Origin of the sequence: Serratia marcescens, from assembly GCF_001902635.1 — a bacterium.
Classification (GTDB): Bacteria; Pseudomonadota; Gammaproteobacteria; order Enterobacterales; family Enterobacteriaceae; genus Serratia; species Serratia marcescens_F.
Window position 1 is genome coordinate 1 of sequence record NZ_MJAO01000003.1, and the last position, 109,487, is coordinate 109,487.

Below are 109,487 nucleotides of genomic sequence, written 5' to 3' on the forward strand. Positions count from 1 at the left end.
TTGATAAGCCCTGAGTCTCTGACTCAGGGCTTTTTCATATGCAAAATTTACAAAATCTCATCGCTTTCACCGCCGATCCTGTTGTTTTCTTCGCAATATTGTTGCCGCTTGATCAATAGTCTTATGCCGAACTGGGCGTTTTTGCTCAATAAAAAAATTGCCATACTCTCCCGCACCGCTACTTATCCACTAACGAGAGAGAAAATATTGTGAGTATTCCTGCATTGGGTTTAGGCACTTTTCGCCTTCAGGATCAGGTCGTTATCGACTCTGTAAGCACGGCGCTGGAACTGGGCTATCGGGCTATCGATACCGCACAGATCTATGAAAACGAAGCGGCCGTTGGCCAGGCGATCACCGCCAGCGGTGTGCCGCGTGACGAGCTGTTCATCACTACCAAAATCTGGATCGCGAATCTGGCTAAGGGGGCATTAATCCCCAGCCTGCAAGGCAGCTTGGCCAAGCTGCAGACCTCGTATGTCGATCTGACGTTGATTCACTGGCCATCGCCAAATGATGAAGTGCCTGTCGCCGAGTTTATGGCTGAATTGCTGGAAGCCAAGCGACTGGGGCTGACCCGTCAGATTGGGGTATCCAATTTCACGGTCGATCTGATGCAGCAGGCGATTGATGCGGTGGGCGCCGATCAGATTGCGACCAACCAGATCGAACTGTCGCCGTTCTTGCAGAACGAGAAAGTGGTGGCGTTCGCACGGCAGCATGACATTGCCATCACCTCTTATATGACGCTGGCGTATGGCAAAGCGTTGCAGGATGAGACGATCAAGCGTATCGCGGCACGACACAATGCGACGCCAGCACAGGTGGTTTTAGCCTGGGCGTTGCAGTTGGGCTACGCGGTGATCCCTTCCTCGACCAAGCGTGAAAACCTAGAGAGCAACCTGCTGGCACCACGACTGGTGCTGACTGAGGGAGATATGGCGCAGATTGCCACGCTGGAAAGCAACGGCCGATTGGTCAGCCCGGAAGGTCTGGCACCCAACTGGGATTAATCTTCGGATATTACGACGTCAGGCGCCCGAGAGGGCGCCATTTTTATCGTTTTAACCGTTCGCTGATAAAATCGATAAAGCTGCGCAGGCGATTGCTGACGGCGCTGTCGCTGTAGTAAACCGCGTTAATCGGCACTTCGAGCGGCAACGTCTCTTCTTGCAGAATTGGCACCAGATCCCCGCGCCTGACGTCTTCATCACTCATAAAGTCCGACAGACAGGCGATGCCGTTACCGTGCAGGCACAGATGACGTTGGGTTTCACCGCTGTTGGTGGTTAACCCCGGCGTGATTTCCAGCTGGCGACCATCGGCACAGGCTAACGGCCAGCGGTTCAGGCTGGGCAAATCGTTAAAACCGATACAGCAATGGTGTTCCAGGTCCGCCACCGTGTTGGGCGCGCCATACTGCGCCAGGTAGGTGGGGGAGGCCAATATGCGCCGATAGCTGGCCATTAGCTTGCGCGCTTTCAGCGTAGAGTCCGTCAGCTCGCCGACACGGATTGCGATATCCACTTTCCGTTCGATCAAATTGATGAAGTTTTCCGAAGAGACCAGCGATAGCGACATTTCCGGATAGCGTTCACGAAACTCGGCGACCAGCGGCGTCAACAGATGCAGTACTACCGGCGTAGCGGCATCGACGCGCAATAGCCCCTGCGGGCGCTGGCGGCTTTCCATCAAGGTGTTTTCCGCCGCGGCCATATCGTTCAAGACCTTTTGCACCTGTCGGAAATAGTTTTCGCCTTCCTGAGTTAGACTGATTTGGCGCGTGGTGCGGTTGAGCAGAGTGACGCCCAGTTTGCTCTCCAGCTTTTTTACTGTCCGGCTGACGACGGAGTTGGCTTGATGCAGGCGCTCTGCCGCTCGGCTGAAACTGCCGCTCTCCACCACGGTGACGAAGGTGATGAGCTCGTCAGAATTCGCTTTCATTTTTGCTCCACGGACAATCTCTATTTGAAATTTTGAACTATTTTGTCATTTAACCACGGCGGCTCGTAGCCGTCACTCACTTGAGCGCGATAGCGCGTAGCCAGCAGTATCGCTTCTCTTTTTCCTGTTCGCATTTTGTCGGCCTTTTCGCATTTTTCATCACCAGTGCATCACCTTTACACAGCTATACCATCAGAAGATTGAAATCGCCGCAGGCGGCCCCTATAACTGAAAAGGTTATGCCTGTAAAAGCCATGCCCTCGGTGTGGGGCAGGCGTATAATCAATTCACCGTTGGCGAAGTCTTCATCGCCAGTTTCATGCTAATGGGTAATAGGCGAATAGCGTGCCGAAACGAACTTATGCAATGAGGTATGTTGCAGGTCAGCCAGTTGAACGAATCTTTCCTGGCGCCGTTAACCAGGACTTGCCAGCAGGGGCGGCACTGCCGACGACCGGTGCACTGCGCGTCATGGTGTGGAACATCTTCAAACAGCAGCGAGCCGACTGGCTTTCAGTACTGAAAAACCATGGCAAAGATGCACAGCTGGTATTGTTGCAAGAGGCGCAAACCACGCCGGAGTTGGTGAGCTACGCTACCGCCAACTATTTGGCGGCCGATCAGGTGCCGGCTTTTGTGCTGCCGCAACATCCTTCCGGTGTGATGACGCTGGCGGCCGCACATCCGGTTTACTGCTGCCCGCTGCGTGAGCGAGAACCGCTGCTGAGGCTGTCCAAGTCGGCGTTGATCACCGTTTATCCACTGTACAACGGGCAACTGTTGATGGTGGTGAACATCCATGCGGTGAACTTCAGCCTAGGGGTAGACGTCTACAGCAAGCAACTGGGGCCGATCGGCGAGCAGATCGCCAGCCACCAGGGGCCGGTAATCATGGCGGGGGATTTCAATGCCTGGAGCCGTAAGCGCATTAATGCGTTGTATGACTTTGCCGGCGAGATGGCGTTGCGTGAGGTCAGTTTTACCGACGATCACCGCCGCAAGGCCTTTGGTCGCCCGCTGGACTTCGTGTTTTACCGTAATCTGGGAGTCGTAGAGGCGTCGGTGCTGGTGACCAGCGCGTCGGATCACAATCCGTTATTGGTGGAGTTTCACCCGGAAAAAGACTCCCCCGTCTGGTGAATCGCAGGTAATAAAAAAGCACCCCGAGGGGTGCTTTTTTTGTGCCGGAAACTTAGGTATCCGGCGTTAGCTTGTTGCCGACAAACAGGGTCAACTTGAGACCGGGTTGCAGGCTGTTGCCTTTACCGAGCGTTGAATTCCAACGCATCACGTCGTTAATATCGACGCCGTGACGACGTGCGATACTGGCGAGCGAATCACCTTTACGAACCTGATAGGTGATACTGCTGTTACTGCCAGTATTGCTGGCCACTTGCAGGGTTTGCCCAACTTTTAGGGCGCTCTTGGCGCGTAAGTTGTTCCAACTCTGCAAATCGCTGGTCTTAACGTTCAGCCGCTTGGCAATGCCCGATAGGGTGTCGCCGGAGCGCACTTTATACGAACTGCCACCGGACAAACCGCTGTTCTTCGCCAACTGCGCCGTTGGCTGAGTCACTGCGATCTGGCCATCGGCCAGCGAGTCTTTCAGCTGATCGGCGTGTCCTTTGGGAACCATAATGTAATGGGGCCCGTTGGGTGCCGTAACGCCTTTCTTGTAGCCTGGGTTATAAGCTTTCATCTTGCTGATTGAAAGCCCCGCCATCTCAGCCGCCTGAGTTAGCTGGATCTGCTGTCCGACATCAATGCGAGCCAGCGCACGGGTTTCATCCGTTTTCGGAAGCTTGACGCCGTACTGCTTGCTGTTCTTGATGATCTCGCTCAGCGCCAGCATTTTCGGGACGTAGATTGACGTTTCACGCGGAAGCGACAATGCCCAGAAATTGGTTGGCTTACCCTGGCGTTTGTTTGCCTTCACCGCTTGCATCACGCGGCCTTCACCACTGTTATAGGCGGCTACGGTCAGTAACCAATCGCCGTCAAACATGCGGTTCAAGCGCTGCATCATGTTAAGCGCAGCGGTTGTCGAGGCGACGACATCGCGTCGACCGTCATACCACTGATTGTTTTTCAAACCATAATTGCGACCCGTTTGCGGCACGATTTGCCATAGCCCTGCGGCGTTGGCACTTGACGTGGCGTGTGGGTCAAAAGCGCTCTCCACTATGGGTAGCAGTACCAGTTCCATCGGCATATTACGTTTCTTAATCTGCCCGACTATCCAGTACATGTACGGCTCTGCCCGTAATGTTACATCGTGGAGATAGCTCTTACTTTTTAAGTACTTTCTTTTCTGATCACGGATCCGGGAATTTTCCGGAACCTCCATCTTCAGCTCGTCGCTAATGAAGTTCCACAGGTCCTGTTGCGCGGCGGGACTATTGTTATCTAGCCACCGCGCCGAGCTCGCTCGGCCATTTGCTGTGTACTCTCCTGCTTCACCATCTTGACCAGCCGAAGACAAACTCTGTGCATGCTGTTCTGGCGCCGGTGCGTCCTGCCTGGACGACTGGCAACCCACTAGCAAGACCGAGGCGAGAAATATCGCTTTAGCCTTCATGTGTGTGTCAATGTAGTTGCTTAAAAGACGAGCAATAATACTTTGCTTCGCCAAATAACACAACTAAAAGCTTAGAAGTTATCTTTCCGCAGGCGTAATTCGGAAAAAACTGAATGAAGGCTTTCCGGTGGTGAGTTAAAGCCTAATTCTTTTTGTAAATCAGTGTCATGGCAACGTAAGAACAGGTTAATTTTGCGCTCTAATTGCAATGTGGACGGCACGCTGGCTTGGCCTTTTGCCCTTAACGCTTCAACATGTTGTTGATATGTTTCAATCTCTCGATCTTCCGGCAAAATGGCCCGCGCAAACTTAAGATTTGAAAGAGTATATTCATGCGCGCAACAAATTAAGGTGTTATCGGGAAGTTGCGCGAGTTGTTGAAATGAGTCGTACATTTGTTTGGCGGTGCCTTCAAACAGCCTGCCGCAGCCGGCGGAGAAAATTGTGTCGCCGCAGAACAGATAAGGGGCACTATAGAATGCTACATGGCCCAACGTATGGCCGGGAACGGCGATAGTGGCGTACTGGCGGCCATCGATTTCAAAGGTGTCGCCATCGCGGACGAGGTAATTGGCACCCTTATCCGCGGTTTCCTGCGGCCCATAGACCGTAAGGCCTGGGTACTGCGCCACGATCTGCGCCACACCGCCGACGTGGTCGTGATGGTGGTGGGTCAACAGAATCGCCGCCGGCGTCAGCTGCAGGCGCTGCAGCGCTTCGAGCACCGGCAGCGCCTCACCCGGATCGACGATGATGCAGCGCCCCTGCCGGTTATCCAATAACCAAATGTAATTGTCCTGGAAGGCGGGAATGCTGATAAGATTCATGGTGTACCTCTCGTTGGCAACGGCTTGAAAGAAGATAATAAATCATGAAACCAGCCCATACTCTACAAAAGCTTACCGGCCCGCAGTCCTGGGCCGAGCTGCCGTGGGGGGAATATTATCGTGAAGCGCTAGAGCAGCAGTTGCAACCCTGGTGGCCGAAGCTGTTCGGCTTCCATCTGCTGAAGATGGGCATGCTCAGCACCGAACTGGCCACGGACAAATGCGCGATTTCTCATCAGGTCAATGTAGGGCTGGAGGGCGAGGGGCTGCAGGTGATCGCCGATGCTTATCAACTGCCGTTTGCCGCCAAATCGGTGGACGCCTGCCTGTTGGCGCATACGCTGTCCTATGCGGACGATCCGCACCGCATGCTGCGTGAGGTGGATAGGGTGTTGATCGACGACGGCTGGCTGGTGATCAGCAGTTTCAACCCGTTCAGCCTGCTGGGATTGGGCAAGTTGGTACCCGGATTGCGCCGCCGCCCGCCCTATGCCAGCCGTATGTTTACCCAGATGCGATTGCTGGACTGGCTCAGCCTGTTGAATTATGAGGTGCTGCATCAGGCGCGTTTTCACGTGCTGCCGTGGCACCGCAAGGGCGGCAAGTTTCTCTGCACCCATCTGCCGGCGCTGGGCTGCATGAGCGTGATTGTAGCGCGCAAACGCACCTTGCCGCTGACGCCCACGCCGATGAAACTGGGGGCGAGAAAACCGTCTCTCAGCCGCGCGGTGGGCGCGACCAAGAGCTATCGCAAGCTGCCTTAGGCTTCCGGTTGGTAGCCAACGTCTTCCTGCGTCGGTTTACCGGCCGCTTCGCGCGCCAGCACGTCACAACGTTCGTTCTCCGGGTGGCCGGCGTGGCCCTTGACCCATTCCCATTTTACGGTGTGGCGCTGAATGGCCAGGTCCAAGCGCTGCCATAAATCGACATTTTTGACCGGCTTTTTGTCGGCGGTTTTCCAGCCGCGCTTCTTCCAGTTATGGATCCAGCTGGTGATGCCCTGGCGCACATACTGGCTGTCGGTGCTGAGCGTCACGGCGCAAGGCACGGTCAGCGCTTCCAGCGCCACGATTGCCGCCATCATTTCCATGCGGTTATTGGTGGTCAGACGAAAACCTTCGCTGAAGGTTTTTTCAGTCTGCTTATAACGTAATATCGCGCCGTAGCCACCGGGGCCGGGGTTGCCAAGGCAGGAGCCGTCGGTGAAAATTTCTACCTGTTTGAGCATCTCTGGTAGACTCTTCCTATCAGTTTTATAAAAACCAAGTCTGACATAAACGAGCGCTGTGAGCACTGCAATATGATCTCTACAACCACCAGACAGATTGTCCTCGATACCGAAACCACCGGTATGAACAAGCTTGGGGTGCACTACGAAGGGCACCGCATCATCGAAATCGGTGCGGTGGAAGTGATTAACCGTCGCCTGACCGGGCGCAATTTCCACGTTTACATCAAGCCGGATCGGCTGGTGGATCCTGAAGCGTACGGCGTACACGGCATCAGCGACGATTTCCTGGCCGACAAGCCGACCTTCGATCAGGTTGCCGACGAATTCCTCGACTTTATCCGCGGCGGCGAACTGGTGATCCATAACGCGGCGTTCGATATCGGCTTTATGGATCACGAATTCCGCATGCTGCAGCAGGGCATCCCGAAGACCGAGACCTTCTGCACCATCACCGACAGCCTGCTGATGGCGCGCCGCCTGTTCCCGGGCAAGCGCAACAACCTCGATGCCTTGTGCAGCCGTTATGAGATAGATAACAGCAAGCGTACGCTGCACGGCGCATTGCTCGATGCCGAGATCCTGGCGGAAGTCTATCTGGCGATGACCGGCGGTCAGACCTCGATAGCGTTCCAGATGGAAGGCGATACCCAGCAAAACGACTCTGCACAAGAAATTCAACGCATCGTCCGCCCGGCGACGGCGATGAAGGTGGTCTACGCCAGCGACGAAGAAGTGAAGGCGCACGAGGCGCGCCTGGATCTGGTGGCGAAGAAGGGCGGCAGCTGCCTGTGGCGCGGGGCGCCGGCCGAATAACGGCGTTTTTGCACGAAAAAACCTCACCGGATGAAGCTTCGTTGAAAAACTGTGCAAACGGTTCATTTGGTGAGAAAAAGGCGTTGACGGAACCGAGGGGCGACCGTAATATGCGCCTCGTTCCCCCGTAAGAGGGAATGGCGCGGAGCGGTAGTTCAGTTGGTTAGAATACCTGCCTGTCACGCAGGGGGTCGCGGGTTCGAGCCCCGTCCGTTCCGCCACTATTCAGAAGCCCTGAGTTAGCAATAACTCAGGGCTTCGTCGTTTCTGCTCTTCATTACCTACCTTCCCGTTTGTGTCGCCGATCGTGCTACGTGGGCAACGCTTCTAACTTCGCGTATCGCATCGTGTTATTCCTTGAAAATCCCGCTAATCGATAATTCTTCTTATTCTCAATAATGGCGTGGTATGATTTTGCTGCGCAACTCTCAATTAACCCTATATTTTTTCTGGGATTTTATTTTTAGCTCGTGCTATCAAGATGATAGCCATCAGTCATGCACACAAACGACAGCCGTTGCCGGAGAATCGAGAATATGTCCGCCAGCTACAGAATTTTTGATATCACCCTGAAAAGCAAAACGCTGATTTCACCTTCGCTGCTGCGCTGCGTGTTTGAAGGCGCGGATATCCATCGGATGAAGCTGGAAGCGCCGGATCAGCGCATCAAACTGTTGTTCCCGGCGGCGGACGGTAATATCCCGCAGTTGGTCAACAGCCCGGACTGGTACGGCGACTATATGGCGCTCCCCAAAGAACAACGTCCGGTGATGCGCACCTATACGCTGCGTGCACTGCGCCGCGAGCAGAATCAGATGGACGTCGAATTCGTGCTGCATGGCGTGAACGGCCCGGCTTCCGCCTGGGCCACCCACGCCGAGCCGGGCGACGCTATTCAGGCGGTCGCGCCCAACGGTGACTTCGACGCTGACAGCGGCGGCTACGAATGGGCGCCGCCGGCGCAGTTGCAGCAGGCGCTGTTGATCGCCGATGAAACGGCAGTGCCGGCGGCGATGGGGATTCTGGAACAGCTGGCGCAGCAGGCCAATCCACCTCGGGTGCAGGCGTTCTTCGAGGTACCGGTGGCGGGAGACTGTCTGGATTTGGCCCGCTTCCCGTTCGCCGAGGTTTACTGGCTGCCGCGCGACGTGGGCAGCCAGCTGGCGCATGGCACGCTGCTGGTGGAAGCGGTACGGCAGCGGGTGGATATCCCCGCTTCGGCGTGCGCGCAGGCACAGTCCTTGGTGGAAAGCAGCCTGAGCGACGAAGTACTGTGGGAGCGGGCGGCCGGCGGAAATGCTTTTTACGCCTGGGTGGCGGCCGAGTCATCCGCGGTGAAAACGCTGCGGCGTTATCTGATCGGCGAACGCGATCTGGATCGCGCTACCGTCAACTTTATGGCCTATTGGTGCTGAACGCGCTGTCCTTTTCCGGCATCTACGCTGGATAAGGGCATGCCGCTACCATGAGCCTGGTGAGCCTGCTCAGCAATGCGCCGCTGCATGAGAGGCTGGCGCAGGGACGGCAGCGCACTCATCACGTCGCTGAACTGTTCCAGGAACTGGACGCGCTGGAACTGCATTGAACACCGCAGGTCATTTCCCTTCTTTAACCGTCCGCCATTAAGGCGGATCGGTCATCTCATTCTGTTGCCTTGGTTTCATTTTCATACCATAAGAATCTTTTGTTTCAAGTAAATCCCTATCGGGATTAGGCTGTTGGGCAGCAAATAAACGTCATGTCGACGCTGAAGGCATCACGCAATAACTTACTAAGTTGACAGGGAATGAAGATGTTGGACATCTCGCAATTCGATCAGATTAACCCGCCGACGCGGCTGCTGATGGGGCCGGGGCCGATCAACGCCGATCCGCGCGTGCTGCGCGCCATGTCGAGCCAACTGATCGGCCAGTACGATCCGGCGATGACCGGCTACATGAATCAGGTCATGGCGCTGTATCGCGCGCTGTTCCGCACCGAGAACCGCTGGACGATGCTGGTGGACGGCACGTCGCGCGCCGGCATCGAGGCGTTGCTGGTTTCTGCCATTCGCCCGGGCGATAAGGTGCTGGTGCCGGTATTCGGCCGCTTCGGGCATTTGCTGTGCGAGATCGCCCGCCGTTGCCGCGCCGAGGTGCACACGATAGAGGTGCCGTGGGGTGAGGTGTTCAGCGCCGATCGTATCGAAGACGCGATTAAGCGGGTGCGCCCGCGCCTGCTGCTGACGGTGCAGGGCGACACCTCAACCACCATGCTGCAGCCGCTGCATGAGCTGGGCGATATCTGCCGCCGTCACGGCGTGCTGTTCTACACCGATGCGACCGCTTCCTTCGGCGGCAATCCGTTGGAGACCGATGCCTGGGGGCTGGATGCGGTCTCCGCCGGGCTGCAGAAGTGCCTGGGCGGTCCCTCCGGCAGTTCGCCGATCACCCTCAGCCCGCAGTTTGAAGAGATCGTGCGCCGCCGCCAATGCGTGGAGCAGGGGATCCGCACCGCCGAGCACGCCGACGGCGAGGATGAGATGATCTATTCCAACTATTTCGATATCGGCATGATCATGGATTACTGGGGGCCGGAACGCCTAAATCACCACACCGAAGCCACCAGCATGCTGTTCGCGGCGCGAGAATGTGCGCGGGTGATCCTCGACGAAGGGCTGGATCACGCCATCGCCCGCCACCGGCTGCACGGCGCGGCGATGCTGGCGGGTATCCGGGGCATGGGGCTGGCGGTGTTCGGCGATCTCGATCATCGCATGAATAACGTGCTCGGCGTGGTGATCCCGCCGCAGGTGCACGGCGAACAGGTGCGGCAGATGATGCTGAACGACTTCGCCATCGAAATTGGCACCTCGTTCGGCCCGCTGCAGGGCAAGATCTGGCGTATCGGCACCATGGGTTACAACGCGCGTAAAGATTGCGTGTTGCAAACCCTGGCGGCGTTGGAAGCGGTGCTGAACCGTCTCGGGTTTGCCAGCAAGCAGGGCGACGCGTTGCAGGCCGCCTGGAACGTTTACGATGCAGGGCAGCATGGATGACGGCGCAGGAGGCGCTATTGACGTCGCGCTGGCGATCCAGGCCTATTGCCTGATGATCGCCAGCTGGGAGAGGGGGGAGTCAGTCTAAACGCAGAAAGCTGTCGGCGTCGCGCCAGGCCGGGAAGGCGCTGCGGTAGCTCTGCAGGGTTTCCAGCGACAGCTCGGCGTCCAGCCGCGTGGCCGCACCGGGCTCCGCATCCGCCAGGATCTCGCCCTGCGGGCTGATGATCAGGCTGTCTCCGCTGTAGTTAAGGCCGTTGGGATCTTCGCCCACCCGGTTGCAGCCCGCCACATACACCTGATTTTCAATCGCCCGCGCCGCCAGCAGCGTTTGCCAATGGCTGCTGCGCGGCGCCGGCCAGTTGGCGACGTACAGCGCCAGGTCGTAATCCTGCTGGTAGCGCGCCCAGACCGGGAAACGCAGGTCGTAGCAGATCTGCGGCAGGATGCGCCAGCCGCGCCACTCGAAGATTTCGCGCCGGTTGCCGGCTTGGTAGTGCAGGTGTTCGCCGGCCATGCGGAACAGGTGGCGTTTGTCATAGGCGTGGACTTGGCCGCCCGGCTCCACCAACAGGAAGCGGTTGACCGCGCCTTCGGCGGTTTTCAGCGCCACGCTGCCGCCGATTAGCGCGTGGCTTTTCTCCGCCCAACCCTGCAACCAGTCGATCACCTGCTGCTCGGGCAGGGCGCTCTCGCCGGCATCCATGGCGAAACCGGTGGTGAACATCTCCGGCAACACGATGAGATCTCGGCCGGCGATCGGCGCCAGCAACGCATCGAAAGCCGCCAGATTGGCGGGGCCGTCGCGCCAGACCAGGGGTTGCTGCAATAGGGTAATTTTTAAAGTCGACATAACCGCTCCGCAGCCGCATCCAGCGTGGCATCCTGTTTAGCGAAGCACAGCCGGATCAATTTATGGGGGAAAGGATCGGCACAGAAGACCGACAGCGGAATGGCCGCCACGCCCACGTGCTCGGTTAACCAATGGCAAAACGCGACATCGTCCAGGTCGGAGATGGCGCTGTAGTCCGCCAGCAAGAAGTATGTACCTGCGCAGGGTAAAATTTCCAGTCGGCTGCTCGCCAACGCCTGCACAAAACGGTCGCGTTTGGCGCGATAGAACGCCGGCAGCTGTCGCCAGTGCTCCGGCTCGGCGCGCAGGCTATCCGCCAGCGCCAACTGGGCCGGGGTGTTGACCGAAAAGGTCAGGTACTGATGCACCTTGCGCACCTCGGCGCTCAGCGCCGCAGGGGCCACGCAGTAACCCACTTTCCAGCCGGTCATGTGGAAGGTTTTGCCGAAAGAGGACACGGCGATCGCGCGTTGGCGCAGCTGCGGGTGGGCCAGCACGCTGGCGTGCCCGCCTTTGGCGAAGCAGATGTGTTCGTAAACTTCATCGCTGAGCACGTAGATCTCGCGTTCGGCGATAGCGTGCCACAGCTGCTGCATGTCTTCCGCCTGCCAGGCGGTGGCGGACGGGTTGTGCGGGGTGTTGACAATCACCAGGCGGGTGCGCGGCGACAACGCGGCGGCGAACTGCCGCCAATCCACGGCAAACGCGGGCGGCTGCAGGGCGATGCGTTTGAGTATGCCACCGGCCAGCGTGACCGCCGGCGCATAGCTGTCGTAGCTGGGATCGAAACAGACCACCTCATCACCGGGGCGCACCAGCGCGCTGATGGCGGCGAACAGCGCTTCGGTGGCGCCGGCGGTGACGGTCACTTCGGCGGTGGCGTCCGGTTGCCAGCCATACAGCTCGGCGGTTTTGTCGGCGATGGCTTCGCGCAGCGGCGCCACGCCGGTCATCGGCGCATACTGGTTGGCGCCCTGGGCCACGTGCCAGGCCAGACGTTCTTTCAGGTAGTCCGGGCCATCGAAATCGGGGAAGCCCTGCGACAGGTTGATCGCCTGGTGCTGCTGCGCCAGTGCGCTCATCTGGGTAAAGATGGTGGTGCCCAAGGCGGGCAGTTTGCTTTCGGGAATCAATGCGGAAGTGCTCATAGCAGGTGAATACTCCAGGCGCTTATATTGCCGTCAATATAACACGATGCTAGTATTTGGCAATCAAGACGCTTAGATGGCTAAATGCGAAAGGTGCTTAGCCCGCCACGCGGCAGGCTAAGCCTCATCTGCCGGCCGCCTTACCGAACGGGAAATGATAATAATGACGGAGAATCCGCAACTTACCGCCTTGCTGGCGGCCTGCCACTGGATTGGCGACAAAGGCTGGTGCCCGGCGACCGGTGGCAACATGTCGCTGCGCTTGGACGAACGTCAGTGCCTGGTCACCGAGTCCGGTAAAGACAAGGGCAGCCTGAGCGCCGCCGATTTTCTGCTGGTGGATATCGCCGACAATCATGTGCCGAGTGGCCGCACGCCGTCGGCGGAGACCGGGTTGCACACGCTGATCTACCGCCTGTATCCACGCATCGGTGCGGTACTGCATACCCATTCCGTCAACGCTACCGTATTGTCGCGGGTGGAACGCGGCGATGCACTGGTGCTGCAGGGGTACGAAATGCAGAAGTCGTTGGCCGGTCAGCGCAGCCACCTGGACAGCGTGGCGATCCCCATTTTCGACAACGATCAGGACATTCCCCGGCTGGCGGCGCGCGTGGCGGCCTATGCCGAGGCCACGCCGCTGCAATACGGCTTTCTGGTGCGCGGCCACGGCCTGTATTGCTGGGGGAGCCAGGTGGCGGAAGCCCGCCGCCATCTCGAAGGGCTGGAATTCCTGTTCCAGTGTGAACTGCAACGCCGCTTACTGGAGGCGAAATGATCCGCGCTATCGTGACCGATATTGAAGGCACCACCAGCGATATTCGCTTTGTGCATCAGGTGCTGTTCCCCTACGCCCGCGAACGGCTGGCGGATTTTGTACGGCGCCATGCCGCCGAAGACGAAGTCGCCGCACCGCTGGCGGCGCTGCGCGCTGAAATTGGCCAGCCACAGGCGGATCTCGACACGCTGATTGCTGCGTTGTACCGCTTTATGGATGAAGACCGTAAATCCACCGCGCTCAAGGCGCTGCAGGGCATCATCTGGCGCAGCGGTTACCGCGAAGGTGATTTCCGCGGGCATCTGTATCCGGAGGTCGCTGGTCAGCTGGCGGCTTGGCAACGGCAGGGGGTGAAGCTCTACGTCTACTCCTCCGGCTCGGTGGAGGCGCAGAAGCTGCTGTTTGGCCACAGTGACGCGGGCGATCTGCAGCCGCTGTTCAGCGGCTATTTCGATACGCACGTTGGCGCCAAGCGTGAAACCGCGTCGTACCGCAACATCGCGCAGGCTATCGGCATCGCGCCCGACGAACTGCTGTTTTTGTCCGATATCCACCAGGAGCTGGATGCGGCACAGGCCGCCGGCTGGCATACCTGTCAGCTGATCCGCGACGAGGCGGATGCGCAGAGCAGGCATCCGCAGGTTAACCGTTTTGATCACATCAATTTAGGGGAGTTCGTCTCATGAGTGGATTGACCATTTTCAGCGATACAGCGCCGCAGCAGCCGCTGTGGCAGAGCCGTGATGCGCAGGCGATCCAGCGGCAGTTGGCGCAGATCGGCGTGCGCTTTGAGCGCTGGCAGGCGGATCGTGAGCTGGGCGACAACCCGCAGCCGGAGGCGGTGATCGCCGCCTACCAGCATGAGATCGACCGGCTGGTGGCGGAAAAGGGTTACCAGAGCTGGGACGTGATCAGCATGCGGCCGGACCACGAACAGCGCCAGGTACTGCGTGAAAAATTCCTGTCCGAGCATACGCACGGCGAAGATGAAGTGCGCTTTTTTGTCGAAGGCGCAGGGCTGTTTTGCCTGCATCTGGACGGCAAGATCTTCCAGATCCTGTGCGAAAAGAACGATCTGATCTCGGTGCCGGCCAACACCCGGCACTGGTTCGATATGGGATCGGCACCGAACTTTACCGCGATCCGGGTGTTCGACAACCCGGAAGGCTGGGTGGCGCATTTCACCGGCGACAAGATCGCCGATGCTTATCCGCGTCTGGACTGAGCGCCGATGGGCGGACGTTAACCCAATGCCCGCCGGAAAATCCCCGCTTCAACCTGCCGCGGCGTAATCACGCCGCTGTCGAACACCCACCCACTGATGAGTTTTGCCGGCGTGACGTCGAACGCCGGATTGTAGACCGGCGCATCGGTCGGCGCCCACTGGCAGGCACCGAAGCTGCCTGAAACGCCGGTGACTTCGGTCGCCGCGCGCTGCTCGATCGGAATGGCGGCGCCGTCCGGGCAGTGCGGATCGTGGGTGGTGTGCGGTGCGGCCACGTAGAACGGGATACCGTGATAGTGTGCCAGCACTGCCAGGCTGTAGGTGCCGATTTTATTGGCGACGTCGCCGTTGGCGGCGATGCGATCCGCGCCGACCCATACCGCATCGACCTGGCCCTGCGCCATCAGACTGGCGGCCATCGAATCGCAGATCAGGCGATAGGGAATGCCCAGCTCGCCCAGTTCCCAGGCGGTCAGGCGGCCGCCCTGCAGCAGCGGCCGGGTTTCATCGACCCACACCTGTTGCACCTTGCCCTGCCGGTGGGCGCGCAGCAGCACGCCGAGTGCGGTGCCGATGCCGGCGGTGGCCAACCCGCCGGTATTGCAGTGGGTCAGCAGGCGGCTGCCGGGTTTGACCCACTCCGCACCGTGATCGGCGATGCGATCGCACAGCCGGCGATCTTCTTCCACCAACCGCAGCGCTTCGTTCACCATCGCCGGCACCCAGTTCGGCTCTGCCAGCGCCTGCTTCATGCGATCCAGATTATTCATCAGGTTGACCGCCGTCGGGCGGGCGGCGCGCAGCGTGTGCAGCGCCTGTTCCAGCTCGGCGCGCGGCAGGCCGCGTTCCGCCAACAGCGCCAGCAGCAGGCTGGCGGACAGTCCGATCAGCGGCGCGCCGCGCACCCGCAGGCTGTGAATGTGTCCGACCAATTCCTCCACGTTGTCGCAGGCGCGCCACCGCTTTTCCTGCGGCAGGGCTTGCTGATCGAGGATCCAAAGGCGATTGTCCTGCAGGGTCAAACTGGTGGTGTTAAGCGCTTGCATCGGCGGTTAATTCCTTGTTGCGTGGTTATTGCATCTGAAACGCTATTCTGCCAACATGACTTCCGGATGTATAGACGTCCAAATGCTTTTACGTCTAAATAAACAAAATCGCTGGGGTCAGTGAGAGAGAACAGAGGGGTTGGGGAATGTCGCTTTATCGTACGTTTACGGCTGCCGACGCCGTTGAATACGCCCGCCAATACGGTCAGGTGGCCGAACCGCAGGCGCTGGTCAGCGCCGACGAGATCGGTGACGGCAACCTGAACCTGGTGTTCAAGATCCGCGATCGCGAAGGCGTGAGCCGGGTGATCGTCAAACAGGCGCTGCCTTACGTGCGTTGCGTGGGCGAATCCTGGCCGTTGACGCTGGATCGAGCGCGCATCGAAGCGGAAACGCTGCTGGTCCACGGCGGCTTCTGCCCGCGGCATACGGTAAAAGTCTTGCATCACGATCCCGAATTGGCGGTGATGGTGCAGGAAGATCTCTCCGATCATCGCATCTGGCGCAGTGAGCTGGTGCAGGGCAACTATCACCCGCTGGCGGCCGGGCAGCTGGCGGAATACCTGGCGCAGACGTTGTTTCACACCTCTGATTTCTATCAGCCCGCGCAGCAGAAGAAGGCGGAAGTCAGCCGTTTCACCAACCCCGAGCTGTGCCAGATCACCGAAGATCTGTTCTTTACCGATCCTTATATCGATCATGAGCGCAATCGGTTCGAGGCGGCGCTGTTGTCGCAGGTGCAGGCGCTGCGTGAGGATACGCCGCTGAAGCGGGCCGTCGCCGGCCTGAAACATCGCTTTCTCAGCAAGGCGGAGGCGCTGCTGCACGGGGATATTCACAGCGGTTCGATCTTCGTGGCGGAAGGGCGGTTGAAAGCGATCGACGCAGAATTCGGTTTCTACGGCCCGATCGGGTTCGATATCGGCACCGCATTGGGCAACCTGCTGCTCAACTATTGTGGCCTGCCGGGGCTGTTCGGGCCGCGCGACGCCGCCGCCGGGCGCGAGCAGCGGCTGCAGGATGTGCGCGAGCTGTGGCTGATCTTTGCCGATCGCTTCCTGGCGCTGTGCCATCAGCAGAGCCGCGATGCGGCGCTGGCGACGCCGGGTTACGCCGAGCAGTTCCTGCAACAGGTCTGGACCGACGCGGTCGGGTACTGCGGCACTGAACTGATTCGGCGCACCATCGGCCTGGCGCACGTCGCCGATCTGGACAGCATCGCCGACGCCGATATGCGCCTCGACTGTCAGCGTCATGCTTTGGGATTGGGGCGCACGCTGATCGTCAACGCGCCGTACATTGAGCATATCGATGCGCTGCTGGCGCGCATTCGTCAGCAAGGCTGAAGATCTCGGTAATGAGGTAAACCCGGCTGCGGCCGGTTTTTTTATTTTTAAGAACTTATTGGCATCAGCAATAGAATCGATAAATTTTTTTTAACTAAAAATGTATTTTTGCATGCGTCTCATTTGTAAATTTAATTATATTTCCTGACCGTTGGTTACATGTCTTTAATCTTGGTGATGCAACGCCGGTAACGTTTATTTATCTGGGTTTCATTGAGCTGGTGAAAATAAAACAGGGTGGTTTGTGCTTTTTTTGATCGTTTTATTGTGGAAACAGAAAGAGAAAAAAAGAAATTTTATCGATAAAAACTATCATATCACCGTTACTTTTTTATGGCGTGGGATAACTCATGCTCTAACGTGAATAAAGTTGTGGGTTGAACATCTCAATATTACCTCCTAGATTGTTCGAGGGTCAGATAAACGCAAATAAATAACGCAAGGTTATTAACTATTAATCACCTTTGGCCTCGTTTTGTCTGATTATTCCTATCGAGATCGGAGTGCCCCATGCAATTAACGCCAAGAGAAATTGAAAAGTTGATGGTCTATACCCTGGCCGACGTCGCATTAAAGCGAAAGGCCAGAGGGATAAAGCTGAATTATCCCGAAGCGGTGGCGATTATTACCACCGCAGCGCTGGAAGGCGCCCGCGAGGGAAAAACGCTGGAAGAAGTCATGAACGACACGCGGCAGGTATTGAGCCGTGATGACGTAATGGACGGCGTGGCGGACCTGATCCCGCATGTGCAGGTCGAGGCGATATTCAGCGACGGCAGCCGCCTGGTGACGGTGCACGATCCGATTCAGTAAGTGCGGTTTGCGTTCCTGATTGCCACGGATAAACCTTATCAGCACAGGTATTTCGATGAAAAAACATGACCTAGAAAAGCACGTGCCGCCTGGCGGCTATATCCTGTCCGAAAGCCCCATTACCTTCAATGAAGATCGCGAAAGCCTTATTTTAACGGTGCGTAACACCGGCGACAGGCCTATTCAGGTCGGTTCGCATTTTCATTTCTTTGAAGCCAACAAAGCGTTGCAATTCGATCGCGCCGCCGCCTTTGGTAAGCGCTTGAATATCACCGCCACGACGGCGATCCGTTTTGAACCCGGTGATGAGATTGAGGTGGCGCTTATTGCCATCGGCGGCAAACAAACGGTTTATGGTTTTAATAATCTGGTGGACGGTTGGGCGGGCGACAGCCCGGTAGCGGCCGGTGAAAGAGTAAAGAAAACGATAGATGTAAAGCGAGCTATTGAGCTGGGCTATAAAAATCTCGATCAGGCGCCGCCGAAAACCAGCGAGGAATAACGTATGCCAACCCTCTCCAGGCAAGAATATGCCGGGCTGTTCGGCCCAACCACCGGCGATAAAATTCGTTTGGGCGATACGCAACTGTTTATTGAAATAGAGAAAGACCTGCGCGGCTACGGCGAGGAATCGGTCTACGGCGGCGGCAAGTCGCTGCGAGACGGCATGGGCGCCGACAACCGATTAACCAGCGATAACGTGCTGGATCTGGTGATTACCAACGTGACGATTTTGGACGCCCGGCAAGGGGTGATCAAGGCGGACGTCGGCATCAAAAACGGCCTGATCGCCGGCATCGGCAAAAGCGGCAACCCGGCGATGATGAACGGCGTCACGCCCGGTATGGTGGTGGGTGTCAGCACCGACGCCATCTCGGGTGAGCACCTGATCCTGACCGCCGCCGGCATCGATACGCATATTCACTTCATTTCGCCGCAGCAGGCGGCGCATGCGCTCTCCAACGGTGTGACGACGTTCTTCGGCGGCGGCGTCGGGCCGACCGACGGCTCCAACGGCACCACCGTGACCGCCGGGCCCTGGCATATCCACCGCATGCTGCGCGCCTTCGAGAATATGCCGGTCAACGTGGGGATGCTCGGCAAGGGGCACGCTTCGCACGCCGCGCCGCTGGTCGAACAGATTGCCGCCGGCGTGGCCGGGCTGAAAGTGCATGAGGACTGGGGTGCCACCAACTCCGCGCTGCGTCACGCGCTGCGGGTGGCCGACGACATGGATATTCAGGTGGCGGTGCACACCGACAGCCTGAACGAAGGCGGTTACGTCGAGGACACCATCGACGCCTTTGAAGGGCGCACCATCCACACCTTCCACACCGAAGGCGCAGGTGGTGGGCACTCGCCGGATATCATCAAAGTTGCCGCGCAGATGAACGTGTTGCCCAGCTCCACCAACCCCACGCTGCCGTTCGGCATCAACAGCCAGGCCGAATTGTTCGACATGATCATGGTGTGCCACAACCTCAATCCCAATGTGCCGGCCGACGTGGCGTTCTCCGAAAGCCGGGTGCGGCCGGAAACCATCGCGGCGGAAAACGTGCTGCACGACATGGGCGTGTTGTCGATGTTTTCCAGCGATTCCCAGGCGATGGGGCGGGTCGGCGAAAACTGGCTGCGGGTGATGCAGACGGCGCACGCGATGAAAGTCGCGCGCGGCAAGCTGCCGGAAGACGCCGCGGAGCACGACAACTTCCGCGTGTTGCGCTACGTGGCGAAGATCACCATCAATCCGGCGATTGCGCAGGGCATCAGCCACGTGCTGGGTTCGGTCGAGGTCGGCAAGATGGCCGATCTGGTGCTGTGGGAGCCGCGCTTCTTCGGCGCCAAGCCGAAGCTGGTGATCAAGGGCGGGATGATCAACTGGGCGGTGATGGGCGATCCCAACGCGTCGTTGCCGACGCCGCAGCCCACGTTCTACCGCCCGATGTTCGGTGCCATGGGCAAATCGCTGCAGGAAACCTGCGTTACCTTCGTCTCCGGCGCCGCGTTGCACGACGGCATCAAAGAGAAACTGGGGCTGGAGCGGCAGGTGATGGCGGTGCATAACTGCCGGGCGATCTCCAAGCAGGACATGGTGCGCAATGCGGAAACGCCGAACATCGAGGTGGATCCCGAAACCTTCGCGGTCAAGGTCAACGGCGAACACGCCACGGTGAAGCCCATCTCCACCGCCGTGCTTAATCAACGCTATTTCTTCAGCTAGGAACCGCCGCTCATGATCGTGATTGAAAAGATACTCGGCAATATCAAACGGGATGCCGACTGGCGCGAACGCTTGCAACACGCCTCGCTGGACGTGCTGGCGCTTTCGCAGTGGGAGGCGCAGAAAAGCCGCTGCCGCAAGACCACTCGCGATGGCCAGGATCTCGGCATTTCACTCGATCGTCATCAGGTGCTGGCCGACGGCGACGTGCTGCTCTGGGACGAAGCGAACCGCAGCGCGGTGGTGGTGCAGATGAACCTGCGCGACGTGATGGTGATCCACTTGCAGTCGCTGCTGGCGACCGATATGGCGACGGTGCTGAAGACCGCGTTCGAACTGGGGCATGCGCTGGGCAATCAGCACTGGAAATCGGTGATCAAAGGCGATCGCATCTTTATTCCGCTGACGGTGGCGACCAAGGTGATGGATTCGGTGATGAAAACCCACGGTTTCCACGCGCTGCCTTATTCGTTCGTGAAGGGCGAAAGCATTTTGCCGCATTTGACCCAGCCTGAAGCGCGCCTGCTGTTCGGCGGCGCGGAGGATTCCGCCACCCATGTGCATGTCGACAGCCCATTCCTCGGCCAGCATGTGATCAAACTGAAATGAACGCCGTTAAGTTGATTCGTATCCTGCAATTTGCCGACTCGGTGCTGCCGGTGGGGGCGTTCGCTTTTTCCAACGGCGTCGAGTCGGCGATCCAGGCCGGCATCGTGCGCGATGCCGACACGCTGCAATCGTTCACCCGCACCGCCTTGCAGCAGGCGGCGGGCGGCGACGGCCGGGCGGTGGCGGCGGCCTGCCGGGCGCTGCAGGCCGGCGATCGCGAGGCGGCTATCGGGCACGACTGGGCGCTGTTCAACCGTAAGCTGAACGAGGAGGGCCGCAATATGGTGGTGCGGATGGGAAAAAAGCTGGCGGAAATGGCGGCGGCCATCTGCGATGAACCCCAGGTGGTCTGGTGGCTTGAGCAGATCAAAACCGGCCGCGTCGCCGGTACCTATCCGGTGACGCAAGCGGTGGTGATGACGGCGCTGGGCGCCGGCCCGCGCGAGGTGGCGGTGATGCACCAGTACGGCGTGGCGATGACCATTCTCAGCGCCGCCATGCGCCTGATGCGCATCACCCATATCGACACCCAACGCATCCTGTTTCAACTCAACCGGGACATTGACGTTTTCTGTGACGAAGCCGAACGCGGCGGCGTTGAACAAATGGCCTCTTACGTGCCGGTGACCGATGTCCTGGCCGCACTGCACGTCGGCGCATTTACCCGACTGTTCAGCAACTGATAATAAGGAACGATCAGAGTGAAAAAAATTACCCGCATCGGTATCGGCGGCCCGGTAGGCTCGGGCAAGACCGCGATCATTGAAGTCATCACGCCGCGCTTGATTGAGCGGGGCATCAGCCCGTTGATCATTACCAACGACATCGTCACCACCGAAGACGCCAAACAGGTCAAGCGCACGCTCAAGGGGATCCTGGACGAGGAGAAAATTCTGGGCGTGGAAACCGGCGCCTGCCCGCATACCGCCGTGCGCGAGGATCCGAGCATGAACATCGCGGCGGTAGAGGAGATGGAGGCCCGCTTCCCGGAGAGCGACGTGGTGATGATCGAGAGCGGCGGCGATAACCTGACGCTGACCTTCAGCCCCGCGCTGGCGGACTTTTATATCTATGTCATCGACGTCGCCGAAGGGGAAAAGATCCCACGCAAAAACGGCCCTGGCCTGGTGCAGGCCGACATCCTGGTGATCAACAAAATCGATCTGGCCCCCTATGTCGGTGCCAGCCTGGCGGTGATGGAACACGATACCCGCGTGGTGCGCGGCGAGCGGCCTTATATTCTCACCAACTGCAAAACCGGCGAAGGCATCGACGAGCTGGTGGACATGATCATGCGCGATTTCCTGTTCACCCATGTGCCCTCGGCGGCGGTATGACGGCGGTTAGCGAAGCCGCGAGGCGCGTCGCGCAGCTTGGCGCCGATGCGCCGGAGTTGGCCGATTATCAGGATGAGCCGCCGCAAATGGCCAGCGGTGGCGTCGGCAAAACCGGCTATCTGCGGCTGGGGTTTGCGTTGAGTGGGCATCGCAGCGTGCTGCGGCAGATGGAGCGGCGGGTGCCGTTTCTGGTGCAACGGGCGCTGTATTGGGACGAGGCGCTGCCGCAGATGCCGTGCGTGTTCGTCATCTCCACCTCGGGGTGCATCTTGCAGGGCGATCGCCTGACGCTCGAGGTGCAGGTTGCCCCGCAGGCCTGCGGGCATGTCACCACCCAATCGGCGACCAAGATCCACGCCATGGAAAATAACTACGCGGCGCAGATGCAGACGCTGACGCTCGAAGAGGGCAGCTATCTGGAGATGATGCCCGATCCGGTGATCCCCCACTGCGGTTCGCGTTTCATTACCGATACCCGTATTACGCTGCACCCGACGGCGACGCTGCTCTACGGCGAGATCCTGATGTCGGGGCGCAAGCATCATCAGGCGGATCGCGGCTTCAGATTCGACGTGTACTCCTCGCGCATCAGCGCCTGCCGCCCGGAGGGCAAGACGCTGTTTGTCGAACGCTATGTGCTGGAACCGCATAAACACCCGCTGAACGGGATTGGCGTGATGGGGCCGTTCGACGTGTTTGGCAATGTGATCCTGCTGACGCCGCCCGAGCACCATCAGCGGATCCTCGATCGCATCGCGCCTCATTATGACGAGGGTGAGGGGATCGCCAGCGGCGTTAGCCGGTTGCCCAATGAGTGCGGGCTGATCTTTAAGGCATTGGGCAAAGAGGCGCGCCAGGTGAAGGCGGCCATCCGTGTTTTCTGGCGCGTTGCCCGGGAAGAGATCCTGGGCGTGACGCTGCCCGAGCCCTTTATCTGGCGCTAATCTGCAGCGGGAAGCGGTCATGACGACAAAGTGGAGTTGGGCGGGGTTATGCGCCCACAGCCGGATAGCGGCGGCGACGGATGCGGTGCTGCGCGGCTGTTCGCAGGTGATGTTTCAAAATAATCCGTTGACCGGATTACTGTTCTTTATCGCCATTTTCGTGGGCGCCTATGAGGAAGGGTTGCCGCAGGTGGCCTTCGGCTGTCTGCTGGGTACTGCGGTGGCGACGCTGAGCGCGGCGTGGCTGGTGGACGATCGCACGGCGTTGCGCTCTGGCCTGTATGGCTACAACGGCTGCCTGGTCGGTGCCGCGCTGCCGACCTTTTTGCTGCCCTCGGCCTGGCTGTGGATCGGCGTGATGTTCAGCAGCACGATCTCGGTGATCGTCACCGTCGGCCTCAATCGGCTGTTGCGCACCTGGAAGATCGCGGCGCTGACGGCGCCTTTCGTGCTGACCACCTGGACGGTGCTGTTGGCCAGCTACCCGTTCAGCCATCTGCGGCATGTACGCTTGCCGGCGGCGGCTATCCCGGCCGACGGCGCCATCTTCAATGCGCATCCCGGCGTAGCGGAGATGCTGAGCGGCACGTTGCACGGTGTCTCCCAGGTCTTTTTGTGCAGCAGCGTGAGCGGTGGCGTACTGCTGTTGCTCGGGCTGGCGGTTTCGTCGCCGCGTGCGATGCTGCTGGGTTTTTTCGGCGCGTTGCTGGCGGTGGCCACATCGCTGGCGATCGGCGCCGATCCGCAGGCGGTCTTCGCCGGGCTGTATGCGTTCAGCGCGGTGCTGACGGCGGTGGCGCTGGGCTCTGTCTTCAACCCACCCGGCCGACGGGTGTTGATCTATACGCTGCTCGGCGTGATTTTCACGGTGCTGGTGCAGGGGGCTTTCAATACCCTGTTGGCCCCGCTGGGCATGCCGTCGCTGACCATGCCGTTCGTGATCGCGTCCTGGTTGTTTTTAAGCGCCAATCCGGCGGTGATCGCGGCACGGCGCTAATCCATTGATTTGAACATAACGATAAAACAGGAGTGTGGGTATGGCGGTAATTTCCGAAGGATTGCACGGTACGGCCCGGCGACGGGCGGTATCCCTGCTGCTGGGGTTGGTGGCGATCAACGTCATCGTCTGGCTGCTGGCGTTGGTGGTGTTCAAAGACAATGCCGCGCTGATGGGCACCGCCTTATTGGCCTACAGTTTTGGCCTGCGCCATGCGGTGGATGCTGACCATATCGCCGCGATCGACAACGTGACCCGCAAGCTGATGCAGCAGGGCAAAACGCCGGTGGCGGTCGGCACCTTCTTCTCGCTCGGCCACTCGACCATCGTGGTGCTGGCCTCGGCGGCCATTGCCGCGACGGCGATGATGTTCAGCCGTCAGATGGACTGGTTTCATGAAACCGGCGGCCTGATCGGCACGTTGGTGTCTTCGTTGTTTTTGCTCACGGTGGCCTTTATCAATTTGCTGGTGCTGATCTCCGTGTGGCGCGCGTTCCGGCAGGTGAAGGCGGGCGAGTTGCCTGCGCACCAATCGCTTGATCTGCTGATGAGCGGCGGCGGTGTGCTGGCGCGCTGTTTCCGCCCGCTGTTCAGGCTGGTGAACCAGAGCTGGCACATGTACCTGGTGGGTTTCTTGTTCGGCCTGGGCTTCGACACTGCCACCGAAGTCGGGCTGCTGGGGATTTCGGCCGCCGGCGCCGGCCATGGCATGAATTTGTGGAGCATCATGCTGTTCCCGGCGCTGTTCGCCGCCGGGATGGCGCTGATCGACTCCATCGACAACTTCGTGATGATTGGCGCTTACGGTTGGGCGTTCTCCAAACCGATCCGCAAACTGTACTACAACATGACCATTACGGCGGCGTCGGTGATCATCGCAGTGTTTATCGGCGGCATCGAAGCGCTCGGGCTTATCGCCGACAAGCTGGCGCTGTCCGGCCCGCTGTGGGACGCCGTCGTGCGGCTCAACGATCATCTGGGGGAGATGGGCTATTGGGTGATCGCCGTGTTCATCTTCTGCTGGCTGGTGTCGGTGGTGAATTACCGCCTGCGCGGCTACGACAAACTGACGGTCAGCGGTTGAAAAGACGGGGGCTCGTGGATCCTGCCTGACACCATCGGCCAACGGGCGGGGCGAACCCCGCCGTTGCGCCAACCTGCGGCGTGGTGCGCAGTTCATGATGCAAGAAAAGAAAAAGGGGCGATGATGATCGCCCCTTGGATGTGTGAAGTTGGAACTAGCGTTAAGCCGCTTCGGTCTGCTGTTGGCGCTTAGACTGCGCCGCCGGCTTTTCCGGCTTGGCGGCCGCCAGCGCATCCGGCGCAAAGTCGTCCACGTTGATGGAACGCAGGCGGCTCTCTTCGGCTTTCACCAGGATCTTCGCCTCGTCGGCGCTGATCTTGCCTTCTTCCAGCGCGCGCTCCGCCAAACGATCCAGACGGGTGAACGGCAGATTTTTGCCGACTGCCTTGCACAGACGTTCGTGAATCGGCTCGGCGGCCATCACGTCGGCCAGCGCCGCTTCCAGCAGGCCGATTGGGTTATGCTCGCTCGGCGTCAGGTACTGACCGCGTCCCAGACGGCTGCGGGTTGCGGAAGGCACTTGCAGGATCTTGGCCAACTGATGATCCAGACGATCGGACGGTGCGGTATGCACGCGGCCGAACGGGAAGACCACGAAGCGCATCGCACCGGCGATAAAGCGGTTCGGGAAGTTGCGCAGCAGGTCATCCAGCGCCTGTTCGGCTTTATGCAGGCTGTCTTGCACGCCCCAATGCACCAGCGGCAGATCTTCTTTCTGACGGCCTTCGTCATCAAAGCGTTTCAGCACGGCGGAAGCCAAATACATCTGGCTGAGGATGTCCCCCAGGCGAGCGGAGATGCGCTCGCGGCGCTTCAGGCTGCCGCCCAGCACGCCCATGGAAACGTCCGACAGCAACGCCAGGTTGGCGCTCAGGCGGTTCAACTGCTGATAGTAGCGACGGGTCGCGTCCTTGGTCGGCGTGGCACTGGTGCGGCCATTGGTCAGGCCCAGCCAGAAGCTGCGCACCTTGTTGCTGCCGACGTGGCCCAAGTGGCCGAACAGTGATTTATCGAAGGCGTTCAGATCGTTGCTCTGCGCCGCCGCCATTTCATCCAGTACATACGGATGGCAGCGGATCGCGCCCTGACCGAAGATCATCATGGTGCGGGTCAGGATGTTCGCGCCTTCCACCGTGATGGCGATCGGTGCGCCCTGATAGGCGCGAGCCAGGAAGTTGGATTCGCCCAACATGATGCCTTTACCGCCGGCGATGTCCATGGCGTCAACGATTGACTGCTGGCCGCGGTGCGTACAGTGGTATTTGACGATGGCCGACAGCACGGCCGGTTTCTCGCCCTGCACCAGCGCATAGGTGATCAGCGAAGCGGCGGCGTCCATCACATAGGTGTTGCCGGCGATGCGCGCCAACGGCTCTTCGATCCCTTCCATCTTGCCGATGGAGATCTTGAACTGACGGCGAATGTGCGCGTAGGCACCGGTCGCCAGGGCGATGGATTTCAGGCTGCCGGTAGAGTTGGACGGCAGGGTGATGCCGCGACCGACCGACAGACATTCAACCAGCATACGCCAGCCTTGACCTGCCATTTTCGGGCCGCCGATGATGTAATCGATCGGCACGAACACGTCGGTGCCACGGGTCGGGCCGTTCTGGAACGGCACGTTCAGCGGGAAGTGGCGGTTGCCGATTTCCACGCCTGGCGTGCTGGTCGGGATCAGCGCACAGGTGATGCCCGGGGATTCGTTGTCACTCAGCAGGCGGTTCGGGTCATGCAGTTTGAACGCCAGGCCCAGTACGGTGGCGACCGGCGCCAGCGTGATGTAGCGCTTGTTCCAGGTCAGGCGCATACCCAGTACCTGTTTGCCTTGCCATTCGCCCATGCACACGGTGCCGACGTCCGGAATGGCACCGGCATCGGAACCCGCTTCCGGGCTGGTCAGGGCAAAGCAAGGGATCTCATCGCCGCGCGCCAGGCCCGGCAGATAGTGGTTTTTCTGCTCTTCGGTACCGTAGTGCTGCAGCAATTCACCTGGGCCGAGGGAGTTCGGTACGCCGACGGTGATCGCCAGGATGCCGGAAACGCCGGCCAGTTTTTGCAACACCATCGCCTGAGCGTAAGGGGAGAATTCCAGACCGCCGTACTCTTTCTTGATGATCATCGCGAAGAAGCGGTGTTCTTTCAGGTAAGCCCAGAGTTCAGGCGGCAGATCGGCCAGTTCGTGGGTGATCTGGAAGTCGTTGGCCATGCGGCAAGCTTCTTCCACCGGGCCGTCGATAAACGCCTGCTCTTCTTCCGTCAGGCGCGGTTTCTGATAGCTGTGCAGTTTGTTCCAGTCCGGCGCCCCGCGGAACAGATCGCCTTCCCACCAGGTGGTGCCGGCGTCGATCGCTTCTTTCTCGGTGGTGGACATCGGCGGCATTACCTTGCGGAAGGCACGCAGCGCCGGTGCGGAGAGCAGGGAACGACGCAAAGAGGAAAGGTTCAGCGGCAGCAGCACGATCGCCAGCGGCAGCAACAGCCAGAAGCTCCACAGGCCGATAGCGCCCATAGCGGCGGTGTACGCCACCAGGATCAGGCTGCTGAGGGTAAGGTTCACTCGGTGGTAGAACACCACGCCGAGGAGAGCCAGTAAAACGACAATACTAAGAACCATCATAAGAAGCTCCGAAGTAGTAAGAGGTCTGACCTGTTGTGTGTATGTAATAGGTTTTAGTACAAGGCCGAATTTTTATCAATGCGTTTACAGTTTAATTACAACTCAGGTCACAAACTGACAGCACCAATCATCAAAAACCTTATCGCCTCCTGAACTGCGGCGCTGTTTGGCTGAGAATGCTTCTCGCTGTTTCCGCGATCCGGTACACTGCGGAGCGGAAGATTTGACGATAACAAGAGGTTCCTCATGTACCACGACCTTATTCGCAGTGAACTGAACGAAGCGGCTGATACCCTGGCGAAATTTATCAATGACGACGCCAACATCGACGCCATCCAACGCGCGGCGGTGCTGTTGGCGGATTCCTTCAAAGCCGGCGGTAAAGTGATTTCCTGCGGCAACGGCGGTTCCCATTGTGACGCGATGCATTTCGCCGAAGAGCTGACCGGGCGCTACCGTGAAAACCGCCCGGGCTACCCGGCGATTGCCATCTCGGACGTTAGCCACCTGTCCTGCGTCAGCAACGACTTCGGCTACGAGTATGTGTTCTCCCGCTATGTGGAGGCGGTGGGCCGCGAAGGCGACGTGCTGCTGGGCATTTCCACCTCAGGCAACTCCGGCAACATCATCAAGGCCATCGACGCAGCGCGCGCCAAGGGGATGAAAGTGATCACCCTGACCGGCAAGGACGGCGGCAAGATGGCGGGTTCCGCCGATGTGGAAATTCGCGTGCCGCACTTCGGCTACGCCGATCGCATTCAGGAAATTCACATCAAAGCGATCCACATCTTGATTCAGCTGATCGAAAAAGAGATGGTTAAGGCTTGATAGCCTTCGGGGGGCTGCGGCTCCCCATGAATGAGACTGCGGGCGCTGCATGCCGCGCCCGCATAGAACGTGTCAGTGTGGTTAAGGAGTGCTGGCGATGTGTGAACTGCTCGGGATGAGCGCAAACGTACCGACCGATATCTGCTTCAGCTTTACCGGCCTGGTACAGCGCGGCGGCCGCACCGGGCCGCATAAGGATGGCTGGGGCATTACCTTTTATGAGGGGAACGGCTGCCGCACATTCAAGGATCCGCAGCCGAGCTTCAACTCGCCGATCGCCCGTTTGGTGCAGGACTACCCGATCAAGTCCTGCGCGGTGGTGTCCCATATTCGCCAGGCCAACCGCGGCGAAGTGGCGCTGGAAAACACCCACCCGTTCACCCGCGAACTGTGGGGCCGCAACTGGACCTACGCGCACAACGGCCAGTTGAAAGGCTACCGCCAGCTGGATACCGGCACGTTCCGCCCGGTCGGCCAGACCGACAGCGAATACGCGTTCTGCTGGCTGCTGCATCAGCTGGCGCTGAAATACCCGCGCACCCCGAGCCAATGGCCGGCGGTATTCCGCTATATCGGCCTGTTGGCGAGCCAGCTGCGCAAGAAAGGGGTATTCAACATGCTGTTGTCGGACGGGCGCTTCGTGATGGCGTATTGTTCCACCAACCTGTACTGGATCACGCGCCGCGCGCCTTTCGGCAAGGCGACGCTGCTCGATCAGGACGTAGAAATCGATTTTCAGCAGCAGACCACACCGAACGATGTGGTCACGGTGATTGCCACCCAACCGCTGACCGCCAACGAAACCTGGCACAAGATTGAGCCAGGCGAGTTCGCGTTATTTCACTTCGGTGAGCGGCTTGTTCTGAGCGAAGGGGTTGGTGTTGGGCGTCGGGCTGGCTGACGCGTACTGCGTCATCTGGCCGCTGCTCATCAACGGTTGACCCAGCACATACTGGCCGTTGTCCACGGTCATCATCGGCGGCTGGTGGTTCTTCGCGAAGTAATCATAGCCCGGCTTCAGCTGGCGCCAAAAGGCGATATAGCTGGATGACGCATGGCGCTTGAGGTTCTGCTCGGTCATGCGGAATGGGTAGATGCTGATGTCGACGCGGCCCTGGCCATAGGCGAAGGCGGCTTCGACGTAGCGATAGATCTCATCCATATAGGTATTGGTCATCGCGTAACAGCCAATCGATTTACATTCGCCGTGGATCATCAGATAAGCGCCGGAATAGCCCTGCGACTTATCGTAATCATTAGGGAAACCGATATTAATCGCCCGATAATACTTGCTGTCGGGTTTCAGATGACGCGCGTCAACGCTATAAAAGCCTTCCGGACTTTTAAAGTCGCCTTCACGGCGTTTAGGGCCCAGCCCGCCAGAGAAATTACAGATCGGGAACGTGTTGACCAGGCGGAATTCATTGCCCATTTTGGCATACAATTCCAGTTTGCGTTCCTCTTTGAAGATCTGAATATAGACCGGTGAACCGACTAATTGCTGTTTAACTACCGGTGCTTCGGGTACCTGCTCGCTGGCGCTGCAGGCCGTGATCATCGGCATAGAAACAAGCATCGCAAACAACAGCGCGATTTTGCTCATTAATTATTCCTGCTTATATTTATCTGCCGGCGCAATGAACCTGGCCAGCATGCCACTGATTATTGTTTTACTGCGTAAAAACACCGCCAGATTACCAGCGCGTTTATTTTTAGCAATACGTGATATGTATAAAAAAAAGACAAAGCTCGATAAAAGTGAAATGACCGGCAGATTTTAACGATAAGTAGTGAAAAACAGGCGAAATTTAATTGCGTTTGCTTGACCCAAGTCACTACGGAACGCAGAACAATGTTGCGAACAATGTTAATATTCCCCCTTCAATTTAACGCGCTGTGGCGATTGAAGCGGCGGGAGTTATGGCATATAACCCGGCCGTTTTGATGGTTATTTGGCTACAGGCTGTTAACACATTGACTGCCGCGCAAACAACGGAAAGGGGAGGGATCAAGGGAATGCGCGTTACCCCATTTTTTCACTGCGAGAAAGCTCATGTTGGGCGTGCCGCCCTGCGCACTGTCCGGCAATCCTGGCATCGTCAGCACCCGCCTCTGGGGCCGGTCAGACGTGTAAACCAAACAACATCGTATAAATCCTATGATTAAAATCAGAAAAGGGTTAGATCTGCCGATAGCCGGAGCTCCGGTTCAGGCGATCCAAGACGGCCCGAACATTCAGCATGTCGCCCTGCTTGGGGCAGAGTATGTCGGAATGCGCCCCTCCATGTTGGTGCAGGAAGGCGATACCGTTAAGAAAGGCCAGGCGTTGTTCGAAGATAAGAAAAACCCCGGGGTTTTCTTCACGGCTCCCGCCAGCGGCCGCATCGCCGCGATTAACCGTGGCGAGCGGCGCGTGTTGCAATCGGTGGTGATTGCGCTGGAAAACGGCGGTGACGATCAGCTCGAGTTCGCGCACTATCCGCTGGGTGAGTTGGCCCAGCTGCCGCGCGAGCAGGTCGAGAGCGAACTGATCGCCAGCGGCCTGTGGACCGCGCTGCGCACTCGTCCGTTCAGCAAAACGCCGAGTCCCGGCAGCGAACCGCGCGCCATTTTCGTCACCGCCATGGACACCCAGCCGTTGGCCGCCGATCCGCAGGTGATCATCGCCGAACAGCAGGCGGCGTTTAACGCCGGGCTGGCGGTGCTGGCGCGGTTGACGGCGGGCAAGGTGCACGTGTGCCACGCCGCCGGCGCCTCGTTCGGTCAGCAGGCGGGCCCGCAGGTCACCTACAATGAATTCGCCGGGCCGCACCCTGCCGGGTTGGTCGGCACTCACATTCACTTCCTTGAACCGGTCAGCCTGAAGAAAACCGTTTGGCACATCGGCTATCAGGATGTGATCGCCATCGGCACGCTGTTCACCACCGGTAAGCTCGATACCCGGCGGGTCGTGGCGCTGGCCGGGCCGCAGGTGGCGCAGCCGGCGTTGCTGCGCACCCGCCTGGGGGCCAGCCTCGATGAGTTGACCGCCGGCCGCCTGAAAGACGGCGAGAACCGGGTGATCTCCGGTTCGGTGCTGAACGGCATGCACGCCGCCGGGCCGAATGCCTGGCTCGGCCGCTTCCATTCGCAGGTGTCGGTGCTGGAAGAAGGGCGCGACAAAGAGCTGTTCGGTTGGATCGTGCCTTCGCCGAACAAGTTCTCCATTACCCGCACCACGCTGGGCCATTTCCTGAAGAACAAACTGTTCGCCTTCTCGACCACCACCCACGGCGGCGAGCGCGCCATGGTGCCGATCGGCAACTACGAGCGGGTGATGCCGCTGGACATTTTGCCGACTCTGCTGCTGCGCGATTTGCTGGCGGGTGACAGCGACAGCGCGCAGGCGCTGGGCTGCCTGGAGCTGGACGAGGAAGATCTGGCGCTGTGCACCTTCGTTTGCCCCGGCAAGTATGAGTACGCGCCGGTGCTGCGCGAGGTGCTGACCAAGATTGAGCAGGAAGGATAACCGATGGGCCTGAAGAATTTTTTTGAGAAGATAGAGCATCACTTCACGCCGGGCGGAAAACTGGAAAAGTGGTATCCGCTGTATGAAGCGACCACCACGGTGTTTTATACCCCCGGCACGGTGACGCGCGGCGCTTCGCATGTGCGCGACGCCATCGATCTGAAACGCATGATGATCCTGGTGTGGCTGGCGGTGTTCCCGGCGATGTTCTGGGGCATGTACAACGTCGGCCAGCAGGCGATCCCGGCGCTGCACCATCTGTACAGCGGCGATGAGCTGCAGCAGGTGTTGGCGGGCGACTGGCATTATCGCCTGGCGCAGTGGCTCGGCGCCTCTCTGGCGGCCGACGCAGGTTGGGTCAGCAAGATGGTGCTGGGCGCCTGTTACTTCCTGCCGATCTATGCCGTGGTGTTTGTCGTCGGCGGTTTCTGGGAAGTGCTGTTCGCCATTATCCGCAAGCATGAGGTCAACGAAGGCTTCTTCGTCACCTCTATCCTGTTTGCGCTGATCGTGCCGCCGACCCTGCCGCTGTGGCAGGCCGCGCTGGGCATCACCTTCGGCGTGGTGGTGGCCAAAGAGATCTTCGGCGGCACCGGGCGCAACTTCCTCAACCCGGCGTTGGCCGGCCGCGCCTTCTTGTTCTTCGCCTATCCGGCGCAGATCTCCGGCGATCTGGTGTGGACCTCCGCGGACGGTTTCTCCGGCGCGACACCGCTGGCGCAGTGGAGCGCAGGCGGGGCGCACAGTCTGAGCAACGTGGCCACCGGCCAGTCCATCAGTTGGATGGACGCCTTCCTCGGCAACATTCCTGGCTCCGTCGGTGAAGTGTCCACGCTGATGATCCTGATCGGCGGGGCGATTATCCTGTTCGGCCGCGTGGCCTCCTGGCGCATCGTCGCCGGCGTGATGCTCGGTATGGTGGCTTCCGCCCTGCTGTTCAACACCATCGGCTCCGAGACCAACCCGATGTTCGCCATGCCGTGGTACTGGCATCTGGTGCTGGGCGGTTTCGCCTTCGGCATGATCTTTATGGCGACCGACCCGGTTTCCGCCTCCTTCACCAACAAGGGGAAATGGTGGTACGGCATTCTGATCGGCGTGATGTGCGTGCTGATCCGGGTGGTCAACCCGGCCTATCCGGAAGGCATGATGCTGGCGATCCTGTTCGCCAACCTGTTCGCACCGCTGTTCGATTACCTGGTGGTGCAGGCCAACATCAAGCGGAGAAAAGCCCGTGGCGAATGAAGCGAAAAACGACGGCATCGGTAAAACGCTGCTGGTAGTGCTGCTGCTGTGTCTGGTGTGTTCAGTGGTGGTGGCGGGTTCCGCCGTCGGCCTGAAGTCCAAACAGCAGGAACAAAAGCTGCTCGATAAGCAGCGCAATATTCTCGACGTCGCCGGCCTGTTGCAGCCGAAAATGGAGAGCGAGCAGGTCAAGAGCCTGTACAGCGAACGCATCGAACCGCGCCTGGTGGATCTGAACAGCGGTGAGTTTGTCGCTGGCAAGGCGGCGGCCTTCGATCTGGGCGCCGCACTGCGCGACGACGCCAGGAGCGCGGCGTTGGCGGCGGGCGACGATCCGGCCGGCATCAAGCGCCGCAGCAACCAGGCGGAAATCTACCTGGTGCGCGATGAAAGCGGCCAGGTGAACAAGATTGTGCTGCCGGTATACGGCACCGGCCTGTGGTCGATGATGTACGCCTTCGTGGCGCTGGATAACGACGGCAACACGGTCAAGGGCATCACTTACTACGACCAGGGGGAAACCCCGGGGCTGGGCGGTGAGGTCGAGAACCCGGCCTGGCGCCAGCAGTGGGTCGGCAAACAGCTGTTCGACGACAACGGCCAGCCGGCGATCCGCGTGGTGAAAGGCGGCGCGCGTCAGGGGGATGTGCACGGGGTGGACGGCCTGTCCGGTGCCACGCTGACCTCCAACGGCGTGCAGCATACGTTTGATTTCTGGTTGGGCGAGCACGGCTTCGGCCCGTTCCTGAAAAAAGTTCGTGAAGGAGCGCTGAAAAATGGCTGATTCCAAAGAGATAAAGCGGGTCCTGCTGGGGCCGCTGTTCGACAATAACCCGATCGCCCTGCAGGTGCTGGGCGTCTGTTCGGCGCTGGCGGTGACCACCAAGCTGGAGACGGCGGTGGTGATGACCATTGCGGTGACGCTGGTCACGGCATTCTCCAGCTTCTTCATCTCGCTGATCCGTCACCATATTCCCAACAGCGTGCGCATCATCGTGCAGATGGCGATCATCGCCTCGCTGGTGATCGTGGTCGATCAGCTGTTGCGCGCCTATGCGTTCGAGATCTCCAAGCAGCTGTCGGTGTTCGTCGGCCTGATCATCACTAACTGTATCGTGATGGGGCGCGCCGAGGCCTACGCCATGAAGTCGCCGCCGATCGAGAGCTTTATGGACGGCATCGGCAACGGGCTGGGCTACGGGGTGATCCTGGTGCTGGTCGGTTTCCTGCGCGAGCTGATTGGCTCCGGCAAGCTGTTTGGCGTTCCGGTGCTGGAAACGGTGCAGAACGGCGGCTGGTATCAGCCGAACGGCCTGTTCCTGCTAGCGCCGAGCGCGTTCTTCATCATCGGCCTGCTGATCTGGGTGCTGCGCACCCTGAAGCCGGCGCAGATCGAAAAGGAGTAAAGGCCGATGGAACACTATATCAGCCTGTTTGTGCGCGCGGTGTTCGTCGAGAACATGGCGCTGGCGTTCTTCCTCGGGATGTGTACCTTCCTGGCGGTGTCGAAGAAGGTCTCGACCGCCTTTGGCCTGGGCATCGCGGTCACCATTGTGCTCGGCATTTCGGTGCCGGTGAACAACCTGGTCTACAACCTGATTCTACGCGACGGCGCGCTGGTGGAAGGCGTCGATCTGAGTTTCCTCAACTTCATCACCTTCATTGGCGTGATCGCGGCGCTGGTGCAGATCTTGGAGATGATCCTCGATCGCTTCTTCCCGTCGCTGTATAACGCGCTCGGCATCTTCCTGCCGCTCATCACCGTGAACTGCGCCATCTTCGGCGGCGTGTCCTTCATGGTGCAGCGCGACTACAACTTCGCCGAATCGGTGGTGTACGGCATCGGCTCCGGCACCGGCTGGATGCTGGCGATCGTCGCCATGGCGGGGATCCGCGAAAAACTCAAGTATGCCAACGTGCCGGCGGGACTGCGCGGCCTGGGCATTACCTTTATCACCACCGGACTGATGGCGCTGGGCTTCATGTCCTTCTCCGGTGTTCAGTTGTAAAGGCGGGAAGAATTTATGGAAATTATTTTAGGCGTAGCAATGTTCACCGCCATCGTGATGGTGCTGGTGTTGCTGATCCTGTTCGCCAAATCGAAGCTGGTGAATACCGGCGACATCGCGGTGGAGATCAACGGCGATCTGGATAAGAGCTTCCAGGCGCCGGCGGGCGACAAGCTGCTTAACGTGCTCTCCAGCCAGGGCATCTTCGTCTCCTCGGCCTGCGGCGGCGGCGGTTCCTGCGGCCAGTGCCGGGTGGTGATCAAAGAGGGCGGCGGCGATATCCTGCCGACCGAGCTCTCGCACATCAACAAGCGCGAAGCGAAAGAGGGTTGCCGCCTGGCGTGCCAGGTGAACGTGAAGCAGAACCTGAAGATCGAGCTGCCGGAAGAGATCTTCGGCGTGAAGAAATGGGAGTGCGAGGTTATCTCCAACGATAACAAAGCCACCTTTATCAAAGAGCTGAAGTTGAAGATCCCCGATGGCGAAGACGTGCCGTTCCGCGCGGGCGGCTTCATCCAGATCGAAGCGCCGGCGCACGACATCGGCTACGCCGACTTCGACGTGCCGCAGGAGTATCGCGGCGACTGGGACAAGTTCAACCTGTTCCGCTACCGTTCGACGGTGAACGACACCACGGTGCGTGCCTACTCGATGGCCAACTACCCGGAAGAGAAGGGCATCATCATGCTCAACGTGCGTATCGCCACGCCGCCGCCGAACAATCCGGACGTGCCGCCGGGCATTATGTCTTCCTATATCTGGTCGCTGAAGGCGGGTGACAAGGTGACCATCTCCGGGCCGTTCGGCGAGTTCTTTGCCAAGGAGACCGACGCCGAAATGATCTTTATCGGCGGCGGCGCGGGCATGGCGCCGATGCGTTCGCACATCTTCGATCAGCTCAAGCGCCTGAACGCGAAGCGCAAGATCACCTTCTGGTACGGCGCGCGTTCGCTGCGCGAGATGTTCTATGAAGACGATTTCAACCAGCTGCAGGCGGAGAACGACAACTTCACCTGGCACGTGGCGCTGTCGGATCCGCAGCCGGAAGATAACTGGACCGGCTACACCGGCTTTATCCATAATGTTCTGCTGGAGAACTACCTGAAGAACCACCCGGCGCCGGAGGACTGCGAGTTTTACATGTGTGGGCCGCCGATGATGAACGCCGCGGTGATCAAGATGCTGAAAGATCTGGGCGTCGAAGACGAAAACATTATGCTGGATGACTTTGGTGGCTAAATGCGCGCATTGGCGATGAAGAACTGGCTGACGGGCGTGGCGCTGAGCGCCACCCTGCTGCTGACCGGCTGCGGGCCGGAACAGGTGGATCTGATGGGTAAAACCATGGGCACCTCGTATTCGATCCGTTACGTGACCGGCGACGATACGCCGTCGGCGCGCGAGATGCAGGCGGAGATCGACAAACGGCTGGAACAGGTGAACGACCAAATGTCCACCTACCGGCCGGATTCCGAGCTGAGCCGCTTCAACGCCAGCCGCGACATTGACCGGCCGTTCCCGGTTTCGCCGGCCACTGCCGAAGTGGTGCGCGAAGCGCTGCGCATCAACCGCGTCACCGACGGCGCGCTGGACGTGACCGTCGGGCCGCTGGTCAACCTGTGGGGCTTCGGCCCGGAAGGGCGGCCGGATAAAGTACCGAGCGAAGCGGAGCTGGCGCACCGCCGCGCCTGGATCGGTGCCGATAAACTGGCGGTGCAGGGCAGCGCACTGGTGAAAAGCATCCCCGAGCTGTATGTCGACCTGTCGTCGATCGCCAAAGGATACGGCGTGGACGTGGTGGCGGAGTATTTGCAATCGCAACACGTGCAAAACTACATGGTGGATATCGGCGGTGAAGTCCGCACCCGCGGGCGCAACGGCGAACAAAAGCCGTGGCGCATCGCCATCGAGCGCCCGACCGCCGGCGCGCAGCAGCAGGCGCAGTTGGTGATCCAGCCGGGGGAGATGTCGATCGCCACCTCGGGTGACTATCGCAACTACTTCGAGCAGGACGGGGTGCGCTATTCGCACACCATCGATCCGGTCACCGGCCGGCCGATCCATCATCGGCTGGTGTCGATCACCGTGCTGAGCCCGACCTGTATGACCGCCGACGGCTTGTCCACCGGTCTGAACGTGATGGGGCCGGAACGCGGTATGGCGCTGGCCAACCTGCTGGGTATCCCGGTGTTCATGATCGTCAAAACCGCCGACGGGTTTGAGGAGCGCTATTCGGACGCGTTCAAGCCCTATCTGAAAAAGAGTTCGTGAGGTTGTTATGCTGACGGTATTCGCCGCCACCTTCGTGTTGTTCCTGCTGATCGTCGGCGGGATGTCGCTGGGTTACGTGTTCAAACGCAAAAGCCTGCAGGGCAGCTGCGGCGGCATCACTGCGCTGGGCATGGAGAAAGTCTGCGACTGCCCTGAACCCTGCGACGCGCGCAAAAAGCGCGAAGCCAAAGCGGCGCAGCGGCGCGAGCAGTTGGAAAAGCACCGCATTCTGTAGCTATAGCGAAAACCCGGCCTTGGCCGGGTTTTTTATTTCGCCTTGCGGAAGTTTTGCGCGTCGGCCGGGGAGTTGACCATCACGCCGTCGGCACCCAGCGCCAGCGCCTGCTGATACTCCTGCGGCGTGTTGACGCCGAACAGGATGATGTGCGCCGGGCCCTGCGAGCGGAAACAGTCCATCGACTCTTTATCCCAGGTCAGAAATGCCTTCGAACGCCCTTCGCCGAGGGTATATTTCTCCACCACTTCCACCTCGCGCTTCAGCTCTAGCCCGTACCAGCGTGGCTGCCGGTTATCCGGTTTGACGTCGCACTGGTGCGCCATGGTGACGTTGGCCAGCAGCGTGCGGGTCTCGTCGCGGCTTTCAAAGCGCGGGATGGCCGGCGGCAGCGCCTGCAGGTATTTGGCGTCGGTGGAGTAGACGCGGGTGCGGTTCAGGCTGTCGGTACTTTGCAACGTCGCCAGCAGCGCCTGGCCGAACTGCGCCGGATCGGCATCCGGGGATTTGATGTCCAGATAGAAGGTGACGTGCGGAAACGCTTTAAGCACGTCGTCCAGCCGCGGAATGCCGATGCCCTGGCCGCGGAACGGGTGTGCGTCGCCCTTGGCGAACGCCCAGCCGGCGTCGGTCTCGGCCAGTTGTGCGGCGGTATACGCAGAGACCGGGCCCTGCCGGTCGGTCAGCGCCTTCAGATCCGAAGGGCGATACAGCACGATAACGCCGTCTTTGGATTCCTGCAGGGTGATCCAGATGGCGTCGGCGCCGTTTTTCAGCGCGGTTTCGATGGCGATGCGGGTGTTTTCCGGCGCATCGGCAGTGCCGCCGCGGTGGGCGACGATCGCCGGCGCATGACCGGCGGCGGCGCTGGCCGCCAACGCGCTCAGTGACAGCGCGGAGGCCAGCAGCCAATGAGAAAATCTGATCATATAGGGTACCTTGTCGTTATCGTTATGGTGAGCCGCACGGATGGCGGAAATCATACTATTGAAAAATTAAGCTTTTTTAACAACGCGGAAATATCTGACGGAAACGGCGCTTTCATCGAGCCCTGCGGCCTTGAGCTTTCGGTATCTGACTGTATACTTATACAGTGTTACTGGAGGGTGCGATGCGTAAAATCATTCATGTCGATATGGACTGCTTCTTCGCGGCGGTGGAAATGCGCGACGATCCCAGCCTGCGCGATATCCCGCTGGCGATTGGCGGCAGCGCCGATCGGCGCGGGGTGATCAGCACCGCCAACTACCCGGCGCGGCGCTACGGCGTGCACAGCGCCATGTCCACGGCGATGGCGCTCAAGCTGTGCCCGCATCTCACCCTGTTGCCGGGGCGCATGGCGGCCTACAAAGAGGCCTCGCTGCATATCCGTGAAATCTTCGCCCGCTATACCCCGCTGATTGAGCCGTTATCGCTCGATGAAGCCTATCTCGACGTGACCGACAGCCTGCAATGCAACGGCTCGGCGACGCTGATCGCCCAGGAGATACGCCAGGCGATCGCTGACGAACTGAACCTCACCGCGTCGGCTGGCGTCGCGCCGATCAAGTTTCTCGCCAAAATCGCTTCCGAAATGAACAAGCCGAACGGGCAATACGTGATCACGCCGGCGCAGGTGCCGGCGTTTTTGCAACAGCTGCCGCTCAGTAAGATCCCCGGTGTCGGCAAGGTAACCGCCAAACGGCTGGAGGAGGTGGGGCTCATCACCTGCGCCGACGTGCAGCAATACGATCTGGCGCAGCTGCTTAAGCGCTTCGGCAAGTTCGGCCGGGTGCTGTGGGAGCGGTGCCAGGGCATCGATACGCGTGAAATCTCGGCGGAGCGGCTGCGTAAATCGGTCGGTGTGGAGCGCACGCTGGCGGAAGACATTCATGACTGGGAAGATTGCGAAACGCTGATTATCGACAAACTCTATCCCGAGCTGGAGATGCGGCTACGCAAGGTGAAACCGGATCTGCACATCGCCCGGCAGGGCGTGAAGCTGAAGTTTCAGGATTTTCAGCAAACCACCCAGGAGCACGTGTTCCCGGTGCTGAACCGGCAGGATTTGCTGGAGGTGGCGCGGCAGGCGTGGCGCGAGCGGCGCGAAGGGCGCGGCGTGCGGCTGGTGGGGCTGCACGTGACGCTGCTCGATCCGCAGCTGGAGCGGCAGCTGGCGCTGCCTTGGGAATAAAAAAGCCGGCGGTCGCCGGCTTTTTGCGTTAAGCGCGCAGCTTACGCGCGCTCAGGGATTGCTTTCAGCAGCGAGGTCAGCAGCTTCCAGTACAGACCGACGCTTTCGATATGCACCTGCTCATCCGGCGAGTGCGGGCCGGTGATGGTTGGCCCGATTGACACCATGTCCATGTTTGGATACGGCTTTTTGAACAGGCCGCATTCCAGACCGGCGTGGATCACCATGATGTTTGGCGTCTTGTCGAACAGGTCCTGATACAGCTCGCGCACCAGGTGCATCACCGGCGAGTCGGCGTCCGGCTGCCAGCCCGGGTAGCCGCCCTTCGGCGCCACCTTGGCGCCGGCCAGCTGGCCCAGCGCGGTCAGCATCTCGACCACGTAGTCTTTGCCGCTGTCGATCAGGGAGCGGATCAGGCAGATGATCTCCGCTTCGTTTTCGCTGGTGGTGACCACGCCGACGTTCAGCGAGGTTTCCACCACGCCTTTCACCGCGTCGCTCATGCGGATCACGCCATTCGGCGTGCTGTTCAGCAGCGCCAGGAAACGCTGCTGGCTGTCGGCGCTCAGCGCCTGCGAAGCGCTGGTGGTTGGCTCCAGCAGCACGGTGATGTTCTTCTCTTTGGCGGAGAGTTCGTTCTGCAGCACGGCCAGGAATTCCTGGCTCAGCGCTTTCAGCGCGTCGGCTTTGTCCGCCGGCACCGCGACCACCGCGGAGGCTTCACGCGGGATGGCGTTGCGCAGGGTGCCGCCGTTCAGATCCAACACGCGCAGGTTCAGCGCCGCCGCATGGGCGAACAGGAAGCGCGCCAGCAGTTTGTTGGCGTTGCCCAGACCGACGTGGATCTCGGCGCCGGAGTGGCCGCCTTTCAGGCCCTTGAGGGTCAGTTTCAGGGTTTGGTAACCGGCCGGCACCGCTTCGCGCTGCAGCGGCAGGGTGGTGATAAAGTCGATACCGCCGGCGCAACCCATGTAGATTTCGCCTTCCTCTTCGGAATCGGTATTGATCAGGATGTCCGCCTGCAGCCAGTTTGGCTGCAGCCCGAAGGCACCGTCCATGCCGGCCTCTTCGGTCATGGTCAGCAGCACTTCCAGCGGGCCGTGCTCAACGCTGTCGTCGGCCAGCACCGCCAGGGCGGAGGCCATGCCGATGCCGTTGTCGGCGCCCAGCGTGGTGCCGCGCGCTTTCACCCACTCGCCGGCGATATAAGGCTGGATCGGATCCTTGGCGAAGTCGTGCACGGTGTCGTTATTCTTTTGCGGCACCATGTCCAGGTGCGCCTGCAGCGCGACCGGCTTGCGGTTTTCCATGCCTTTGGTGGCCGGTTTGCGCAGCAGGATATTGCCGACCTGATCGCGCTCGGCGTGCAGGTTCTTCTCTTTGGCCCAGGTGAGGATGTGCTGCGCCAGCGCTTCTTCATGATAAGAAGGGTGCGGGATAGAACAGATCTTGGCGAAAATATCCCACAGCGGCTGTGGCGAAAGCTGAGACAATTCAGACACTATAAGTCTCCTGTGACGGCAGGCTCCGACAGGACGGGCGTGCCGCGCGGTTAAGGTGAGTGGGCATCTGTGCGTCGTGCACGATCCCCAGAGAATATCACTTTATTTCCGGCGGTGCGCGCCCCGTATTGTGCGGTTTAAGCGCTTGATCACACGGCTTCGCTGCGGGAACGTTCGTTTTTTCAGCATCAATCACCGTCGCACCCCTCGACGGAAATCGCGAGGTTTTCCTCGGTACATCTGGAATTCAACGCGGCCAGTCTCTATAATCTCGCGCAACCTTTTTTCCCCTGAACTATAAAGTAAGCCGCTTCACCGCCGGCTGGGACACGATTCTATGAGCGAAAAATACGTTGTTACCTGGGATATGCTGCAAATGCACGCACGCAAGCTGGCGCACCGCCTGCTGCCTGCCGACAAATGGACGGGCATCATTGCCGTAAGCCGCGGCGGTCTGGTGCCGGCGGCCCTGCTGGCGCGCGAACTGGGCATCCGCCACGTGGACACCGTCTGCATTTCCAGCTACGACCATGACAACCAGCGCGAAATGAAAGTGCTCAAGCGCGCCGAAGGCGACGGTGAAGGCTTCATCGTGGTGGACGATCTGGTGGATACCGGCGGCACCGCGAAGGCGATCCGCGATATGTACCCGAAAGCGCATTTCGTCACCATCTTCGCCAAGCCGGCGGGCCGCCCGCTGGTGGACGACTACGTGGTAGATATCCCGCAGGACACCTGGATCGAACAGCCGTGGGATATGGGCGTCAGCTTCATTCCACCTATCGGCGGCCGCTAAGCCCAGCCTGCTCGAAACAAACGCCCGGTTATGCCGGGCGTTTGCGTTATCTTGGTTTATCCCGCCAGAGTTAGGTACACTACCTCCAGTTAAGTAGGCCTTTTGCGGCCTATCGCCAGATTTACGGAGGCTGTTGTTACCATGGCACAGGCCAACCTTTCTGAAATTCTTTTCAAGCCCAAATTCAAACACCCCGAAACTTCGACGCTGGTGCTGCGTGCGCGCAACAAAGTGAGCGCCACCATGCATTCCGCGTTGGAAGGCGACACCACCGGTAGCTGGTACCGCATGCTGAATCCGCTGCTGTGGGCCTGGCGCGGTGTCAGCCCGATCGAAATCCACGAAGTGCTGGCGCGCATCGCCGCCTCGGACGCCGAGCGCAGCAATCCGCAGCGGCTGGATACCGTGGTGGGCTACCGCAACGGCAACTGGATCTACGAGTGGATCCATCAGGGCATGCAGTGGCAGCAGCGGGCGACGGAACAGCAGGATCCGCTGCTCGGTGGCGAATACTGGCTGAAGGCCGCCAGCCTGTACAGCATCGCCGGTTACCCGCACCTGAAGGGCGACGAGCTGGCCGAACAGGCGGAGATGCTGGCCAATCGCGCTTACGAAGAGGCGGCGCTGCTGCTGCCGTATCAATTGAAAGAGCTGGAGTTCCGCATCGAAGGCGGCGGCAGCGTCACCGGCTTCCTGCACATGCCGGAGAAGGGCGAAGCGCCGTTCCCGACGGTGCTGATGTGCGGCAGCCTCGACACGCTGCAGACTGACTATCACCGTCTGTTCCGCGACTACCTGGCGCAGCACGGCATCGCCATGCTGACGCTCGACATGCCGTCGATCGGCTCCTCCTGCAAATGGAAGCTGACGCAGGACTCCAGCTACCTGCACCAGCAGGTGCTGATCCAGCTGGCCTCGGTGCCGTGGGTAGACCATCAGCGGGTGAGTGCCTTCGGCTTCCGCTTCGGCGCCAACGTGGCGGTGCGATTGGCCTATCTGGAGCCGCAGCGGCTGCGCGGCGTGGCCAGCCTGGGGCCGGTGGTGCATCGCCTGCTGTGCGACAGCAGCACCCAGCTGAACGTACCGGACATGTATATGGACGTGCTGGCCAGCCGCATGGGCATGGCCAATGCCTCCGACAACGTGCTGAAAGTGGAACTGAACAGCTATTCGCTGAAAATGCAGGGGCTGCTGGGGCGCCGCTGCCCGACGCCGATGATCTCCGGCTACTGGGAGCGCGATACGCTCAGCCCGAAAGAGGAATCGCAGCTGATCGTCAGCTCCTCGGTGAGCGGCAAGCTGGTCGCCATCCCGCGCACCCCGGTTTACGACAGCTTCCACCGGGCGTTGCTGCAGATGTCCGGCTGGCTGAAGGACAAAATGCGTTAATTAGTTGCTAAATTTTAACAGTTTGTTAAAAAGAGTGGTCTACATTGAGGAGGTTAGAGAATGACGTTACCGAGTGGTCACCCTAAAAGCCGACTAATGAAACGTTTTGCCAGCTTGGGGCCGTACCTGCGTGAAGGGCAATGTGAAAACGACCGTTTTTTCTTTGATTGTTTGGCCGTCTGCGTCAATGTAAAGCCCGCTCCGGAGAAGCGTGAGTTCTGGGGCTGGTGGATGGAGCTGCAGGCGGAAGAGGCGCGCTTCACCTATTCGTACCAATTCGGCCTGTTCGACAAGGAAGGCAACTGGACGGCGCAAAACATTAAGGATGATGAAGTTAACGCCAAGCTGGAAGACACCCTGCGTGATTTCCATCGCCGCCTGGGCGAGCTGCTGGCGACCATGGAGCTGGTGCTGGAACCCGCCGACGATTTCAAAGAAAAACTGATCAAACTCTCCGCCTGACCCCGTTTGACCACGTATTGTGCTGATTTCGCGTTGTGCCTGTTGGCATAACGCGTCTCTCCTGTTACAAAGACCTTTGCACTCTTCTTCTCATCATTACACACGGCAGAAATACTATGAACGGCAGCCAGACATTGGTTGTGAAATTGGGCACCAGCGTGTTGACCGGCGGATCGCTGCGTCTGAACCGCGCCCACATCGTCGAATTGGTGCGCCAGTGCGCGCAGCAACACGCTGCGGGCCACCGCATCGTCATCGTCACCTCCGGCGCCATCGCCGCCGGGCGCGAACACCTGGGCTACCCCGAGCTGCCCGCCACCATCGCCTCCAAGCAGCTGCTGGCGGCGGTAGGGCAGAGCCGGCTGATCCAGCTGTGGGAACAGCTGTTCTCCATTTACGGTATCCACGTCGGGCAGATGCTGCTGACGCGCGCCGATCTGGAAGACCGCGAGCGCTTCCTCAACGCGCGCGACACCATGACGGCGCTGCTGGACAACCGCATCGTGCCGGTAATCAATGAGAACGACGCCGTCGCCACCGCCGAAATCAAGGTGGGCGACAACGATAACCTGTCGGCGCTGGCGGCCATTCTGGCCGGGGCCGACAAACTGCTGCTGCTGACCGATCAGCAGGGCCTCTACACCGCCGATCCGCGCAACAACCCGCAGGCCGAACTGATCCGTGAAGTGCACGGTATCGACGACGCGCTGCGTGCCATCGCCGGCGACAGCGTCTCCGGTCTGGGCACCGGCGGCATGGGTACCAAGCTGCAGGCGGCCGACGTGGCCTGCCGCGCCGGCATCGACGTGGTGATCGCCGCCGGCAGCAAGCCGGGCGTGGTGGCGGACGTGATCGAAGGCAAACCGGTGGGCACCCGTTTCCACGCGCTGGAAACCCCGCTGGAAAACCGCAAGCGCTGGATCTTCGGCGCGCCGCCGGCCGGTGAGATCACTGTCGACGACGGCGCGGTGGAAGCGATGATGGCGCGCGGCAGCTCGCTGCTGCCGAAGGGCATCCGCGAAGTGAAGGGCGACTTCTCGCGCGGCGAAGTGATCCGCATTCGCAACCTGGCGGGGCGCGATCTGGCGCACGGCGTCAGCCGCTACAACAGCGACGCGATGCGCATGATCGCCGGGCACCACTCGCAGGAAATCACCGAAATCCTCGGTTATGAATACGGTCCGGTGGCAGTGCACCGCGACGATATGATTGTCAGTTAAGGAGTGAGCATGCTGGAGCAGATGGGGAAGGCCGCCAAGCAGGCCTCCTGGCAGCTGGCGGTGCTGAGCACGGCGAAAAAGAATCAGGTGCTGTCGGTCATGGCCGACAGGCTGGAAGCCAACAGTGAAGCGATCCTGCTGGCGAACGAACAAGACATGGCGCAGGCGCGCGCCACCGGCATGAGCGAAGCGCTACTCGATCGTCTGCTGCTGACCCCGGCGCGGCTGGCGGCGATCGCCAACGACGTGCGCCAGGTGTGCCGCCTGAACGATCCGGTCGGCCACGTGTTGGACGGCAACCTGCTGGACAGCGGGCTGAAGCTGGAGCGCCGCCGGGTGCCGCTCGGCGTGATCGGCGTAATTTACGAGGCGCGGCCGAACGTCACCATCGACGTCGCCAGCCTGTGCCTGAAAACCGGCAACGCGGTGATCCTGCGCGGCGGTAAAGAGACGCACAACACCAACCAGGCGACGGTGAAAGTGATCCAGCAGGCGCTGGAACAGTGCGGCCTGCCGGCGGCGGCGGTGCAGGCGATCGACAGCCCGGATCGCGCGTTGGTGAATGAACTGCTGCGACTGGATCGCTATGTCGACATGCTGATCCCGCGCGGCGGCGCCGGCCTGCACAAGCTGTGCCGCGAGCAATCGACCATCCCGGTGATCACCGGCGGCATCGGTGTGTGCCACACCTACGTGGATGCCGACGTCGACTTCGACAAGGCGCTGACGGTGATTGAAAACGCCAAGATCCAGCGCCCGAGCGCCTGTAACTCGCTGGAGACGCTGCTGGTGAACCGCAGCATCGCCGCCGAGTTCCTGCCGGCGCTGAGCGCCAAAATGGCGGCGGCGGGCGTGACGCTGCACGCGGCGGAAAACGCGCTGCCGCTGCTGCAGGGCGGCCCGGCGACGGTGGTGCCGGTGAACGCGGAAGATTACGACGATGAATGGCTGTCGCTGGATCTGAACGTGCTGCTGGTGGACGATATCGATCAGGCCATCGATCATATCCGCACCCACGGCACCAACCACTCCGACGCGATCCTCACCCGCTCGCTGAGCAGCGCCGAGCACTTCGTGCGCGCGGTGGACTCCTCGGCGGTGTATGTGAACGCCAGCACCCGCTTCACCGACGGCGGCCAGTTCGGTCTGGGCGCGGAAGTGGCGGTGAGCACCCAGAAATTGCACGCCCGTGGCCCGATGGGCCTGGATGCGCTGACCACCTACAAGTGGATCGGTTACGGCGACGATCTGGTACGCAGCTAAGGCCGTATTGCGGTGCTAAAGACGTCAGGGCGCAGCGTACTGCGCCCTGATTGTTTTTGGGGAAGGTTTGACTGCACAGCCGTGTGGCTGCTTGCAAAACAACCAAACGCCCCGGCGGCTATTGACTCATTTCGTGCACAGGTCTACCTTGTTCAACGCACTTCCGGCTTGCCCCGCAGGCCCGGCTCGATGCCGATATAGCTCAGTTGGTAGAGCAGCGCATTCGTAATGCGAAGGTCGTAGGTTCGACTCCTATTATCGGCACCAATCACTCACATTCTATTGATTTAATTGACATTAATTCCATTCGGAGTGAAATCGCTTTGCCTCTCCTACATGAGGCCCTAAAGCCTATGGCTCAACGTGATAATCTGTATCGCCGTAGCAACGGTATTTAGTTGTCCGTATGCAGTTCCTGCCCGATATCGTCTCTACACGGGACAGCGTGAGGTTCACGCTTCAAAAAAAACAACGACATGAGAAAAGCGCGTGCGATTGCCGCGGGTCTATTGGCTGTCTGGCAGCGATGTCTGGTGAGTATCAAAAATTGGATAGAGAAAAGTGGGTAAGTAGTGCACCTGTTCTGGCTGGCGAAGGTATGCTCCTGAGACCTCAGGATTTATCATCGATAGTGCTATTAACATCGGGAGCTGTTGTGGATCCCATAATCAGTGTGTCGGCAGATCTCTAACAGCGAATGGGGCCGTTTTACCGGGATACTTACCCGCCCAACTGATACCTGCTAGCAGTGGCATTATCAGTACGCCACTTTCAGCTTATGATTCAACATGATTAGGCGCTCAAGGCTAAACGTGCCATTTTGACGAACGATTCAAATGGGGTCTTTGCAACCCAACCTGCGACATGTCGGTCGCGCCTCACTTGGAGGGGGGCAATTTGGCACCAAGATATAATTATTGTTTTTCGATAATTCAACTTGACGAATTACTGTAAAACAATAATTATGACGTTATGAAATCAGTAATCCAGGGGAAGCGCACATGAGAGTCATTTCACACTCGCACAAAGTACAGATTCGGTTGTGCCGAGGCATGGAGATCATGCTGTTGTTTTTAATGGGCACGCTCCCGGTTGTATGTGGTTATTTGCTGTTTTGGCCAGCGAGTGACGGCCAGTCTTTTTCTTTTGATACGGAGATAGAATGGACATCTGGGGATAATATCACTTTTATTGTTGATAACCTGGTCACTTTTCTTGTGTTACTGCAAATGTTTATCTTCTCTAAAGGTATACGCAATGGTGAGCTGTTTACTAAAAAACGAATTAGAAATGTAAGAAATATAGGCTTAATCCTTGTGCTTGGGTATTGCTTTACTCTTTTTATTCGCATATTTTTTGACTCCTCGCTTGATGAGTGGAACACCGACTATGTATCCGTAGCCAGCTCGGAGCTATATAGCTTGCAACAACTACTGCTGGGATGGGGAGTGCTTTCTCTGAGCTATATCTTTGAGAAGGGAAAGGAACTGGAAGAGGAAAGAGAGTTGGTGATTTAACTATGCCGATTATTGTCACACTGGATACCATTCTTAAAGACAGGAAAATGAAATCGAAAGAGTTGGCTGAGTTAATTGGTATTACGGAAGCTAACCTATCCATACTGAACAGCGGGAAAGCGAAAGCCGTCCGGTTCAGTACGTTGGATGCCATCTGTAAGGTATTGGAATGTCAACCTGGTGATATTATAAAATACATAGAGTAATTAGGTCAGTTGACGCTCTATAATCGGCCGCCTTTGCGCTAATTTTGGTGCTACATCGAACATAAAAATTGATGTTGTACTCTTGGCGGCGGATTATAGGATTAGCAGACGCAGCGCTCTATCCTGGAAAAATACTACTAACATGCCGTTGGCGTCATGGTGGTCGGTAGCCCTATCGTTTGCTTGACTGGCAGAGATTTTATTTTTACGAAATTATGGGTTGCCAATGTCGTCAGCCATGTAAGGATAGCCAGCATAAAATAATTATCAGCAGTGTGATATGTTCTCGGTATTTGTTTTTTAATGAATTTCAATGTCAGAGATTATCTCTCTGCTGTGCATTCTCTCGCTGAAAATTCCTCAGGGAGTTCCACGGTTTCGCTATTTATTTTTCCGTTATCGTCAGGCCTCTATTGAGGGAGCGTATTTCTCTCGGAGGTTATAGCATTAATTTTGAACGTGCTGTATCGCTGCTGGGGGCGAAACAGCGATATCGAATAATGTTGGGAGGTTTAAATGGGCGTGAATCACTCAGTTGTGCAGGCTCTTGGTGGAAGGGGGACGATACGGCGTGGTGGCTGGAGGCTAAGTGGTGGTGATGTGCCCCCTGACGCTCGCTGGCAGATCACGGTAGTTGACGCGTGCAGCTATGGGCGTGCAGGAATGAAGGCGGCTTTGCAAAGCGACCCCTGCGTGGCGCGAGTTGTCGCGAGAGAGGCGCTGGCGGAGATGTTATCGATGCTGGCGGTTTGTCCAGGGGCTGCAACGTCGCCATCGGGTCTGGTATTGCGATTACCTATGCGGGCACAGGAGGCATTGTCTGTGTTGCTGCAATTGAGGGAGCTGCACATGGCACGTTATACGCGTGTGGTGGTGCTGTCGAACGTAGCGCCTGATATTGTTCGTCGGGTGTTGGCGCATCTCGGCGTGAACGGCGCGGCGCGGGTAGTGGATGCGAGATGCCCGTTGCCTGTGCTGTGCCGGACCGCTATATCGACAATGGGGGAGATAGACGGCTCTGATGAGGCTTTTTATTGCGAACCGCATAACTTGCTGTCTCACCGGGAACGCTACGTGCTGGGTAAGACGTTGCGTGAGATATCCATCTATAACCAGGCTCGCCAGGCGCAGCTCAGCGCCAAAACCATTTATACGCATCGTGCCCGTGCATTATTGAAACTGGGTGCTCCGGATGTCTTGACCTTGTTGCGTCAGTTTACGCCGGTGGCCTATAGACGTGATGGATTGCGGTATTAAGAGGATTTCGCTATGCCAAGGCTGAATGGCGGGGAGCAAAAAAGCCACCGTCAAAATGAGGTCGAGAGCGTCAGGTGTTCAGCATGCCATAAACCTACAGGTCAAAGGTGGTTGTTCAGCCGCCGACGGGTATGGATAGCTATTATCTTGTTCTGTTCGTTCTTTTGGGGTACGGCGTTAGCGTTAATACTTTGGATGAGTTAGGGCGTGTTATTAAGAGGGGGGAATGCTGAGGCGGTCAGTGCCAGCCGGTCAAGAAATCTCAGGTTTGAGTGGCAGTCTTACATACAGACTAATGTGTTTCCCAGTATGAGTTGACCACTGCACTTACTCATCCTGCCCATCACTGTAACCGAAAGCCGGTGAAAAGAAGATGCTATCGAAAATAAAGCAGAGAACGACAATTCGGACATTTTTCTGTCCGAATTCCCGAGAAAAATGTGACGAGTGAAAATAAATGACTGGCTAACTTTTCATATAGTGGAGGCTCTATGAAGAAAATGGCAAGGATAGAATACCTAAGAAAAAAGCTTGTCCATGAGAAAGAGCTGAATGTCAGGCGGGAGTCGCTATTTTTAAATGTTTCAGAGCGAACGACGAGGCGCTACATCGATGAAATTTTCTCGCTCGGAATAGGGACTAAGTTTCATGGGGGGATTCGCCTTGGAAATATTGATGCCGGGCTAATTGTCAGTAAAGCGATTGAGGAATCGAGGAGCGTTACGTTGATTGGTGAGAGAGAAGTCGTTTCAATAAAAGGTGAAAAACACGGCCGTTCCCTTTATATATTTGGCTCATTTAATCTTGATGTGGTTACCGAAGTCAGCCGTTTTCCGAAGGTTGGGGAAACGATCACAGCGCTTGCCACCACCTTCTTTCCAGGCGGTAAAGGGGCAAATCAGGCGACAGCAGCAGCACAGTTGAATGATAATGTTCATTTATTCGTCAAAGTAGGAAAGGATACTTTTGGGGATAATGCAGAGAAATACTTTTCGGCATCTCGCCTGGGCTCCGTCGCGCTTGTGAGAGATGAAAAAAACAACACCGGCAATGCGCTGGTGACGGTGGAAGAGAAAACGGGAAACAACACTATCGTTATTGATTTGGGCGCGAATGCAAATGTTACCCGTGATGAAATCATCAATGATTATGCCCATCTCATCCAGGCAAATGTCTGTCTTTTGCAACTGGAAAATAACATCGACGCCACCCGATGTGTCATCGAACTGGCTAAAGAAGCGGGTTGCTACGTCATTCTTAATCCTGCGCCATATTCAGATGACATTCACTCTCACCTTCATCTTGTGGATCTTCTGACACCAAACGAAAGCGAGGCTGAATTACTTACCGGGGTTAAAGTTACCGACATTGCCTCTGCCGAAGATGCTATCAAAATTATTCACGAAAAAGGTGTGAAAGAGGTGATTATCACGTTGGGGAGCAAAGGCTGCATTTATTACAATGGTGAGATTCTCAAACACTACAAAGCATTACGGGCCACTGTGGTGGATACCAGCGGAGCCGGCGACGCCTTTAATGGTTCTCTCGCGGCATCTCTTGTCGACGGTCTTAATATCGATAATTCAATTAAGCTGGCTGTAGCATTTTCATCTCTGGCAGTGGAGAAGCATGGCGCATCATCAATGCCTTCAAGAACGACTGTTTTAGAAAGACTTAAAAGCGGTATATATATTGAGTAAAAGGATAACAATGAAATTGCATAATATTATTATTGATACTGACCCGGGCATCGATGATGCACTGGCTATTGGCCTGGCACTGTATTCTCCAAAGATCAATGTAAAATTAATCACCACTGTTCATGGTAACGTTTCTCTCGAAAAAACGACCTATAACGCCTGCGTGTTGAGGGAGTTTTTCAATGTCGACACGCCAATTGCAGTCGGTGAGTCGAAACCGCTTCTGAGAGGGCAGGAAGGTTGTCTGGCACACGGAATCAGCGGAATGGATGGTTATATGTTTAACGCGCCGGAGAAGAAGGTGCTTGCGATTCCCGCAGTGGAAGCCATCAGAGAACTGTTGGTTAACAGCGAGGTTCCCATCAAACTGGTAGCCATGGGGCCGTTGACAAATATTGCCATATTGATCCAGACGTACCCGGAAATTGAAGAAAATATAGATGAACTCGTCATCATGGGGGGCAGCCTTGTCGGTGGTAACATTACTGAGCACGCAGAGTTTAACTTTTGGGCTGATCCCCATGCCGCCAAACTAGTCATGGATTCAGGTATCAGGAAAACGGTTGTCGGACTCGATGTCACCAGTCACGCACTGGTGACAGATAAGGAACTTCTCGCAGGAAAAAATAAAGCCTCTGGCATGTTTAAAAAAATATTCAACTATTATGACGATGGCAATCTGATAGAAGGTGTCTGGATGCATGACTCCTGTACGATAGCACTGCTATGTGAAAAAGATATTTTTACCTTTGAGGATAAAACTGTCGATATTGTCGTTAGCGGTGCTTCTGAAGGTGCCATGATTGAAAAGGAAGACGGGGCGCTTATTTCTTATGCCGTGGCAATTGATTCGGATAAGTTTAAAAGCTGGGTTGTGAGCGTATTGAAACGCTTGCCTTAGTATCACTATCTCGTAATGAATTAATAAATTAAATGAGTGGGGATTTTTACGATATATGATCTGGCAACCGCACTTTTCCGTCAGGGAAATATTGTCATTACCCTCAGTCATCCCAGTGATAATGACCTGGTTCGGTCAGGCGCTTACCGCACCCTATACGCTCGTCTCCTGCAAATCTCCGCCGCAACCACTCCCTCTTATTGTCCCCAGTCCTTGGCCCGCCACCGGTTAAACAACCGTTTAATCATCCGTTGTTATAATTCCCCACGTTGAGTCTTGATGGGTGAATGTTTTCCTCCTCAAGCATTGCGATGCGGCGCTCTGCGGAGCGGCATCCGTTTTTGGGCATGCCGGTGGTTCGGTGAGAAGTGAGGAGAAGTGCACTATGAGCAGAAAAGACAAGCTCGCGGCGGCCCTGCTGGCCATCTTCCTGGGTGGATTGGGCATTCACAAGTTTTACCTGGGCATGAAGTGGTGGGGGCTGTTCTACCTGCTGTTCTGCTGGACGGGGATCCCGGCGATTGTCGGTTTTATCGAAGGCATTTTCTATCTGTTCCAATCGGAAGAGAAATTCAACCAGAAATATAATCCTGGTCTGATTTAATGCGTTTTCTGGCGGCGCCTCCCCTTGCGGGAAGCGCCGCTTTTCATTCCGCTATTGTTTCTTCATCATCATCTTGCCGCGCATTTCTTTGCTCATCATTTTATTCGAGCTGGAGATCACGCAGTTATATTGCTTACCTTGGTTGATGATCATAAAGGTGCTGACCGGATTTTTAAAATCCTTGTCGATGGTGAAGTAAATATACGCCTGTGGCAACGCGGCCGGTTTAAAGGTGCCGAAGGCATACACATCCGCCAGGCCCAGCGCTGAGAGATCGACCGTCAGATCCATCGGTTTCATGGTGTCCGGCGACGGGAACATCGATTTGGCCGACATCATCATTGAACTGGTGTTGACGGTGTATTCACTGTTGACCTTCATGCCGATATACTTCGATTCCGGCATGGAGAGCTCTTTTTTGCAGGCGGCGTCATGCTGCGGCGCCGGGCTGCCGTTTTCCATCACGGCGTGTACGTGTTCCAGCATCACCTCCGCTTTGCCGGTGACGGGTTGCGCATCGGCCGCGTAAGCCGCGCCGCTGAAGGCGGCCACAGAGGTAAGGATAATGCCTGTAACGATTTTCATTGTTGGTCTCCGGAATTCTAATAATGATATTAATTGCGGTGTGTAGCCTATTGGTTTGATAGAACGCAAAGTTACCCGTTCCGTGGAGGTAAATATCCTCGGAATATTGCTGATAAATAGTGTCCCGCCCACGCAGTAGGTGGGATGAGGTTAATTAACGTAAAAGCCTTTCTCTCTTTATTTCAGTGTGTTTACCTGCATATAAATAGTATGTCTAAACATAGTCAATGTTTAGAATATGCACAAATTATTACGATATTTTTCCCCCGTTCACCTTTCGTTTTTTCGCATGATTTTAAATATTTTATTGAGATACAGTAAGTTATCTTTGTAACGCTAAAACTGTTCTGTGAAGCATTATTTATGTGATCTGTACGGTCACAGAAATAATACGGTAACTATTGTCTATCTATTTAACGGCTAATTATTCATGTCACATTGTCTGGCGGGCTTCAACCCATTCCGTCTCCTGCGCTAGAATCAGGCGGTTTTCTAGTGGAAAAGGATATCGCCATGGCCGCCTGGGCCCTTTTGATCGTCGGTTGGTTGTTGATTTGGCAGGGCCACCCGATTGTCGGCGTGCTGTGCATCGCGCTGTTTGCCTTGCTGCAATGGGGGAAATACGCCGCTAAAGGCGCGCAAGAACCCGAAGAGGCCGCAGCGTGGCGCAAGACCGACTGGCGCTCGCAGCCGATTGAGATGGCGCACGCCGGCGACGGCGATCGGCAGATCGGCGGCGTGGGGGAGCTGGGCATGGGCGGCCCCCACTTTTGGACGCTGCTGTTGCGTGACGGGGCGATTGTGCATGGCGCCTGCGCGGCGCCGCAGGACGTGGACGGCGGCAAGCTGCGCCTGATCCCGACCCGCAGCCGCCAGGGGGAAGGGCTGACGGTGTACGAGCCCGCCGCCAGGATGATGTATGCGCTGCCTGCGCTGGCCGATCTCGAGCAGGAAGCCTTGGCCGCCGGTACCGGTGAGGCGCTGGCGCGGCTGAGGGCGAGGTGCCGGCAAGCGAACGCCACGCCGTTGCATCAGGTGCGCGGCCTGTGGGTGCCACGGTGGGTAGAGGATCCGGCGGATCGTCTGGAGATCGCCTTGCCCAGCGGCCGCCTGTTGGCGGCGTTTTCCACGTTGCCGCTGGATCTGCGCCATGCGGACGATCCTGCCGCGCTGTTGCACGCGCCGCCTTACGCGCTGTTGCTGGATAACATGCCGACCGACCTATTGGTTCGCGATCTTGAACGCGTGGCGGAGTCCCCGGCGGGTGACGGTTTCAGCGTCGGCGGTTGCCAGTTCCACGGCGAGCACATCGTCGATGGTCTATATCATCTGCATTTTGCCGGCGAGTGGTTCAGCATGCTCTCTTACGCACACAAACCGGTGGGCGGCAGCGGTTCGGACGATACTTTTTTCGTTGAACGAGTAGAGCCGCAAGACGGCGGCGTGTTCGTGATTGAATGGGATGCCTACAGCGTGGGGTCGGACGGGCGAGAGCCGCGCGTGCCGGCCCCACCGGTCTTGACTATCGCGGTGAGCTGGCAGGAGGCGCCGCTGCAGCTGCGCACGGCCAATAATCGCGTGACCGTGCGCCTGCCCAACGCCACGGCGTAATGCTTAAGGCAGTACCCTCATCTCGCCGTTCTGAAAGGGTAGCCCGGCCTGCCAATTCTCCCACTGCACGGCCGGCTACAGCACCAGCAGGCCATAACCTAACAGCATGGCGAGTTCCTCTGGCTCACGGCGTGGTGGCGCGGTAGCGAACGAAGTAGGGCAGAGCCGTTGCCGGGGTGTCCCCGGCGCTGTCATAGTGGCTCTCCGGTTCGATCACTGTCTGGCGTGCGTCGTCCAGCCCTTTGTACACGTAGTCCAGCGGTTGCCGGTAGCGCACCTCGGACGAGCGCAGATCGAAAATCAGCGAGAGATGGCCGTCGCCGTTATCCGTTTGGGCGACCAGCGCTTTGTTGCCCGCCCACAGCCGATACAGCGACTTGTAGCCGGTCTCCAGCATCACCTTCAATTGCCCGTCGGATTGATAGCGCAGGATCTGATACCGCCCTCTGTCCAACGACTGGGCGATCAGGTAGATAGCGCCATCTGGGGTTTGCGCGCTCTCCTTCACGCGCATCGGCAGCCAGGTTAAAGCCGTCACCTCGCCGGTTTTGCCGTTAACGGCGATGTGCAAGGCGCCGGAGCCGGCGACCGGATTCATCCATAACAGCACGCGATCGCCATCAACGGCGGTGAAAATCTCGGGCATCGGCGCACGCGCGGTGGCGTAAGCGAGCGTTGAGGCGTCTCCTTCTTCGCGATCCAGCCCTAACAGCTGTCGTTCTTCCAGCAGCGTCGGCAGATCCAGCGTCTGTTGCCAATGGGCGCCAAAATCCGGGCTGTAGAAGATGCCGTCGGTACTGACGAAATACAATTCGTCACCGGCACGCAGCGCCGCCAGTTTGCCGCTGATCAGCGAAGGGCGGCTGCCGCTGTCGGCCGCTTGCCAGGGTAGCAGCTTACCGACGGTTCCCTGCTGCAGATCGATCAGCCGCCGCCCTTCGGCGAGAAACAGCACGCAGCGCTGGCCGCTGCAGACCGCATCGTGCACGGATTCATCCAGGCGACCCAGCATCTGCAGACCCTGCGGGCCGGCGAACAGCAGCTGGCTGACATAATCGGCCGACCAGCTGAAAAGGCTGCGGTTGCCGCGCGTCTCGACCCTTTTGTTGGTCACCAGCAGCGCGCCGTCATCGGCCTGATAGTTATTGATGAAGTCATAATCGGCCACGGTCGGCAGCGCTGCGTCACTGCTGTTCCATCGCCACTGTGCATAGCGCTGGTCAGGATTGAGAAAATAGAAACTCAACGCGCTGAAGATAAACAGCAGCAGAATAATCAGCGGCCTTTTATAGAGTGACAGCATCATGATTTCAGCTCCGTCACCCGATCCTGCTGATACAGGCTGCGGCGCAAGTTTCTCAGATATTGATACACCCTGAAGGTGAGGCGTTGGCCGGGAAAGTAGCGGCGGCAGCCCTGCCCGATGGCTTCAATCATCAATGCCAGCCCGCTGACTGACATCAGCAACAAGAACAGCAGCGGCGGCAGTTCACTGCCTATCTGGGCCAAGCTCCAGCGATCCAAATAAAAGCCCTGTTGCTCGAGGTTGTCCCACAGCAGCATACCGAGCATGAAAGCCGTCATGACCGCGCCAAACGTGAAGATCACACGGGCGCACAGCGAGAGTTCTGCTTCGCTGCAGTAGCCGCTGCCGGCGACCAGGTAGGCCTGGCGATCGCGATGGTTGAGGATCCCTTGCACCAGATGCAGGGCCGGCAAGGCGTCATCCTGACGATATAAAATCTGCAGCGGATCGCCTTGGGCGATAAAGAGCGGGTGCCGGCGGCGAAAAACGGGGTGCAGTTTGGTGCTCCACACGTTGACCGAGCGCACGGCCAGTGCATAGTGCTCTCCCTGTAGTTGCAGCCCGTAGGTATCCACGGAATACGTGCGTTGCCGGTACTCTGTTTGATAAAGCTCATAGTGCAGGGCGTCCACCGTGGCGACTTGGCTGGACTCAACGCCGGCGGGAAGAGGCGGTTCAGTCGGTGTCGCGGGCGTCTGCGCCGCATCTGCGCGGACGGCCCGGTATTTAATGCCGGGGATTTTCAGGCTGAGCGAGCCGGGCGGCGTGACGTCTTGCCCCAGCAGCACGCGATCCAGTGCTCTGAGCAGTCGCCTGCGGCCGCGGTGCGCAATCAACAGGATCTCCGAACCGACGAACAGCACCATGCCGACGCCGATAAGGCCGGCGATGATGGCGATAAAGAACAGAACGATGGTCAGCCAGGAATCTTCCCCGTCCATGATGAAAAAGGCCGCCGGGAAGCCGCCGGCCAGCGCTGTGCCCAGCACCAGCAGGACAAAATATTTCAGCTTGTATTTCAGCGTTCTGTCCGGCTCCAGCCGGCCTTTGGTGACGTGCAGCAGCCAGTGCAGCCAATAGCTACCGTCCTGCAGGCGATGGGCACCGATCTTCACCCGATCGCCGGGGGCGAGCGCTGTCAGCAGATTCTCGCTGTCGCTGAAGTCGTCGCGGTAAAAAAAGAATGTCTGGCCGGAGGCGATGATCCTCACCAGGTTGTCGGGCGCCGTCTGTTGGCAGGCGCACTGCTCGACGGTCACATTAAAAAATTGGGTTTGCATGTCATTCCCTGTCAGCGGGCGTGGCCCGAAAATTCATCCCTGGCGCCGGGTAGTCAGCGCTTCTTTATCAAAGGCAGCATGCGCGCCAGCGCATTGTCCTTGACGATGTAGTGGTGGAACAACGCGGCGGCGGCGTGCAGGCCGATCAGCCAGTAGCCGAATGACGCCAGCGTTTTGTGCCAGCCGATAATCATCCGCGCCTGCGGCCGGTCAGCCACGTCGGCGAATGGCATCGACAGGCCGAACAGATACCACTCCTTGCCGCCCAGATAGCGTGAGTACACTCCCAGCACCGGCAACGTCAGCAGCAGCAGGTAGATCAAGGTATGTGCCAGATGCGCCAGGCCGGTTTGCCACGTCGGCGGTTTGGGCACGATGGCGGGAGAGGCGTGGCGCCAGCGCAGGAACAGGCGCGCGATCATCAACGCGAATACCATTACGCCGCAGCTGAAGTGGGTGACGACCAGCACGTACCACGGCGCGCTGCCCGGTTCGGCAAAGCCCCGTAGCTCGATGGCGGCGCAGGTGATGGCCAGCAGGATCGCCACCAGCCAGTGCAGGCGAATTTGCAGCGGCATGTAGGTGTTCTGCACCGGGTTACCTTCTGAGGTTAAAGGGTCAGTGCGCCGATGGTAACGAAATGTTACAGGTGTGGAAAGCGTCTGCGTGCAGTTTAAGCAAAACGCTACGGAATGAGTAACTTATTAAGCTATGAAGTGGGTGGCTTGGGCGACTGGCAGCGTCATGTCCGGCCAGCGAAATAGGCCGTTAACATCCTAAGCTGTGAAGCCGGCATGCAATGAATTAAGAAGCTGGCAACTTAACAAGTGGTGAAGCGGATAGCGCCGCAGCTCTCGCTGCGGCGTCTGGGGTCAGTTTAATTTGGCCTTGGCGAAGTCGCTGCCGTTCACGTCCACCACATAGCCGCTCAGGTTGCTGCGGGTGGCGTAGAACACTTTGCCGGTCGCCAACGGCAGCCACGGCGCCTGCTTGGCGAAGATCACCTGCGCCTGTTGATACAGCTTGGCGCGCGTCTGTGGTTGATTCTCCTGAATCGCCTGCTGGATCAGGCTGTCGTAATCCTTATCGCACCAGCGGGCCACGTTGGCGCCGCTCTTCACGCCGGCGCAGCCGAGCAGAGTGGCGAAGTTATCCGGATCGCCGTTGTCCGACACCCAGCCGTACAGCGCGCTCTGCTGTTCGCCTTTGCGCAGCCCGGCCAGATACTGGCCCCATTCCCAGGTGACGATCTTGGCCTTCACCCCCACCTTCGCCCAGTCGCTCTGGATCATCTCGGCGATGCGCTTCGAGTTCGGGTTGTAAGGGCGCTGTACCGGCATCGACCAGATGTCGGTCTCAAAACCCTGCTCCAGCCCGGCCTGCTTCAGCAGCTCGCGCGCCTTCTGCGGATCGTAGGCGTATTCCGGCAGTTTATCGTTGTAGCCCAGCATGCCCGGCGGCAGCAGCGAGTTGGCCGGGGTGCCGCTGTCTTTGAACACCGCGGCGACGATCGCTTTCTTATCCACCGCATAACTCAGCGCCTGGCGCACCAGCAGGTTATCGAACGGTTTCTTCTGGGTGTTGAACGCCAGATAGCCGACGTTCAGCCCGGTGATGTCGTGCAACTGCAGGTTGCCGTCGGCCTTGATGGCGGCGAACTGTTCCGGCAGCGGCGCGGGGATGATCTGGCATTCGTTGGTTTTCAGCTTGGCCAGCCGCGTTTGCGGATCCGGCGTAATGGAGAAGATCAGGTGCTTGCTGGCCACTTCGCCCTGCCAGTAGTGCGGGTTGGCGATGTAGCGGATCAGCGAATCCTGCTTGTACTGCTGCAGCGCGAACGGCCCGGTGCCGATCGGCCAGTTGTCGACGTATTCCGGCGTGCCCTTTTTCAGCATCGCGTCGGCGTATTCGGCGGACAGGATCGAGGCGAAATCCATCGCCCAGTCGGCGACGAAGGCGGCGTTGGGCTGGCTCAGTGTGAAGCGCACGTGGTGCTCGTCCACCGCCTCCACTTTAGCGATCAGCTTATCCAGCCCCATGTCGGTGAAGTATTCGTAGTTGCCGCCGGAGACCTTGTGATACGGGTTGGCGGGGTCTTTCTGCCGCATCACGGTGAACACCACGTCTTCGGCGTTGAAGTCGCGCGTCGGGGTGAAGTATTTGTTGCTGTTGAACTTCACGCCCTCGCGCAGGGTAAAGGTGTAAGTCTTGCCGTCCGGGCTGACGCTCCACTCGGTGGCCAGCGAAGGGGCGGGCGTTTTATCGCTTTCGCGCAGCGTTACCAGCCGGTTGTACAGCACCTGCGAGGTGGCGATAAAGGTCGGGCCGGAGCTGGAAAGCTGCGGGTTGAACGATTCCGGCGAGGCGACGGTGCAGTACACCAGCGCATCGGAGGCGGCCAGCGCGCCGCCCGCCGACAACAGGCCGACGCCGGCCAGCGCCAGCGCGGCGATCGGGTATTTTGAAAACGTCAAGGCAAGATCCTCTGGTGGGGGCCGTTACCGGCGAACTGATTTAACTATAGATAACGGATGGTCCGTCGGGGAACAAGCGTCTCGCCTGCGCATTCTGTGCGCTCTGCGTTGCCTGCCAAGGCGCTCTAATCGGCCGTGCGCTTGCGGTCTGCATCATAGCGTTCGCGGGCGGCGTCCAGCTCGGGGAAGTGGTATTCCGCCCACCGATCCAGTGCCGTCAGCGTTTCGACCAGCGAGCAGGCGATGGCGCTGAGCCGGTACTCCACATGCGCCTGATTTCTCTCACTCAAATCCAGCCGCTCGAGCAGCCCGTTGCGTTCCAGCTGGCGCAGCGTTTGCGTCAGCACCTTCTGCGAAATGCCCTCGATGCGGCGCAGCAGTTCACCGTTGCGCATCGGCCGCTGCGCCAGCGCGGGTAGGATCAGCATCACCCACTTGCCGGAAATCAGCGCCAGCGCATCGCGCGCGGAGCACTTGCTCGAATAGACGTCGCCGGGATAGGCCATGGGGGGTTACCTTCAGGTGCGTAATTGCCAAGGGTGCGATAAAGCCACAGCATAGCAGCACAACCTTACCGCGGGAGAAACAGGATGAACGTGCTGATTGTGCTGGCTCACCCCGAGCCGCATTCTTTCAATGCCCATCTGGCCGAGCAGGCGCGCCAGGCCTGGCTGGCCCAGGGGCACCAGGTGAAAGTGGTCGATCTGTATCAGGAGGCATTTGATCCGCGCGAGGGGGCCGGCCATTACCCCAGCAGAAAACAGGCGGACAGGTTTGATGCGATGCAGGAGCAGCGCCATCACTGGACGATCCAGGCGCTGCCGGCGGAGATCCGGCGGCATATCGAGCTGCTGCGCTGGGCGGACACGCTGGTGCTGCAATTTCCTTTCTGGTGGTTTGGCGCACCGGCCATCATCAAAGGCTGGATGGATCGGGTCTTCGTTTACGGCGGGATCTACGACAGCCGCCAGCGGTATGAGAACGGCACGATGCGCGGCAAACGGGCGCTGCTGACCGTCACCGCCGGCGCCTCCGCACAGGCCTGCGCGCCGGACGGACGCGACGGCGATATGCGGCTGATGCTGTGGCCGATCATGCAGGCGCTGCACTATATCGGCTTTCGCGTGCTGGAGCCGTTTCTGGTCTATGGCGTGCGCGGCGGGCTGGTGGGCGAGGCGCTACAGGCGCAGAACGCCGTGTTGTCACAGGTGACGCAGGCGTATCGGGATGGCCTAAGCGATCTTGCCGCCTGGCCGGCGGTGCCGTTCAACCGCAATGAGGACTTCGGTGCCGATCTGGCGCTAAAACCCGGCGCGCCGGTTTACAGCCCGTTCGTGCGGCACCGCGATCCGCTTTAGAACCCGGCCTTCAGCAGCTCCTCGCGCAGATCGTCGATAATCGCCGGTTCGATGTCGGGGAACTGTTGCTGAATATCGGCGATGGCTTCGGCCACGCTGGGGCCGGCGAAGGTACCGGAGAAGGGCAGCAGCGGCAGGTTGGCGTCGCTGTCCGGCAGTTCACCGCGGATGGTACCGGTGATCATGCCCGCTTTTTTTTCCGCCGTGAGGTCGTATTCTCCCACGTTTTTGTCGATCGGTTTCATTGGCCGCCTCGCTGTCGGTGAGTGTTTTGCCCTGTCCTGTTAAAGCATAGTGTTTCAGGCGATGAATACCAGTCGGTGTATATAATATTAATTTAAAACAATCAGATAGGATTTTTCTGCCGTTTGACGAACGTCGGGGCTCGGCGTTATGCTCGTGGCGCTAAAGGGACCTTCCTCACAGACAGGGACAGACGACATGAAAAAACTGAAAAGCGCGGCGCTGTTGCTGCCGCTGTTGGCGCTCAGCGCCTGCACTCATCACCTCAGCAGCGCAGAGCAGCATGCCAAGCGCTACATTTATCAAACCCGTGACGACTTCGAACCGGGTTTTCGCACCGATGTTAACGGCAGCATTAAAAACGCCGTGCCGATGTTCGAACAGTTTTACCAGTTGGGGAAAAAGGATCGCGAGGCGGGCGTGGTGCGCAGCGAAGCGCAGAAAAAGGCCGACTACCTGGCCAGCCCGGAATTCCAGCAGAACATGGAACACAAAACCATTTTCATCAACCGTACTTACAGCGGCTCCGACAATCCTAAACGCCGGCAGGTGCTTTCACAGGAAGCGGTGGGCGCCTATTGGGACGGCTACGAAGGGCGCTGACCTTAATTCCTTACAATATAGAAGGTAATAAGGCTGGCCTTCTGCCGGGTATTTGATTATAAAAACCGCCGCTAAGGACGATGTTCAAAATCAAAATCAGGAGAGTTTATGTTGGCAAAAGTTAAGCGTTCATTCGCCGCCGCCGTCGTATTGATGTTGGCGCTACCTGCTGTTCAGGCGGCGGATTATCGCGCGGGCGAGCAATACACCCGGCTGGATAAGCCGGTGGCCGCCGCACCGGCGGTGGTGGAGTTTTTCTCCTTCTACTGCGGCCCTTGTTATCAGTTCGCCGACACCTATCGCGTGGGCAGCACCGTGGCGCAGGCGTTGCCCGCCGGCGAAAAGCTGACCAAGTATCACGTCAGCCTGATGGGCAAACTGGGCAATGAGCTGACCGAGGCCTGGGCGGTGGCGACGGTGCTGGGTGTGGAAGACAAAATTGAAGGGGCGATGTTCGACGCGGTGCAGAAACAGCGCGCCGTCAACAGTGCCGACGATATCCCACGGGTGTTCGCGGCGGCCGGCGTCGACGCTGCTACCTATGAAAACGCGCGGCACAGCCTGCTGGTCAAGGGATTGATCGCCAAGCAGAACGAGGCGGTAAAGGCGTTTGAAGTGCGCGGTACGCCGTCGTTCTATGTGGCCGGTAAATACAAGATAGACAATGCCGGGATGGCCAGCACCAGCGTCGAAGGCTACGCCAAAGAGTATGCGGCGGTAGTGCGCTACCTGCTGGACAAACAGCCGTAAACCGGGCCGCGCGGGCCCGGTGTTAGCCGCCGGGTCTATTTCTCTGCGGGCAGATCCAGCGCCTGGCGCAGTTCGTCGCGCGCTTGCCGATACTGCTGCTGGAAATCCTGCTGCTGTGAAAGCTGCTGGCTGATCACGCTGCCTGCAATGCGGCCCATCTCGATATCAGAGGGGTAGTGGATCCCCGCCACTACCCGGTTGTTGCCGTATTGCCAGGCGCGCGTCATGATGGCGGCGCGCTTTTCCGGCACCATATTGGCCAGGGTGATGCCCATCAGCGTGCCCAGCGTGGTGTGGCCGGAAGGCCAGGAGCCGGAGCTGGAGCGTTTGACGATCGGTTCGATGCGGCTGTCCAGCATATGCGGGCGCGGGCGCTTCCAGAAATCTTTCGCCGGATCGACCACCGCCGCTTCGGTGGCGACGATGCGATCGAAGAAGGCGCTCACGGCCGGCAACGCGTTGGCGTTGAACTTCGGCCCCATCACGTTGCTGTACACCCAGACGTTCTCTTCCGCATCCGCCTTGGCCTGGCTGGCCATTTCCGGCGTGCGTTTCTGCTGCATGTCGAGCACTTCCCGCAGTTCGCGCTGGGTTTGCGCCGAGTCGTTGGCCGGCGGCGGTGGCAGGATGTGGGTCAGGTCCACCTGCTGCGCGGTGGTGAACGGTTGGGCTTCCTCTGCCGCCTGCGCGTGGAGCGCGGGCAAGGCGCTGGCGGTAAACAAACACAGCGCTAAAACGGATTTCTGCAATGATTTCATCGGGTCATGTCCAGGGTGTCAACGTGAAGTGGGAGCAGCTCTCTATATTTGGCGAGGCCTGTGATGATGACATGACGGTTTCGTGGCGGATTGATGACGGCGCGCCGGGCGAACTGTGATCGCGGCGCCAAATCCCCCGCTCGCCATTGATTGTGTGTTAACGGATTGTTATGGTGTTTTTCTGTTCAACGGTGCAGCTCCGCTGCTGTTTGAAGGGAGAGATCATGACGGCATCGGCAACGCTCCGGGACGCCGGCTTCGAAGAGTGGCTGGGGAAAATCAACACCGCCTGCGGCAGATTCTGCGCGAAAACGCTGGGGCCGGGTTTCAGCGGGGCGATGCAGGAATTCCGCGCCCACGCGCTGCGCCTGAGCGTAGTCGACGTGTCTCAGGCCCGGTTGTACCGCACGCCGCGCGAGATTGCACGCAGCGACGGCGCGCATTTTTTCACCGTCTTCCAGCTGCGCGGCAGCGCGCTGATGGAGCAGGGCGACCGCCAGACGGTGCTCTCTCCTGGCGACATCACGTTAATCGACGCCTCACAACCCAGCAGCTTCACCTTCCAGCGCGATTCGCGCCAAATTTCCCTGCTGTTGCCGCGCGGCTGCCTGCCGCTGCCGCCGCCTTGCGCGCGGCGTTTGGGCGCGGAGCTCAGCGCGGTGCGCCTCAGCCGCCAACTGGTGCTGAGCAGCATGCAGGATCCTCAGCTCACCGCGGCGGAAAGCGAGGCGGTGCTGAATGCGCTGGCGGCGCTGCTGCGCCCGGCGTTGGCGATCGAACAGGCGCGGCCGGAAGGGCAACTGCCGGTTTTCGACAAGGCGCTGGCGTTGATCGACAGGCATATTCAGTCGGCGCAGCTGCGCCCGGAATGGGTGGCGGCAGAACTGGGGGTGTCGCTGCGTAGCCTGTATCGGATGTTCGCCCGTCAGGGACTGGTGGTGGCGCAATACATCAGGAACCGTCGGCTGGATCTGTGCGCACAGGCGCTGCGCAGCGCCGCCGGGCAGGAAAAGCTGGCCGGTATCGGCCACGACTGGGGGTTTGCCGATCACAGCCATTTCTCGACCGCTTTCAAACAGCGTTTCGGTATGTCGCCGAGCGAGTACCGTCGGCAGTATCAATAAGTCAGGGCGCGGGCCGGGCCCGCGCCGCTTCACTCAATAGCGGATGCAGACCGATTTGGATTCGGTGTAGGCGTCCAGCCAATCCGGGCCGAAATCACGGCCGCTGCCCGACTGTTTGAACCCGCCGAACGGCATATTCGGGTCGATCAGCGTATGGGTGTTGACCCACACGGTGCCGGCCTGAATGCGCGGCGTCAGCGTCATCGCCTTCTGCAGGCTGGTGGTCCACAGGCTGGCGGCCAGCCCGTAGTCGGTGTCGTTGGCCTGGTTCAGCGCTTCTTCGGCGCTCGCCACCCGGATCAGGTTGACCACCGGGCCGAACACTTCCTCGCGCGTCAGGTTCAGCCGAGCGTCCGGGTTGATCACCAGCGTCGGCGGGATGTAGAAGCCGTTGGCGTCCGGCCCGGCCGCGCCGCCGATCAGCTCGGCGTTTTTCGCCCGGGCGTCGTCCAGATAGGCCGCCACCTTGTTGCGGTGCGCGAGCGATACCAGCGGGTTAATTTGCGCGCCGGCATCCATCCCCGGCCCGACCGACAGCGATTTCACCGCCTGTTCGAAGCCGGCTACCAGCTGGTCATAGATCGGTGCTTCGATGTAAATCCGCGAGCTGGCGGCGCACACCTGCCCCTGGTTGAGGAAGCTGCCGAGCATCAGGCCTTCGACCACCTGCTGCGGATCGGCGTCTTTCAGCACGATGGCCGGGTTTTTACCGCCCAGCTCCAGAGTCACGCGGGTCAGGCGATCCGCCGCGGCGCGCGCGATGCTTTTGCCCACCGGCGTGGAGCCGGTAAAGCTGATTTTGGCGATCAGCGGATGTTCGGTCAGTGCCTTGCCACACACGGTACCGCGGCCGGTCACTACGTTGAACACGCCCGGCGGCACGCCGGCTTCGCTCGCCAGTTCGGCCATGCGCAGCAGGGTGAGCGGGGTGGTTTCCGATGGTTTGATGACGATGGAACAGCCCGCCGCCAGCGCCGGCATCACTTTCCACATGCCGATCATCAGCGGGAAGTTCCAGGGCACAATGCCGGCGACCACGCCGATCGGCTCTTTGCGGGTATAAACCTGATATTTGGCGCCCGGCGGCATCGGAATGGAGACGTCCAGCGTCTGGCCGGTGATTTTGGTCGCCAGACCGGCGGTGTAGCGCATCCAGTTCAGGGTGCTGCCGACTTCGAAGGCGCGGGCGATGTTGATGGACTTGCCCTGTTCCAGGGTTTCCAGCTGCGCCAGCTCCTCGGCGTGTTGCTCCACCAAATCGGCATAGCGCAGCAGGATGCGTTCGCGCTCTACCGGCAGGCGCTGCGCCCAGACGCCTTCGCTGAAGGCCTTGTGGGCGGACTGCACCGCCAGCGCGACGTCTTGCTCGTTGGCGTCGGCGGTGGTGGCGATCTGCTGCCCATTGGCGGGGTTATACACCGCCAGGCGGCCTTCCGCGGCGGACGCGCGCCACTGGCCGTCGATATACAGCCCATGCTGACGATCGAGAAAACGCGACACGCTATCCAGCACGGCTACGGTATTGTCAGACATACATCCTCCGATCAGGCTCATCAGGTTATCGTTAACCCTGCAAGTCTAGATCAGCGGGAAAGCGGCGGCTTTGGTCTGCCTGACATTCGGTTTGCCCTGCGTGTCATTTTGCCGTGACGGAAGCGTCAACAGCGGCCGGCGAGCGCCGGCCGGGGAGGATCACGAGCTCAGGGTCGCCAGACGGGTGGCGAAACCGAGGAACAACAGGCCGATCAGGCCGTTGCCAAGCTTCGCCAGGCCTTTCTTGTGATTGAAGAAATGCGCCAGCATCGCGCCGGAGAAGATCAGCGTGCTCATGTAGATAAAGCTGACGGCTTCGAGGATCAGCGCCAGAATGGTGAACGACAGCCCGGTGTGCGCATAGTTGAAGTCGATAAACTGCACGAAGAACGACACGTAAAACAGGATCGCTTTCGGGTTGGTCAGGCTCAGCGTTAGCGACTTGCGCAGAATGCTATGGCCGCCTTCAATCTGCTGTTGTTGCGCCTGCGCCTTCTGCACGAAGGTGGCGTAGAGAATTTTTGCGCCGAGGAACAGCAGGTAAATCGCGCCGAGAAAACGCACCAGGGTAAACAGGAACGGCGTGGTGCGGATCAGCGAAGCCACGCCAATATAGGCGCAGAAGATCAGGATCGCATCGCCGATAAACACGCCCAGCGCCGCGGTGTAGCCGGCGCGCACGCCGCGCGATACGCCGGTTTTCAGCACGTACAGCGTATTCGGCCCCGGCAGAATGATAATGAAGACCACCCCGGCCAAATAGGTCCATAAATTCAGGACGCCAAAACTCTCTAACACAATAACCTCTCCATGCGCGCAACTAACAGGCAAAAACACTGGCCACGCCCGTGGCCGGCCGCGATCCTAACGCTGTGCAACCGGGTTGGCAACGTAATAAACTTCATGTTGTTGGTTAAAAATTATCGAAACATTGTTGAAAACGTCGGCGCCGAATTAAAAAGCAAGAGTCGGCGTGTTTCGCCAATGGCCCGTCACTATGCTGGTTAACATCGAAACCGCAGTGAGGAACGGATGATGAAAAACGTAATCGACAGCGCCGATCCGCGCTGGCTGGCGATCGTCAGCCGCGACAAACACGCCGACGGCCGCTTTGTCTACGCGGTGAAAACCACCGGCGTGTATTGCTCGCCTTCTTGTCCGTCACGCCAGCCGAATCGGCAAAACGTGGCGTTGTTCGACGATGCCGAGCAGGCGGAGGCGGCGGGCTATCGGCCCTGCAAGCGCTGCCGCCAGGGGCTGACGCCGCTGACGGAACAGCATGCGCGGCAGATCGCCGAAGCCTGCCGCTATATCGAGCGGGCGGAGAAAGCGCCGTCGCTGCAGACGCTGGCGCGCCATGTCGGGTTGAGCCAGTACCATTTCCACCGGCTGTTCAAAGCGATCACCGGCCTGACGCCGAAAGGCTATGCCGACGCGCAGCGTAGCCAGCGGTTGCGCGCCGGTCTGGCGCAGCAGGAGACGGTGACCGAGGCGATTTTCGACGCCGGCTATGATGGCGCCAACGGCGGTTTCTACCGGCAAGCTAACGCCGCGCTGGGCATGACGCCGAAGGCCTACCGGGCGGGCGGCAAAGGCATGCGCATCCATTTCGCCGTCGGGCGCTGTTCGCTGGGTGAGATCCTGGCGGCGCAGAGCGAGGTGGGCATCTGCGCCATTCTGCTGGGGGACGATGCGCAGCAGCTGGTGCAGGATCTGCAGGACAAATTCCCCAACGCCGAACTGATCGGCGGCGATGCGCAATATGAAGCGCTGATGGCGCAGGTGGTGGGCCTGATCGAAGCGCCGGAGAGCGGGCTGGCGCTGCCGCTGGATATTCGCGGCACCGCGTTTCAACAGCGGGTCTGGCGGGCGCTGCAGGCGATACCCGTCGGCGAAACCGTCAGCTATGCCGATATCGCCCGGCGTATCGGCGCGCCCAAAGCGGTGCGCGCGGTGGCCGGCGCCTGCGCCGCCAACATGCTGGCGGTGGCGATCCCTTGTCATCGGGTGGTGCGCAACGACGGCGCCTTGTCCGGCTATCGCTGGGGCGTCGAGCGCAAGAAAGCCTTGCTGGAAAAAGAGGCGCAGCGATGAACTTCCCGCTGGCGGCCCGGCTGGCCGAATTGGACTGGGCGGCGATCGAACGCGATGTGCAAGGCTGTGCGCGCCTGCCGGGCGTGCTCAGCAGCGACACCTGGCGTTAGCCGGATACGCTCTGGCCAACGCCACACGCTAGGGGGAATCTTTCGCGGCGCGCTAGAGTTTGCGCGCCAGCAGGGTGGCGAAGCGCAGCGAGATGCGGTTGCCGGCGGCGTCGGTCTTGTGCAGCTGGCCGACGTCCTCGTTGTATTTGAGGATCTCCCAGTCGCGATAATAATGCTTCAGCTCACCTGGGCTGAAGGTGAACGGGAACGGCAGCGGGCAGGGATAATCCTCGGTATCCATTGCCGCTACGATCAGGTTATGGCCGCCGCGCACGGTGCTGTCCTGCATGTTTTGCACGATATGCGGAATTTGCTGCCGCTCGAGGAACATCATCACCACGGTGGACAGGATAAAGTCGTACTCGCCGCTGAAGCGGTGGCTATTGAGATCCTGCACCCCGGCGCTCAGGCGGGTCAGCTGCTCGGCATCGATGATCTGATTGAGGCGGGCTATCGACGGCGCGTGCTTGTCCCAGGCGGTGACGTCGAAACCTTTCAGATTGAGATACAGCGAGTTGCGCCCGCCGCCGCAGCCCAGATCCAGCGCCTTGCCCGGCGCGATGCGCGCTGCCGCCTCGATCACTTCAGAGTGGGTGCGCGTCAGTTCGTATTTCTTGTGGTAGTAATCTTCCGGCGTGCAGTAAAACGCCAACCGGCAGGTCATGTCGTCCGAGAAGGAAACGATGCGGTGCCACTGCTGCGGTGCGATAAACGGCGGCTGGCTTTCGGGGCTGAATTGCCAGGTCTCGGTGGTGGCGCCGTCTTCGGTCATCATGGCGAAGGTCAGGCTGCCGCTCAGTACGGTGAGCTTCGCCCAGGTGCCGCTCTGGGTGTTGTGGCGCTGACGAAAGGCCTCCGGCAGCGTCTCGCTGTTCCATTCCGGCAGGGTTTTATAACAAAGCAACTGCTGCTCCATAGGGGGCTCCTCTGGCTGGGCAAGCAAAGTGATTTATATAATGCATATAAAATACATCTTTATAGATCGTTTGAACATAGCGGCCTGACGGAAAGGCGCGGCGGCATCTTTATACTGGATTGTGCGCGGCGGCTGGGCTAATTTCAGTGCTGTTCATGTCATCACATTCAGGGAAAAGATGCCGATACGCCGTTTATTTCACCCGATGCACTTCCGTTTGCTGAGCCTGGCCGCGCTGTTGGCGCTGGCGGGCTGTACCAGTAAAACCACCACCACGGCACCGGCGGCGCGCCCCGCCGACGTCAAAGCCCGTCTGATGACGCTGATCCCGGCCAACGCCGGCGATCGTCAGGGCTGGGCCACCGATATCACCGCCGCCTTTGCCGCGCAGGGCATCGAAGCGAGCGATGAGAACCTGTGTTCGGTGTTGGCGGTGACCGAGCAGGAGTCGACGTTCCAGGCTAACCCACAGGTGCCGGGGCTGCCGAAGATCGCCTGGAAGGAGATCGATCGCCGTGCCGATCAGATGCACATCCCGAACTTTTTGGTGCACACCGCGTTGAAGATTTCGTCGTCGAACGGGCAGAGCTACAGCGAGCGGCTGGATAAGGTGCGCACCGAGAAGGATCTGAGCGATATTTTCGATGACATGATCGATCGCGTGCCGATGGGGCAGAAGCTGTTCGGCCATTTGAACCCGGTGCATACCGGCGGCCCGATGCAGGTGAGCGTCACCTTTGCCGAAGCGCACGCCAAAGGCTACCCTTATTCGATCGACGGCTCGATTCGCCGCGAAGTCTTCAGCCGGCGCGGCGGTATGTACTTCGGCATCCTGCATTTGCTGGGGTATCCGGCTGATTACAGTCGGCCGATTTATCGCTTTGCTGACTTCAACGCCGGCTGGTACGCCAGCCGCAACGCAGCGTTCCAAAATGCGGTCAGCCGGGCGAGCGCCATTCCGCTGGCGTTGGACGGCGATCTGATCGACTTCGGCAGCGACAAGCCCGGCTCGACCGAGTTGGCGGTGCGCACGCTCGGCAAGCGCCTGAACATGAGCGACAGCGCGATTCGCCGGGCGCTGGAGAAGGGCGACACGGCCGACTTTGCCGACACCGATCTGTATAAGAAGGTTTATGCGCTGGCGGGCGGCAAGCTGCCGCGCGAGATGCTGCCGGGCATCCAGCTGGAAAGCCCGAAAATCACCCGCAAACTGACCACCGCCTGGTTCGCCAAGCGGGTGGACGAACGCCGCCAGCGCTGCATGGCGCGCGCCGGCGGATAACTCAAGGGCCAAAACGCCGCCGGTGACTTCGATGAGCCACCGGCGGCGAGGCCGCCTCAGGCGCTGCGGCGCGGGTTGGTCAGGCCGAAGTTAAAGCTGTTGCAGCGGTTGCAGAACTCTTTCATCACCGGCGGCGTATCCATCATCGGCACTTTTACCTCGATAAACGCCAGCCGATCCTGCCGCGAGGCGTGTTCCAGGGCCATTTCCAGCTGTTGCGTGGTTTCCACCGCCACGCTGAACGGCTGCGCCTGCGTATTCAGCACTGCCGGCAGTTTGGCGTAGTCCCACGGGCCGATGTCGTTGTAGGACGAGTTTTCGCCGAGAATATAGCGCTCGATGGTGTAGCCATCGTTGTTGATCAGGAAGATGATCGGCTTTTGTTCGCAGCGCAGCAGGGTGGAGACTTCCTGTGCGGTGAGCTGGAAGGAGCCGTCGCCGATGAACAGCAGGTGTCGGCGTTCCGGCGCCGCCATCAGGGTGCCGAGCAGCGCCGGCAGGGTATAGCCGATTGAGCCCCAAATCGGTTGGTTGACCACCTTGACGCCGTCGGGCATGCGCATGCCGCCGATGGCGGCGCCAGAGGTGCCGTTTTCCACCACCACCACGTCATCCGCCTGGATGAATCGCTGGATCCGCCGCCACAGATAAGCCTGGTCGATGGGGGCGTCGCTTGGCGTCGCCAGCTTTTCGCGCGGATCGGGCAGCGGCGACAGGGATTGCGCCGGCGCGTCCTCGCTCAGATCCAGCAGCGCCTGCAGCAGATCCGCTGTCACTACCGCCGGGTAAGAGGTGTTGTCCAGCTTCATCGAGAACGGCTGGATGTCCACCTGAGCGGCGGCCGGAATTTGCTGCGTGAAATAGCCGGTGGTGGAGTCCACCAGGCGCACGCCGAAGCTCAGCACGCAGTCCGAATGGGCCATGCGCTCATACAGTTCGGGGCGCGACAGGTTGCCGCTGTAGCCGCCCATCCAACCGGCGGTGTTCTCAGGGATAATGCATTTGGCGGTCGGCATGTTGGTCAGCGGAATGGCAAAGCGGTGAGCGACATCGATAACCAACTTCTGCAGCTGATAGCGATCCACCATTTGGTCGACCAAAATGATCGGGCGCTGCGCGCGTTTAATTTTGGTCAACAGCGCCATCGCCGCTAATTGCACATTGTATTTATCGCTGGCCGGCAATTGCGGTGGCGTCGCCTCGGCGACTTCAATTTCGACATCGCAGATATCGGAAGGCAGCTGTAAATACACCGGTTTCTTTTCTATCCAGGCACGGGAAATAACGCGCGGGATTTCTTGTGCAGCATTTTCCGGCGTAATCAAGGCCTGAGCGACGGTGAATTGTTTAAAGCAGTTCATCACGTTGTCGAAATTGCCGTCGGCCAGGGTGTGGTGCAACAACTGATGATTTTTCATCGCGTGCAGCGGCGGCGTGCCGGCGATACAGACAACCGGCGAAGATTCGGCATAGGCCCCGGCGATGCCGGACAACGCGGCCAGGTCGCCTACGCCGTAGGTGACGATCAGCGCGCCGGCGCCTTTTATCCGGGCGTAACCGTCGGCGGCGTAGGAGGCATTCAATTCATTGCAGTTGCCGACAAACGTCAGCCGCGCGTCGCTTTCCAGCAGCTCCAGCAGGCTCAGGTTATAGTCGCCGGGCACGCCGTAAATGCGATCGACGTTCAGGGCGTGAAGCTGTTGCAGAATGAATGACCCGATAGTTATTTTCATTGATTGCTCCGGATTATTTATCTTTATTTTGTCAGGCGAAAATCAGCAAAAATAAATTGCTGGCGATGTTGTGTCGTTAGCTTTAACAGTTATTTAAAGTGTCGGCTTGTTCAAGAGACGGTCGGCAGGCGGTGAATGCGCAGTTTGTATTCGGTGCTTTACGCAATTAATCACTGTATAAATAGTATGGATATTAAATGTCAGGGGAAGGCGGTATTTTTCATTGACGCCATTTCGGCAGAAAAGCGGCGGCGCATTGGCATTTATCATGATGTACTGCGGATTAACCGGTACTTTTGACGGCGCGTTAAATCCCATTGGGCCGTACAACGTTTTTTCCCGCCGAAGAAAAGCAGGCCCTGGCGCAAAGACGCATTTTGGTGATCCGCCGCACGCTTATTTCAAGAAACCATCCTGTAACCAACTAAAAACAAAAAATTAACAATGATCGTTTTTTATTCGCGCTATTTTGTCAGCCTTACTTTACGGATGCCGCAGTGCGCGCCACGTCGGGTCGGCGTTAAAATGTGCCGTCGCGGGCGTTAATATAACGTGGCAGCCATCACATTCCGTGCGAACGGATACGTAAACTTTTCTCTACGTGCATGCAGATGGCGTATACCTAGCAGAGAGGCCGACGCCCTGGCGGCGCCGACCGGCGGGGGGATACCGATGAAAAGCTATCGACATATTCTGGTGCTGATTCATGACGAGCGTGATGGCCTGCCGTTGCTGCGTCAAACGGTGGCGATGGCGCGGGGGCTGCCGATCGCCATCACCGTCGGCCACCTTGATGCCGATTATGCGGAGCTGGAGTACGGCAGCGACGCGCTGGTCAAAGATCGCCAGGCGCAGGAGGTGATCGCCGCCAAGGCGATGCTGAGCCGGCTGGTGTGCGCCGTCGATGCGCCGGTTGCGGTGAAGGAGATCGTCACCATTCGGCGCTTTAAGGACGTGAGCGATTTTATCCGTCAGGCCGGCATCGATCTGGTGGTGGTCGGGCACCAAAACCGTCTGTTCGGTCTTTATTCCTCTTATTCCCTGGAGTTTGTGAACCGTCTCGATGTCGATGTGTTGGTCAAGCACCTTGCCCGCAAGTAGAGCGTGACAAAGCGGATTTTTCCCACGGTTTTGCCGCAAGAAAGGCGTTAACATACAAAGGCCGGCGCAACCCGTTATTAGTTATTGGGAATTTTCCGGCGCTAAACTTAACCAAGTAGCAACGAGCGTTGGATAAATTAGATACGGCTTGATCTTGCCGGGGCTATCGGTAAGAATCTTCGGCCGTATTTTTACAGGAGCTTTACGATGTTTCTCAAACGGACTCTTTTGGCATGTTCTCTGGCGTTGATATTTCCTGCACTACCTTCTTATGCTGAGGTTGGTACAGAAAGTGGCAATACCGCGCAGGCTGAAAAACCGGGTCTATGGCAGCGTTTTACCGATAACGTGAAGGAGACCTGGAACAACTCGCCTAACCACGATCTCTATATCCCGGCCATCACCTGGCACAACCGCTGGACTTACGACGACGAGAAGATCGATAAGTACAACGAGCGCCCGTGGGGCGCCGGTTACGGTATTTCCCGCTACGACAGCGACGGCGACTGGCACGGCCTCTATATCATGGCGTTCAAGGACTCCTTCAACAAGTGGGAGCCGATCGGCGGCTACGCCTATGAAAAGATCTGGCGCCCGCTGGATGACAAGGATTTTCGCCTGGGGTTGGGCTTCACCGCCAGCATCACCGCGCGCGACAACTGGAATTACATTCCTATTCCGGCGCCGCTGCCGTTGGCTTCTATCGGTTATCAGCGTCTGACGTTCCAGGCGACCTACATTCCCGGCACTTATAACAACGGCAACGTGTTTTTCGCCTGGCTGCGCTGGCAGTTCTAAACTTCCTGAATTCTGAAAAACGGCGCGGTGCCAAGATAAAAGGAACTTGTCGCCGCCGCCGGCGTCGGAAGGGTATCCCGGCGCGCTGCGCCGATTGCATGCCGTTATTACAGGAGTTTTACCACTATGATCACCAAACATCGTTTACTGCTGGCTTTGGCGTTGTCCGCTACTTTGGCCAGCGGCGCCTCTCAGGCTGCCGGGCTGATGGATTCCCTCAGCAGCGCGGCGGGCGAACTGAGCAAGTCGGGCGGCGACAGCAGCGGCGGCATGTCGCTCTCCTCGCTGACCGGCCTGTTGAACGGTGGCGACAAGGCGTTGAGCTCCAGCAGCATGACCAACGCCGCCGGTATCCTGCAGTACTGCGTGAAAAACAACGTGCTGTCGGCTAACGGCGCCGAAGGGGTGAAAGATCAGCTGCTCAGTAAGCTGGGCATCACCAGCACCGAAAACGCCAAGAGCCAGGATTATCAGCAGGGCCTGGGCGGCTTGCTGCAGACCGGTGAAGGCAAGAGCCTGGATCTGAACAGCCTGGGCGCCTCGCAGATCACCGAGAAGGTGAAGCAAAAAGCCTGCGATCTGGTGCTGAAACAGGGTAAATCCTTTATTTCATGATGACGGGACGGCGGAGCGCTCCGCCGTTCGTTCTTTTGCATAAGCTGGAAAAATGAAAAAAGCGTTGATGCTTTCCCTGCTGGCAGGGATGACGATGTTGCAGGGGTGTTCCGTGAAATCCAACGATGCGCCGCCACCACCGCAGGTTAAACCGATCGGCATGGCCAACCCGGCCGACGTGTACTGCACCCAAATCGGCGGCAAACTAAATGCCAAAGAAAACGCAGCGGGTCAGTATTCCACCTGTACCTTGCCAAGTGGGCAGGAAATTGAAAGCTGGGAACTGTTCCGCCGCGATCACCCGGTGAAAAAGTAACCCTTTGCGGCGCCGGTTCCTCCGCCCGGCGCCCGATCAGAATTGGCGATCCCCTATCGGCTGCAGTTGCAGGCTGCCGTCCTTCTGTAACGTCAGCGGCATGCGCCAATCGCTCTGTTTATCCAGGTTGAACGGCCTGGAGCGGAACATGCAGCCGGTCTTGATGTTCTTGATTTTCATCACGTGTTCCGCATCCGCATTGATTTTCACCTCGAAACTGCCGGTGGCCGGAATAAAGACTTCCGCCAACTGCTGCGCCGCTGCCGGCGTCTCCAGCTTGACCAGCACCGCGAAATCGTTGCTCCGATTATCCAGCGTCAGCCGATGCAGGCCGGTCACGGGCAGGCTGATGGGCTGATGCAGATAGCCGGCTGAAGCGGGCCACGGTTGCCCGGCATTGTCATGCAGCGGCCCACCGCACTGTTCACGCGCTTCGCGCAGCGGCATTTCGCGCTTTATTGCTCGGTTGTAATCGGTAGGGGCGGCGAGGCTGAACTCGTCGTCATATTGGTGAGCGCGTAGGTAGCGCTTGGCACCGAGCACCCCGACGGCGACCAGCATGAAGAACAGAAATATCCTCAGGCGATTTTTAAAAATCAGCCCGAACAGCTTCCCGGGTAGTTGAAACAGCCACCTTGCGATCGTCAATAACATCGTTTTCCCTTAGCGTCCAAGCCGTTACGTCTGCGGTAACTTCGCTTGCCTCAGTATAGCCAACATCCCGCAGGCGAAAATCCTGCACGGTAATTTTTCTTTCGTCGTGGATTGTACGTTTTTGTTTGTTTATGTACATTTGTGATCACTTTAGCGTCACCGGGTTTATGCGATGTCCAAACTGTTACCGAATGAGCGCCACCAGGCCATTCTCGATACGCTCCGCCAACAGGGGCGAGTGCTGGCCCTGGAGATGGCGCAGCGGCTGAATACCACCGAAGCGACAATCCGCCGCGACCTGCGCCAGTTGGCGGCGCAGAACCTGTGCAAACGCATCTATGGCGGCGCGTTGGCGCCGACACCGGCCGAAGGCCCTGTCGCGGCGCGCGTAGCGCTAAGCGGTGATGAGAAGCTGGCGCTGGCGCAGACCGCGCTGGGGTTGATCGGCGAAGAGCAGCTGCTCTTCCTCGACGCCGGCAGCACCCACCTGTATCTGGCGGATCTGTTGCCGCGCGATCGGCGTTTGACGGTGGTGACCAATGCGTTGAGCATCGCCGGCAAAATGCTGGAGCGGCCTGGGATCCGCACCATCCTGATCGGCGGTGAGCTGGATGCGCAGGTCGGCGGCTGCGTGGATGCCAAGGCGGCGGAAGAGATCGACGGCTTTCATTTCGATCTGGTGTTTACCGGCATCTGCGCCTACGACCCGGACGGCGGTTTCTCCGCGCTGAGCTACCAGGACGCCACCTTCAAAAAACGGCTGCTGACGCGCGCCGGCAGCGTGGCGGTGCTGTGCACCCGCGACAAACTCAACACCTACGCCCCTTACCCCTTCCTGCCCGCCGTGCGGGTGGATCATCTGGTGACGGCGCGCGGTGCGCACCCGCAGCTCGAACAGCAGGTGGCGCAGGGCGGCGGCCAGGTCTGGCATAGCGATTTATCGACCGGAGAATGACGATGAAAATAGCCCATGTTGCCCTGTGGACCCGCGATATCGACGCGCAGCTGGCGTTCTGGCAGCGCTATTTCAATGGCGAAGCGGGGGAGGAGTACGTCAGCCGCAACCGGCCGGGGTTCGTTTCCCGCTTTGTCAGCCTGGCGGCCGGGCCGACGCTGGAGATCATGCGCGTGCCGACGTTGCTGCCGGCGCAGGCTCAGGAGGAGCGGGTGGGGTGGGCGCACATCGCGCTGTCGTTGGGGGATGAGCGGCAGGTCGATCGGTTGGCGCAGCGCGCGCAGCAGGACGGTATCTTGCAGTCTGCGCCGCGCTGGACCGGCGACGGCTTCTACGAGGCCGTCATCCGCGATCCGGACGGCAACGCGATCGAAATCACGGCCTGATCACTCCTCTTCGATGCTGGCGAACTGCTCACCCAGATAATCGAGCAGCAGCCGCACCGCCGGCAACAGGCCGCGCCGCGACGGGTAGACCGCATGCACCACGCCGCCCTGCGGCTGCCAACCGGGCAGCAGCTGCACCAGCTCGCCGCGCAGCATGTCGTCGCGCATCATCATCGCCGGCAGCTGAACGATGCCGGCACCGGCGATGGCGGCGGTGCGCAGCATCAGCATGTCGTCGGTGACCAGCCGCGGCGTGTGTTCCCACTCCACCCGTTCGCCCTGCGGGCCGGTCAGCCGCCATTGGTGCTGCGCGCGCGCCGGGCCGAGATCGAGCGTCGGGTATTTGCGCAGGTCTTCCGGCGTTTGCACCGGCCCGAGGGTGCGCACCAGCGCCGGGCTGGCGGCGACGCACCAGGTGCGCTGCGCCAGGATCTTCAGCACCAGATCGCTGTCCTCCAGCGGTGGCGGCCGCACGCGGATCGCCAGATCCAGCCCTTCACCCACCACATCTACCCGGCGGTTGGTGGCCTCCAGATGCACCGTCACCTTGGGATAATCGGCCATAAAGGCCGCCACCATACTGCCGACGCGGGTGTGCAGGATCGCCACCGGGCACGACATACGCACCGTGCCGCAGGGTTCGGCGCGCGTTTGTTCGATCGCCTGCTGCGCCGCTTCCGCTTCCACCAGCATCGCCTTGCAGTGTGCGTAATAGTTTTGGCCGACCTCGGTCACCGAGAAACGCCGCGTCGAGCGCTGGATCAGGCGCACGCCCAGCCGTTCTTCCAGCAGCGCCACGCGGCGGCTGAGCTTGGATTTGGGAATGCCCAGCGCCCGCCCGGCGGGAGCAAATCCCTGGTGATCGACCACGCTGGCGAAGAAAAACAGATCGTTCAGATCGGTCAGCATCGCATCCCTTATCGTTCTACCAGTAGAACACTGAGTGTACATCTTGCCTACTACTGCAGCAAACCCCGGCGGATTAAACTTCTGCCATCAACTTAAGGCCGTGAGGTCTGAAACGGGAGTTCAAGATGAAAAAAATCCTCGGTATTCACAACAGCCCGGAAGCGCACTGGGTCGGCAACGGTTTCCTGGTGAATTCGCTGTTCTCTTATAACGATTTGGGGGCGGAAATGAGCCCGTTCCTGCTGCTGGATCACGCGGCGCCAACCAAATTCCGCTCTGCCTCCGGCACCCGCGGCGTGGGTCAGCACCCGCATCGCGGTTTTGAAACGGTGACCATCGTCTATCAGGGCGAAGTGGAACACCGCGACTCGACCGGTAGCGGCGGGGTAATTGGCCCCGGCGACGTCCAGTGGATGACCGCCGCCTCCGGCATTCTGCACGAAGAGTTCCATTCGCGGGACTTCTCGCGCAAGGGCGGCACCATGGAAATGGTGCAGCTGTGGGTCAATCTGCCGGCCAAGGACAAAATGGCTGAGCCGGGTTACCAGACGCTGCTGAACGCCGATATTCCGGTGGTTCCGCTGGCGGACGGCGCAGGGCAGGTGCGGGTGATCGCCGGTGACTTTGGCGGCCACGCCGGCCCGGCGCGCACCTTCAGCCCGCTCAACGTGTGGGACATGAAGTTGAACGCCGGCCACACCACCACGCTGACGGTGAAAGAAGGCCATACGCTGGCGCTGGTGATGCTGCACGGCGCGATCCTGGTCAACGGCGAAGACGTGGTGCGCGAAACCCAAATGGTGCGTTTCGACCGGGCGGGGGATTCGATCACTATCGAAGCCAACAACGACGTCGCGCTGTTGGTGCTGAGCGGTGAACCGATCGATGAGCCTATCGTCGGCTACGGCCCGTTCGTCATGAACAGCGACGCGGAAATCCAGCAGGCGTTTCGCGACTTCAACAGCGGCAAGTTCGGCAGCATGAACGCCGAAGCGAGCGCCGGCTGACCGCAGGCGCCCGAGCCGGGAAGCACTCTCCGGCTCAGGCGCTACACTTAAACCTCAACGCCCCGTCCCCGCGGCGGGGCGTTTCATCCGCAACATCAACCCCCACAGGAGTAAACCATGACTGCAAATTACAAGCGCCTCGACAAGGACCAGGCTGCCGTATTGCTGGTGGATCATCAGGCAGGGCTGCTTTCGCTGGTGCGCGATATCGATCCCGATCGGTTTAAAAACAACGTGCTGGCGTTGGGTGATTTAGCGAAATATTTCAACCTGCCGACCATTCTGACCACCAGTTTTGAAAACGGCCCCAACGGCCCGCTGGTGCCGGAGTTGAAAGCCCAATTTCCCGATGCCCCTTTTATTCCGCGCCCCGGCCAGATCAACGCCTGGGACAACGACGACTTCGTCAAGGCGGTGAAAGCCACCGGCCGTAAACAGCTGATCATCGCCGGTGTGGTGACCGAAGTGTGCGTGGCATTCCCGGCGCTGTCTGCGCTCAATGAAGGTTTCGAGGTGTTTGTGGTGACCGACGCCTCCGGCACGTTCAATGAGCTGACGCGTCAGTCGGCCTGGAGCCGCATGGAGGCCGCCGGCGCGCAGCTGATGACCTGGTTCGGCGTCGCCTGCGAGCTGCACCGCGACTGGCGCAACGATATCGAAGGGCTGGGCACGCTGTTCTCCAACCATATCCCGGACTACCGCAATCTGATGACCAGCTACAACACGCTGGCCGGCGGCAAGTAACGCGATAGATGGGCAGTATTTGCTGCCCATCATCTGTATCTAGATCCTGTATAAGTGCCAATAATAGTTCACTCGCTATAAATTCCCATCTGTTAATGCTTCCCTCTTTATTGTGATCGGCTATAGGTCTTTGTGCTCCCATTTTGATTAAGGCTATTTGTTCTGCTATATAGCTAATAATTAATGCTAATTTTATTAAATACTGACGGAGTTCTATTTAAGAGCCCCACTTTGTAGCAAGAAAAGTACTTTTTAACGTGTGATTTAAGACTACAGCGATTTAACACAGCAGAGGGGTGGTTGATGAATGCATTCAGAGATAAGCTTAAGGCCCATGTTCTTCATGTGGCCTCTGTTGGCCAGCATTGCAATACTGAGGAAACAACTAAGCAGGCATTAATTTTGCCGTTATTAGAAACCTTAGGCTTTCATCCGTATGATCCGACTAAGGTGAAGGCTGAGTATGGTGCTGATTTTCCAGGTGTTAAGGTGGGTGAGCGCGTTGATTACGCCCTTTTTTGCCATGCGGTTCCCGTCATGTTCATCGAGGCGAAGTCTTTCAGTCAAAATCTGTCAAATCATAGCCCTCAGCTATCTCGTTATTTTAATGCGACACCAGAGGTCACGGTTTCTGCAATAACCAATGGAAAAGAATGGCGATTTTTCACCGATTTGAAAGATAAGAACATCATGGATGATACGCCATTCCTGAAAATAGATTTTAATAATCTAAATGATTCTGATATTGATCAGCTATATAGATTTAGGCACGACCAATTTCAGCCTGAAGCACTGCGGACGTTAGCTGAAGAAAGTATCTATCTGACTTCATTTACAAAAACTATCAGCGCTAGCCTTCGAGACGTTGATTCAGATTTTGTTCGTTATGTGGCAAGTCGCTCTAACGTTCAGCGTCAGCTAAACCAACGTTTTTTGGACACAATAACGCCATTGGTTCGTTTGGCTGTTGAAAAAGCGGTGAGTGCGATGGTCGTTTCTGGCCTGTCAGTGACGTCGGAAAATGTTGTAGCGTCTGAATCTTCAGATGAAGGTGAAACGCAAAACAGACCCGATCCGCTCGCCCCGATCGTTGATCCCGAGAATAGTAAAATAGTGACGACCTTTGCAGAAAGGTGCTTGTTTGACAATGTGGCGATGATCTTGGGCGCTGAGGCAGAGCTGATTGCGAAAGACACGGAAAGCTATTACAGCATCCTCTTTCAAGGGAAGACGACGCGTTGGATTCTGCGTTATTTCGACAATAAGCAACGCCCAACCATTTTGCTTCCGCTTGAGATAGACGATGCCAGGCTGGCTGAGATAACTCGCGCTGGCCTGGAGTTGGCTGCAGGGGGGCATATCATTATCGACCGCCCGGAAAATATTTTGCGGCTAACGGGTTTGATCGTTGATTCTTACCAATATTGTATTAACGACGAAAACTTTAGGCAGAAGAGAAAAGATAAGCAGGAAAGCTAGCTCATACCCCGTTAAGGGGTTGATTAGAAAAATAACATGAAGAGTTTCCACGCAGGGTGGCATGCGCCGTGTGGAAGGATGGAAAAATCAGAATATTTACCAAATCTTCTGTTTTCATCACGTTAAACGCGGGATGTAAGCAAAACGCAGCGGGGCGAAAAGGTAGCGAAAAGCGGCTTTCTCATTGGCCGGGGGCGGGGTAGCGTAATCCCGAACCCGGCAAATGAGGCTAATTCAATGAAACAAGCAATCAAGATCCTGGCGCTGCCCTGCATGGGCGCGGCGCTGTTGTTCAGTGCGGGCGCGATGTCGGCCCCCGAGGCGCCTGCGGCGGATGAACCGATGCGCATGCCGCCTTTCCCGGGCGGGCACCCGCCCAAGCCGGGGTTCTGCCACGGTGGTGAGCTGTTCTGCGCCACCTCGGCCAGCGACAATCCGGTAGAAACCATCAACAAACTGACGGCGGTGATCCCGGTGGGCAGCGCCAAACATTACGAGGTGCGCGTCGCGGTGGTGGCCGTGCCTGACGCCCCGCCTGCGCCTTAACGGGCCATGTCATCCCGCTCTGGTTCGCATGCCCAAGGCGCGTTAGGCTAAGGCGATCGTTTATCGGGAGGCGGGATGACCCTTTTATCACTATTTCCTTATCTCCAGCCCGGCGATCGCGCGCTGTTGTTCGACGGCGAATGCAATCTGTGTCACGGGCTGGTGAGATATCTTATTCGCGCCGATCGGCAGCGGCGCATTCTGTTGGCGACGGTGCAATCCGTCGAAGGGCAGGCGATCCTGCGGGCGTTGGGGTTGCCGACCGATCGTTTCGATTCTGTGGTCTATGTTGAGCAGGGGCGCTATTGGCTGCGCTCGGCGGCGCTGTTTCAGGCGTTGCGACAAGTGGGGTGGCCGTACCGCGTGTTGGCGCTGGCGCGTTTCCTGCCGCCACGGCTGGCGGACAGGTTCTACGACGCGGTCGCCGGCAATCGCTACCGGCTGTTTGGCCGCAACGACGGCACCGGTCTGCCGGGCGCCGAGCAGCCCGGGCGCTATCTGCCTCGGCGGGAACCGCCGGCCTGAGCTTTACGCTTCTTTACCATCCAACCGCTTGAAATATCAGCACTCCAGCCTCATATAATGGAGCGTTCAGCCAACAAGGAGCGCGTATGGGAATCAGTGAAGAAGAGCACATCCGCCGTTTGACCCAGGAGAAAAACGACATGGGCAATACGGCGAAATGGGTGGCGATCGTTTCCGCCGTGTATTTTGCCTTGATGGTGTTTTACGGCCACCCGACCGGCGTGTTGGCGATGTCGGGCGCGGTGTTCATCGTTTCTGCGACCACCTGGCTGAAAAAGCGTCAAAAGGTCAAGTCTTACCGTATGGCGTTGGCCAAAATCAGCGACGATCAGCCCTGATACCCGCTGCGTTTTAGCGTATAGACCAGGCTCGGCGCCGCGCCGGGCACGTCATCCAGCGTATCCACCCGCTGTAAGCCGACCTTTTCCAACACCCGCCACGAGGCCTGATTTTCCTCGCGCACAATGGCGGAAATCTCATCCATTTCCAGCCCGATAAAACCGTATTGCAATGAAGCCCGCGCCATCTCGGTAGCCAGCCCGATCCCCCACACGCGAGTGTCGAAGCGATAGCCGAGGTTCACGGTGCGCTGCGCGCCGAGCGGTTTCCAGGATAACCCGCCAAAGCCGATAATCGAATCCGGCCGTTCGCGCAGGGCGATCGCCCAGGAGCCGTAGCCGTGTTGCCGCCACCCGGCGAGCCGGTCTTGTAGCGCCGAAGCGGCCTGTGCTTCGCTGGTGAGCGGGCCGGCGGGGTTGAAGCGCTGAGTTTGCGGATCGCCAAAGATGGCGTAGAAGCGCTCAAGATCCGCCATCACTGGCGGCCGCATCTGCAGGCGCTCACTGAAGAAAGGGGCTGAAGGATTAAAGCTCGGCATCGTGTCTCCCGGCCGGATAAATGAACAGCGTTCACTGTAGTCCAGATCGGTGAAACGGGAAATCCCCCCCCTGCGGATGAGAGGGGGAGAGGGGCATTACAGGAAGGAATCGTCGTCGTCGTTGTAATCGTCGGCGTAATCCGTGTCGTCCTGGTAGTTGGCGTTCTGGAAGCCGTTGTCCTGGTTCAGGAAGCTGCTGCCGTCGCCGTTGTTGAAGGTATCAAGGTTGTTGGAGGCGTCGAAATTGCGCATCGCGCTGTCGTCCAGCGGCGCCGGGTTTTCCTCGATAATATTCACGATCTCCTGCGGCTGAGAATGGCGGAACATGCCGGTCAGCATGTCGGCCAATACTACGCCGCCGGCGACGCCCGCCGCCGTTTGCAACGCCCCACCCAGGAAACCACCGGCGCGTGAAGGCGCCGCCTGTTGCGGTTGGGCGTAGGCAGGCTGCTGCGGCTGCGAGTAGCCCCCTTGCTGCGCGTTGTTCCAGGCCGCCGTATTTTGCTGCTGCGCCTGATACTGTTCACGCGGGCTCGGCGTGCTGCGGCTGCCGCCGCCGAACAGGCCGGCCAGGAAGCCGCCGCTGCTCTGTTGGCTGTTGGCGGTTTGCTGCAGCTGCGCGACCTGGGCTTCCAGCTCTTTAACCCGCTGGTCCATCTGCTTGAGCGCCGCTTCCTGAATGATCATTGCCTGCGCCATGTAGTAAGGGGCGGAAGGCTGTTCGCGAATATGCTGATTGATTTGCTGCTCTGCCTGGAGATCCCGTGGGCCAGTCTTGGTCTCGGCTTCTTTCAGGCGGCCAAACAGACCATCGATAAGGCGTTGTTCTTCGGATTGCATAGGAGTACCTCAGGAGATAAAAAACGGTGCTGGATGATCACTATCATCGGTAACTCTCACCCTAGCGCGTTTGTATGAACCAATAAATAAATGGCGGGTAAACCTGTCTATGAATTTGTTACCAATTACGGCAGCGGGATCAGCATCACCAGCTTCAGACCGCCGTGTTCCGCCGGGTGGAAGGTGAGCTGACGATAGCGCAGCGCGCCTTGCTGAGGGTGGTCGAACGCGCGTTCGCCGCCTTCGCGCGCCATCACGTCATGTTGTTTCCACCAGTGATTAAAGTCTGCGCTGTTGTGCGTCATGTTGCGTACGAAGGCGCGCATCTCTTCGGTATTTTGATGATGGCTGGTTTCGGCGCGAAACTCGGCCACCACGCGGCGAGCGCGCTCTTCCCAATCGCTGACCAGCGTTTTCGCCAGCGGGTGGAAGAACATGAAATGCAACAGGTTAGGGCTGTTGGCCACATCCAGCCAACCGCTGAACAGCGCTGCCGCCTGCGGGTTCCAGGCGACGACGTTCCAGGTCACGTCCAGCAGATAGCAGGGCACCGTCATCTGGTGCACGCTTTGCAGCACCGCGTCATTGGCGGTTTCATGGTGCATTTCCTGTTCAGGGTCGGCGACGCGTGCCAGGGTAAACAGGTAGTGGCGTTCGGCGGGGCCGAGCCGCAGCGCCTTGGCGATACGCGCCAGCGTGAAGGGGGAAATGGACACCTCGCGGCCCTGCTCGATCCAGGTATACCAGGTGGCGCTGATACCGCTGATTTGCGCCAGCTCTTCACGGCGCAGGCCGCTGGTGCGGCGGCGCGAGGAGCTGGGCAGGCCGATCATTTCCGGCGTGATGCGTTCGCGGTGCGCGCGCAGAAACGCGCCGAGGGCTTTTGGCCCGGATAAGGCTTCTGATGACATAGCGTGGTACCTATTTATACCAGGATAACTGCTCATATTGTACCCGTATAGTAGCCTGATTATAGTAGCCGAAAGCCTTCAGGCACAGGCGCAAGCCGGATAATAACGGGAGCAAACATGAGCATCAGCAACAGCCATAAAAACGCGGTAGATCGGCAGTTCGGCGAGCAGGCCAACGCCTACTTAACCAGCGCGGTGCATGCGCAGGGCAAGGATTTGCAACGCCTCACGCAGTTACTGGAGCCGCACGCCGACGCGCGCCTGCTCGATCTGGGCTGCGGCGCCGGGCACGCCAGCTTCACGGCGGCGGCCAGTGTGGCGCAGGTGGTGGCCTACGATCTGTCGGCACAAATGTTGGCGGTGGTGGCGCAGGCGGCGGCGGAAAAAGGCCTGAGTAATATTCAGCTGCAGCAGGGCGTGGCGGAGTCCTTGCCGTTTGAGGACGATGGCTTCGATCTGGTGATCAGCCGCTATTCGGCGCATCACTGGCACGATGTCGGCCAGGCGCTGCGCGAAGTCAGGCGGGTATTGAAGCCGGGCGGCAGGGCGATCTTTATGGACGTGGTTTCGCCGGGGCACCCGCTGCTGGATATCTACCTGCAAACCGTAGAAGTGCTGCGCGACACCTCGCACGTGCGCAACTATGCGCCGGGCGAGTGGTTGGCGTTATTGACCGAGGCTGGGCTGGTGGTGCGCGAGGTGACGTCGGATCGGTTGATGCTGGAGTTCGGCAGCTGGGTGGCGCGCATGCGCACGCCGGCGCACTTCGTTACCGCGATCCGTGCGCTGCAACAAAGCGTGTCGCAGGAGGTAGCGGCGCATTTCGCCATTCAGCCGGACGGCTCCTTTACCAGCGATATCATGATGTTTGTCGTGACGAAGGGCTGAAAGCAACGGGGCAGCCGATGAAGGCTGCCCCGTGAAACGCGATCGACTGCGATGCGCTTATTTTTTGTCTTCCAGCAGGCAGCGATAGATCAGGCCGCCGATAATGCCGCCGACCAGCGGCACCAGCCAGAACACCCACAGCTGCTGCAGCGCCCAGGTGCCCTGGAAGATCGCTACGCCGGTGCTGCGCGCCGGGTTAACGGAGGTGTTGGTCACCGGGATGCTGATCAGGTGGATCAGGGTCAGCGTCAGGCCGATCGCCAGCGGAGCAAAGCCTGCCGGCGCGCGTTTGTCGGTCACGCCATGAATAACGATCAGGAAGAAGGCGGTCAGTACCAGCTCAATCACGATCGCGGCTTGCAGAGAGTAACCGCCCGGTGAGTGCTCGCCGTAACCGTTGGAGGCGAAACCGCCTGCGGTGGCGTCGAAACCGGCTTTGCCGCTGGCGATCAAATACAGCACCGCCGCTGCGGCGATACCGCCGATCACCTGAGCGATAACGTAAGGGATCACGTCTTTCGCCGCGAAACGGCCGCCGGCGAATAAGCCGACGGTGACCGCCGGGTTAAAATGCCCACCGGAAATATGGCCGACGGCATAGGCCATCGTCACCACGGTCAGACCGAAAGCAAGCGCGACGCCGAGGAAACCAATACCCAGCTGTGGGAATGCCGCTGCTAATACTGCGCTACCACAACCACCAAACACCAACCAAAATGTGCCAAAAAATTCAGCAAAAAGTCGCTTTGACATAGATTCCATCCTGCGGAATAGACTAACGGGCGTTAGCACTAAAAACTATAGAACAGCTTTTCCCATTCAGGCAGATATTCTATAGACTTTTCTTAATGCACCTTGAATAACGGCGGTATTAAATCGCCGGTATTTTATTTTGTCTATGAGAAAAGTGGCGTTTTTCGCCGTGCCGGCGCGCGTTTGCCGATTTTTTTATCTTTGATATAAGAATTTACCCTAAGCGAATTGACGGGGTATTTTCGGATGGTTTTTTCCAGCGGTTTTCTCCATTCAATACGCTCATGTTAATTGTTAATTCCTATTTGCCAGTCAAGCTTATTGAATATTGCACATTTTACGCAGCGCCTATTGTCATCTCAGTGTCATGCTAAATTAATATCTTCTTGTGCCTGACAATGCTTCATTCAACCTCGGGTAAAAACCATGAAAATAAAATCGCTATCCCTGCTGTTGGCTTCACTGTTTCCTGTATTGACTTACGCTGCAGATATTGAGGTGGCGCGTTATGTGGTCGGCTTCCCCGGCGGGGAACACGTTGCCTATCAGGGGGCATTTGCCAAAAACTTCCCGCAGGGATTGCCGATGGGGATTGGCTCTGGGCTGACGTTCAACAGAAAGCAGGGCGACGAGCTGGTGCTGACGACGTTAACCGATCGCGGCCCTAATGCCGATGCCCCGGCGGTGGGCAAGCGCGAGGCCAAGATTTTCGCCAATCCGCAATTTGTGCCGTTGTTGATGGACATCCGTATCGGCGGCGGCAAGGCCGTGGCCGAGAATGCGCGGCCCTTGCATGACGCGCAAGGGCAAATCAGCGGGCTGCCGCTGCCGGGGGAGCTAATTGGTTCCACCAACGAAGTGGCGTTGAATGACGCATTGCAACCGCTGTCCGGCGATCGCCGTGGGCTGGATACCGAAGGCATTACCGGTGACGGCAACGGGGGCTATTGGTTGTGTGATGAGTACGGTCCGTTTCTGATCCATATCGACGGCAAAGGTAAAATCCTCGCCAAATATGGCCCGACGCCGCAGGCCGGTGAGCAGGCGGTGGCGGGCGGTTTGCCGAACATGCTGAAATGGCGTCAGCCTAACCGCGGTTTTGAGGGGCTGACCCGGATGCCGGATGGGCGAATTCTGGCGGCGGTGCAAAGCACGCTGGATGTCGACGGGAAAAGCAAAAACAAGGCGCAGTTTACCCGGTTGGTAAGCTTCGATCCGCGCAATGGCAACACCGCCATGTATGGCTATCCCATCGATATCGACAGCTATAAAAAAGCCAAAGATGCCAAGATTGGCGATGTCGTGGCGTTGGACAACCAGCGTATCTTGTTGATTGAACAGGGAAGCGGTAAAGATAACACGATGATCAACAAGATCTATCTGGTAGATCTCGCGCAGGCCAGCGATCTGAGCGCGTTTGACGGCCAGGGTAAAGCGCTGGAGTTCGACGACGCGAAAGAGTTGGCTAAACGCGGTGTAAAGCTGGCGCAGAAACGGGAAGTGGCGGATCTGCGTCAATTGGGCTGGCGCCAGGAGAAAGCGGAAGGGTTGGCGCTGATCGACGATCGCACGCTGGCGGTGATCAATGACAACGACTTTGGCTTGCAGGCTAAGCTGGTGGATGCATCGCCAAAGAGTAAGAAAATCGGCGACTACCAGCTGGAGAAAGAGGGGCGGTTGAGCCTCGACGGCGACAAGACCGACGCCCGCATCGAGTTGCGGCCTCTGGAGCAGCCGGAGTCGCTGAGCGAGCTCTGGGTGCTCACCCTGCCGCACCCCTTGAAGTGACCGGCATCGGGGGCGATAGCGCCCCCGTCAGACCGTTGACAAAGGAGGAAAAAACGTGGTTTTTCCTCCTTTGTGGCCATCAGCCGAAAATCAATAAATTGATTTTCCTTGTTTTTTATCCGCTGCTCTCTGCAAACCCGGCAATGGCATGAGGTTTGTCATCAATCTCACAGCGGGGGCGGTGACGCCCCCGTTTGATTCAGGCTTCGGCATGCCGCTGCGGTGCTCTGCCGCGCGATATGCTCTCCCATACTGCCACCATCACCATGATCAGCGTCGTCAGGCCGTTGACCATCAGCTGGTCGGTTAAATAGGCGACGGGGGCCAGCACCGCCAGCGCCAGCAGCCCGGCCAGGTGCGACAGCGGGAAGCGGTGGTACACCAGGCGTTTATACAGTGCGTTGGCGAACAGGTAGAGCGCCGGGCCGAGCAGCAGCACCGCCGCCGTGGCGTTTTGGATGCGGCCGTCGGGATGGGCGATCACCAGCTCGTTGGCCACGGCGCAGACGATGATCGCCCCCACCAGCGCGACGTGCACGTAATGGAAGTAAGCGCCCAGCTGGCCGGGATTTTCCGCCTGGCTGATAGCGTGGCTGCCGGCTTTGCTGCTGGTGTCGAAGTAGACCCACCACATCGCCAGGCTGCCGAGAAAGGCCACCAGCGAGGCGATAAGCACCGGCAGGCTCCAGCTTTCCATCTCGCTCAGGGTGGCGCCGGTGATCAGAATGGTTTCCCCCAGCGCCACGATCACGAACAGCTGGCAACGCTCCGCCAGATGGTGGCCTTCGATGGTCCATTCGCTGCTGCTGTCCGAGCGCCCCAACACCGGCAGGCGGAAGCCGAACATCGGCGAGACGTATTCGCACAGCACGGCGACCGCCCACAGCGCCAGGCGGGCGTTGCCTTCAGCCAAGCCGCCGGCGATCCAGAAGACGGCGGAAATACACAGCCAACCGAGGATGCGGCGAAAGTTTTGTTTTAACGGGTGGCCGGGCGCCAGCAGGCGGAGCACCGCGATTGTGCGCCCAACTTGAATGGCCACGTAGAACAGCGCGAAGATCAGACCGCGCTCGCCAAACGCCTGCGGCAATGCGGCGGCGGCGAACAGCCCCAGCAGCATGATCGCGAACAGCAGCAGGCGGATCTGACGGGTATCAGGATTGAACCAGTTGGTGACCCAGGCGGTGTATTGCCAGGCCAGCCAGACGGCGAACCACAGCAACAGGGTTTCCAGCGCGCCGATCAACGTCAGGTGGTGCAACAGATAGTGGGAAAGTTGGGTCACGGCGAAGACGTAGATCAGATCGAACAGCAGCTCGGAAAATGACACCGAGGCTCCCTGACCGTCACGCACCCGTAGTAAGCTTTGCGACATAAACATTCTTCCTTAAAGGGTAAGCCACAAAAACAGCGTAGCTCAGCGCACCCCGGCGGGTAAAAAAATCTTAAATAGCGACGGAACGCATTCTTTATCTCTCACTGTCTTTAATTGTTCATGAAATAGGGATAAGGTGAATGCTATAAAGCCGTTCTCGCCAGAAAATACACACTCGCTATTACTTCCTCCTTATTATCCTCACAATGATTGATGTTCTTTACGTTGCATGACGTCCGTTTGCATTGGCTGGCGGATAATTAACATCACTGACAACGAGCTAATAAACAAGAACACCTGGAGTCAATCATGAAATTTATCCCAAGCATCGCAGCAGTATTGATCGCCGCCGCTTCTTTCTCCACTTTCGCCGCGCCGCTGTCGTCGGTGAAACCGGTCAACAGCGAGCAGGCCGCCAATCTGCAAAGCCTCGGCGTGGTGTCGGTTTCCGGCATTAGCGGCTCACCGCATGACGCTATCCATGCCTTGAAAGAAAAAGCCGCGGCGGACGGCGCCGGTCATTATCGCATTATCGGTCTGGACACCCCCGGAGATTCCAGCTACTGGCGCGGCAATGCGGAAATTTATCGCTAAGCGTTGGTTTTTATCCTCTGGCCACGGCAGCGTGGCCACTAAAATAAACGGTTGTAATAATCATCTGATGTATCGGCGCGTAAGCGGCTTATGCTCAGGTCATTATTACGACCGTTTTTCGTTGTGCCGCTGCTGCGGAGGTTGCATTTCATTACAACTGTGTCCGCCGCTTTCGGATTCATATTAATGAATACTTAAGAAATTCGGCTCACATTGAGGGCTTAACCCAAGGAGGCCTCAATGTTAAACGCGACCCGACTGCAATTGATGAATCACTTTGCTTACCTGCAGCAGTTTATGGCTTCACCGCGCACCGTCGGTACGCTGGCGCCTTCTTCCCCGTGGCTGTGTCAGGCGATGCTGAACCAGGTTGAATGGACCCGGGCACTGTCGATCGCGGAACTGGGCGCGGCGGACGGCGTGCTGACCAAGCGCATTCTGGGGCGGATGCGCGCCGATGCGGCGCTGGAGGCTTTCGAAATTCAACCCCATTTTGTGCATCGGCTGCATGGGATTGACGATCGGCGGCTGCAGGTGATGGCCCATTCGGCTACCCGGATGGCCACGGATTACGATGTGGTGTTCTCCTGTCTGCCGCTGCTGTCAATCCCGGTCAGGATCAGCGCGCGCATTCTTCAGCAGGCCCGGCAGCGGCTGCTGGTGCGCAACGGCACGCTGGTGCTGTTTCAATACAGCCACCTGTCGGAGAAATTGCTGTCCCGCTATTTTCACTGGAAGCGCCTGCGGGTGGTGCGCAATTTCCCGCCGGCGCTGGTGTATGTCTGTACGCCGCGTTAACTACAGTTTTTTCGTCATCACCACCACCTCTTCGCCATGCTGCCGTCGGCGCTCCAGGGGATGCCAACCCCAGCCGGCGTACAGCGCTTCCGATTTGTCGGTGATCAGGTGCAAGACCGGGTGATGGCGTTGCCGCGCCGCCGTGACAATGGCCATCTCCAGACGGTGGGCAATGCCTTTGCGGCGATGATCGGGATGAACGAAGACGCCGGCCAGCCACGGGGTGAGATCCAGGCGTTGATGGTCATCGCTGGGCCACAGGCTGGCCATGCCCACTGGGCGTTCGCCGTCGATCATCACCAACGTCAGGTGGTCGTCGCTCGGCCGGCTGCATTGGGTGAAGCGCTGCAGGGTGCGCTCCAGAGAGCCGCCGTGCTGTGAGCCCCACTGGCCGAAGGCCCAGGCGGCGCACACATCGGTAAACTGCGGGCAATCCGACAGAGGAATAATGCGTTGAGTCATGGGGGCTCCCGATTTTTAGGTGGTTACCGCTCTATTTAACCGGCTTTTCGGCCGTGTTTTAAACTTTTTAACGCCGCTATTTTAGTGGTTTCGCTGTGTTTCGCCGTACGCTCGGCGTTGTTTGCCAGATTTCTTTTGGCAATTGCGGCGCGGGATTGCAAGTGTTAATGAGAGTGATTATCATGCGCACACAATTCCCCGTTTCGGCTCAATCATGCGCAATCCCCTCGTTTTACTGCTGCTTTCCCTGTGCTTCAGCATATTCTCCGCACAGGCGAAGACGGTGACCGATATTACCGGCCGTCAGGTCGTGGTGCCGGACAATCCGCAGCGGATCGTGGTAGGGGAGAGCCGTATGCTGTACACGTTGGCGTTGCTGGAGCCGGGCAACCCGGCGCAGCGCATCGTCGGCTGGCCGGCGGATCTGGCGCGCTTCGACGCGCAAAGCTGGCGGCTCTACACGCAGAAGTTCCCGCAGATCGCCGAAATTCCCGTCATCAGCGGCAATAATTTTCGCCAGGTCAATGTTGAAAGCCTGTTGCAACTGAAGCCGGATCTGGTGATCCTGGCGCGCTACGCGCGTGAAGACGGCGACAACGATCTGCTGGTTTCCGCACTGAACAAGGCCGGCGTGGCGGTGATCTATGTCGATTTGCGCATCGATCTGCTGAACAACACCGTGCCGAGCGTGCGGCTGCTGGGTGAAGTGCTCAATCGCCAGCAGCGCGCCGAACAGTTCATCCACTTTTATCAGCAACATATGACGGTGATCCAGCAACGGTTGGCGGGCTATCAGGGGCCGAAGCCCAAAGTGATGCTGCACCTGCATTTGGGCCGTCGCGATACCTGCTGCACCACCGCCGCGCACGGTAACCTTGGCGATCTGCTGACCTTCGCCGGCGGCGACAACATCGCCAACGCCAGCGTGAAAGGGGTGTACGGTGAGTTGAACCCGGAAACCATTCTGAGCGCCAATCCGGATGTTTACCTCGCCACCGGCATGGCCGGCCCGCAGGGTAAACGGCTGTCCGACCTGCGCCTTGGGCCGCAGGTCAGCCGGCAGGACGCCGCCGACAGTTTCCGCCAATTGATTGCCAAACAGCCGATGCTGACCAGCCTGCAGGCGGTGAAGAACCGCCGCGCCTGGAGCGTCTGGCACAACTTTTACCTTAGCCCGTACCACGTGGTGCTGGTCGAGGTGTTCGCCAAAGCGTTTTACCCGGATCTGTTCGCCGACATTAACCCGCAGCAGACCTTCCAACAGCTTTATCAGCAGTTTTTACCGTTGCCTTTTTCAGGGACCTATTGGAGTCAGCTAGAGACTGAATGACAACAAGCGCGGCGGGATCGATTTCTAAGCCACGGGTGGTGAAATTTGCTTAAATAACCGCCTTAATCTTAAGGAGAACCCATGAGCCTGCAAATTCGTTTGGCGCAGCAGCGGGATATCGCGCATCTGATGGCGGTTGAACGCTCGGCGGCGCAGTTGTTTCGCCAGCAGCCGGAATGGCGCTTTATCGCCGAAGGCGAGGTGATGAACCCGCAACAGCACGCCGCGTTTATCGCAAGCCGTTGTGAATGGCTGGCGGAAAGCGGCAACGGCGAATGCGCCGGCTTTATCGCCGTGCAGGCTCAGGGGGAAGACTGGCACATCGCCGAATTGTCGGTCGCCGGTTCGTGGCAGCGGCAGGGCGTAGGCCGCCGTCTGATCGCTGCGGTGGCGAAAGAGGCCAAACTGCAGGGCGCGAGTCGCCTGACGCTCACGACGTTCATTCAGGTGCCGTGGAATGCGCCTTACTATCGGCGCCTGGGATTCCTGCCGCTCGACGATGCGCGGCTCACGCCCGCCTTGCGGCGGCATCTGGATGAGGATCTGGCGCACGGCTTCGCCGTCGGCAGTCGCTGTGCCATGGAATTTACACTATCGTAAATATTGAAATACAAAGCGGGCAGGGTATGATGCTGCCACCACGCCATCGCACCCGCACGGTATTTTGGTATGCAATGCACTCAAGTCACCGCATAAGGGACAACCCGTAATGACACAAACCCTGTTCATGGTAGGCGCTCGCGGAGCCGGAAAGACCACGGTAGGCAGCGCATTGGCGCTGGCGTTGGGCTATCAGTTCGTCGATACCGATCTGTTTATGCAGCAGGCGGCGCAGATGAGCGTGGCGGAAATGGTCGAGCGCGAGGGTTGGCTGGGGTTTCGCCGCCGTGAGACCATCGCGTTGCAAACGGTGGCTAAACCGTCAACTATAGTTGCCACAGGCGGTGGCGCGATCCTGGCGGAAGAGAACCGTCAGTTCATGCGCCAGCATGGCGCCGTGATTTACCTGCGTGCACCGGCCAGCGTGTTGGCTCAGCGGTTGGAAGAGTACCCGGAAGATGCGCAGCGCCCGACGCTGACCGGCAGGCCGATCGCCGAGGAGATGCTCGAGGTGCTGGCGGCGCGTGAAGCGTTGTATCAGGACGCCGCACATTACGTGATGGACGGCGCTGCCGATCCGCAGCGGGTGGTGGAACAGATCCTCGCCGTGTTGCCGCGTGAGACGGTGAAATAACTTTCCTGCGGGCGCCGCGCCGTGCGCCCGTTTCCCTATTCCATTTCCTGCTGCCGGCCCGCCGCGAAGTAAGCGCCCGGAGTGACGCCAAATCGGCGGCGAAAGGCGGCGATATAGGCGCTGACGTTATCATAGCCACAGGCGTCAGCCACCGCGCCGACCGGTTCGCCGCGTGACAGTCCCTCCAGTGAACGCAATACCCGCGCCTGCTGGCGCCACAGGGCAAAGCTGACGCCGGTTTCCTGCAGAAAGCGGCGGCTCAGGGTGCGTGGGCTGAGCCCGGCCCAGTCCGCCCACTCGCGTTGGCTACGTGGGCTGGCGGGATCGTTCAACAGCGCCCGGGCGATGTTGAGCAACCGGGCGTCTTGCGGCAACGGCAATTGCAACGGCGTTCGGCTTGCCGTGTGCATTTCGTCCAGCAGTACCTGCAGCAGCCGCCGTTGCGGCGCATTCAGCGGGCCGACGGGGAACTGCGCGATGCGCTCCACCAGGGCCTGCAACAGTGCGGAGGCCGTGAACAGTTGTGGCTGTGTCGGCATCTCAGGCGCGCTTTCCACCGGCAGATATAAACTCCAGCCTGCCACGTCGCCGCAGGCGAGCGCCTGATGAGTGCACCCCGGCGGCAACCAGCCCAGGCTGCCGCCGGTGATCGCCCATTGCCGGCCGGGGAGTTCCAGCGCCAGCATCCCGTGTGTCAGCAGATAGACCTGGCCGCCTGCGTGCTGATGCCAGGGCGTCAGGTGCTTTTTCCCATGTTGCAGGCGTTGGCTGCGGATCTGAATCATGTTGGCCGTTTAACGTTATCAAAAGTCTTGATGTGGTTATTATGCCATCAGCAGGCCGGGATAGGATCACCGCTCACCCTATTTCGGAGAAACATGATGACTCAACTGACCCCACTGAATCTGGTGCTTGATGTGCTGCAGCAGGTCGTCGCCAACCCGCAACATCGGCCGGCGCAGATCTCCGCCCGCTTCAGCGCGGACTACCGCCAGCAGGTGGATGGCCAGGTGCTGAACCTCGAACAGTTTGAGCAACATATGGCGCTGCTGAAGCGGCAAACGCGCGGCATGACGCTGAGCGTGATCGCAGCGGCGGAGCAGGGCGAGGCGGTACTGACGCACCATCTGGTACAGGTGGAAAAGCGCGATGGCACCTGCAGCCGCGTACGGGTATTGGCGCATTTCACCGTGCGTGAAGGCCGCATTTGCGCCTGCGACGAACTGACCGAGCTGTTGGCGGGCGCCCCCGGCGATCGCGATCTCGGTTCGCGCGTGTCGGAATGAGGGCGACTGCTATACTTGCTACTGTGTGAAACACACGGGAGAACGGCATGCGCGACTATGATCAACCAGCTTATCCACGGAGCGCCCGCGTCGTAGTGGTGTTTCGGGGCGACCCGAACCTGAATCTGCGCCGTTTTGAGCTGCGTACCGACGACATTGAGCCGAATACGCTGCTCAGTGAACATGACACCGAACAGGAAGCGCTCGACGCCAAGCACCGTTACGAGGACGAAGCGTTAGAGCTGTGATCCACCGCCCGTGGAAACCGGCATCAGGCCGGTTTCCCGTTTCGCCCAGACTGACAGGAATACGTCCTCACATCGGCATAACCTTCAGCAACTTGCCACGCAGGGCGCAGGTTAATTGACTGATTCAAATAGCAATAAAACACCGGCCGACGCGGCGCCAGGCGCTTTGCACCCGTTTCCCTTTCCGACGACTTAGCAGGCCTGACTACCGTTGAGCGGCCTGGCAGCGTTTTACTCTGCGCCGCGATCGCATTTCGCGTTAAAAACCAGTGACAGATCAACCGCAATCCCCCAATATGGATTTTCCATACAAGATAATGACGCGGGTGCCAGTCTATGCTGAAAGTGAATGAGTATTTTGCCGGAAAAGTGAAGTCTATCGGTTTTGACAGTAGCAGCATCGGTCTTACCAGCGTGGGCGTGATGGAAGAGGGCGAATACACCTTCTCCACCGCGCAGCCGGAAGAAATGACGGTGATCACCGGGGCGCTGAAAGTGCTGCTGCCGGGCTCGCCGGACTGGCAGGTGTTTACGCCGGGCGAGAAGTTCTTTGTGCCGGGGCACAGCGAGTTCAACCTGCAGGTGGCCGACGCGACCGCCTATCTGTGCCGCTACCTGAGCAAATAAGTTTTGTTCGTTAGGGGAATGCAGGGCTCAGCGGATGCTGGGCCCTGGTCGTTTCTGAGGCGGGATTAACGCTGGGCTTCGCCGCCGAGCGCTTCGATGGTGTTTTTGATCAATGCCGCCAGCTCGCTGGTCATCAGGATAAAGTCGGCGTCAAAACGCTGGGCGAAGTCGTCGCGATCGATGTCGTCGTTCTGTTCACGCAGCGTGTCGGCGAACTTCAGGCGCTTGAACGAGCCGTCGTCCGACAGCATCAGCTGAATGCGTTCCTGCCAATCCACCGCCAGCTTGGTCACCAGCTTGCCGGCTTCGATGTGCACCGCGATTTCGTCGCTGATCAGATTCTGCTTCTTGCAGCGGATCACGCCGCCTTCTTCCAGAATCGCTTTCAGTTCCGCTTCATCCTGAATGGCGAAGCCGGCCGGCATCTCGCCGGAACGCACCCATTCGGTCAGCGTCAGTTCGATCGGGCTTTCCATGGTCAGCGGCACCACCGGCAGCGAGCCGAGGCTTTTGCGCAGCAGCGCCAGCGTATCTTCGGCGCGTTTGGCGCTGGCGGCATCGACCATGATCAGGTCGTTGACGGTGTCGATCCACATGAAGGTCTGGTTGAAGCGGCTGAAAGCGCGCGGCAGCAGGCTGTGCAGCACTTCATCCTTCAGCGCGTCCTTTTCGGTTTTTTTCAATTTGCGGTGTTGTTCCGCTTCCAGGCGCTCAATTTTAGCCTGCAGTTCTTGCTTGATGACCGGCGACGGCAGGATTTTCTCTTCCTTGCGCGCGCAGATGACGATCTGGCCGTTGACCGCGTGCGTCAGCGCATCGCTGCGTGAACCCATCGGGGAGACCCAGCCGGTCTTCGCCATGTCCTGGCTGCCGCACGGCGTGAAGGCGAACGCGCTGAGTTGTTTTTCCATTTCATCCGCGTTTAACGCCACTTCGCGGCTCAAACGGTAAACCATCAAATTCTTAAACCACAGCATAATGTTATCCCAGGCTGGGCGTGCGTTCGGCACGCTGATTCGTCAAAAGCAGGGCGGCATGATAACGAATTGACGCTGAAAAATCGCCCCATTCTCTCCGAATTGCGTCGCTTTACGCGGTGGAAAAGGCCTGAGCGGGGAGCGGGAAACAGGTGATTCATCCGCGCGCTTACATTAGGCTGTGGCAACGCTGCGCTGTATCGAGGAGAAAAAAACGTGCGCATTGGCATCGATCTGGGTGGGACAAAAATTGAAGTGATCGCGTTGGCGAACGATGGGCGGGAGCTGTTTCGCCACCGTATCGCCACGCCGCGCCATGACTATGGGCAAACCCTGGCGGCGATCGCCGGGCTGGTGAAACTGGCGGAGGATCATACCGGCGCGCAGGGATCGGTCGGGATCGGCATTCCCGGCACGCTGTCGCCGTTTACCGGACGGGTGAAGAACGCCAACTCGGTGTGGCTCAACGGTCAGCCGTTGGATAAGGATCTGTCGGCGCTGCTGGCGCGCGACGTGCGCATCGCCAACGACGCCAACTGTCTGGCGGTATCGGAAGCCACCGACGGTGCCGGCGCCGGAGAGAAAACCGTGTTTGCGGTGATCGTCGGTACCGGCTGCGGCGCCGGCGTGGCGTTGCATGGGCAGGCGCATTCCGGCGGCAACGGCATCGCCGGCGAATGGGGCCACAATCCGCTGCCGTGGCAGGATGAAGATGAGCTGCGCTACGCCCGCGAAGTGCCGTGCTATTGCGGCAAACCGGGCTGCATCGAAACCTTTATTTCCGGCACCGGTTTCGCCACCGACTATGCGCGCCTGAGCGGTAACGCGCTGCAAGGGCATGAGATTATGGCGCTAAGCGAGCGGGGCGACGCGCTGGCGGAGCAGGCGATCGGTCGCTACGAAATGCGGCTGGCAAAATCGTTGGCGCATGTGATCAATATCTTGGATCCGGATGTGGTGGTGCTTGGCGGCGGCATGAGCAACGCGGAACGACTGTACCGCAATGTGCCGCAGTTGGTGAAAGGCTGGGTGTTCGGCGGCGAATGTGAAACCCCGATCCGCAAAGCGGTTCACGGCGATTCCAGCGGCGTGCGCGGCGCAGCCTGGCTGTGGCCGCAACAGCAACGCTAAGCGTTGCAGCAAAGCGCGAGGCTGCTCGCGCTTTAAACAACTCGCTGTACAAAAACTGGACGCCACTTTATGCTTTAGCTAACTTAGCTAAGGAGGACGCGTATGCCGATTCAGGCCAATATGCATGAAGCCAAATCCAATCTGAGCCAGTTGGCGGACAGAGCCGCGGAGGGAGAAACCGTGATTATCGCAAAAGCAGGGAAGCCGTATGTACAGCTGGTAGCCATCAAGGGTGAAGCGCGCCGGCCCGGTGCCGCCAAGGGCAAGTTCACCGTGCCGGCGGATTTCAACGCGGGGGATGCAGCCATTGCGGCGTTATTTGAGGGCGATGAATGAAGCGCCTGCTGCTGGATACCCACGCATTGCTGTGGTGGCTGATCGATGACGCCTGTCTGGGGGCGAACGCCAAAAGGCAGATCGCCGATCCGAGCAATGCGGTGTACGTCAGCGCGGCCAGCATTTGGGAGATCTCCATCAAGCAGGCGCTGGGCAAGCTGACGTTGCCGGAGGACATCTTCACGATCATCGAAGCCGAGGATTTTCTGCCGCTGCCGATGGACGCCTTTCACTGCCAACAGGCGGGTCAGCTGCCGCCCCATCATCAGGATCCTTTCGATCGCATGCTGATCGCGCAGGCGCAGGCCGAAGGGTTGACGCTGATCTCCGCCGACGCAGTGTTTCCGCAGTACGGTATTCGGGTGGCCGACGCCCGCCGTTAAGCCGGTTTTTCCTCGCTTTCGCTGCGCACCCGTTCGATATGGATGGTCAGAAACATCATCTCTTCCGTAGTGAGCTGATGCTGATAGTGTTTTTCGATGTGGCGGTTGATCTTGCCGGCGCAGGCGAATGACTCGCGGTATTTCTCTTTTACCACCTGATACAGCGAGTCGTCGTCGCTGTCGACGTAGTTCTTCCCCAGCAGGCGTTGGGCGAAGAATTTCAAATGGGTGACGAAGCGGTGGTAACTCAGGGCTTCCTCGTTGTAATCAAAGCGGAAATGGTATTTGACCAGGTTGAGGATCTCTTGCATCACGCGGGTAATGTGCAGCGTGTTGTGCATTTCATCGTTAAGCTGGGCGTTGACCAGATGCAGTGCGATAAACCCGGCTTCGTCTTCCGGCAGCACGGTGTCCAGCCGCTGGGCGATTAGAGCCAGCGCCTCCAGCCCGACGGCGTACTCGGCCGGGTAGAGCTTTTTAATTTCCCACAGCAACGCATTTTTGATATCCAGCCCTTCCGCATGGCGCTGCAGAGCGAAGTGGATATGGTCGGTCAATGTGATGTAGACGATGTTGTGCAACTTGCCCGGCAGGCGTTCGCGGGCGAGGGTGATGATCCTGTCGGCGGTGGTGACGCAGGCCAGGGGGATCTCGGAGAGCAGCTCTTTATAGCGCTCGGCGATTTCACCGCCGTTATGGGTGAACACCTTTTCGATCAGGCTTTCATCCAGCGTGTCGCCGGGCTTCTTTTTAAAGCCGATTCCTTTTCCCATCACCACCGTCTCTTCCTGGCGGTCGTCCAGCGTAATCACCACGTTATTATTGAGTATTTTAGCGATTTTCATGGTTTTTCCCGGTGTTTCAGCATCCTGAAAACGAAAAAACCTGACGCCCGGAAGCGATCCCGGGCGTCAGGTTTTGCCTGTATTATGTGTTTCTGTCCTGCGGCCTGAGCGGCGGAAGGGATACAGTAACAATCCTGTTATGTCTGCATCATAACCCGTGTCCGCCGCGGCTCAACGCTTTTCACCGCGGAGTGCCGCCGCGGTCACACTTCTGCGCCGTCTGCTACAGGATCATTCCAGCCTGAAGTGCGCCTCTAGCCGGCTGACGCCAAGGCCGTTGACCTTTTTCACCTTGATTTGCACCGGAATGCGCTCTTTCATCGCCTCGACGTGGCTGATCACGCCAATGGTTTTGCCGGAGGCGTTCAGGCTGTCCAGCGCATCCAGCGCAGTGTCTAGGGTTTCGGCGTCCAGTGTGCCGAAGCCTTCGTCGAGGAACAGCGAGTCGATGCTGGTTTTGTGGCTGACCAGATCGGACAGCGCCAGCGCCAGCGCCAGGCTGACCAGGAAGCTCTCGCCGCCGGACAGGGTGCGGGTGTCGCGCAGCGCGTCCGCTTGCCAGGTATCCACCACCTGCAACTCCAGCGCATCGCTGGTTTTGCGCTGCAGCAGGTAGCGCCCGTGCAGCCGGCCGAGTTGAAGGTTGGCCAGATAAACCAGATGATCGAGCGTCAGCCCCTGAGCGAAGCGGCGGAATTTGTCGCCTTCTTTCGAGCCGATCAGCTGGTTGAGGTAGCTCCAGTCGTCGTAGTCTTGTTGGCTGCGGGCGATTTGCTCGAACAGCGCCTGCTGATTGAGGCGGCGGGCGGCGTCGCTTTCCAGCTGATTGCGCAGTTCGCCCTGGCGCAGCTGCAGCGCCTTCAACTGCTGTGCCAGCTCGGCCAGCGATTGGGTGAACGCGTCGATATTCGCGTTGGTTTCATCCAGCCCTTCAGGGCGGTGTTGCCGATGCTGCTCCAGCGTTTGCGTCGCCTGCGCTAGCAGGGCGGCGGCCTCTACCTGCCGCTGTTGCAGCTGCTCTTTGCACTGCTGCAATTCGCGGCGCAGGGCGTCGTCCAGCAGTGCGGCGGCGAAGGCGCTTTCATCGGCGAATTCGCTGCCGGCCAGCGCTTGCTGCCATTGCTGTTCCGCCTGCTGCAGCCGCTCCTGCATTTGGGTGTGCTGTTGTTGCAGACCGGCCTGCTGGCCGGCCAGGCGTTCGCGCAGTTCCTGCGCCTTTTGCCACTGCTCGGCGGCCTGAAGACTGGCCTGTTCACAGGCGGTTTGTGTGGTGCGCAGCTGTTCCCGCACCTCGGCGACCTGCTGTTCGCCGAACAGCGCCAGCCGCTGCGCGCGCCGTTCGACGAGGGTCTTCTCGCCTTCTTGCCAGCGTTGTTGCAGCTCTTGCTGCTGTTGCAGGCTGTCGGCATGGGTTTTCTGCAGCAGCGTAAAGCGTTCTTCGAGCAGCGCCAGATGTTGCTGCGCCTGCTGCTGTTGCGTTTGCAGAGCGGTGAGCGCGTCTTTTGCCTGTTGTACCGCTTGCGCCGCCTGTTCATGCTGCTGCAGTGCGTGTTGCCCGCGCCGCTCTTCGTCGTCGCAGCCGTTCAGCCAGGCGCTGAGTTGCTCGCCATCCGCCAGCGTAAAGTCGAATGCCAGCGGTGCGCTGAGCTGCTGCCACTGTTGCTGTTGGGCGGCCAGCTGCTGTTCATCCTGCGCGATAGCCTGCTGCTGACGCTGCAATTGCTGTTGCAGGTTGTCGTAACGGGCTCGCAGTTCGACACCTTGTTTTTGCAATGCTTCGGTCTGGATTTTCATTTGCTCCAGACGTTGCGCAGTTTCTGACAGTTTTACCTCTTGGTATTGTTCTACCGCCGGGTGCTCGCATGAGCCGCACAGTGGGCAGGCGGCGCCGGGTTGCAAACGGGCGCGCTCGGCTTCCAGACCCACGATCCGTTGTTCCAGCGCATAGGTTTTTTCAACATCGGCCTGGTGGGCTTTCTGCTGCTTAAATTGCTGACGGATGAGCTCTAGCTGTGGCTCCAACTGGGTCAGCTCAGTGTGACCGATGTTTAGCTCTTGCCGCTGCTGTTCCAGCCGTTTAACCACTTGCTGCGATAAAGAGGCAAGAGTAAATAACTGCTGGCGCGTCGGGCGCAGATCCGCCAGGGCGCTCAGGCGCTGGCGCAGCGGGGCCAGCGGCGTTTGTGCCTCCAGCGCCTGCTGCTGTTGCTGCTGAACGGCCAGCGCTTCACTCAGCGCGTTCAGCTGCTGCCGATGCTGAGCGGCCTGCGCCGTCAGCTGGTGGCGCTGGGCGGTGAGCTGTTCCAGCGCCGCCTGTTGCTGGGTGCTCTGCTGCGCGGCGGTGTCGACGGCCTCTCGCCGCTCGATCTGCGTCGACTGCAGTTGGGCGATCTGGTGGTCGAGCGGTGCGACCTGCTCATCGATCAGCTGCTGCTGTTGCCGCACGTGTTCGGCATGGGTTTGCTGCGCCAGACGGGCCTTTTCCACCGCCTGCTGCAGCGGCGCCAGCTGCGCCGAGTGCTGTTCCTGTTGCTGCGTCAGCTGGGCTGCCTGCTGTTGTATCGTCTGCAGCTCGGCGCGGCAGCGATCGCGCTCACCACGCAGCGGCCGCAATTTCTCGGCCGGTTCGCTGAGCGCCAGCCGCTGCAGCTGCGGGGCGACTTCGGCCTGCTCGCGCCGGGCGGTTTCCAGCCGCCGTTGCCCCTCGTTTTGCTGTTGCTGGAGGCGTTGCCATTGTTGCAGCCAGCTCAGCGCCTGTTGCTGTTGCTGGGTTTGCTTGCCAAGAGCGCTTTCCTGCGCGCTCAGCGCCGTCAGCTGTTCCGTCAGGGAGTGGCGCTGTTCATCGTTCAGCAGCTCGATGCCGCCGGCGCGCTGGTGCAACGCATCCAGGTCGGTCTTGGCCTGCTTGTGCGATTCGAACACCTGTTCGGACAACCGCCCGTAGATTTCGGTGCCGGTCAGCTCTTCCAACAGCTCGGCGCGATCGTTGGCGTCGGCGTTGAGGAAGGCGGCAAACTGCCCCTGAGACAGCATCATCGATTTGGTGAAGCGTCCGAAGTCCAGCCCGGTGATGGCGGCGGTGATCTCCAGCTTGTCGCGCACTTTGTCCGCCAGGATCTTGCCGTCCTCGCGCCGCGCCAGTTCGACCTTCGGCGCCTGCAGGTTGCCGTCCGGCGCATTTTTGGCGCGGCGCTGGCTCCAGAAGGCGCGATAGCCGACGCCCTTGACCTCGAATTCGACCTCTGCCAGCGATTCGGCGGTATGGCGGGTCATCAGTTCATTTTGGCTCGGCGTGACGTTGAGGCGCGGCGTCTGGTGGTACAGCGCCAGGCAGATGGCGTCCAGCAGGGTGGTTTTGCCCGCACCGGTCGGGCCGGTAATGGCGAACAGACCGTTGCTGGCGAAAGGCTCGGCGGTAAAGTCAATTTTCCATTCGCCCTGCAGGGAGTTGAGGTTTTTTAACCGCAGGCTGAGGATCTTCATGGATTCGTCTCCTCAGCGTTGTACTGCACTGCATCGACCACCTGGCGGAACATTTGGCGCATCCGCTGCTGGCGCGCTTCAGGCATTTCCGCTTCCTGCGCCAATCGCCGTTCGAACACCTCGTTGACGCTCAGCTCGTTGAGCGTTTCCTTGTCCTGCTGCGCAATGGCCTGGCGGCGCTGTTCTTTGCTGCGTCGCAGCAGCACCACTTCTACCGGCAGCTCATCCGCCAGCAGTTGGATGCGGCGCTGGATGTCGCTGAGGTAGTCCTGCGTCGCCACTTCGATATCCAGCCACACCGGCAGCTCGCCGGCATAGTCGGCAAATTGCTGCAGCTGCCGTTCGATCTCGGCCAGATCGCCTTTGATCAGCTGCATGGGCTGGAACTGCGGGATCGTTAACGCTTCTACCTGCTGTAGGGCGCCGTCGGCGAAATCCACCAGGAAGACGCTTTTGGCTTTGCCCAGTTCATCGAAGCTGAGCGGAATCGGTGAGCCGCTATAGCGAATATGTTCCGACTTGGCGACGTTCTGCGCGCGGTGAATGTGGCCCAACGCGATGTAATCGGCAGGGGGGAATGCCTGCGCCGGGAAGGCGTCGAGGGTGCCGATATAGATGTCGCGCACCGAGTCGGAGGTGGTGACGCCGACGGTGGTCAGGTGGCCGGTGGCGACGATCGGCAGCGGCAGGCCCAGCCGGTCTCGGCGCTCGCAGGCCGCCTGATACAGCATCTGATAATGTGCGGCGATGGCTTCCTGCAGCGCCTGCTGTTTCTGCGCGCCGGATTCGCCGGCGCGGCTGGTGAGCAGATCGCGCGGCCGCAGGAACGGAATGGCGCACAGCACCGCGCCCGGTTGGCCGTCGCGCCGGTTCAGCACCACGATCTGCTGCTCGAGGTCGCTCTGCGCACTCGCGATCACCGTGGTGTTCAGGCAAGAGAGCAGTTCACGCGATTCGTTCAGCGTCGCCACCGAATCGTGGTTGCCGCCCAGCACCACCAGCTGGCAGCCGGTGCGTTGCAGTTCTACCACGAAGCGGTTGTACAGCTCGCGGGCGTAGCTGGGCGGTGAGCCGGTATCGAACAGATCCCCGGCGACGATCAGCGCATCCACCTGCTGCTGCTCGATCTGTTCGATCAGCCAGTTCAGAAAAGCCTGGTGCTCGGCGGCGCGGCTTTTGGTGAAAAAGTACTGGCCAAGGTGCCAGTCAGAGGTGTGGATCAGGCGCATGACACTCCCGGGTGAAAAGGTAATGGCGGTGATTATAAAGGGCGTGGCGGCGGCTGTCCCGGCGCAATGATGATGACAACGGCATGATTTTTCTTTGCGGCGAGAAATAATCGCTATGCTTACTGCCTATAACAGCCGGTTTTTTTCATAAAAGTGTCACAAAACTGACGCATAATGGCGCCCGCAAAGATCGCTAACACATTGGCAGGATTGACGATGGCAAGACGCATACTGGTGGTGGAAGATGAAGCGCCGATCCGTGAGATGGTGTGCTTTGTGTTGGAACAAAATGGTTACCAACCGTTGGAAGCCGAGGATTATGACAGCGCCGTGACGCGCCTGTCTGAGCCGTTCCCTGATTTGGTGTTGCTCGACTGGATGTTGCCCGGTGGTTCCGGGATTCAGTTTATCAAACATATGAAGCGTGAAGCGCTGACCCGCGATATTCCGGTGATGATGCTGACCGCGCGCGGTGAAGAGGAAGACCGGGTGCGCGGCTTGGAAGTGGGGGCGGATGATTATATCACCAAGCCGTTCTCGCCCAAGGAGCTGGTGGCGCGCATCAAAGCGGTCATGCGCCGCATTTCACCGATGGCGGTGGAAGAAGTGATTGAAATGCAAGGGCTGAGCCTGGACCCGTCCTCTCACCGCGTGATGGCGAACGATCAGGCGCTGGACATGGGGCCGACCGAGTTCAAGCTACTGCACTTCTTTATGACCCACCCGGAGCGGGTTTATAGCCGCGAGCAGTTGCTTAATCATGTCTGGGGCACTAACGTTTATGTGGAAGACCGTACCGTTGACGTGCATATCCGTCGGCTCCGCAAGGCGTTAGAGACCAGTGGGCATGATAAAATGGTTCAAACCGTTCGGGGCACCGGCTACCGGTTCTCAACGCGCTACTGATCGCGCCGCGCTGGAGAATATGCCGTGTTAGAACGTCTGTCGTGGAAGAGGCTGGCTCTGGAGCTGGCTCTTTTTTGTCTGCCCGCCTTGCTGCTGGGGCTGATTTTCGGCTATCTGCCCTGGTTCCTGCTGGCCGCTGCGCTGGCTGCGCTGGTGTGGAATTTCTACAACCAGCTCAAACTGTCCCATTGGCTGTGGATCGACCGCAGCATGACGCCGCCGCCCGGCCGCTGGAGCTGGGAACCGTTGTTCTATGGCCTGTATCAGATGCAGCAGCGCAATCGCCGTCGCCGGCGCGAGCTGGCGCTGCTGATCAAACGCTTTCGCAGCGGGGCCGAATCGCTGCCTGACGCGGTGGTGATGACGACTGTCGAAGGCAACATCTTCTGGTGCAACGGGTTGGCGCAGCACCTGCTCGGCTTCCGCTGGCCGGAAGACAACGGCCAACATATCCTCAATCTGCTGCGTTATCCCGAATTCAGCCAGTATCTGCAACAGCAGGAGTTTTCGCGCCCGCTGACGCTGCAGCTGAACAATGAACACTACGTCGAATTCCGTGTGATGCCCTATTCCGAAGGGCAACTGCTGATGGTGGCGCGCGACGTTACCCAGATGCGCCAGCTGGAGGGCGCGCGGCGCAACTTCTTCGCCAACGTCAGCCATGAACTGCGCACGCCGCTGACGGTGCTGCAGGGTTACCTGGAGATGATGGGCGACGAAGAATTGGACGGCTCGCTGCGCGGCAAGGCGCTGAGCACTATGCAAGAACAGACCCGCCGGATGGACGGGCTGGTCAAGCAGCTGCTGACGCTGTCGCGTATCGAGGCGGCGCCCAACGTGGAGATGAACGAGCGGGTGGATATTCCGCTGATGCTGCGGGTGTTGCAGCGCGAGGCGCAATCGCTGAGCGGTGGCAATCACGAGATCACCTTCCGGGTGAACGAACAGCTCAAAGTGTTCGGCAATGAAGACCAGCTGCGCAGCGCGGTGTCTAACCTGGTGTACAACGCGGTCAACCACACGCCGAAGGGCACCCATATCGAAGTGAGCTGGCAGCAGACGGCGCACGGCGCGCAGTTCCAGGTCAGCGACAACGGGCCGGGCATCGCCGCCGAACACATTCCGCGCCTGACCGAGCGTTTCTACCGCGTCGACAAGGCTCGCTCGCGCCAGACCGGCGGCAGCGGGCTGGGGCTGGCGATCGTCAAACACGCCCTTAGCCACCACGACGCGCGGCTGGAGATCCTCAGCGAGCCGGGGATCGGCACCCGCTTTATCTTTACCTTGCCCAACCGGTTGATTGTTCCCGCCGCTTTATCAGAGAATGCGGTGAAAAATTAACGCGAGACACCGGTATGACCCGAATGACCCAAGGGCTGTTGCTTTGCCTGGCGCTGCTGGCCGGACGCGGCGCGCTGGCGCAGCCTGACGGCATGCTGGCGGGCAACCTGTCCAGCGTCGGTTCCGACACCCTGGCGAATCTGATGGCGTTGTGGGCGCAGGACTTCAGCCAGCATTACCCCAACGTTAACCTGCAAATCCAGGCCGCCGGTTCCTCGACCGCGCCGACCGCGCTGGCGGCGGGCGCTGCGCAACTGGGGCCGATGAGCCGGCCGATGAAGGCAGCCGAGGTCTCGGCATTCGAACACCGGTACGGCTATGCGCCGTTGGCGGTGCCGGTGGCGGTGGATGCGCTGGTGGTGCTGGTGCATCAGGACAACCCGCTGCGCGGCCTCAATCTGCAGCAGCTCGATCGCATTTTCTCCGCCACCCGGCGCTGTGGTGAAAGCAAGCCGCTGACGCGTTGGGGCGAGTTGGGGCTTCGCGGCGACTGGGCAGCGCGTTCACTGCAGCGCTTCGGCCGCAACTCGGCGTCCGGCACCTATGGCTATTTTAAACTGCGCGCGCTGTGCGGCGGTGATTTCATGCCGCGCGTCAATGAGTTGCCCGGTTCGGCTTCGGTGGTGCAGGCGGTGGCCGGTTCGCTCAACGGCATCGGCTACGCCAGCATCGGTTTTCGCGCCAGCGGCGTGCGCCTGCTGCCATTGGCGGAATCGGGGGAGGACTATGTCGCGCCCACCGCCGCCAACGTGCGTAACGATCGCTACCCGCTGTCGCGTTATCTGTATATCTACATCAACAAAGCCCCCAATCAACCGCTGGAGCCGCTGACCGCCGCCTTCCTCGACCGCGTGCTGTCGAGCGCGGGGCAGAGCCTGGTCAATCACGACGGCTATCTGCCTCTGCCGCCGGCCGCCCTGCAGAAGACCCGTGCGGCGCTCGGGTTGAAGCCCCTCGATCCGGTCGCGATGCAATAAGCGGCAAAATGCGGCGTAATTTTCGTCTTTTCCAGCGGCGAAACGGAGCTAGAGCTACGCGAAAACCGGGCGTTTATTGGCGTTTTCGCGCGGTAAAGTGATATATGCTTCACGTTTCGTGAATTCATTGTTCAAAAATGATACAAATCATGTAGTGTATATTTATTGATAGCCAAGATGATCGACTGGTGGCTAAAGTTTATATGGTCGATAGCTCTGCTTTTCGCCGTGCGTCTTGCCTTGAAGCGCTATAAACGTTTACCTTAGCCCTCGTTGTCGGATTAAACCTCCATTTTTATAACTCCTAAAATTTTGCCCATCTTCATGAGCGGCCACTTTCGAATAGGGACATAAACGCCGGACCGACTGCGTTTAGGGTGCTTATTTGGCGCTGCAACGATCGGGCATGCCGGCAACCGGGTGGGGCGTTACGCCACCACGCTATCGGACAATTTTTTCATTTGAACAGGCAACACGACATCGTATGAGTCATCGTTTAACGTCAAAAGATATCCTGGCACTGGGCTTTATGACCTTTGCCTTATTCGTCGGGGCCGGGAACATCATCTTCCCGCCGATGGTCGGCTTGCAGTCCGGTGAACACGTCTGGACCGCGGCGCTGGGCTTCCTGATCACCGCCGTCGGTCTGCCGGTCATCACCGTCATCGCGCTGGCGCGCGTCGGCGGCGGCATCGACGCCCTCAGTTCGCCGATCGGCCGCGGCGCGGGCTTGCTGCTGGCGACCGTCTGCTACCTGGCCGTTGGCCCGCTGTTCGCGACGCCGCGCACCGCCACCGTCTCCTTTGAAGTGGGCATTGCCCCGCTGACCGGCGACGGCGCCATGCCGCTGTTTATCTACAGCCTGGTGTACTTCGCGCTGGTGATCGGCATCTCTCTGTACCCGGGCCGCCTGCTCGATACCGTCGGCCACGTGCTGGCGCCGCTGAAGATCGTGGCGTTGGCCGTATTGGGCATCGCCGCGCTGCTGTGGCCTGCCGGCTCGCCGATCCCGGCGACGACGGCTTATCAGAGCGTGCCTTTCTCCTCCGGCTTCGTTAACGGCTATCTGACTATGGATACGCTGGGCGCGCTGGTGTTCGGCATCGTTATCGTCAATGCGGCGCGTTCGCGCGGCGTGAAAGACGCCGGTTTGTTGACTCGTTATACCATCCTGGCCGGTTTGATCGCCGGCGTGGGCCTGACGCTGGTTTACCTGAGCCTGTTCAAACTGGGCTCAGGCAGCGGCGCGCTGGTGCCGGACGCCACCAACGGCGCGGTGATCCTGCACGCCTACGTTCAGAACACCTTCGGCGCCTTGGGCAGCTTCTTCCTGGCAGCGCTGATCTTCATCGCCTGCATGGTGACTGCGGTTGGCCTGACCTGCGCCTGCGCCGAGTTCTTCGCGCAATACCTGCCGTTCTCGTACAAGACGCTGGTGTTCATCCTGGGCCTGTTCTCGATGGTGGTGTCCAACCTTGGCTTGAGCCACCTGATCCAGATCTCCATTCCGGTGCTGACCGCGATTTACCCGCCGTGCAT

At 59.1% G+C, this 109,487-nt stretch carries 116 protein-coding genes and 2 tRNA genes (1 of these 118 running past the window's edge); 81 read left to right on the top strand and 37 right to left on the bottom strand.

What is annotated here, in order from left to right; genetic code table 11:
• Both BHU62_RS25355 and dkgB read left to right on the top strand, forming a co-directional pair.
• On the top strand, window positions 1-213 hold a 213-nt coding region (locus tag BHU62_RS25355), incomplete at its 5' end, for a hypothetical protein (protein WP_236720616.1).
• Window positions 210-1,013: a 2,5-didehydrogluconate reductase DkgB gene (gene dkgB / locus BHU62_RS03085; RefSeq protein ID WP_073529118.1), complete on the top strand. Its 804-nt coding sequence runs from the start codon at window positions 210-212 to the stop codon at window positions 1,011-1,013. The genes BHU62_RS25355 and dkgB, both read left to right, overlap by 4 nt.
• Window positions 1,014-1,056: 43 nt before the next feature.
• Here the strand turns inward: dkgB and yafC are convergent, their stop codons facing one another.
• A complete protein-coding gene (gene yafC / locus BHU62_RS03090) occupies window positions 1,057-1,944 on the bottom strand; it encodes a DNA-binding transcriptional regulator YafC (protein WP_073529119.1) in 888 nt (295 codons plus the stop codon).
• Window positions 1,945-2,289: 345 nt separating this feature from the next.
• Here yafC and BHU62_RS03095 point away from each other — a divergent pair, with 345 nt between their 5' ends.
• Window positions 2,290-3,084 carry an endonuclease/exonuclease/phosphatase family protein gene (locus BHU62_RS03095; protein ID WP_073529120.1) on the top strand — a complete coding sequence of 265 codons (795 nt, stop codon included), beginning with the start codon at window positions 2,290-2,292 and terminating at the stop codon, window positions 3,082-3,084.
• 52 nt (window positions 3,085-3,136) lie between these two features.
• On the opposite strand, the gene mltD is transcribed toward BHU62_RS03095, so the two are convergent.
• Both mltD and gloB read right to left on the bottom strand, forming a co-directional pair.
• Complete coding sequence (gene mltD, locus BHU62_RS03100) at window positions 3,137-4,522, bottom strand: murein transglycosylase D (RefSeq protein WP_171971293.1); 1,386 nt, start codon at window positions 4,520-4,522, stop codon at window positions 3,137-3,139.
• 71 nt (window positions 4,523-4,593) lie between these two features.
• A complete protein-coding gene (gene gloB / locus BHU62_RS03105; RefSeq protein ID WP_073529121.1) occupies window positions 4,594-5,349 on the bottom strand; it encodes a hydroxyacylglutathione hydrolase in 756 nt (251 codons plus the stop codon).
• Window positions 5,350-5,393: 44 nt separating this feature from the next.
• Between gloB and BHU62_RS03110 the strand changes: the two genes are divergently transcribed.
• Window positions 5,394-6,113, top strand: coding sequence for a class I SAM-dependent methyltransferase (locus BHU62_RS03110; protein ID WP_073529122.1), 720 nt, complete (start codon window positions 5,394-5,396; stop codon window positions 6,111-6,113).
• On the opposite strand, the gene rnhA is transcribed toward BHU62_RS03110, so the two are convergent.
• Window positions 6,110-6,577 carry a ribonuclease HI gene (rnhA, locus tag BHU62_RS03115; protein ID WP_073529123.1) on the bottom strand — a complete coding sequence of 156 codons (468 nt, stop codon included), beginning with the start codon at window positions 6,575-6,577 and terminating at the stop codon, window positions 6,110-6,112. The genes BHU62_RS03110 and rnhA overlap by 4 nt on opposite strands.
• A gap of 72 nt (window positions 6,578-6,649) precedes the next feature.
• Here rnhA and dnaQ point away from each other — a divergent pair, with 72 nt between their 5' ends.
• The 4 genes from dnaQ to BHU62_RS03135 all read left to right on the top strand — a co-directional run bounded on the left by dnaQ (window position 6,650) and on the right by BHU62_RS03135 (window position 10,430).
• A complete protein-coding gene (gene dnaQ / locus BHU62_RS03120) occupies window positions 6,650-7,393 on the top strand; it encodes a DNA polymerase III subunit epsilon (RefSeq protein WP_073529124.1) in 744 nt (247 codons plus the stop codon).
• 144 nt (window positions 7,394-7,537) lie between these two features.
• A tRNA-Asp gene (locus BHU62_RS03125) sits at window positions 7,538-7,614 on the top strand.
• Between the two features lie 315 nt (window positions 7,615-7,929).
• Window positions 7,930-8,808 carry a siderophore-interacting protein gene (locus tag BHU62_RS03130; protein WP_073529125.1) on the top strand — a complete coding sequence of 293 codons (879 nt, stop codon included), beginning with the start codon at window positions 7,930-7,932 and terminating at the stop codon, window positions 8,806-8,808.
• A gap of 377 nt (window positions 8,809-9,185) precedes the next feature.
• A complete protein-coding gene (locus BHU62_RS03135; protein WP_073529338.1) occupies window positions 9,186-10,430 on the top strand; it encodes a pyridoxal-phosphate-dependent aminotransferase family protein in 1,245 nt (414 codons plus the stop codon).
• A gap of 79 nt (window positions 10,431-10,509) precedes the next feature.
• On the opposite strand, the gene BHU62_RS03140 is transcribed toward BHU62_RS03135, so the two are convergent.
• Together BHU62_RS03140 and BHU62_RS03145 are read right to left on the bottom strand one after the other, a co-directional pair.
• Window positions 10,510-11,283 (bottom strand): amidohydrolase, encoded by a 774-nt coding sequence (locus BHU62_RS03140; RefSeq protein WP_073529126.1) that lies wholly within the window; start codon window positions 11,281-11,283, stop codon window positions 10,510-10,512.
• Window positions 11,271-12,431, bottom strand: coding sequence for a pyridoxal phosphate-dependent aminotransferase (locus BHU62_RS03145; RefSeq protein WP_073529127.1), 1,161 nt, complete (start codon window positions 12,429-12,431; stop codon window positions 11,271-11,273). The genes BHU62_RS03140 and BHU62_RS03145 overlap by 13 nt, the downstream gene beginning before the upstream one ends.
• Before the next feature lie 163 nt (window positions 12,432-12,594).
• Between BHU62_RS03145 and BHU62_RS03150 the strand changes: the two genes are divergently transcribed.
• From BHU62_RS03150 to BHU62_RS03160, 3 genes are read left to right on the top strand one after another with little or no spacing between them, the layout of a single operon-like run.
• Window positions 12,595-13,209 carry a methylthioribulose 1-phosphate dehydratase gene (locus BHU62_RS03150; protein WP_073529128.1) on the top strand — a complete coding sequence of 205 codons (615 nt, stop codon included), beginning with the start codon at window positions 12,595-12,597 and terminating at the stop codon, window positions 13,207-13,209.
• Window positions 13,206-13,895, top strand: a complete 690-nt coding sequence (mtnC, locus tag BHU62_RS03155) for an acireductone synthase (RefSeq protein ID WP_073529129.1) — start codon at window positions 13,206-13,208, stop codon at window positions 13,893-13,895. The genes BHU62_RS03150 and mtnC overlap by 4 nt, the downstream gene beginning before the upstream one ends.
• The gene (locus BHU62_RS03160; protein ID WP_073529130.1) at window positions 13,892-14,434 is read left to right on the top strand and encodes a 1,2-dihydroxy-3-keto-5-methylthiopentene dioxygenase; all 543 of its coding nucleotides are present in this window, start codon (window positions 13,892-13,894) and stop codon (window positions 14,432-14,434) included. Before mtnC ends, BHU62_RS03160 begins: the two co-directional genes overlap by 4 nt.
• A 17-nt stretch (window positions 14,435-14,451) precedes the next feature.
• Here the strand turns inward: BHU62_RS03160 and mtnA are convergent, their stop codons facing one another.
• Complete coding sequence (gene mtnA, locus BHU62_RS03165) at window positions 14,452-15,480, bottom strand: S-methyl-5-thioribose-1-phosphate isomerase (RefSeq protein WP_073529131.1); 1,029 nt, start codon at window positions 15,478-15,480, stop codon at window positions 14,452-14,454.
• A gap of 146 nt (window positions 15,481-15,626) precedes the next feature.
• Between mtnA and mtnK the strand changes: the two genes are divergently transcribed.
• The 10 genes from mtnK to BHU62_RS03215 all read left to right on the top strand — a co-directional run bounded on the left by mtnK (window position 15,627) and on the right by BHU62_RS03215 (window position 24,831).
• Window positions 15,627-16,826 (top strand): S-methyl-5-thioribose kinase, encoded by a 1,200-nt coding sequence (mtnK, locus tag BHU62_RS03170; protein WP_073529132.1) that lies wholly within the window; start codon window positions 15,627-15,629, stop codon window positions 16,824-16,826.
• 510 nt (window positions 16,827-17,336) lie between these two features.
• Window positions 17,337-17,639: an urease subunit gamma gene (locus BHU62_RS03175; protein WP_049271933.1), complete on the top strand. Its 303-nt coding sequence runs from the start codon at window positions 17,337-17,339 to the stop codon at window positions 17,637-17,639.
• Window positions 17,640-17,694: 55 nt separating this feature from the next.
• Window positions 17,695-18,141, top strand: a complete 447-nt coding sequence (locus BHU62_RS03180; protein ID WP_088776029.1) for an urease subunit beta — start codon at window positions 17,695-17,697, stop codon at window positions 18,139-18,141.
• Window positions 18,142-18,144: 3 nt separating this feature from the next.
• Window positions 18,145-19,860, top strand: coding sequence for an urease subunit alpha (locus tag BHU62_RS03185; RefSeq protein WP_073529133.1), 1,716 nt, complete (start codon window positions 18,145-18,147; stop codon window positions 19,858-19,860).
• A gap of 12 nt (window positions 19,861-19,872) precedes the next feature.
• Entirely contained in the window at window positions 19,873-20,469 is a 597-nt protein-coding gene (gene ureE, locus BHU62_RS03190; protein ID WP_073529134.1) for an urease accessory protein UreE, read from the top strand.
• On the top strand, window positions 20,466-21,152 hold the full coding sequence (locus BHU62_RS03195) for an urease accessory protein UreF (RefSeq protein ID WP_073529135.1): 687 nt from the start codon (window positions 20,466-20,468) through the stop codon (window positions 21,150-21,152). Before ureE ends, BHU62_RS03195 begins: the two co-directional genes overlap by 4 nt.
• Before the next feature lie 18 nt (window positions 21,153-21,170).
• A complete protein-coding gene (gene ureG / locus BHU62_RS03200) occupies window positions 21,171-21,806 on the top strand; it encodes an urease accessory protein UreG (protein ID WP_073529136.1) in 636 nt (211 codons plus the stop codon).
• A complete protein-coding gene (locus BHU62_RS03205) occupies window positions 21,803-22,750 on the top strand; it encodes an urease accessory protein UreD (protein WP_073529137.1) in 948 nt (315 codons plus the stop codon). The genes ureG and BHU62_RS03205 overlap by 4 nt, the downstream gene beginning before the upstream one ends.
• Before the next feature lie 19 nt (window positions 22,751-22,769).
• Window positions 22,770-23,747 (top strand): urea transporter, encoded by a 978-nt coding sequence (gene yut / locus BHU62_RS03210; protein WP_073529138.1) that lies wholly within the window; start codon window positions 22,770-22,772, stop codon window positions 23,745-23,747.
• A gap of 40 nt (window positions 23,748-23,787) precedes the next feature.
• Complete coding sequence (locus BHU62_RS03215; RefSeq protein WP_073529139.1) at window positions 23,788-24,831, top strand: HoxN/HupN/NixA family nickel/cobalt transporter; 1,044 nt, start codon at window positions 23,788-23,790, stop codon at window positions 24,829-24,831.
• Between the two features lie 160 nt (window positions 24,832-24,991).
• On the opposite strand, the gene fadE is transcribed toward BHU62_RS03215, so the two are convergent.
• Complete coding sequence (gene fadE, locus BHU62_RS03220) at window positions 24,992-27,448, bottom strand: acyl-CoA dehydrogenase FadE (RefSeq protein ID WP_073529140.1); 2,457 nt, start codon at window positions 27,446-27,448, stop codon at window positions 24,992-24,994.
• A gap of 246 nt (window positions 27,449-27,694) precedes the next feature.
• Here fadE and lpcA point away from each other — a divergent pair, with 246 nt between their 5' ends.
• Both lpcA and BHU62_RS03230 read left to right on the top strand, forming a co-directional pair.
• Window positions 27,695-28,276 carry a D-sedoheptulose 7-phosphate isomerase gene (gene lpcA, locus BHU62_RS03225; RefSeq protein ID WP_004930220.1) on the top strand — a complete coding sequence of 194 codons (582 nt, stop codon included), beginning with the start codon at window positions 27,695-27,697 and terminating at the stop codon, window positions 28,274-28,276.
• Between the two features lie 97 nt (window positions 28,277-28,373).
• Entirely contained in the window at window positions 28,374-29,177 is an 804-nt protein-coding gene (locus BHU62_RS03230) for a class II glutamine amidotransferase (protein ID WP_004930222.1), read from the top strand.
• Here BHU62_RS03230 and dpaA read toward each other — a convergent pair.
• On the bottom strand, window positions 29,112-29,879 hold the full coding sequence (dpaA, locus tag BHU62_RS03235) for a peptidoglycan meso-diaminopimelic acid protein amidase (RefSeq protein WP_073529141.1): 768 nt from the start codon (window positions 29,877-29,879) through the stop codon (window positions 29,112-29,114). The two genes, BHU62_RS03230 and dpaA, sit on opposite strands and share 66 nt — an antisense overlap.
• Before the next feature lie 555 nt (window positions 29,880-30,434).
• On the opposite strand from dpaA, the gene BHU62_RS03240 reads away from it, so the two are divergent.
• Genes BHU62_RS03240 through nqrM form a run of 8 tightly spaced genes read left to right on the top strand, consistent with a single transcriptional unit; the run spans window position 30,435 to window position 37,544 of the window.
• Window positions 30,435-31,784 (top strand): Na(+)-translocating NADH-quinone reductase subunit A, encoded by a 1,350-nt coding sequence (locus tag BHU62_RS03240; protein WP_073529142.1) that lies wholly within the window; start codon window positions 30,435-30,437, stop codon window positions 31,782-31,784.
• Window positions 31,785-31,787: 3 nt separating this feature from the next.
• On the top strand, window positions 31,788-33,029 hold the full coding sequence (locus BHU62_RS03245) for an NADH:ubiquinone reductase (Na(+)-transporting) subunit B (RefSeq protein WP_073529143.1): 1,242 nt from the start codon (window positions 31,788-31,790) through the stop codon (window positions 33,027-33,029).
• Window positions 33,019-33,813, top strand: coding sequence for a Na(+)-translocating NADH-quinone reductase subunit C (locus BHU62_RS03250; RefSeq protein ID WP_073529144.1), 795 nt, complete (start codon window positions 33,019-33,021; stop codon window positions 33,811-33,813). Before BHU62_RS03245 ends, BHU62_RS03250 begins: the two co-directional genes overlap by 11 nt.
• Complete coding sequence (locus BHU62_RS03255; protein ID WP_004930232.1) at window positions 33,806-34,435, top strand: NADH:ubiquinone reductase (Na(+)-transporting) subunit D; 630 nt, start codon at window positions 33,806-33,808, stop codon at window positions 34,433-34,435. The genes BHU62_RS03250 and BHU62_RS03255 overlap by 8 nt, the downstream gene beginning before the upstream one ends.
• Window positions 34,436-34,441: 6 nt before the next feature.
• The gene (nqrE, locus tag BHU62_RS03260; RefSeq protein WP_015376732.1) at window positions 34,442-35,038 is read left to right on the top strand and encodes an NADH:ubiquinone reductase (Na(+)-transporting) subunit E; all 597 of its coding nucleotides are present in this window, start codon (window positions 34,442-34,444) and stop codon (window positions 35,036-35,038) included.
• 15 nt (window positions 35,039-35,053) lie between these two features.
• On the top strand, window positions 35,054-36,277 hold the full coding sequence (nqrF, locus tag BHU62_RS03265; protein WP_073529145.1) for an NADH:ubiquinone reductase (Na(+)-transporting) subunit F: 1,224 nt from the start codon (window positions 35,054-35,056) through the stop codon (window positions 36,275-36,277).
• Window positions 36,278-37,309, top strand: a complete 1,032-nt coding sequence (locus BHU62_RS03270; RefSeq protein WP_073529146.1) for an FAD:protein FMN transferase — start codon at window positions 36,278-36,280, stop codon at window positions 37,307-37,309.
• A 7-nt stretch (window positions 37,310-37,316) separates the two neighbouring features.
• A complete protein-coding gene (gene nqrM, locus BHU62_RS03275; protein ID WP_016928987.1) occupies window positions 37,317-37,544 on the top strand; it encodes a (Na+)-NQR maturation NqrM in 228 nt (75 codons plus the stop codon).
• 32 nt (window positions 37,545-37,576) lie between these two features.
• On the opposite strand, the gene BHU62_RS03280 is transcribed toward nqrM, so the two are convergent.
• The gene (locus BHU62_RS03280; protein ID WP_073529147.1) at window positions 37,577-38,473 is read right to left on the bottom strand and encodes a glycerophosphodiester phosphodiesterase family protein; all 897 of its coding nucleotides are present in this window, start codon (window positions 38,471-38,473) and stop codon (window positions 37,577-37,579) included.
• Between the two features lie 182 nt (window positions 38,474-38,655).
• Between BHU62_RS03280 and dinB the strand changes: the two genes are divergently transcribed.
• Complete coding sequence (gene dinB / locus BHU62_RS03285) at window positions 38,656-39,717, top strand: DNA polymerase IV (protein ID WP_073529148.1); 1,062 nt, start codon at window positions 38,656-38,658, stop codon at window positions 39,715-39,717.
• Window positions 39,718-39,758: 41 nt separating this feature from the next.
• Here dinB and pepD read toward each other — a convergent pair whose 3' ends face one another.
• Window positions 39,759-41,219, bottom strand: coding sequence for a beta-Ala-His dipeptidase (pepD, locus tag BHU62_RS03290; protein ID WP_073529149.1), 1,461 nt, complete (start codon window positions 41,217-41,219; stop codon window positions 39,759-39,761).
• Between the two features lie 337 nt (window positions 41,220-41,556).
• Here pepD and gpt point away from each other — a divergent pair, with 337 nt between their 5' ends.
• From gpt to BHU62_RS03355, 12 genes are all read left to right on the top strand, one after another.
• On the top strand, window positions 41,557-42,015 hold the full coding sequence (gene gpt / locus BHU62_RS03295; protein ID WP_073529150.1) for a xanthine phosphoribosyltransferase: 459 nt from the start codon (window positions 41,557-41,559) through the stop codon (window positions 42,013-42,015).
• Between the two features lie 141 nt (window positions 42,016-42,156).
• Window positions 42,157-43,404 carry an esterase FrsA gene (gene frsA / locus BHU62_RS03300; RefSeq protein WP_073529151.1) on the top strand — a complete coding sequence of 416 codons (1,248 nt, stop codon included), beginning with the start codon at window positions 42,157-42,159 and terminating at the stop codon, window positions 43,402-43,404.
• Window positions 43,405-43,464: 60 nt separating this feature from the next.
• Window positions 43,465-43,866 (top strand): sigma factor-binding protein Crl, encoded by a 402-nt coding sequence (gene crl, locus BHU62_RS03305; protein ID WP_073529152.1) that lies wholly within the window; start codon window positions 43,465-43,467, stop codon window positions 43,864-43,866.
• Window positions 43,867-43,982: 116 nt separating this feature from the next.
• The gene (gene proB / locus BHU62_RS03310; RefSeq protein ID WP_033634090.1) at window positions 43,983-45,086 is read left to right on the top strand and encodes a glutamate 5-kinase; all 1,104 of its coding nucleotides are present in this window, start codon (window positions 43,983-43,985) and stop codon (window positions 45,084-45,086) included.
• Between the two features lie 9 nt (window positions 45,087-45,095).
• Window positions 45,096-46,349 carry a glutamate-5-semialdehyde dehydrogenase gene (gene proA / locus BHU62_RS03315; RefSeq protein WP_015376739.1) on the top strand — a complete coding sequence of 418 codons (1,254 nt, stop codon included), beginning with the start codon at window positions 45,096-45,098 and terminating at the stop codon, window positions 46,347-46,349.
• A gap of 191 nt (window positions 46,350-46,540) precedes the next feature.
• Window positions 46,541-46,616, top strand: a tRNA-Thr gene (locus BHU62_RS03320).
• 734 nt (window positions 46,617-47,350) lie between these two features.
• Window positions 47,351-47,866 carry a DUF2975 domain-containing protein gene (locus BHU62_RS03330; protein ID WP_073529153.1) on the top strand — a complete coding sequence of 172 codons (516 nt, stop codon included), beginning with the start codon at window positions 47,351-47,353 and terminating at the stop codon, window positions 47,864-47,866.
• Between the two features lie 2 nt (window positions 47,867-47,868).
• Window positions 47,869-48,072 (top strand): helix-turn-helix domain-containing protein, encoded by a 204-nt coding sequence (locus BHU62_RS03335; RefSeq protein WP_073529154.1) that lies wholly within the window; start codon window positions 47,869-47,871, stop codon window positions 48,070-48,072.
• An 849-nt stretch (window positions 48,073-48,921) separates the two neighbouring features.
• Window positions 48,922-49,329, top strand: a complete 408-nt coding sequence (locus BHU62_RS03340; RefSeq protein ID WP_139282245.1) for a LuxR C-terminal-related transcriptional regulator — start codon at window positions 48,922-48,924, stop codon at window positions 49,327-49,329.
• Window positions 49,330-49,820: 491 nt separating this feature from the next.
• A complete protein-coding gene (locus BHU62_RS03345; protein WP_073529156.1) occupies window positions 49,821-51,029 on the top strand; it encodes a ribokinase in 1,209 nt (402 codons plus the stop codon).
• Between the two features lie 10 nt (window positions 51,030-51,039).
• Window positions 51,040-51,930 carry a nucleoside hydrolase gene (locus tag BHU62_RS03350; RefSeq protein WP_073529157.1) on the top strand — a complete coding sequence of 297 codons (891 nt, stop codon included), beginning with the start codon at window positions 51,040-51,042 and terminating at the stop codon, window positions 51,928-51,930.
• 385 nt (window positions 51,931-52,315) lie between these two features.
• Entirely contained in the window at window positions 52,316-52,534 is a 219-nt protein-coding gene (locus tag BHU62_RS03355) for a TM2 domain-containing protein (RefSeq protein ID WP_073529158.1), read from the top strand.
• A gap of 51 nt (window positions 52,535-52,585) precedes the next feature.
• Here BHU62_RS03355 and BHU62_RS03360 read toward each other — a convergent pair whose 3' ends face one another.
• Complete coding sequence (locus tag BHU62_RS03360; RefSeq protein WP_073529159.1) at window positions 52,586-53,119, bottom strand: hypothetical protein; 534 nt, start codon at window positions 53,117-53,119, stop codon at window positions 52,586-52,588.
• A 513-nt stretch (window positions 53,120-53,632) separates the two neighbouring features.
• Between BHU62_RS03360 and BHU62_RS03365 the strand changes: the two genes are divergently transcribed.
• Complete coding sequence (locus BHU62_RS03365; protein ID WP_073529340.1) at window positions 53,633-54,730, top strand: hypothetical protein; 1,098 nt, start codon at window positions 53,633-53,635, stop codon at window positions 54,728-54,730.
• A 124-nt stretch (window positions 54,731-54,854) separates the two neighbouring features.
• On the opposite strand, the gene BHU62_RS03370 is transcribed toward BHU62_RS03365, so the two are convergent.
• The 5 genes from BHU62_RS03370 to BHU62_RS03390 all read right to left on the bottom strand — a co-directional run bounded on the left by BHU62_RS03370 (window position 54,855) and on the right by BHU62_RS03390 (window position 60,296).
• Entirely contained in the window at window positions 54,855-56,036 is a 1,182-nt protein-coding gene (locus BHU62_RS03370; RefSeq protein ID WP_236720621.1) for a hypothetical protein, read from the bottom strand.
• Entirely contained in the window at window positions 56,033-57,316 is a 1,284-nt protein-coding gene (locus BHU62_RS03375) for a hypothetical protein (protein ID WP_073529161.1), read from the bottom strand. Before BHU62_RS03375 ends, BHU62_RS03370 begins: the two co-directional genes overlap by 4 nt.
• Before the next feature lie 53 nt (window positions 57,317-57,369).
• Window positions 57,370-57,894: a cytochrome b561 gene (gene cybB, locus BHU62_RS03380; RefSeq protein WP_073529341.1), complete on the bottom strand. Its 525-nt coding sequence runs from the start codon at window positions 57,892-57,894 to the stop codon at window positions 57,370-57,372.
• Window positions 57,895-58,188: 294 nt separating this feature from the next.
• Entirely contained in the window at window positions 58,189-59,790 is a 1,602-nt protein-coding gene (locus BHU62_RS03385) for an ABC transporter substrate-binding protein (protein WP_078062004.1), read from the bottom strand.
• A 125-nt stretch (window positions 59,791-59,915) separates the two neighbouring features.
• Window positions 59,916-60,296, bottom strand: a complete 381-nt coding sequence (locus tag BHU62_RS03390; protein ID WP_073529162.1) for a winged helix-turn-helix transcriptional regulator — start codon at window positions 60,294-60,296, stop codon at window positions 59,916-59,918.
• A gap of 84 nt (window positions 60,297-60,380) precedes the next feature.
• Between BHU62_RS03390 and BHU62_RS03395 the strand changes: the two genes are divergently transcribed.
• Window positions 60,381-61,148 (top strand): NAD(P)H-dependent oxidoreductase, encoded by a 768-nt coding sequence (locus BHU62_RS03395; RefSeq protein WP_073529163.1) that lies wholly within the window; start codon window positions 60,381-60,383, stop codon window positions 61,146-61,148.
• On the opposite strand, the gene BHU62_RS03400 is transcribed toward BHU62_RS03395, so the two are convergent.
• Window positions 61,145-61,393: a hypothetical protein gene (locus BHU62_RS03400; protein WP_019454278.1), complete on the bottom strand. Its 249-nt coding sequence runs from the start codon at window positions 61,391-61,393 to the stop codon at window positions 61,145-61,147. The two genes, BHU62_RS03395 and BHU62_RS03400, sit on opposite strands and share 4 nt — an antisense overlap.
• 196 nt (window positions 61,394-61,589) lie before the next feature.
• Here BHU62_RS03400 and BHU62_RS03405 point away from each other — a divergent pair, with 196 nt between their 5' ends.
• Both BHU62_RS03405 and BHU62_RS03410 read left to right on the top strand, forming a co-directional pair.
• Window positions 61,590-61,994, top strand: a complete 405-nt coding sequence (locus BHU62_RS03405) for an Exc2 family lipoprotein (protein WP_073529164.1) — start codon at window positions 61,590-61,592, stop codon at window positions 61,992-61,994.
• 108 nt (window positions 61,995-62,102) lie between these two features.
• Window positions 62,103-62,744 (top strand): DsbA family protein, encoded by a 642-nt coding sequence (locus BHU62_RS03410; RefSeq protein WP_073529165.1) that lies wholly within the window; start codon window positions 62,103-62,105, stop codon window positions 62,742-62,744.
• A gap of 35 nt (window positions 62,745-62,779) precedes the next feature.
• Here BHU62_RS03410 and BHU62_RS03415 read toward each other — a convergent pair whose 3' ends face one another.
• Complete coding sequence (locus BHU62_RS03415) at window positions 62,780-63,502, bottom strand: acid phosphatase (RefSeq protein WP_073529166.1); 723 nt, start codon at window positions 63,500-63,502, stop codon at window positions 62,780-62,782.
• Here BHU62_RS03415 and BHU62_RS25500 point away from each other — a divergent pair.
• Both BHU62_RS25500 and feaR read left to right on the top strand, forming a co-directional pair.
• A complete protein-coding gene (locus tag BHU62_RS25500; protein ID WP_265341095.1) occupies window positions 63,493-63,621 on the top strand; it encodes a hypothetical protein in 129 nt (42 codons plus the stop codon). The two genes, BHU62_RS03415 and BHU62_RS25500, sit on opposite strands and share 10 nt — an antisense overlap.
• A gap of 105 nt (window positions 63,622-63,726) precedes the next feature.
• Complete coding sequence (gene feaR / locus BHU62_RS03420) at window positions 63,727-64,626, top strand: transcriptional regulator FeaR (protein ID WP_073529167.1); 900 nt, start codon at window positions 63,727-63,729, stop codon at window positions 64,624-64,626.
• A gap of 33 nt (window positions 64,627-64,659) precedes the next feature.
• Here the strand turns inward: feaR and BHU62_RS03425 are convergent, their stop codons facing one another.
• Window positions 64,660-66,159: an aldehyde dehydrogenase family protein gene (locus BHU62_RS03425; protein ID WP_073529168.1), complete on the bottom strand. Its 1,500-nt coding sequence runs from the start codon at window positions 66,157-66,159 to the stop codon at window positions 64,660-64,662.
• A 159-nt stretch (window positions 66,160-66,318) separates the two neighbouring features.
• A complete protein-coding gene (gene leuE / locus BHU62_RS03430; protein ID WP_016928933.1) occupies window positions 66,319-66,957 on the bottom strand; it encodes a leucine efflux protein LeuE in 639 nt (212 codons plus the stop codon).
• Window positions 66,958-67,194: 237 nt separating this feature from the next.
• Here leuE and ada point away from each other — a divergent pair, with 237 nt between their 5' ends.
• A complete protein-coding gene (gene ada / locus BHU62_RS03435; protein ID WP_073529169.1) occupies window positions 67,195-68,253 on the top strand; it encodes a bifunctional DNA-binding transcriptional regulator/O6-methylguanine-DNA methyltransferase Ada in 1,059 nt (352 codons plus the stop codon).
• A 162-nt stretch (window positions 68,254-68,415) separates the two neighbouring features.
• Here the strand turns inward: ada and tehB are convergent, their stop codons facing one another.
• On the bottom strand, window positions 68,416-69,279 hold the full coding sequence (tehB, locus tag BHU62_RS03440) for an SAM-dependent methyltransferase TehB (RefSeq protein ID WP_073529170.1): 864 nt from the start codon (window positions 69,277-69,279) through the stop codon (window positions 68,416-68,418).
• 178 nt (window positions 69,280-69,457) lie between these two features.
• Here tehB and BHU62_RS03445 point away from each other — a divergent pair, with 178 nt between their 5' ends.
• On the top strand, window positions 69,458-70,561 hold the full coding sequence (locus tag BHU62_RS03445; RefSeq protein WP_073529171.1) for a DUF1615 domain-containing protein: 1,104 nt from the start codon (window positions 69,458-69,460) through the stop codon (window positions 70,559-70,561).
• A gap of 56 nt (window positions 70,562-70,617) precedes the next feature.
• On the opposite strand, the gene BHU62_RS03450 is transcribed toward BHU62_RS03445, so the two are convergent.
• A complete protein-coding gene (locus BHU62_RS03450; RefSeq protein WP_073529172.1) occupies window positions 70,618-72,294 on the bottom strand; it encodes an alpha-keto acid decarboxylase family protein in 1,677 nt (558 codons plus the stop codon).
• A gap of 672 nt (window positions 72,295-72,966) precedes the next feature.
• On the opposite strand from BHU62_RS03450, the gene BHU62_RS03455 reads away from it, so the two are divergent.
• From BHU62_RS03455 to BHU62_RS03470, 4 genes are all read left to right on the top strand, one after another.
• On the top strand, window positions 72,967-73,395 hold the full coding sequence (locus tag BHU62_RS03455) for a universal stress protein (protein ID WP_073529173.1): 429 nt from the start codon (window positions 72,967-72,969) through the stop codon (window positions 73,393-73,395).
• A gap of 207 nt (window positions 73,396-73,602) precedes the next feature.
• On the top strand, window positions 73,603-74,193 hold the full coding sequence (gene pagP, locus BHU62_RS03460; protein ID WP_073529174.1) for a lipid IV(A) palmitoyltransferase PagP: 591 nt from the start codon (window positions 73,603-73,605) through the stop codon (window positions 74,191-74,193).
• 126 nt (window positions 74,194-74,319) lie between these two features.
• A complete protein-coding gene (locus BHU62_RS03465) occupies window positions 74,320-74,808 on the top strand; it encodes a DUF2501 domain-containing protein (protein WP_073529175.1) in 489 nt (162 codons plus the stop codon).
• 52 nt (window positions 74,809-74,860) lie between these two features.
• Window positions 74,861-75,124 (top strand): DUF333 domain-containing protein, encoded by a 264-nt coding sequence (locus tag BHU62_RS03470; RefSeq protein ID WP_073529176.1) that lies wholly within the window; start codon window positions 74,861-74,863, stop codon window positions 75,122-75,124.
• Between the two features lie 36 nt (window positions 75,125-75,160).
• Here BHU62_RS03470 and BHU62_RS03475 read toward each other — a convergent pair whose 3' ends face one another.
• Window positions 75,161-75,778, bottom strand: coding sequence for a hypothetical protein (locus BHU62_RS03475; RefSeq protein WP_073529177.1), 618 nt, complete (start codon window positions 75,776-75,778; stop codon window positions 75,161-75,163).
• On the bottom strand, window positions 75,714-75,917 hold the full coding sequence (locus BHU62_RS25180) for a hypothetical protein (protein ID WP_171971290.1): 204 nt from the start codon (window positions 75,915-75,917) through the stop codon (window positions 75,714-75,716). The genes BHU62_RS03475 and BHU62_RS25180 overlap by 65 nt, the downstream gene beginning before the upstream one ends.
• A 33-nt stretch (window positions 75,918-75,950) precedes the next feature.
• On the opposite strand from BHU62_RS25180, the gene BHU62_RS03480 reads away from it, so the two are divergent.
• On the top strand, window positions 75,951-76,733 hold the full coding sequence (locus tag BHU62_RS03480) for a DeoR/GlpR family DNA-binding transcription regulator (protein WP_073529178.1): 783 nt from the start codon (window positions 75,951-75,953) through the stop codon (window positions 76,731-76,733).
• 2 nt (window positions 76,734-76,735) lie between these two features.
• Window positions 76,736-77,119 carry a VOC family protein gene (locus BHU62_RS03485; RefSeq protein WP_073529179.1) on the top strand — a complete coding sequence of 128 codons (384 nt, stop codon included), beginning with the start codon at window positions 76,736-76,738 and terminating at the stop codon, window positions 77,117-77,119.
• On the opposite strand, the gene BHU62_RS03490 is transcribed toward BHU62_RS03485, so the two are convergent.
• The gene (locus BHU62_RS03490) at window positions 77,120-78,028 is read right to left on the bottom strand and encodes a LysR family transcriptional regulator (protein ID WP_073529180.1); all 909 of its coding nucleotides are present in this window, start codon (window positions 78,026-78,028) and stop codon (window positions 77,120-77,122) included.
• A gap of 125 nt (window positions 78,029-78,153) precedes the next feature.
• On the opposite strand from BHU62_RS03490, the gene BHU62_RS03495 reads away from it, so the two are divergent.
• The 6 genes from BHU62_RS03495 (at window position 78,154) to BHU62_RS03520 (ending at window position 82,667) form a co-directional block, all read left to right on the top strand.
• The gene (locus BHU62_RS03495) at window positions 78,154-79,035 is read left to right on the top strand and encodes a pirin family protein (protein WP_016928920.1); all 882 of its coding nucleotides are present in this window, start codon (window positions 78,154-78,156) and stop codon (window positions 79,033-79,035) included.
• Between the two features lie 117 nt (window positions 79,036-79,152).
• Window positions 79,153-79,779 carry an isochorismate family cysteine hydrolase YcaC gene (ycaC, locus tag BHU62_RS03500; protein ID WP_060423224.1) on the top strand — a complete coding sequence of 209 codons (627 nt, stop codon included), beginning with the start codon at window positions 79,153-79,155 and terminating at the stop codon, window positions 79,777-79,779.
• Window positions 79,780-80,082: 303 nt separating this feature from the next.
• Window positions 80,083-81,258, top strand: coding sequence for a type I restriction endonuclease (locus BHU62_RS03505; protein WP_073529181.1), 1,176 nt, complete (start codon window positions 80,083-80,085; stop codon window positions 81,256-81,258).
• 237 nt (window positions 81,259-81,495) lie between these two features.
• Window positions 81,496-81,804 carry a hypothetical protein gene (locus BHU62_RS03510; RefSeq protein WP_073529182.1) on the top strand — a complete coding sequence of 103 codons (309 nt, stop codon included), beginning with the start codon at window positions 81,496-81,498 and terminating at the stop codon, window positions 81,802-81,804.
• Window positions 81,805-81,879: 75 nt separating this feature from the next.
• Window positions 81,880-82,329 carry a thiol-disulfide oxidoreductase DCC family protein gene (locus BHU62_RS03515; protein ID WP_073529183.1) on the top strand — a complete coding sequence of 150 codons (450 nt, stop codon included), beginning with the start codon at window positions 81,880-81,882 and terminating at the stop codon, window positions 82,327-82,329.
• Window positions 82,330-82,415: 86 nt separating this feature from the next.
• Window positions 82,416-82,667 (top strand): hypothetical protein, encoded by a 252-nt coding sequence (locus tag BHU62_RS03520; protein WP_019454252.1) that lies wholly within the window; start codon window positions 82,416-82,418, stop codon window positions 82,665-82,667.
• On the opposite strand, the gene BHU62_RS03525 is transcribed toward BHU62_RS03520, so the two are convergent.
• From BHU62_RS03525 to BHU62_RS03535, 3 genes are all read right to left on the bottom strand, one after another.
• Window positions 82,658-83,206, bottom strand: coding sequence for a GNAT family N-acetyltransferase (locus BHU62_RS03525; RefSeq protein ID WP_073529184.1), 549 nt, complete (start codon window positions 83,204-83,206; stop codon window positions 82,658-82,660). The two genes, BHU62_RS03520 and BHU62_RS03525, sit on opposite strands and share 10 nt — an antisense overlap.
• A gap of 96 nt (window positions 83,207-83,302) precedes the next feature.
• Window positions 83,303-84,046 (bottom strand): DUF2076 domain-containing protein, encoded by a 744-nt coding sequence (locus BHU62_RS03530; protein ID WP_073529185.1) that lies wholly within the window; start codon window positions 84,044-84,046, stop codon window positions 83,303-83,305.
• A 125-nt stretch (window positions 84,047-84,171) separates the two neighbouring features.
• Complete coding sequence (locus BHU62_RS03535; RefSeq protein ID WP_073529186.1) at window positions 84,172-84,957, bottom strand: helix-turn-helix transcriptional regulator; 786 nt, start codon at window positions 84,955-84,957, stop codon at window positions 84,172-84,174.
• A 117-nt stretch (window positions 84,958-85,074) separates the two neighbouring features.
• Between BHU62_RS03535 and BHU62_RS03540 the strand changes: the two genes are divergently transcribed.
• Window positions 85,075-85,845 (top strand): class I SAM-dependent methyltransferase, encoded by a 771-nt coding sequence (locus BHU62_RS03540; protein ID WP_073529187.1) that lies wholly within the window; start codon window positions 85,075-85,077, stop codon window positions 85,843-85,845.
• Window positions 85,846-85,902: 57 nt separating this feature from the next.
• Here BHU62_RS03540 and aqpZ read toward each other — a convergent pair whose 3' ends face one another.
• Window positions 85,903-86,598, bottom strand: coding sequence for an aquaporin Z (gene aqpZ / locus BHU62_RS03545; RefSeq protein ID WP_004940529.1), 696 nt, complete (start codon window positions 86,596-86,598; stop codon window positions 85,903-85,905).
• Window positions 86,599-87,024: 426 nt separating this feature from the next.
• Between aqpZ and BHU62_RS03550 the strand changes: the two genes are divergently transcribed.
• A complete protein-coding gene (locus BHU62_RS03550) occupies window positions 87,025-88,386 on the top strand; it encodes an esterase-like activity of phytase family protein (RefSeq protein ID WP_073529188.1) in 1,362 nt (453 codons plus the stop codon).
• Window positions 88,387-88,585: 199 nt separating this feature from the next.
• Here BHU62_RS03550 and BHU62_RS03555 read toward each other — a convergent pair whose 3' ends face one another.
• Window positions 88,586-89,761: a low temperature requirement protein A gene (locus BHU62_RS03555; protein WP_073529189.1), complete on the bottom strand. Its 1,176-nt coding sequence runs from the start codon at window positions 89,759-89,761 to the stop codon at window positions 88,586-88,588.
• Between the two features lie 309 nt (window positions 89,762-90,070).
• On the opposite strand from BHU62_RS03555, the gene BHU62_RS03560 reads away from it, so the two are divergent.
• Together BHU62_RS03560 and BHU62_RS03565 are read left to right on the top strand one after the other, a co-directional pair.
• On the top strand, window positions 90,071-90,355 hold the full coding sequence (locus tag BHU62_RS03560) for a YdgH/BhsA/McbA-like domain containing protein (RefSeq protein ID WP_073529190.1): 285 nt from the start codon (window positions 90,071-90,073) through the stop codon (window positions 90,353-90,355).
• A 240-nt stretch (window positions 90,356-90,595) separates the two neighbouring features.
• Complete coding sequence (locus tag BHU62_RS03565; RefSeq protein WP_073529191.1) at window positions 90,596-91,153, top strand: class I SAM-dependent methyltransferase; 558 nt, start codon at window positions 90,596-90,598, stop codon at window positions 91,151-91,153.
• On the opposite strand, the gene BHU62_RS03570 is transcribed toward BHU62_RS03565, so the two are convergent.
• The gene (locus tag BHU62_RS03570) at window positions 91,154-91,615 is read right to left on the bottom strand and encodes a GNAT family N-acetyltransferase (protein ID WP_073529192.1); all 462 of its coding nucleotides are present in this window, start codon (window positions 91,613-91,615) and stop codon (window positions 91,154-91,156) included.
• Window positions 91,616-91,829: 214 nt separating this feature from the next.
• Here BHU62_RS03570 and BHU62_RS03575 point away from each other — a divergent pair, with 214 nt between their 5' ends.
• From BHU62_RS03575 to aroL, 3 genes are all read left to right on the top strand, one after another.
• Window positions 91,830-92,945 carry an ABC transporter substrate-binding protein gene (locus BHU62_RS03575; protein WP_073529193.1) on the top strand — a complete coding sequence of 372 codons (1,116 nt, stop codon included), beginning with the start codon at window positions 91,830-91,832 and terminating at the stop codon, window positions 92,943-92,945.
• An 81-nt stretch (window positions 92,946-93,026) separates the two neighbouring features.
• Window positions 93,027-93,545 (top strand): GNAT family N-acetyltransferase, encoded by a 519-nt coding sequence (locus BHU62_RS03580; RefSeq protein ID WP_073529194.1) that lies wholly within the window; start codon window positions 93,027-93,029, stop codon window positions 93,543-93,545.
• Window positions 93,546-93,654: 109 nt separating this feature from the next.
• Window positions 93,655-94,179 carry a shikimate kinase AroL gene (gene aroL, locus BHU62_RS03585; protein ID WP_073529195.1) on the top strand — a complete coding sequence of 175 codons (525 nt, stop codon included), beginning with the start codon at window positions 93,655-93,657 and terminating at the stop codon, window positions 94,177-94,179.
• 35 nt (window positions 94,180-94,214) lie between these two features.
• Here the strand turns inward: aroL and BHU62_RS03590 are convergent, their stop codons facing one another.
• Window positions 94,215-94,964 carry a helix-turn-helix domain-containing protein gene (locus tag BHU62_RS03590; protein WP_073529196.1) on the bottom strand — a complete coding sequence of 250 codons (750 nt, stop codon included), beginning with the start codon at window positions 94,962-94,964 and terminating at the stop codon, window positions 94,215-94,217.
• 96 nt (window positions 94,965-95,060) lie between these two features.
• On the opposite strand from BHU62_RS03590, the gene BHU62_RS03595 reads away from it, so the two are divergent.
• The 3 genes from BHU62_RS03595 (at window position 95,061) to ppnP (ending at window position 96,340) form a co-directional block, all read left to right on the top strand.
• A complete protein-coding gene (locus BHU62_RS03595; protein WP_073529197.1) occupies window positions 95,061-95,465 on the top strand; it encodes a nuclear transport factor 2 family protein in 405 nt (134 codons plus the stop codon).
• Window positions 95,466-95,512: 47 nt separating this feature from the next.
• Complete coding sequence (locus BHU62_RS03600; RefSeq protein WP_073529198.1) at window positions 95,513-95,713, top strand: YaiA family protein; 201 nt, start codon at window positions 95,513-95,515, stop codon at window positions 95,711-95,713.
• A 336-nt stretch (window positions 95,714-96,049) separates the two neighbouring features.
• The gene (gene ppnP / locus BHU62_RS03605) at window positions 96,050-96,340 is read left to right on the top strand and encodes a pyrimidine/purine nucleoside phosphorylase (RefSeq protein ID WP_061796206.1); all 291 of its coding nucleotides are present in this window, start codon (window positions 96,050-96,052) and stop codon (window positions 96,338-96,340) included.
• 65 nt (window positions 96,341-96,405) lie between these two features.
• Here ppnP and rdgC read toward each other — a convergent pair whose 3' ends face one another.
• Window positions 96,406-97,317 carry a recombination-associated protein RdgC gene (gene rdgC, locus BHU62_RS03610; RefSeq protein WP_073529199.1) on the bottom strand — a complete coding sequence of 304 codons (912 nt, stop codon included), beginning with the start codon at window positions 97,315-97,317 and terminating at the stop codon, window positions 96,406-96,408.
• Between the two features lie 216 nt (window positions 97,318-97,533).
• On the opposite strand from rdgC, the gene mak reads away from it, so the two are divergent.
• The 3 genes from mak (at window position 97,534) to BHU62_RS03625 (ending at window position 99,167) form a co-directional block, all read left to right on the top strand.
• On the top strand, window positions 97,534-98,448 hold the full coding sequence (gene mak / locus BHU62_RS03615; RefSeq protein WP_073529200.1) for a fructokinase: 915 nt from the start codon (window positions 97,534-97,536) through the stop codon (window positions 98,446-98,448).
• Between the two features lie 102 nt (window positions 98,449-98,550).
• Window positions 98,551-98,784 carry a type II toxin-antitoxin system Phd/YefM family antitoxin gene (locus tag BHU62_RS03620; protein WP_016928893.1) on the top strand — a complete coding sequence of 78 codons (234 nt, stop codon included), beginning with the start codon at window positions 98,551-98,553 and terminating at the stop codon, window positions 98,782-98,784.
• Window positions 98,781-99,167 carry a type II toxin-antitoxin system VapC family toxin gene (locus BHU62_RS03625; protein WP_073529201.1) on the top strand — a complete coding sequence of 129 codons (387 nt, stop codon included), beginning with the start codon at window positions 98,781-98,783 and terminating at the stop codon, window positions 99,165-99,167. Before BHU62_RS03620 ends, BHU62_RS03625 begins: the two co-directional genes overlap by 4 nt.
• Here the strand turns inward: BHU62_RS03625 and licT are convergent.
• The 3 genes from licT to sbcD all read right to left on the bottom strand — a co-directional run bounded on the left by licT (window position 99,164) and on the right by sbcD (window position 104,724).
• Window positions 99,164-100,012 carry a BglG family transcription antiterminator LicT gene (gene licT, locus BHU62_RS03630; RefSeq protein WP_073529202.1) on the bottom strand — a complete coding sequence of 283 codons (849 nt, stop codon included), beginning with the start codon at window positions 100,010-100,012 and terminating at the stop codon, window positions 99,164-99,166. The two genes, BHU62_RS03625 and licT, sit on opposite strands and share 4 nt — an antisense overlap.
• 231 nt (window positions 100,013-100,243) lie before the next feature.
• Complete coding sequence (gene sbcC, locus BHU62_RS03635; protein ID WP_073529203.1) at window positions 100,244-103,495, bottom strand: exonuclease subunit SbcC; 3,252 nt, start codon at window positions 103,493-103,495, stop codon at window positions 100,244-100,246.
• On the bottom strand, window positions 103,492-104,724 hold the full coding sequence (gene sbcD / locus BHU62_RS03640; RefSeq protein ID WP_073529204.1) for an exonuclease subunit SbcD: 1,233 nt from the start codon (window positions 104,722-104,724) through the stop codon (window positions 103,492-103,494). The genes sbcC and sbcD overlap by 4 nt, the downstream gene beginning before the upstream one ends.
• 216 nt (window positions 104,725-104,940) lie before the next feature.
• Here sbcD and phoB point away from each other — a divergent pair, with 216 nt between their 5' ends.
• The 4 genes from phoB to brnQ form a co-directional block, all read left to right on the top strand.
• On the top strand, window positions 104,941-105,630 hold the full coding sequence (gene phoB, locus BHU62_RS03645; protein ID WP_004940438.1) for a phosphate response regulator transcription factor PhoB: 690 nt from the start codon (window positions 104,941-104,943) through the stop codon (window positions 105,628-105,630).
• A gap of 24 nt (window positions 105,631-105,654) precedes the next feature.
• A complete protein-coding gene (gene phoR, locus BHU62_RS03650; RefSeq protein ID WP_073529205.1) occupies window positions 105,655-106,971 on the top strand; it encodes a phosphate regulon sensor histidine kinase PhoR in 1,317 nt (438 codons plus the stop codon).
• Window positions 106,972-106,985: 14 nt separating this feature from the next.
• Window positions 106,986-107,948 (top strand): PstS family phosphate ABC transporter substrate-binding protein, encoded by a 963-nt coding sequence (locus BHU62_RS03655; RefSeq protein ID WP_073529206.1) that lies wholly within the window; start codon window positions 106,986-106,988, stop codon window positions 107,946-107,948.
• A gap of 484 nt (window positions 107,949-108,432) precedes the next feature.
• Window positions 108,433-109,487, top strand: the 5' portion of a protein-coding gene (brnQ, locus tag BHU62_RS03660) for a branched-chain amino acid transport system II carrier protein (protein ID WP_073529207.1). Its footprint extends 262 nt past the window's final position; the window shows 1,055 of its 1,317 coding nt (coding positions 1-1,055); it begins with the start codon at window positions 108,433-108,435; its stop codon lies off the right edge, out of view.

Excerpts from the sequence above, each read along its gene's own strand:
- gpt (WP_073529150.1), top strand. The coding sequence starts at position 41,557 with ATGAGCGAAAAATACGTTGTTACCTGGGATATGCTGCAAATGCACGCA.
- proB (WP_033634090.1), top strand. The coding sequence starts at position 43,983 with ATGAACGGCAGCCAGACATTGGTTGTGAAATTGGGCACCAGCGTGTTG.
- BHU62_RS03365 (WP_073529340.1), top strand. The coding sequence starts at position 53,633 with ATGGCCGCCTGGGCCCTTTTGATCGTCGGTTGGTTGTTGATTTGGCAG.
- BHU62_RS03480 (WP_073529178.1), top strand. The coding sequence starts at position 75,951 with ATGTCCAAACTGTTACCGAATGAGCGCCACCAGGCCATTCTCGATACG.
- nqrF (WP_073529145.1), top strand. The coding sequence starts at position 35,054 with ATGGAAATTATTTTAGGCGTAGCAATGTTCACCGCCATCGTGATGGTG.
- BHU62_RS03400 (WP_019454278.1), bottom strand. The coding sequence starts at position 61,393 with ATGAAACCGATCGACAAAAACGTGGGAGAATACGACCTCACGGCGGAA.
- cybB (WP_073529341.1), bottom strand. The coding sequence starts at position 57,894 with ATGCCGCTGCAAATTCGCCTGCACTGGCTGGTGGCGATCCTGCTGGCC.
- BHU62_RS03110 (WP_073529122.1), top strand. The coding sequence starts at position 5,394 with ATGAAACCAGCCCATACTCTACAAAAGCTTACCGGCCCGCAGTCCTGG.
- BHU62_RS03410 (WP_073529165.1), top strand. The coding sequence starts at position 62,103 with ATGTTGGCAAAAGTTAAGCGTTCATTCGCCGCCGCCGTCGTATTGATG.
- BHU62_RS03185 (WP_073529133.1), top strand. The coding sequence starts at position 18,145 with ATGCCAACCCTCTCCAGGCAAGAATATGCCGGGCTGTTCGGCCCAACC.
- mltD (WP_171971293.1), bottom strand. The coding sequence starts at position 4,522 with ATGAAGGCTAAAGCGATATTTCTCGCCTCGGTCTTGCTAGTGGGTTGC.
- BHU62_RS03140 (WP_073529126.1), bottom strand. The coding sequence starts at position 11,283 with ATGTCGACTTTAAAAATTACCCTATTGCAGCAACCCCTGGTCTGGCGC.
- dpaA (WP_073529141.1), bottom strand. The coding sequence starts at position 29,879 with ATGAGCAAAATCGCGCTGTTGTTTGCGATGCTTGTTTCTATGCCGATG.
- BHU62_RS03215 (WP_073529139.1), top strand. The coding sequence starts at position 23,788 with ATGGCGGTAATTTCCGAAGGATTGCACGGTACGGCCCGGCGACGGGCG.
- BHU62_RS03425 (WP_073529168.1), bottom strand. The coding sequence starts at position 66,159 with ATGTCTGACAATACCGTAGCCGTGCTGGATAGCGTGTCGCGTTTTCTC.
- BHU62_RS03490 (WP_073529180.1), bottom strand. The coding sequence starts at position 78,028 with ATGCTGACCGATCTGAACGATCTGTTTTTCTTCGCCAGCGTGGTCGAT.
- BHU62_RS03595 (WP_073529197.1), top strand. The coding sequence starts at position 95,061 with ATGACTCAACTGACCCCACTGAATCTGGTGCTTGATGTGCTGCAGCAG.
- BHU62_RS03370 (WP_236720621.1), bottom strand. The coding sequence starts at position 56,036 with ATGATGCTGTCACTCTATAAAAGGCCGCTGATTATTCTGCTGCTGTTT.
- BHU62_RS03230 (WP_004930222.1), top strand. The coding sequence starts at position 28,374 with ATGTGTGAACTGCTCGGGATGAGCGCAAACGTACCGACCGATATCTGC.
- BHU62_RS03335 (WP_073529154.1), top strand. The coding sequence starts at position 47,869 with ATGCCGATTATTGTCACACTGGATACCATTCTTAAAGACAGGAAAATG.
- BHU62_RS03575 (WP_073529193.1), top strand. The coding sequence starts at position 91,830 with ATGCGCAATCCCCTCGTTTTACTGCTGCTTTCCCTGTGCTTCAGCATA.
- BHU62_RS03330 (WP_073529153.1), top strand. The coding sequence starts at position 47,351 with ATGAGAGTCATTTCACACTCGCACAAAGTACAGATTCGGTTGTGCCGA.
- BHU62_RS03350 (WP_073529157.1), top strand. The coding sequence starts at position 51,040 with ATGAAATTGCATAATATTATTATTGATACTGACCCGGGCATCGATGAT.
- phoB (WP_004940438.1), top strand. The coding sequence starts at position 104,941 with ATGGCAAGACGCATACTGGTGGTGGAAGATGAAGCGCCGATCCGTGAG.
- gloB (WP_073529121.1), bottom strand. The coding sequence starts at position 5,349 with ATGAATCTTATCAGCATTCCCGCCTTCCAGGACAATTACATTTGGTTA.
- BHU62_RS03515 (WP_073529183.1), top strand. The coding sequence starts at position 81,880 with ATGACCCTTTTATCACTATTTCCTTATCTCCAGCCCGGCGATCGCGCG.
- yafC (WP_073529119.1), bottom strand. The coding sequence starts at position 1,944 with ATGAAAGCGAATTCTGACGAGCTCATCACCTTCGTCACCGTGGTGGAG.
- aroL (WP_073529195.1), top strand. The coding sequence starts at position 93,655 with ATGACACAAACCCTGTTCATGGTAGGCGCTCGCGGAGCCGGAAAGACC.
- BHU62_RS03535 (WP_073529186.1), bottom strand. The coding sequence starts at position 84,957 with ATGTCATCAGAAGCCTTATCCGGGCCAAAAGCCCTCGGCGCGTTTCTG.
- rnhA (WP_073529123.1), bottom strand. The coding sequence starts at position 6,577 with ATGCTCAAACAGGTAGAAATTTTCACCGACGGCTCCTGCCTTGGCAAC.
- fadE (WP_073529140.1), bottom strand. The coding sequence starts at position 27,448 with ATGATGGTTCTTAGTATTGTCGTTTTACTGGCTCTCCTCGGCGTGGTG.
- BHU62_RS03390 (WP_073529162.1), bottom strand. The coding sequence starts at position 60,296 with ATGGCCTATCCCGGCGACGTCTATTCGAGCAAGTGCTCCGCGCGCGAT.
- rdgC (WP_073529199.1), bottom strand. The coding sequence starts at position 97,317 with ATGCTGTGGTTTAAGAATTTGATGGTTTACCGTTTGAGCCGCGAAGTG.
- aqpZ (WP_004940529.1), bottom strand. The coding sequence starts at position 86,598 with ATGTCAAAGCGACTTTTTGCTGAATTTTTTGGCACATTTTGGTTGGTG.
- BHU62_RS03245 (WP_073529143.1), top strand. The coding sequence starts at position 31,788 with ATGGGCCTGAAGAATTTTTTTGAGAAGATAGAGCATCACTTCACGCCG.
- BHU62_RS03590 (WP_073529196.1), bottom strand. The coding sequence starts at position 94,964 with ATGATTCAGATCCGCAGCCAACGCCTGCAACATGGGAAAAAGCACCTG.
- BHU62_RS03520 (WP_019454252.1), top strand. The coding sequence starts at position 82,416 with ATGGGAATCAGTGAAGAAGAGCACATCCGCCGTTTGACCCAGGAGAAA.
- nqrE (WP_015376732.1), top strand. The coding sequence starts at position 34,442 with ATGGAACACTATATCAGCCTGTTTGTGCGCGCGGTGTTCGTCGAGAAC.
- BHU62_RS25500 (WP_265341095.1), top strand. The coding sequence starts at position 63,493 with ATGATTTCATCGGGTCATGTCCAGGGTGTCAACGTGAAGTGGGAGCAG.
- pagP (WP_073529174.1), top strand. The coding sequence starts at position 73,603 with ATGTTTCTCAAACGGACTCTTTTGGCATGTTCTCTGGCGTTGATATTT.
- BHU62_RS03270 (WP_073529146.1), top strand. The coding sequence starts at position 36,278 with ATGCGCGCATTGGCGATGAAGAACTGGCTGACGGGCGTGGCGCTGAGC.
- BHU62_RS03530 (WP_073529185.1), bottom strand. The coding sequence starts at position 84,046 with ATGCAATCCGAAGAACAACGCCTTATCGATGGTCTGTTTGGCCGCCTG.
- BHU62_RS03415 (WP_073529166.1), bottom strand. The coding sequence starts at position 63,502 with ATGAAATCATTGCAGAAATCCGTTTTAGCGCTGTGTTTGTTTACCGCC.
- dinB (WP_073529148.1), top strand. The coding sequence starts at position 38,656 with ATGCGTAAAATCATTCATGTCGATATGGACTGCTTCTTCGCGGCGGTG.
- sbcD (WP_073529204.1), bottom strand. The coding sequence starts at position 104,724 with ATGCGCCTGATCCACACCTCTGACTGGCACCTTGGCCAGTACTTTTTC.
- BHU62_RS03160 (WP_073529130.1), top strand. The coding sequence starts at position 13,892 with ATGAGTGGATTGACCATTTTCAGCGATACAGCGCCGCAGCAGCCGCTG.
- BHU62_RS03175 (WP_049271933.1), top strand. The coding sequence starts at position 17,337 with ATGCAATTAACGCCAAGAGAAATTGAAAAGTTGATGGTCTATACCCTG.
- yut (WP_073529138.1), top strand. The coding sequence starts at position 22,770 with ATGACGACAAAGTGGAGTTGGGCGGGGTTATGCGCCCACAGCCGGATA.
- BHU62_RS03475 (WP_073529177.1), bottom strand. The coding sequence starts at position 75,778 with ATGTTATTGACGATCGCAAGGTGGCTGTTTCAACTACCCGGGAAGCTG.
- BHU62_RS03600 (WP_073529198.1), top strand. The coding sequence starts at position 95,513 with ATGCGCGACTATGATCAACCAGCTTATCCACGGAGCGCCCGCGTCGTA.
- BHU62_RS03195 (WP_073529135.1), top strand. The coding sequence starts at position 20,466 with ATGAACGCCGTTAAGTTGATTCGTATCCTGCAATTTGCCGACTCGGTG.
- mtnA (WP_073529131.1), bottom strand. The coding sequence starts at position 15,480 with ATGCAAGCGCTTAACACCACCAGTTTGACCCTGCAGGACAATCGCCTT.
- BHU62_RS03355 (WP_073529158.1), top strand. The coding sequence starts at position 52,316 with ATGAGCAGAAAAGACAAGCTCGCGGCGGCCCTGCTGGCCATCTTCCTG.
- BHU62_RS03450 (WP_073529172.1), bottom strand. The coding sequence starts at position 72,294 with ATGAAAATAACTATCGGGTCATTCATTCTGCAACAGCTTCACGCCCTG.
- BHU62_RS03540 (WP_073529187.1), top strand. The coding sequence starts at position 85,075 with ATGAGCATCAGCAACAGCCATAAAAACGCGGTAGATCGGCAGTTCGGC.
- crl (WP_073529152.1), top strand. The coding sequence starts at position 43,465 with ATGACGTTACCGAGTGGTCACCCTAAAAGCCGACTAATGAAACGTTTT.
- BHU62_RS03485 (WP_073529179.1), top strand. The coding sequence starts at position 76,736 with ATGAAAATAGCCCATGTTGCCCTGTGGACCCGCGATATCGACGCGCAG.
- sbcC (WP_073529203.1), bottom strand. The coding sequence starts at position 103,495 with ATGAAGATCCTCAGCCTGCGGTTAAAAAACCTCAACTCCCTGCAGGGC.
- BHU62_RS03180 (WP_088776029.1), top strand. The coding sequence starts at position 17,695 with ATGAAAAAACATGACCTAGAAAAGCACGTGCCGCCTGGCGGCTATATC.
- BHU62_RS03395 (WP_073529163.1), top strand. The coding sequence starts at position 60,381 with ATGAACGTGCTGATTGTGCTGGCTCACCCCGAGCCGCATTCTTTCAAT.
- BHU62_RS03570 (WP_073529192.1), bottom strand. The coding sequence starts at position 91,615 with ATGACTCAACGCATTATTCCTCTGTCGGATTGCCCGCAGTTTACCGAT.
- BHU62_RS03565 (WP_073529191.1), top strand. The coding sequence starts at position 90,596 with ATGTTAAACGCGACCCGACTGCAATTGATGAATCACTTTGCTTACCTG.
- BHU62_RS03510 (WP_073529182.1), top strand. The coding sequence starts at position 81,496 with ATGAAACAAGCAATCAAGATCCTGGCGCTGCCCTGCATGGGCGCGGCG.
- BHU62_RS03495 (WP_016928920.1), top strand. The coding sequence starts at position 78,154 with ATGAAAAAAATCCTCGGTATTCACAACAGCCCGGAAGCGCACTGGGTC.
- BHU62_RS03560 (WP_073529190.1), top strand. The coding sequence starts at position 90,071 with ATGAAATTTATCCCAAGCATCGCAGCAGTATTGATCGCCGCCGCTTCT.
- licT (WP_073529202.1), bottom strand. The coding sequence starts at position 100,012 with ATGAAAATCGCTAAAATACTCAATAATAACGTGGTGATTACGCTGGAC.
- ycaC (WP_060423224.1), top strand. The coding sequence starts at position 79,153 with ATGACTGCAAATTACAAGCGCCTCGACAAGGACCAGGCTGCCGTATTG.
- BHU62_RS03580 (WP_073529194.1), top strand. The coding sequence starts at position 93,027 with ATGAGCCTGCAAATTCGTTTGGCGCAGCAGCGGGATATCGCGCATCTG.
- frsA (WP_073529151.1), top strand. The coding sequence starts at position 42,157 with ATGGCACAGGCCAACCTTTCTGAAATTCTTTTCAAGCCCAAATTCAAA.
- BHU62_RS03525 (WP_073529184.1), bottom strand. The coding sequence starts at position 83,206 with ATGCCGAGCTTTAATCCTTCAGCCCCTTTCTTCAGTGAGCGCCTGCAG.
- BHU62_RS03620 (WP_016928893.1), top strand. The coding sequence starts at position 98,551 with ATGCCGATTCAGGCCAATATGCATGAAGCCAAATCCAATCTGAGCCAG.
- BHU62_RS03145 (WP_073529127.1), bottom strand. The coding sequence starts at position 12,431 with ATGAGCACTTCCGCATTGATTCCCGAAAGCAAACTGCCCGCCTTGGGC.
- mtnK (WP_073529132.1), top strand. The coding sequence starts at position 15,627 with ATGTCGCTTTATCGTACGTTTACGGCTGCCGACGCCGTTGAATACGCC.
- BHU62_RS25180 (WP_171971290.1), bottom strand. The coding sequence starts at position 75,917 with ATGTACATAAACAAACAAAAACGTACAATCCACGACGAAAGAAAAATT.
- nqrM (WP_016928987.1), top strand. The coding sequence starts at position 37,317 with ATGCTGACGGTATTCGCCGCCACCTTCGTGTTGTTCCTGCTGATCGTC.
- BHU62_RS03340 (WP_139282245.1), top strand. The coding sequence starts at position 48,922 with ATGGCACGTTATACGCGTGTGGTGGTGCTGTCGAACGTAGCGCCTGAT.
- ada (WP_073529169.1), top strand. The coding sequence starts at position 67,195 with ATGAAAAACGTAATCGACAGCGCCGATCCGCGCTGGCTGGCGATCGTC.
- BHU62_RS03465 (WP_073529175.1), top strand. The coding sequence starts at position 74,320 with ATGATCACCAAACATCGTTTACTGCTGGCTTTGGCGTTGTCCGCTACT.
- tehB (WP_073529170.1), bottom strand. The coding sequence starts at position 69,279 with ATGGAGCAGCAGTTGCTTTGTTATAAAACCCTGCCGGAATGGAACAGC.
- BHU62_RS03550 (WP_073529188.1), top strand. The coding sequence starts at position 87,025 with ATGAAAATAAAATCGCTATCCCTGCTGTTGGCTTCACTGTTTCCTGTA.
- BHU62_RS03205 (WP_073529137.1), top strand. The coding sequence starts at position 21,803 with ATGACGGCGGTTAGCGAAGCCGCGAGGCGCGTCGCGCAGCTTGGCGCC.
- BHU62_RS03655 (WP_073529206.1), top strand. The coding sequence starts at position 106,986 with ATGACCCGAATGACCCAAGGGCTGTTGCTTTGCCTGGCGCTGCTGGCC.
- BHU62_RS03375 (WP_073529161.1), bottom strand. The coding sequence starts at position 57,316 with ATGCAAACCCAATTTTTTAATGTGACCGTCGAGCAGTGCGCCTGCCAA.
- BHU62_RS03280 (WP_073529147.1), bottom strand. The coding sequence starts at position 38,473 with ATGATCAGATTTTCTCATTGGCTGCTGGCCTCCGCGCTGTCACTGAGC.
- BHU62_RS03625 (WP_073529201.1), top strand. The coding sequence starts at position 98,781 with ATGAAGCGCCTGCTGCTGGATACCCACGCATTGCTGTGGTGGCTGATC.
- BHU62_RS03345 (WP_073529156.1), top strand. The coding sequence starts at position 49,821 with ATGAAGAAAATGGCAAGGATAGAATACCTAAGAAAAAAGCTTGTCCAT.
- BHU62_RS03470 (WP_073529176.1), top strand. The coding sequence starts at position 74,861 with ATGAAAAAAGCGTTGATGCTTTCCCTGCTGGCAGGGATGACGATGTTG.
- BHU62_RS03135 (WP_073529338.1), top strand. The coding sequence starts at position 9,186 with ATGTTGGACATCTCGCAATTCGATCAGATTAACCCGCCGACGCGGCTG.
- BHU62_RS03405 (WP_073529164.1), top strand. The coding sequence starts at position 61,590 with ATGAAAAAACTGAAAAGCGCGGCGCTGTTGCTGCCGCTGTTGGCGCTC.
- feaR (WP_073529167.1), top strand. The coding sequence starts at position 63,727 with ATGACGGCATCGGCAACGCTCCGGGACGCCGGCTTCGAAGAGTGGCTG.
- proA (WP_015376739.1), top strand. The coding sequence starts at position 45,096 with ATGCTGGAGCAGATGGGGAAGGCCGCCAAGCAGGCCTCCTGGCAGCTG.
- ureE (WP_073529134.1), top strand. The coding sequence starts at position 19,873 with ATGATCGTGATTGAAAAGATACTCGGCAATATCAAACGGGATGCCGAC.
- BHU62_RS03150 (WP_073529128.1), top strand. The coding sequence starts at position 12,595 with ATGACGGAGAATCCGCAACTTACCGCCTTGCTGGCGGCCTGCCACTGG.
- BHU62_RS03555 (WP_073529189.1), bottom strand. The coding sequence starts at position 89,761 with ATGTCGCAAAGCTTACTACGGGTGCGTGACGGTCAGGGAGCCTCGGTG.
- BHU62_RS03130 (WP_073529125.1), top strand. The coding sequence starts at position 7,930 with ATGTCCGCCAGCTACAGAATTTTTGATATCACCCTGAAAAGCAAAACG.
- BHU62_RS03445 (WP_073529171.1), top strand. The coding sequence starts at position 69,458 with ATGCCGATACGCCGTTTATTTCACCCGATGCACTTCCGTTTGCTGAGC.
- BHU62_RS03240 (WP_073529142.1), top strand. The coding sequence starts at position 30,435 with ATGATTAAAATCAGAAAAGGGTTAGATCTGCCGATAGCCGGAGCTCCG.
- BHU62_RS03455 (WP_073529173.1), top strand. The coding sequence starts at position 72,967 with ATGAAAAGCTATCGACATATTCTGGTGCTGATTCATGACGAGCGTGAT.
- ppnP (WP_061796206.1), top strand. The coding sequence starts at position 96,050 with ATGCTGAAAGTGAATGAGTATTTTGCCGGAAAAGTGAAGTCTATCGGT.
- mtnC (WP_073529129.1), top strand. The coding sequence starts at position 13,206 with ATGATCCGCGCTATCGTGACCGATATTGAAGGCACCACCAGCGATATT.
- lpcA (WP_004930220.1), top strand. The coding sequence starts at position 27,695 with ATGTACCACGACCTTATTCGCAGTGAACTGAACGAAGCGGCTGATACC.
- BHU62_RS03505 (WP_073529181.1), top strand. The coding sequence starts at position 80,083 with ATGAATGCATTCAGAGATAAGCTTAAGGCCCATGTTCTTCATGTGGCC.
- BHU62_RS03255 (WP_004930232.1), top strand. The coding sequence starts at position 33,806 with ATGGCTGATTCCAAAGAGATAAAGCGGGTCCTGCTGGGGCCGCTGTTC.
- dnaQ (WP_073529124.1), top strand. The coding sequence starts at position 6,650 with ATGATCTCTACAACCACCAGACAGATTGTCCTCGATACCGAAACCACC.
- BHU62_RS03360 (WP_073529159.1), bottom strand. The coding sequence starts at position 53,119 with ATGAAAATCGTTACAGGCATTATCCTTACCTCTGTGGCCGCCTTCAGC.